A 113,677-nucleotide genomic window follows, 5' to 3' on the forward strand; every position below is an offset into this window, starting at 1 on the left:
CCCCAGCTGCGCGGGTCGTAGACCTTCTTGTTGCCGACCTCGCCGTCGACCTTCAGCACACCGTCGTAGTTGCGGAACACGTGGTCCACGATCGGGCGGGTGAAGGCGTACTGGGTGTCGGTGTCGAGGTTCATCTTCACGACGCCGTTCTCCAGCGCGGTGGCGATCTCCTCGGCGGTGGAGCCGGAGCCGCCGTGGAACACGAAGTCGAACGGGGACGCCTGACCGTACTTGGCGGCGACGCCTTCCTGGAGGTCCTTGAGGAGCTCGGGGCGCAGCACGACGTTGCCCGGCTTGTAGACGCCGTGCACGTTGCCGAAGGACGCGGCCAGCAGGTAGCGGCCCTTCTCGCCCAGACCCAGCGCCTCGGCGGTGCGCAGCGCGTCGTCGACGGTCGTGTAGAGCTCGTCGTTGATCTCGTGGGTGACGCCGTCCTCCTCGCCACCGGTCGGGGTGATCTCGACCTCAAGGATGATCTTGGCGGCGGCGGCCTTGGCCAGCAGCTCCTGGCCGATGGCCAGGTTGTCGGCCAGCGTCTCGGCCGAGCCGTCCCACATGTGCGACTGGAACAGCGGGTTCAGACCCTTGGCGACACGCTCCGCGGAGATGTCGATCAGCGGCCGGACGTACGTGTCCAGCTTGTCCTTGGGGCAGTGGTCCGTGTGCAGCGCGACCGTGACGTCGTACTTGGCGGCGACGATGTGCGCGAACTCGGCGAGGGCGACGGCGCCCGTGACCATGTCCTTGTTGTACTGGCCGCCCAGGAACTCCGCCCCACCGGTGGAGATCTGGACGATGCCGTCGCTCTCGGCCTCCGCGAAGCCGCGCAGTGCAGCGTGCAGGGTCTGGGTCGACGTCACATTGATGGCCGGGTAGGCGAACTTGCCTGCCTTCGCCCGGTCGAGCATCTCGGCGTAGACCTCGGGGGTTGCGATGGGCATCTGTCCGCTCCTTGGGATGTGCGGTGTGCGTTGCTGGTTCCCTGACCTGGGGGCGACGTCATCGTCGCCCCCATCTTCCCAGACTCTGGCTTCGGCTCCACCCGGTGTACTCCCCCAGCGTTCACGGCCTCCGGCTGCAGAGATGCGACAAGGGGGGTCGGTTTCACGTGAAACCGACCCCCCTCGGGGGAAACCGCAGGTCAGGCCAGGTCGAGGTCCGCGACCGAGTAGACGTGGACGTACGGGAGGCCGGCCTCGGCGATGGCCGGAGCCGCGCCCCGCTCCACGATCACGGCGACGGCGACGACCTCGCCACCCGCCTCACGCACCGCCTCGACGGCGGTCAGCGGCGAACCGCCGGTCGTCGAGGTGTCCTCGACGACCAGGCAGCGGCGGCCCTTGACGTCCGTGCCCTCGATGCGGCGCTGCATGCCGTGGGCCTTCTGCGCCTTGCGCACCACGAACGCGTCCAGCTCCTGCCCGCGGGCGGCGGAGGCGTGCAGCATCGAGGTGGCCACGGGGTCGGCGCCCAGCGTCAGCCCGCCCACGCAGTCGTAGTCGAGCTCCGCGGTGGCGTCCAGCATGACCTGACCGACCATAGGAGCGGCCTTGCCGTCCAGCGTGATGCGGCGCAGATCGATGTACCAGTCGGCCTCGAGGCCGGAGGAGAGTGTCACCTTGCCGTGAACCACGGCCTTGTCCTTGATCTGCTGCAACAGCTCAGCACGTACGTCAGTCATGGCTACGAGGATAAGGTGCCGGGCGCCGGCCCGTCCTCAGAGCGTGCGCCAGCTCCAGGTCGTCGCGATCTCCAGGGGCTCGATCGGGGTGACATAGCGGGGCGTGGTGTTCAGTCCGTTCGGCGGCCCCGACTGCGGCTCCACACAGACCGCCTCGTCCTGCTCGTCGTAGATCACGACCCACTCCGTGCGGCTCCGCACCGTGAGCTCCAGCTGCTCCGGCCAGGTGAGAGTCACATCGACGCCGTCGGGCATGCCGAAGCAGTCGTCCCACGGCCCCTCCAGGGGCGGGATCCGGCGTCCGGTCGGCAGGTGGTTCTCCCCCCGCTCCTCCTGCCATGCGGCGTCGAAGGCGATCCGGACGTCGTCGCCGCTGCCGAGGTTGCGCCGGAACCACGGATGCCAGCCGGCCTGAGCGGGGAAGGAGTCCCCGTACGTCTCGACGCCGAACGCCAACGTGAGCGAGGTCTCGGTGAGTTCGAACGTCTGCGTCACCCGCCCCGGGTACGGCCAGGGGTCGGTGAGGTCGTAGTAGAACGCCGCGTCCGTCCCGCTCGCGCGCGCCGTGCGCCAGGCCGTGTCACGGCCCGTGCCGTGGATGGCGTGCGGCGGGGCGGTCAGCGGCAGCTGGTGCAGCACGTCTCCGTTGTGGAACTGCCCGTTCTCGGTCCGCCCGCACCACGGCACCATCGGGAAGCAGCCGTAGCGCTCCCCCTGCCGCAGCAGTTCGGTGCCACCGATCCGGAGACTGCTGATACGGCAGCCGTTGGCGGGGTTCACGGTCAACTCTGCGTCGCCGACGGACAGCCGGACGTCCTTCTCGCTGCTGCTCACACGACGACCCTACTGGGGCGGCTACCTCCGGCGCCGCAACGCCCGGCCCACCACCACCGCGGAAGCGAGGGCGAGCGCGGCCGCGGGGGCCACCCAGCGGAGCGTGGCGCCGGCGCCGGACGAATCGGGTGACGGCACGGGGGCGTACCGGCCGCGCGGCGGAGCGTGGTCGACCTCCTCCGCGCTGCGGCCGATCATGGTGCGCCGGGCGTGTGCGGCCTCGGCGGGCGGCCCGTCCGGCACGGTGAACTCGATCCCGGCCACCGGGTCCAGCCCCGACGGCGGCACCGGGGTGTCGAAGACCGAGGCCTCGTCCGGCGGCTCTTTCCCTGCCGGTGCCTCGCCCGCCGACGCGGCCGCGTCGGCACGCGAGGTGTCCGCCTCCTCGGCGGCCTCCTCGATGGCCTGCTCCACCGCCTCACCGACGGCCTGCTCCTCCGCGGCGACGACTGCCTCGGTCCCGGCCACGGGCTCGCCGGGGCCGTCACCCGCGCCCTCCCTCTCGTGCCCCGCCGCTTCGTCCCCGTCCTCCGCGAGGGACTCCGTCACGAGCTGCTGCGCGAACCGGTCCAGCAGGCGGTGGGCCGTCGACAGCGCGGCCTCCGGATCGAGGTCCAGCAGCCGGCCGTCGCCGCTCACCGTGCCGGCGAAGACGATCGCCGTACCGCCGTCGCGTTCGGTGAGCCGGACGGTCAGGGCCAGCTTCGCGGAACCGCCGCCCCGGGCCTCCGCTCCCTCACCCGCCACGGAGACGCCGTACGCCGCGTCCCCGCCCGTCAGGGGAGTGAGCCGCAGGGCGCCCCGGTAGGTGATGGTGTGGCCACCGGCCCGGATTTTGAGCCGCCCGGCCAGCGGGCCCGCGGACGCGTCGGCGTCCTGCTGGAGCCCCGGCACACAGCGCGCGACCCGGGCAGGGTCGCCCAGCGTCCGCCGAAGGGCCTGGACCGGAACCGGAACGAACACCTCATGCTCCATGGAAACCGAGCCTACTCAGACCCGGCCGCCACGTCAGCGCAATCCGCGTCCCGGAAGGCCGCCCGCCACCGCCCCGGCCCGCACCGCTCACCGCTTCCCCCGGCCCGCACCGCTCACCGCCGGCACGCGCCACTCACCGCTCCCCCCACACACCCCGCTCCCCCACCGCCGGTCCGGCGCGCACTGCCCGCCACCGCCCCGGCGCCCACCCCTCACCGCTCCTCCCAGTACCGCGGGTGCACCAGCGTCGAGGGGGTCTGGCCCCGCAGCCGCCCGGACTCCGCACGCCGCCCCGCCTCCCGCAGCACCGGCGCCGTCAGGAACCGCAGCCGCGGTGCCCCGGGGTCCAGGCCGAGGGTGGGCGCCGCGGCGGGCCCGGCCAGGACGAAACCCCAGCCTTGTACCTGCGCCGTGCGCCTCGTGGCCCGGTCGGGGCCGACCGCGAATCCGGCGTACCGCCCGCTGATCCGATAGGGGCGGGTACGCAGCCCCGCCGCCCGCATCGACGCCTCGACCGTCCAGTACGTGCGCGACCGGCTCACCGCCGGTCCCCCGTGCACCACCACCCGGCCTCCCGGTGACAGCGCCCGGGCGACCAGTCCGTAGAACTCCGCCGAATAGAGTTTCGTACTGGCCGAGATCCCCGGGTCCGGCAGGTCCGCGACCACCACGTCGTAGCGGTCGTGCGTCGTGCGCAGCCAGCTGAACGCGTCCCCGGTCACGGCCGTCAGCCGCGGGTCGCGGTACGCGTGCGCGTTCAGCTCGGACAGCGCCCGGTCGGTCCGGGCCAACCGGGTGACGCCGGGGTCCAGCTCCACCACCGTCACGCTCCGCACGTCCGGATAGCCCAGGACCTCGCGGGCCGCCAGGCCGTCGCCACCGCCCAGGATCAGCACCCGGGCGTGCGGCCCGTTCATCGCAGGGTGCACCAGCGCCTCGTGATAGCGGTACTCGTCGCGGGAGCTGACCCGCAGCCGCCCGTCCAGATAGAGGTCGAGGGAGCTCCGGTCTCCGCCGGTCAGCACGACCTCCTGGACCTCGGTCTGCACCGCGACCCGCACCTGGTCCCCGTACACCGCGCGCCGCGCCGCCCGCTCGAAGTCGTCCGCCAGCACGGCGGCCGTGGCGAGCACGGCGATCACCGCCAGGTTCGCGCCGATGAGCAGCCACCGGGACCGGACCGTGAGATCCCGCCCGAACACCCACAGGATCAGCGCGCCGCCCGCCGCCGCGTTGACCGCCCCGGTGAACAGCGCACCCGTGAGCTGTCCGAGCATCGGCAGCAGCAGGAAAGGGAACGCCAGCCCGCCGACCAGCGCGCCCACGTAGTCGGCGGCGAAGAGATCGGCCACCGCCCCGCCCGCGTCCTGCCGGTCCACCCGCTGGATCAGCGTCATCAGCAGCGGGATCTCGGCACCGATCAGGATCCCGATCGCCAGCGAGAACCCGACCAGCGCGTACCGCGACTCCCCGATCCAGGCGAACGACGCGTAGAGCACCAGTGCGGAGAAGCCGCCGACCAGGGCGAGCGCCGCCTCGATCAGCCCGAAGCCGACGGCGGCCCGGCCGCGTAAACGTTTCGCGAGAAGGGAGCCGATGCCCATGGCGAAGACCATCACGGACAGCACGACGGAGGCCTGGGTGACGGAGTCACCGATCAGATAGGAGGCGAGTGCGACCAGTTCGAGCTCGTACACCAACCCGCAGGCGGCGCAGATGAAGACGGTGGCCAGCACGAGGTACCTACCGGTCCTCGGCCGCACGGGAAGCCGCGTCGCGCCCTCTCGCAGCGGTAGCTGCTGGTCGATCATGCCGCGAACGCTACGTCACTGAAACGTCGCCGCTTGTCACCCACACGGGTGCAATCGGCGCACTTCCCCGGGGGTCGGCGCCGGTCACAGCGCCGCCGCTGCGGGCATCCGCACACCCACCCGGGTGCGCGTCACCACCAGCCGGCCTTCCTGCGGATACGCGTGCCAGGTGCGCCACCGCACCTGGTCCTCCGTCCGCTGGGCGAGCATGGCGGTGAAGGCGTACGGGCTCCCCGGGAAGGTCCCCGCCAGTCCATGGGGGTGGTCGGCGACGAGTGCCAGCAACTCCTGTGCGCGGCCCGCGAAGGAGCCCGCGCCGAGGGTCTCGACGCGTGCCGCGAACTCGTACTCCCAGTCCCCCAGCCGCTTGGAGACGCCCAGGGGCAGGGGGGTGCTGCTGCCGGGGATACAGGCGACGGTTTCGGAGCAGTTGCCGCGCTCCTCCTCCAGGAGCACCTGGTGGGAGGCGCCGAGCAGGCGCAACTGCAGCTGCGCACCGGCGAGCTGGAGGTCGAGGACGGCCAGCGCCGGGAGCGGTTCACGCCCCAGCGCCCAGGCAAGGTCGGCGGCGCAGGTGTCGGAATAGGCCGTATGAAGGGTCGTGAGCATGGGTCGGCTCCGCAAAACACACATGGACACGTGGACAGGGGGCGCCCCGACGTGGTGCACGTGGGAGGTGGGAAGCGCCCGATCAGGTCCAACTGGGGTCCGAGGGCTGAATGTTCTCTCAACTGAGGGAATCACGAACTACGCCGCACTCGCAGCGTTTTTACCCAACTTGGCGGGGTTTCCATCCCCCCGGGGGCCTGCCGGTTCTGGTGTTCACCGGCAACGCGCCGTACAGCCAACAAAAAGGTGTCCGGCGGGACTTAGAGTCTTCGCTCTCGTCCCGCCGGACACCGGGCCGGCTCATCCTGCCCGGCCGCGGACCAGCTGCCCCGTGTCAGCTGCCTCCGCCGCATCCGCCCCCGCCGCCGCCGCACGACGAACCGCCGCCGCACGAGGAACCGCCGCCACACGAGTGGCCACCGGAGTGACCGCCCGAATGGCCGCCGGAGTGACCGCCCGAGTGGCTCCCCGAGTCACCGCCCCCGTCGCCGGCCCACCAGCTGCCCCCGCTCGCCCCGCCGCTGCTCGCCACCCCGCGACGCCCGCCCCGGCCCAGTGGCTTCCCGCGGCTTCCCGACTTCGCCATCATGACGACGAGGAGCATGACCCCCACGACCACCATCACCCCGATGAGCACACCTTTCACGGCACCCACGTCCTTCCGTCCCCCGAAGCGAGGCCCCCGCTCCGTACCGTTTCCCGCGTGCCAGGGGGATGCCCCTGCCGCCGTACGGCCAAAGCAGACTTGAGCAACTCCAGAGCTTCCGCGCAGGATGGCCGTCATGACACAGGGACGACCGCTGCTCAACCGCCGCCTCGCCGAGTTCGGCACCACGATCTTCGCGGAGATGTCCGCGCTGGCCGTCCGCACCGGCGCCATCAACCTCGGCCAGGGCTTCCCCGACACCGACGGTCCCGAGGAGGTCCGCGAGGCCGCGGTCCGCGCGCTGCGCGCCGGCCACGGCAACCAGTACCCGCCCGGGCCCGGCGTCCCCGAACTGCGCAACGCCATCGCCGCCCACCAGCAACGGCGCTACGGCCTCGCCCACGACCCCGACACCGAGGTCCTCGTCACCGCGGGCGCCACCGAGGCCATCGCGGCCTCACTGCTGGCCCTCCTGGAGCCGGGCGACGAGGTCATCGCGCTGGAGCCGTACTACGACTCGTACGCCGCCTGCATCGCCATGGCGGGTGCCACCCGGGTGCCCGTGACCCTGCGCCCCGAGCCGTCCACCGGCACCTACCGGCTGGACCTCGACGAACTGCGCGCCGCCGTCACCCCGCGCACCCGGCTGCTGCTGCTCAACACCCCGCACAACCCCACCGGCACCGTCCTGACCCGCGAGGAACTCGCCGCGATCGCCGAGCTGGCATGTGCGCGCGACCTCCTCGTCGTCACCGACGAGGTCTACGAGCACCTGGTCTTCGAGGGCGAACACCTGCCGCTCGCCGGCTTCCCCGGCATGCGCGGGCGCACCGTCACCATCAGCTCGGCCGGCAAGACGTACTCGTACACCGGCTGGAAGATCGGCTGGATCACCGCGAGCCCCGAGCTGGTCACGGCGGTGCGCTCGGCGAAGCAGTATCTGACGTACGTCTCCGGGGGCCCGCTGCAGTACGCCGTCGCCGAGGCCCTGCGGCTGCCCGACACCTTCTACGAGGAGCTGCGCGCGGATCTGCGGGCGAAGCGGGACCTGCTGTGCGACGGGCTCGCCGAAGCCGGTTTCGCGGTCTACCGCCCGGCCGGCACGTACTTCGTCACCACGGACATCCGTCCGCTCGACAGCCGCGGCGACGGCATCGCGTTCTGCCGGGCGCTGCCGGAGCGGTGCGGCGTGGTGGCCGTCCCCAACGCCGTCTTCTACGACCACCGGGAGCAGGGCGCGCCCTTCGTCCGCTTCACGTTCTGCAAGCGCACGGAGGTGCTCGCGGAGGCGGTCTCCCGGCTCAAGGGCCTGTGACACGGCACGGCGCGGGAGCGGTCCCGTGGACCGCTCCCGCGCCGTGGGTGTCGCGTGGGGCTCAGGCCTCGGGAGCGTCCTGCTCCGTGCCTTCGGCCTTCTCCTCGGCCGGCGCGAGGCCGAGGCGCTCCAGCAGCCACTTGTCGAACTCGATGGAGGCGCGCACCCAGCTGACCGTCGAGGAGACGAAGTGCTCCAGGGAGACGCCGGTGCCGATGAGCATCTGCGCCTCACCGATCAGCCGGACCGAGGTGCCCGTGTCCTCGGAGCCCTCCTCGGGCTCGTGGGTGTGCGTGTAGACCTTGGGCCACAGGGTGCGGCGGTTCCAGTCGTCGATCGCGTCGAGGAGGACCGGGCGCTGGTCCGCGTCGTGCGGGCGGTCGTAGAACGTGCGGACCGAGAAGACCTGCTGCTCGCCCTCGCCACGGAACATGAAGTACGTGCGGAAGTCTTCCCACGGCGCCGCGAGGTCGCCCTCGTCGTCGACGACGTACTTCAGCTCCATCTGCTCCAGGAGCTGCTTGACGAGGTCCTGGTCAGGGACGACGGGGCCCTCCGGTCCTGCCGCCTGCGGTTCGGGCTGGCCCCCGAAGTTAGGAATCGAGGACGGATCGATGCTCACCGTAATTTCCCTTCGTGCGGTTGGCTGCCATCCTCTCCCATCCCGGGCGGGGCATGGCAAGCCCGGACGGCCCCGATCCGCCACAAGCTGATATCCAGCCGGTGGGGACCGGGGCCGCCGAAGGTTCCGGTTACGCCACATGCGCTCCGGTCAGGTCGCCGCACCCACGATCAGGCCGTCGCCGACGCGGTCGACGCGGACCGTGTCGCCGTCCTTGACCTCGCCCGCGAGGATCTCCTTGGCGAGCCGGTCGCCGATCGCGGTCTGGATGAGGCGGCGCAGCGGCCGGGCGCCGTAGGCCGGGTCGTTGCCCTCCTCCGCCAGCCAGGCCAGGGCGGCCGGGGTGACGTCCAGGGTGAGCTGCCGGTCCGCCAGCCGCTTGGCGAGACGGTCGACCTGGAGCCCCGCGATGTGGGCGAGCTCATCGCCCGACAGGGCGGAGAAGACCACCAGGTCGTCGAGCCGGTTGAGGAACTCCGGCTTGAACGAGGCCCGCACGACGTCCAGAACCTGCTGCTTCTTCTCCTCGGGCTTGGTCAGCGGGTCCATCAGGTACTGGCTGCCGAGGTTGGACGTCAGGATCAGGATGGTGTTGCGGAAGTCCACCGTCCGGCCCTGTCCGTCGGTGAGCCGGCCGTCGTCGAGGACCTGGAGCAGGATGTCGAAGACCTCGGGGTGCGCCTTCTCCACCTCGTCCAGCAGGACGACGCTGTACGGGCGGCGGCGGACCGCCTCCGTGAGCTGGCCGCCCTCCTCGTAGCCGACGTATCCGGGCGGCGCTCCGACCAGCCGGGCCACGCTGTGCTTCTCGCCGTACTCGCTCATGTCGATGCGGACCATGGCCCGCTCATCGTCGAACAGGAAGTCCGCGAGCGCCTTCGCCAGCTCGGTCTTGCCGACACCGGTCGGGCCGAGGAAGAGGAACGACCCGGTGGGCCGGTCGGGGTCGGCGATACCGGCCCGGGTGCGGCGTACCGCGTCCGAGACGGCCTGCACGGCCTCGGTCTGCCCGATGAGGCGCCTGCCCAGCTCCTCCTCCATCCGCAGCAGCTTCTGGGTCTCGCCCTCCAGGAGGCGTCCGGCCGGGATGCCGGTCCAGGCGCCGACGACGTCGGCGATGTCGTCCGGCCCGACCTCGTCCTTGACCAGGCTCTCCTTGGGCTCCTTCGCGGCCTCCTGCTCGGCCTCGGCGGCCTCGGCGAGCTCCCGCTCCAGGCCGGGGATCTCCCCGTACAGAAGCTTGGAAGCGGTGTCGAAGTCGCCGTCACGCTGGGCGCGTTCGGCCTGCCCGTGCAGTTCGTCGAGGCGTTCCTTGAGCTCACCGACGCGGTTCAGACCCTGCTTCTCCTTCTCCCAGCGGGCGTTGAGGCCGCGCAGCTCCTCCTCCTTGTCGGCGAGGTCACGGCGCAGCTTCTCCAGGCGCTGCCTGGACGCCGGGTCGGTCTCGTTGTTGAGGGCGAGCTCCTCCATGTGCAACCGGTCGACGGCGCGCTGGAGTTCGTCGATCTCGACGGGCGAGGAGTCGATCTCCATGCGCAGCCGGGAGGCCGCCTCGTCGACGAGGTCGATGGCCTTGTCGGGCAGGAAGCGGGAGGTGATGTAGCGGTCGGAGAGCGTGGCGGCGGCGACCAGGGAGGCGTCGGCGATCTGCACCTTGTGATGCGCCTCGTAGCGGCCCTTGAGCCCGCGCAGGATCGCGATGGTGTCCTCGACGGACGGCTCGGCCACGAGCACCTGCTGGAAGCGGCGCTCCAGGGCGGGGTCCTTCTCGATCCGCTCGCGGTACTCGTCGAGCGTGGTGGCGCCGACCATCCGCAGCTCGCCCCGGGCCAGCATGGGCTTGAGCATGTTGCCCGCGTCCATGGCGGAGTCGCCCCCCGCGCCGGCGCCGACGACGGTGTGGAGCTCGTCGATGAAGGTGATGATCTGGCCGTCGCTCTCCTTGATCTCGGAGAGGACGGTCTTCAGGCGCTCCTCGAACTCGCCGCGGTACTTCGCGCCCGCGACCATGGCGCCCAGGTCCAGCGAGACGAGCCGCTTGTTCTTCAGGGACTCCGGGACGTCTCCCTTGACGATGCGCTGGGCGAGCCCTTCGACGACGGCGGTCTTGCCGACGCCGGGTTCGCCGATGAGCACCGGGTTGTTCTTGGTGCGGCGTGAGAGCACCTGGACGACGCGGCGGATCTCCTGGTCGCGCCCGATGACCGGGTCGAGCTTTCCTTCGCGCGCGGCCGCGGTGAAGTCGGTGCCGAATTTCTCCAGGGCCTTGTACTGGCCCTCCGGGTCGGGTGTGGTCACCCGGCGCCCTCCCCTGCTCTTCTCGAACGCGTCCAGCAGCCTCTTGGCACTGGCGCCCTGTCCGTCGAGGATCTCACCGGCGCGGCCGCCCTCGGCCGCGATGCCGATGAGCAGGTGCTCGGTGGAGATGTAGTCGTCGCCGAGCTCCTTCGCCCGCTGGGCGGCGTCGGAGATGACGGCGAGCAGTTCGCGGTTGGGCTGCGGCGGTGCGACGGTCGAGCCGGTCACGCTGGGCTGGGCGCTCAGGAGCCGCTCGGTCTCGGTGCGTACGGCGATCTGGTCCGCCTCGACGGCGGCCAGCAGATCGACCAGGTTCTCGTTGTCCTCGCCCGAGAGCAGTGCGAGCAGCAGATGCCCCGGGGTCAGATCGGGGTGCCCGTCCTTCACGGCCCTGCTGGTGGCCGCGTTGATGGCGTCCCGGCTCCTGTTGGTCAGCTCGGCGTCCACGTGCCCTCTCTCCTCCTGGCGATGACTGTTCCGTTCCCACTGCTGACACGATCAACGTGTACAAAGTTGAGTCTATTCCACTCAAGGCGAGGATCGGCCGTCTCCGGGGTTTTCCGTCTTCTGTCCTCCCTGTTCCGAGTGAACCGGCCGCTCCGGCCGCCCGCCACCGCGAGGCACTCCCGGACTGCCTACGCTGGCCCCATGGCCGTCGACGTACACAACCCCGCCCCGGAGTACCTCGCCTTCTGGCGCGAATCCCATCTGTGCACCCTCACCACGCCCCGCCCGGACGGCACCCCGCACGTGGTGCCGGTCTGCGTGACGTACGACCCCGAGGCCGGCCTCGCCCGCATCATCACCAACAAGGGCAGCCGCAAGGTCGCGAACATCCTGGCCGCCGGCCCGGACGGCGCCCGCGTCGCGGTCTGCCAGGTGCACCGGGCGCGCTGGGCGACCCTGGAGGGCGTCGCGAGGGTGCGTACGGAGCAGGACAGGGTCGACGAGGCGGTACGCCGCCACATGGAGCGCTACGAGCGCACGCCCTCCCCCAACCCGGACCGGGTCGCCATCGAGATCACCCTGGACCGGGCCCTCGGCCGGGCGTGACCGCGCCACACCGGACCGCCGCCCACCGTCAGCTGCCGCCCTCCGCCCACGGCCGGCGGGGCGGTACCGGGGGCGGCGCCATCGGCACGGGCGCCTGGACGGGGCCGGCCGCCGCGATGTCCTCCTCGATCCGGGGGAGGCCGTGCGGGAAGCCCGCTTCCAGGTCCACCGCGCGCCCGTCGACGGCGGCGTACACCCCTTCCCGGGCGGCCGCGTGCACCGCTTCCCGAAGGGCACGCGGCCCCTCGGTCCCCACCACGGCCTTCTCCCCGTCGGCGCCGCCGAAGCCTCCGACGAAGTCGGAGACGAACTGCCGGACGAGCGCGGCGCCCCGCCGGTCGCGCCGCATCACCCAGCCCACGTAGAGACCGGTGCCGTACGCGAACACCGAGAGGTACGCGACGTGACCACCGTCCCGGAGCGCCATCCGATGCGTCACCCGGGGGTGCTCGCCGCCGGTGCGGATGCGCCGGAACACCGGCACGACGGGCAGCCGGCGCTCCCGCACGACCCTCGCGATCTCGGCGTACGCCGACTCCGCGTACGCTCCCCGGCCCTCCAGGACGACCCGCCACTCACCGGCCGGCTCGGAGACCGTCGAGACCAGGAAGACGGCGGCGAAAGCGATCATGGCGATCTGGAGCCCGACCTGCATGATCCCGAGGCCGCTCCCCCGGTCGCCGGCGAGCGCGACGAGCCCGGTGAAGCCGAAGACGAGGAGCACGCCGGACGCCACGGCGGCGGCCCTCAGCCACACCTCCAGAAGCACCTTCCAGTGCACCGCGTCATCGAAGGAGCCCTCTCCCTCGTCGTGGAGCGATGCCGCGTGGAGGCAAGCGGCGACCTCGTCCTCACTCCCGCGCCGGCCCGGCAGCTCCTCGACCTCGTGCCCGCTGTTTCCGCTCATGAATGCCCCTGGGAATGGAAGGGCGGAGCACCTTCTGTGCCGCTCCGACCGGAATGTCTCCGGGAGAAGCACAACGGCGCCACCGTGTTCAGGTCACGGTGGCGCCGTTGTGTGGGGGAGTGTCTGAGCGACGTGGAACGACGGGGGATCGCTCAGGCACTGCGGGGGGTGGCGGAGATGGTTTCGGGCTCGAACAGCTGGTGGTCACGCTGGGCGAGGTTCACAAAAATCATGTCGTACCGAATGGCACACCGCACGGGCTGCGGTGCTCCGCGCGGCTTGCGGAGGCAACGGTAGGCGCGCAGTTCCCCGTCGTCCTCACGGGCGACGACGACCGGGTCGCCGAACAGAGTGACCATCAACGAATCACCACGGTGGGGGAGTGCCGTGACGAGGTCGATGAAATGCCACCCTGAGCGGTAGGCGGTTGCCATCTCGCGCCGGAAGGTCCGGTCGTCGGGCGGCGTGGTCATCTCAGACGCCCGCTGAAGTCGACGTGAAACCCCACGTGATGTCACCCTTGGCATCACCCGGCGCTACGCTGCCCCACGTGATGTCACCGACAGGGGCTGCCTCCACATGGCTCGATGCCGTGCGGGGCGCGACCCCCCAGGTAATGTCACTGGCACCCAGTCCGCCGTAGGCCAGGGCCCCCACAAACGCAGTGGCAAGCACCGAGCGAAGCATTCGCTTATACATTTCGGCTTCGTCCTCACTTGATGGGTCATCTCCCCCGCACGTAAGACGATGTCCCACCCAGGGACCCGAACACCACTGGGTCGATGCATCATGTTCCTGCTGGTTCAAGAACATGGGGGGTGGAGATATGGCCACAAGTAGACCGAATACGGGACATCCTCATGGGATCACCGACCTGTGCGAAGCAGGGCAGCGCCTTTACGCCAGTGCGCTGCGATCCGGACGGATACCTCGTTCGGACATCGCACCCGCACCCTGCCTGATGGACTTCGCCCTGCTGCACCCGGACCCCGACGACCCCGAGTGGCTCCGCCCCGTACCCCCCTCGGCCGCACTCGCGCAGCGCCTCCATCCCCTCGAGCGGGAGATCCAGGAGCGCCGCCGGCGCTCCCTCGAACTGGCGGAATCCTTCGAACCGTTCATGGACATCAGCGCCCAGGACGCTCCGACCACGCACGCCATCACCGTGCTGGAAGGCAACGCCAGAATCAATGCCGCCATCGATGTCGCGACGGCCGAGTGCACCAACGAAGTCCTCACCATCCAGCCCGGTGGCGGCCGCAGCGAACTGATACTCAGCAAAGGCGTCGAACGCGGACAGGCCGTGATCGACCGCGGCGTCAGCATCCGCACGCTCTACCAGCACACCGTCCGGCACCATCACGGGACGTACGCCTACGCCGAGCGCCTGGCCGAGGGCAAGGTCGAAATCCGCACCCTCGAAGAACTCGTCGAGCGCATGCTGGTCTTCGATCACACGGTGGCCTTCATTCCCGCCCAGGAAGACGGGGAAGTGGCACTCGAACTGCGCCACCCGGGCTTGGTCGCCTACCTGACGAGGGTCTTCGAGCAACTGTGGCAGCGCGCCACCCCGCTTCTCGAAGACGTGCGGTACGACCCCATGCCCAACGGCATCAGCGGTGTTCAACGCTCCATCGCCCAACTCCTTGTAGAGGGGCACGTAGACGATTCGATAGCGCGGCGCCTCGGCATGAACGTGCGTACCTGCCGCACCCATATCGCGAAACTGAACACCGCCCTCGGCAGCAAGAGCCGGACTCAACTCGGCTATCTGATCGCCCGGTCGGGAATTCTCGAACAGGATTCCTGACCGGGCGGCCCCAAAAGACCCCCACCCCCGGGCCGGGCGGGCGCGGCCGCGCAAGGGGGCGAGCGTGGCCGTGCCCTGAAACAGCCGGGGGAGTTCCCGGCTCCCCCGACAGGCCAACACTCCCCCGGCCGCTAGGGTTTCCACCACCGTCATCTTGTTGCACTGCAAGGAATGAGGGGGTCCAGATGGGGACGGACACGGGCATACCAGGCCACCCGCACCACCACTCCGAGCTGTGCGAGACGGCGATCCAGCTCTACGCCGATTCCCTGCGCCGCGGGCGGCTCCCCCGAGCCGAGGTCGTACCGGCCCCCTGCCTCATCGAGACGGCGCTGCTCCACCCGGACCCACACGATCCGGCGATGCTGTGCCCTGCCACGCCTTCGGTCGCGCTCACCCATCTTCTGCAGCCCCTCACCCGCAGCGTCTTCGAACAGGTACGCCGCAGCGCGGCACTGGTCGACTCCCTGGCACCACTGGCGGCCATCGCGAGCGAGGACCCCAACCACTCCATCACCGTGCTCGAAGGCAAGAGGCTCATCGACTCCGCCCTCCAGGAAGCGGCCGCCGACGCCGATACAGAAGTCCTGACTGCTCAGCCGGGCGGCCACCGGGCGCCCGCGCAGATCGAGCAGGGGCTGGCCAACGGCCTGGCAGCCGTGAGCAGAGGGGCCCGGCTCCGCCACATCTACCAGCACCCGGCGCGGTACAGCGCCCCCGTCAAGGCCTACCTGGAGCAGATGCCGCCGGGCCAGGTGGAGGTGCGGACGATGGAACTGACCATCGACCGGCTCATCATCTTCGACCACGCGGTGGCGTTCATCCCCGCGACAGCCGACCGCGCAGTGGCTCTCCAGATCCGCCACCCGGCTCTGGTCCGCTACCTGGTGCAGGTGTACGAGGTGCTGTGGGCCCAGGCCACCCCCATCACCGAACACCTGCAGACGGCAGCCCCGGGCGTACCCGTCACCGCCGTGCAGCTCAGCATCGCCCGCCTCCTGGTCGAGGGCCACCACGACGAGGCCGTGGCGCGCAAACTGGGCTTCAGCGTCCGCACCTGCCGCACCCACATCGCCCGGCTCATGCAGACCCTCGAGGCCACCAGCCGCACCCACCTCGGCGCCCTGCTCGTCCGGTCGGGCATCGCCGAGCCGGCGCCACCGCGCGCGGCGGCGCTTCCCGTACCGCCCCGCACGACGAAGGAGCCCGCCACCCCCGATGTCCCGGGGTGACGGGCTCCTCGTGCGTACGGGACAGGGCCCCGTTCAGTCCTTCGGCCGCTTCGGGCGCCAGACCACCAACGCGCTCGTCTGCTGCACATCCTGATACGGCACCAGGTCGCGCCGGTACGACGCGTGCACCTGCGCCTCGCGCTGCTGCATGGCCACCGCCGCCCCGTCCACGGCCGCCGACAGTTCGGCGACGCGCTGCTGGAGGGCGGCCACCTGGTTTTCCAGTTCGATGATGCGCTTGATGCCGGCCAGGTTGATGCCCTCGTCCTGCGACAGCTGCTGCACGGTGCGCAGCAGCTCGATGTCGCGGGCCGAGTAGCGCCGTCCGCGTCCGGCCGTACGGTCGGGTGAGACCAGGCCGAGGCGGTCGTACTGGCGCAGCGTCTGCGGATGCAGGCCCGAGAGCTGGGCCGCGATCGAGATCACGTACACCGGTGATTCATCGGTGAGTTCGTACGGATTGCGTCGTCGGCCGTCCACCTCAAGCTCCCTTCGCTGCCTGGAACAGCTCCGCCCGCGGGTCGTCGTCCGCGGTCGCCTTGCGGTAGGTCTCCAGGGCGTCCCGGGCCTCGGGGCCCAGGTCGGTGGGGACCGCCACCTCGACGGTGACCAGCAGGTCGCCGCGGGTGCCGTCCTTGCGGACGGCGCCCTTGCCCCTGGCCCGCATGGTGCGCCCGTTGGGCGTGCCGGCCGGAAGCTTGAGGGTGACCGGCGGTCCGCCGAGCGTGGGGACCTTCACCTCGCCGCCGAGTGCCGCCTCCGTGAAGGTGACGGGCACGGTGATCGTGAGGTTGTCGCCCTTGCGGCCGAAGACCGGGTGGGCGTCGACGTGGACGACGACGTAGAGGTCGCCGGCCGGTCCGCCGCGCTCGCCCGGGGTGCCCTTGCCGCGCAGCCGGATCCGCTGGCCGTCGAGGACGCCCGCCGGAATCCTGACCTGCATGGTGCGCGACGACTTCGCCCGGCCGCTGCCCTTGCAGACGTCGCAGGGGTCCTGGGCGATGAGGCCCCGGCCCTTGCAGTCCACGCAGGGATCGGTGAGCGAGAACCCGCCGCCGCTGCCGCGCGAGACCTGGCCGGTGCCGACGCAGGTCGGGCAGACCCTCGGGGTGCCGTTCTTGTCGCCGGTGCCGGAACACGCCTTACAGGGCGCCTGGCTGGACATCCGCAGCGGGACCGTGGCCCCGTCGACGGCCTCGGTGAAGCTGAGCGTCACCTCGGACTCGATGTCCTGGCCGCGGCGCGGCTGCACCCGTGTGCCGGTGGAGCCGCCCCGGTTGAAGAGTCCGCCGAAGACATCGCCCAGGCCGCCGCCGCCGAAACCGCCGGCGCCCTGCTGGCCCCCGCCCGGGGCGCCTCCGAAGAGGTCCCCCAGGTCGAAGTTGAAGTTGCCCTGGGCCCCGCCGGGTCCGGCGCGGAAACCGCCGTTGCCGAAGAGGGCGCGTGCCTCGTCGTACTCCTTGCGCTTCTTGGTGTCACCGAGGACGTCGTTCGCCTCGGAGATCTCCTTGAAGCGCTCCTCCGCCTTGTCGTCGCCCTTGTTGGCGTCCGGGTGGAACTCGCGGGCGAGCTTCCGGTACGCCTTCTTGATCTCGGCGTCGGTGGCGTCCTTGGGGACGCCGAGAACCTTGTAGTAGTCCTTCTCGACGAAGTCCTTCGTACTCATCGACGTCCCTCCTTCCGGACGCCCGGCCGGGTGGCCGGGTGGAGTGCTGCCAGGCGGTGTGCTGCCAGAGGGTCGGACAGGATGTCAGACCTCCTCGCCGCCACCGCTCTCCTCGTCGTCTGCCTTCTCTTCCTTCGCGGCCGCGGGGGTCGCCCCCGGCTGGGGTTCGGCCACCGCCACCCGCGCGGGGCGGATGGTGCGCTCGCCGATCCGGTACCCGGGCTGCAGGATCGCCACGCAGGTCGTCTCGGTGACGTCCGGTGCGTAGCTGTGCATCAGGGCTTCGTGGATCGTCGGGTCGAAGGGCTCGCCCTCCTTGCCGAACTGCTGCAGTCCGAGCTTGGCGACGACCGTCTCCAGAGATTCGGCCACCGACTTGAACCCGCCCACGAGCTCACCGTGCTCACGGGCCCGGCCGACGTCGTCGAGCACGGGCAGGAGCTCGGACAGGAGACCCGCGACTGCGATCTCCTTGACCGTGACCCGGTCCCGCTCCACGCGGCGGCGGTAGTTCTGGTACTCGGCCTGGAGCCGCTGGAGGTCGCCCGTGCGCTCGGAGAGCGCGGTGCGGACCTGGTCCAGCTGTGCGGTCAGTGCCGTCGTGCGGTTCGCGTCGTCCCCGGCCGGGGCCGCCGCCTCCTCCGAAGAGGGGGTGGCGGCCTCCGGCTCGGCGTCGTCAGGGGTGGCGCCGGAGGGGACGTCGGGCTTCTCCTCGAAGCCCGGAGTCTCCTCGGTCACGCCGCACCGCCCTTGGAGTCCTTCTCGTCGTCGACGATCTCGGCGTCGACGACATCGTCGTCGGCCTTGGCCTGCTCGGCGCCCGGCTGCGCGTCGCCCTGCGGGCCGCCCTCGGCCTGGGCGTTGGCGTACATCGCCTGGCCCAGCTTCTGGGAGACGGCCGCGACCTTCTCGGTGGCGGTGCGGATCTCGGCGGTGTCCTCGCCCTTGAGCTTCTCCTTCAGCTCGGTGAGCGCGGTCTCCACCTCCGTCTTCACGTCGCCGGGGACCTTGTCCTCGTTGTCCTTGAGGAACTTCTCCGTCTGGTAGACGAGCTGCTCGCCCTGGTTGCGGGACTCGGCGGCCTCGCGACGGCGGTGGTCCTCGTCCGCGTACTGCTCGGCCTCTTCGCGCATCCGGTTGACCTCGTCCTTCGGCAGCGAGGAGCCACCGGTGACGGTCATCTTCTGCTCCTTGCCGGTGCCGAGGTCCTTGGCGGCGACGTGCATGATGCCGTTGGCGTCGATGTCGAACGCGACCTCGATCTGCGGCACACCGCGCGGGGCCGGCGGCAGACCGGTCAGCTCGAACATCCCGAGCTTCTTGTTGTACGCCGCGATCTCGCGCTCGCCCTGGTAGACCTGGATCTGCACGGACGGCTGGTTGTCCTCGGCCGTCGTGAAGATCTCGGAACGCTTGGTCGGGATCGTGGTGTTGCGCTCGATGAGCTTGGTCATGATCCCTCCCTTGGTCTCGATGCCGAGGGACAGCGGGGTGACGTCGAGGAGCAGGACGTCCTTGACCTCGCCCTTGAGGACACCGGCCTGGAGCGAGGCGCCGATGGCGACGACCTCGTCCGGGTTCACGCCCTTGTTGGCTTCCTGGCCGCCCGTGAGCTCCTTGACGAGCTCGGCTACGGCCGGCATGCGGGTCGAGCCACCGACGAGAACGACGTGGTCGATCTCGGAGAGCTGGATGCCCGCGTCCTTGATGACGTTCTGGAACGGGCTCTTGCAGCGGTCCAGGAGGTCGGCGGTGAGCTGCTGGAACTGCGAGCGCGTGAGCTTCTCGTCCAGGTGCAGCGGGCCCTCGGCCGACGCCGTGATGTAGGGCAGGTTGATCGAGGTCTCCGTCGAGGACGACAGCTCGATCTTCGCCTTCTCCGCGGCTTCGCGCAGACGCTGGAGAGCCATCTTGTCCTTGGACAGGTCCACGCCGTGCCCGTTGGCGAACTGCTTCACCAGGTAGTCGACGACGCGCTGGTCCCAGTCGTCGCCACCGAGGTGGTTGTCGCCGTTCGTGGCCTTCACCTCGACGACGCCGTCGCCGATCTCCAGGAGGGACACGTCGAAGGTGCCGCCACCGAGGTCGAAGACGAGGATCGTCTGGTCGTCCTTGTCGAGCCCGTACGCCAGCGCGGCGGCCGTCGGCTCGTTGACGATACGCAGGACGTTCAGGCCCGCGATCTCGCCGGCCTCCTTCGTCGCCTGACGCTCGGAGTCGTTGAAGTACGCCGGGACGGTGATGACCGCGTCGGCCACCTTCTCGCCCAGGTAGGACTCGGCGTCACGCTTGAGCTTCTGCAGGATGAAGGCGCTCATCTGCTGCGGGTTGAAGCTCTTGCCGTCGATCTCGATCTTCCAGTCAGTGCCCATGTGGCGCTTGACCGAACGGATCGTCCTGTCGACGTTCGTCACTGCCTGGCGCTTGGCGACCTCGCCTACCAGAACCTCGCCGTTCTTCGCGAAGGCGACGACGGACGGCGTGGTCCTGGCGCCTTCGGCGTTGGTGATGACGGTGGGCTCGCCGCCTTCGAGAACGCTGACGACGGAGTTAGTCGTGCCCAGGTCGATGCCGACCGCACGTGCCATTTCAATTCCTCCAACTGACTACTTGAGTGGATCTGACTCAAGGATGCACGACACCCGTCCCGGAGTCAACAGACCTGAGTCGAGGCGACTCAACTAACGTGCAGGCATTCCTCGCTACCAGCCGAACCACCAGCCAGAACGCCGCGCCGGGCGCAGACGAGCACGTTCCCCCCACCGGCGATCGGACGCCCGTCGGGCCCGCATACGGGCGACACCTGCCCCTCCCCACGGGTCACACGACCCTCCCCATCATCGCCTCATGGGATCGTTCTGTCACAAAATGGCGTGAGCCGCACAAAACAGGCACGCGAATCGCCGACTCCGTCAGCCGACCCAGGCAGGTGCGAACGATGCAGAAGCAGTGGCAGAGCCACGGCCCCCGGCGCCGGCCGGGGCCCGCGCGTCGCACCTGGCAGCCGCCGCGCCCACCCCGTCTCACGGCCGCCCGCGAAGCCCTGCGGGCCCTGCTCCCGGCAGTGCCGCCCCGCCCCACCGCCAAACGCGTCATGGACCTGACGCTCGGCTCGGCCCTGCTGCTCCTGGCCGCACCCCTGCTCGCCACGGCCGCCCTCGTCCTCGCCGTCCGGCGCGGCCCCGCAGGCGCGCTGACGCGCTCCACCCGGATCGGAGCCGACGGCAGAGCGTTCACCCTGCGGTCGCTGCGCACCCGCAGGCTGCGCCTGCACGTCCTCTCGCGGCTCCCCCACGTCGTACGGGGCGAGCTCTCCCTCGTCGGCCCGGTCCCGCTGGCACCGGGCGACGTACGCGGCAGGCCGACGGGTGCGAGAGACTGGCGACGGGAACTGAAACCCGGCCTGACCGGCCTGGCCCAGATCCGCCACCGCTCGGCGATGCCGTGGGACGAGCCCGACCTCCTCGACCGGCACTACGCCGAGCACCACCGCCCGGGCCTGGACCTGGCGATCCTCGCGGAAGCCGTCGGCGCACCCCTGCTCCGGGCGGCCCGGAGCCTCGCCGGAGGCGGCAAGGCGGACCTGAGCGACACAGATCACCGCCTGCCCGGCTACAGGACGGTGGAATAAGTGGATAGTGTCAGCACAGACTGATTAAGTTACTGCTTAGTAAGCAACCCTCAACGCTGGATCCCACCCTCGCAGGCCCGAGGAGCCACCCATGCAACTCGCCGCGATCATCGTGTCGCTGGTGCTGACCGTCGTCGGCGTTGCGCTCATCGCCCGAGCGGTCGCGCAGATCTACCGGTTCGTCCGCATCGGACAGTCGGTACCGGCAGGCAGCCGCACCGACGACCCCAAGCAGCGCACGATCACCCTGGTCAAGGAGTTCCTCGGCCACACCCGGATGAACCGGTGGGGCATCGTGGGCTTCGCGCACTGGTTCGTCGCGATCGGCTTCCTGACGCTGCCGCCGACGCTGCTCCAGGCGTACGGACAGCTCTTCAAGGCCGACTGGGTGCTGCCCGTCATCGGTGAATGGCTGCCGTTCGAGCTGTACATCGAGTTCATCGGCCTGATGACGACGGTCGGCATCCTGGTGCTGATCGCCATCCGGCTGCTGAACCTCCCCTCCCGGGCGGGCCGCAAGTCGCGGTTCGCGGGCTCGAAGGCCTGGCAGGCGTACTTCGTCGAGTACGTCATCCTCGTCATCGGCCTGGCGATCCTGACCCTGCGCGGCCTCGAGGGCGCGATCCACCACGTCGGCGGCTACGAGGCCGCGTACTTCGTCTCGTACCCGCTGGTCCTCGCCTTCAAGGGACTCGCGCTCGGCACGTTGCAGAACCTCATCTACTTCGTCGCGATGATCAAGATCGGCACCTCGCTGATCTGGATGATCACGGTCTCGCTCAACACCAACATGGGTGTGGCCTGGCACCGCTTCCTCGCCTTCCCCAACATCTGGTTCAAGCGCAACGCCGACGGCGACGTCGCGCTGGGCGCGCTGCAGCCGATGACCAGCGGCGGCAAGGAGATCGACTTCGAGGACCCGGGCGAGGACGACGTCTTCGGCGTCTCCCAGGTCGAGCAGTTCTCCTGGAAGGGCATCCTCGACTTCTCCACGTGCACGGAGTGCGGGCGCTGCCAGTCGCAGTGCCCCGCCTGGAACACGGGCAAGCCCCTCTCCCCGAAGCTCCTGATCATGTCCCTGCGCGACCACGCGCACGCCAAGGCCCCGTACCTGCTGGCCGGCGGCGGCAAGGACATGGAGGGCAACGAGAAGGCGACCGAGGAGCAGCTCAAGGACGTCCCGGCCGCCGCCCTCGCGGAGGCCGAGCGCCCGCTGATCGGCACGGTCGAGGAGAACGGCGTCATCGACCCGGACGTGCTCTGGTCCTGCACCACCTGCGGTGCGTGCGTGGAGCAGTGCCCGGTCGACATCGAGCACATCGACCACATCGTCGACATGCGCCGCTACCAGGTGATGATCGAGTCCGCGTTCCCGTCCGAGGCGGGCACGATGCTCAAGAACCTGGAGAAGAAGGGCAACCCCTGGGGGCTCGCCAAGAAGCAGCGCGTCGAGTGGACCAAGGAGGTCGACTTCGAGGTCCCGATCGTCGGCAAGGACGTCGAGGACCTCACGGAGGTCGACTACCTCTACTGGGTCGGTTGCGCGGGCGCCCTGGAGGACCGGGCGAAGAAGACCACGAAGGCGTTCGCGGAGCTCCTGCACATCGCGGGCGTCAAGTTCGCGATCATGGGCGGCGACGAGAAGTGCACGGGCGACTCGGCCCGCCGCCTGGGCAACGAGCCGCTGTTCCAGCAGCTCGGCCAGGAGAACGTCGCGATGCTGAACATGGCGTTCGGCGAGGACGACGAGGACGACTCCACCAAGAAGGCGAAGTCGTCGAAGAAGATCGTCGCGACCTGCCCGCACTGCTTCAACACCATCGCGAACGAGTACCCGCAGCTCGGCGGCGAGTACGAGGTCATCCACCACACGCAGCTGCTCCAGCACCTCGTCGACGAGGGCAAGCTGATCCCGGTGACTCCGGTCGAGGGTCTGATCACGTACCACGACCCCTGCTACCTGGGCCGCCACAACAAGATCTACACGCCCCCGCGCGAGATCATCGCCAAGGTCCCGGGTCTGCGGAACGAGGAGATGCACCGCCACAAGGAGCGCGGCTTCTGCTGCGGCGCCGGTGGTGCCCGGATGTGGATGGAGGAGCGGATCGGCAAGCGCATCAACAACGAGCGCGTCGACGAAGCTCTCTCCCTCAACCCGGACATCGTCTCCACCGCCTGCCCGTTCTGCCTCGTCATGCTGACCGACTCGGTCAACGGCAAGAAGAACGACGGCAAGGCGAAGGAGTCGATCCAGGTGGTCGACGTGTCGCAGCTGCTGCTCGACTCCGTGAAGACCCCGGCCGACCCCGCGGGCGAGCCGGAAGCGGCTGACGCACCGGAGCCGGAACCGGTGAAGTAACCGGAAACCGCGCCACGCGTTGCACAAGCGGCCGGACCTGCCTCGGGGGCAGGACCGGCCGCTTCTGCTTCCCCGCTCGGGTGACGCATCATGGGGGACGGCCGGGAGGAAAGTGGCGGCCGGAACGACGTTGTACGAGGTATTCCTGCGGGGGTACGTATGCGGAGGTACCCCGTGCGGATACGCATCGCAAGAGCCACAGCAACAGCGACCGCGACCGCGACCGCGACAGTCCCAGCTGCGGCCACAGCCACCGCCACGGCCACAGCCACGGCCACGGCCACGGCCACGGCGCGAAACGGCCGGACGCCCGGCGCGGCGACCCGCGCGGCAGCCGCTGCGGCGTTCGGCTGCGTCCTTCTGCTGACGGCGTGCGCGGGTACGCCCGCCTCCCCGGCCCCCAAGAACGGCGACGCCCCGCCCACCGCCCTCTCCGGCCTGGCGGGCGCCGAACGCCGCGCCGTCCCGCACGGCACCGGCGGCCGGACCCCCGACGACTTCAACGGCGACGGCCACCGCGACCTCGTCCTCGACCACCTGGTGAAGCCGGCGGCCGACAGCCGGGAGGACGCCGGGATCGGCATCGTGTACGGCTCCGCGACCCGCGGCCTCGACCCGTCCGTACGCCAACTGCTCAGCGCGCACGCCAACGCCGCGAAGTCCGGCGACACCCTCCCGTCGGCGTTCGACGCCGAGGCGTCGTGCGACCTGGACCGGGACGGCTTCACCGATCTGATCGTGGGCACCGACCCCCCGTACAACGGCATCGGCCGCCCACCCGTACCGCTGCAGATCCTGTTCGGCTCCCCGGAGGGCCTCACCGGCAAGGCGGTCACCCTGCGGATCCCGGACCGGGCCCGCTTCGGCAACGTCCGGCCGGACCACCCCGTCTGCGGCGACTTCGACGGCGACGGGAGGCCGGACCTGGCCGTGACGGCGAGCGCGGGACGCTTCAGCTTCCTGCGGGGCCCGTTCACCCGCGACGGCCGCCCGCGCGCCGCCGGCGCGGCCCTTCCTGGCGCCGGCCCCGTCCTCGCCGCCCCCGAGCCCCGGACGGACACGAACGGCGACGGGTACGACGACCTGGTGTACACGGCCCTCCCCCGTGAACCCGGCACCACCGGCACGGGCGCGCTGCTGCTCGGCAGCCCGGACGGACCGGGCCGCCCGGGTGGCACGTACCGCTTCCACGCCCCGGCCGCGGCCCTCCCGACAGCACCCCTGCGCACGGCCCCGGGCCACGCCCCGGCCCGTGCGGAAACGACTCTTCTCCGGCGCTACGCGGACTTCGACAGCGACGGGAAGCCGGACACGGTGGTCCGTACGCACCGGGGCGAGAGCGCCGACCTCATCGCGCTGTACCCGGCGGCAACGCCGGACCGACCGCTGATCACGTTCACCACCGCCCTCTTCACAGCGGGCTGAGGGCAACCCCCCAGGGTTCCCTTAGGGGATGTCACAGCTGAGCGTCAAAGGCGGGCAAGTTCCCCCGCCCCTGCCACCGAGCCCGCACGGACCAGGTACGTTCGATTACGTGGCTGGATTCAGGATCGGACGCGGCCGGGACAACCGCACCCCGCAGCAAGCGCGACAGCAACCGCGGCAGCAGCCGTACGGCACTCAGGCACCACCGCCGTACGGACAGCAGCAATGGCCTCCGACGGGAGGCAACGGCGCGCCGCCCCAGGGCGGCGGCTACCACGCGGGCGGGTACACCAGCGGCGGCGGCGACGAGCCGGAGTACTTCGCCGACCCGTACCCGCAGCAGCACGGTCACCACCCCCAGCACCCCCACCAGGGCGACCCGTACGCGAACAGCCCCGGTCACACCCAGGCCTTCAGCATCAACGAGGACCCTTACGGCGACGGCAACACGTACCGCGCCGGCCAGGCCCCCGTCCAGCCCGCAGGCCCGCGCCTGCACTGGAAGCAGCTGCTGAGCGGCATCGTGACCCGCCCCGGCCCGACGTTCTGGCAGATGCGCGACTACCCCGTCTGGGGCCCGGCGCTCGTCGTCACGTTCCTCTACGGCCTGCTGGCGCTGTTCGGCTTCGACCAGGCCCGCGACGACGCGATCAACGCGCCGGTCGGCAACGCCATCCCCTACGTCGTCATCACGGGCATCGGCTTCGTGATCGGCGGTCTGGTGCTCGGCGCGGTCACCCACACCCTCGCGCGCCAGCTCGGCGGCGACGGTGCGTGGCAGCCGACCGTGGGCCTGTCCATGCTCATCATGTCGATCACGGACGCCCCCCGCCTGATCTTCGCGCTCTTCCTGGGCGGCGAGAACTCCCTCGTCCAGATCCTCGGCTGGCTCACCTGGCTGGCGGCCGCGGCCCTGTTCACCTCGATGGTGAGCAAGTCCCACGACCTGCCGTGGCCCAAGGCCCTGGGCGCGTCGGCGATCCAGCTGCTCGCACTGGTCTCGATCCTCAAGCTGGGAACGATCTAGCGGGACCGATCCGTAAAGAAGAACGCCGGGAAAGAACGAGAGCCCCCGCGGCCGCCTCCGGAATCGACCGGAAGGGACTGCGGGGGCTCTCGCGTCCCGTGCGTCAGGCGCTCAGGCGCTCAGGCGCTCAGGCGTCCAGAACCTGCCCGCTCCGCCGCACGACGGGCTTGTCGACACTCCACGGGAAGTTGATCCAGCGATCGGTCTTCTTCCACACGTACTCGCACTTCACGAGCGAATGCGACTTCTCGTAGATCACGGCGGAGCGCACCTCGGCGACGTGATCGATGCAGAAGTCGTGCACCAGCTTCAGCGTCTTCCCGGTATCGGCGACGTCGTCGGCGATGAGGACCTTCTTGTCCGAGAAGTCGATGGCGTTGGGCACGGGCGCCAGCATGACGGGCATGTCCAGCGTGGTGCCCACGCCCGTGTAGAACTCCACGTTCACCAGGTGGATGTTCTTGCAGTCCAGCGCGTACGCGAGGCCGCCGGCGACGAAGACACCGCCGCGCGCGATGCTCAGCACGACGTCCGGCTCGTACCCGTCGTCGGCCACGGCCTGCGCCAGCTCCCGCACGGCATGCCCGAAGCCGTCGTACGTCAGGTTCTCCCGCGTCCCGTCACTCATCGCGCATCACACCTGCGTCCGGTGGAAGTTCATGAAGGACCGCGACGCGGTCGGCCCGCGCTGCCCCTGGTACCGCGAGCCGTACCGCTCGGAGCCGTACGGGAACTCCGACGGCGAACTCAGCCGGAACATGCACAGCTGACCGATCTTCATCCCCGGCCAGAGCTTTATCGGCAGCGTCGCCAGATTCGACAGCTCCAGGGTCACGTGCCCGGAGAACCCGGGGTCGATGAACCCGGCCGTCGAATGCGTCACCAGCCCGAGCCGGCCGAGCGAGCTCTTGCCCTCCAGCCGCGACGCGAGATCGTCGGGCAGCGAGATGACCTCGTACGTCGAAGCGAGCACGAACTCACCGGGATGGAGGATGAACGCCTCGTCCCCGTCCGGCTCGACGGTACGGGTCAGGTCGGCCTGCTCGACGGCCGGATCGATGTGCGGATAGCGGTGGTTCTCGAACACCCGGAAATAGCGGTCGAGCCTCACATCGATGCTCGACGGCTGCACCATCGACGCATCGAAAGGATCAATACGTACGCGTCCGGCGTCGATCTCGGCCCGGATGTCCTTGTCTGAGAGAAGCACCCACCGAGGATACGCAGAACGCGCGGGCCGGCCCCCATCGGGCCGCCCCGCGCGCCCTCCATCCGCTCTCCGCTACCGCTCCTCGAACACCACGGGCACGGCATGCCGCAACCGCGCGCAACGAGGACAACGGATAAGCCGCCCGGGACCGATCCGCGCGGGCCCGAGCTGCTGCATCGGGAACGAGGCGGTAGCGAAAACGTGCCCTTCGGCACAGCGGACGACGGTGCGCTCCATGGAGTCCATCAAGTCCCTTCCCCATCAAGCCGTGGACGAGAAAGCCACATTAGGGGATGAACAGGACGCCACCGCACGCGGCACTCCGGCCCCCACGCTACGCCCCCAACTCCCGCCCAGCACACCCCCGTCAACTCCCGGGCCACCCCCCGACCCCACACCGCGCCACCCGCCCGGGCTCATGCCTCGGGGGGACTGCGATGGGGTACAGTGTGGAACGATGCGTCGCTGGCCAGCCAGTGCGTTACGCGGGTGTAGTTTAATGGTAGAACATGAGCTTCCCAAGCTCAGAGCGCGAGTTCGATTCTCGTCACCCGCTCCATGATGAAGCCCCAGGCCAGTGGCCGGGGGCTTCTTTGTTGTCTGGACCTGTTCAGGAGTCGCGCACCAGATCCGCACCAGAAGGCCCCTGATCAGCCTTCTTACGGGCGGACCGCACGAGGTCATCCAGCCCGTTCGCGACCTCTTGCTGTCGCTCAAGGTCCGAGTGCTGATGGGTACGCCGAGAAGGGCCCGGACGGACTGCTGTTCGTGGGGGATTCGTGGGGGATTCGTGGGGGGAGAAGGGCAAGCCATTCCGGCGTTCCACATCGACCGCGGTCGATTGGCTCACCCCGGAGCAGATCACCGAGCGCATGTCCGAGGTCTACGCGATCCGACTGCTCGATGCTCTGGACGGGGCCGGGCCGCACGTACGGAGCCACGACGGCCGCCGACTGAACCCGACGTAGTGACGTCATGCTCAGGGCGGGTCAAGTGAGGGTCTCCTGCGCCCAGCGGGCAATACCACCGAGCCTGGCTGCCGCCACCTCGATATCGCCGGTTCGGACAGGCTGCTCGACTTCGTAGTCGTAGCCTTCGAGACCGCACTCCTCCTCAACCATCCGCCCGATGCGATACGCCTCAGCCATGATCGGCAACGCTTCGCTTCCTGGGTAGCGGTAGGGGATGTCGATGTTGGCCGAGTCCCCGGCGTAGTCCAGTTGCAGATGACCAGCAGGCCCGTCACGCCAAAGAGTCAGGGCGTAAGGGAACTCCTCGGTGGCGACCGGGCCGACCTCCCGCGAGATCCGCTGCATGAGCCTGTCCCAACCGGCACGTTCCTCACCAGTAAGGTTCATGGGCTTGAGGCCAGCATCCGGGTCGTAGGAGGAGTTGATCTCCTCTAGGGTCTCACCGAAAGTGCGCCCCAGGAGCACCCGCAGGAACATGATGTCGTAGGTCACTGTCCGCAGCCTACGTGTCCCCGCTCGCTACTTCCCGGGACGGGACACACTCTGACTCACGCAGCGCGGTAAGAGTTTCTCTACTTCATCAAGACCCGCGCACGGCGCGGGCGCGCGCCGCCTCAGCGGCGCGGCCTGCCTCTGTCTCCGCCCCGGCTGGCCGCGCCAGGCGGCGCGCTATGTGCGGCGGGCGGAAGCGAGTGATCATCCGCGCGGCTCAAGGACATGCCTCCGGCGGGGGCGCTCAGACTCCGGGATGGATGGGGCGCCGTTCGCGGGTGCCGGCGGATTCGTGGTGAGCGTTGTGGGCTCCCATCCCGACCGCCTTCGACCCAGGCAGAGCCGAGCAGTCGCGGCCCAGGGCGTCAAGGTCGTTCGTACAGTGGCGCGCTCCACCTTGACGCCCTGAACCACGCCCGCTCCACGGTGTGTGGGTCGAAGGCGGACGGGATGGGAGCCGGGGTGAGTGGTGGGTTTCTTTACCGCGCCGCTAATAGCAGGATTGCGGTGACAGCGCGAAGGCCGGATGCCATACTCCGTACGTGATGGCAACAGGTGCTGCAAGTACATCAGGCTCCCTACCCGCGGCTGCCGTCGTTGCCGCTTGCGCTCTTATTTTTACCGTCGCATCCTTCTGGTGGCTAAACGCTCGGCAAGGCAGGCTCCGCTCGTATCCACCACACACTTTTGCGGCCGCAGCAACGCGACAGAAGACGCTCATCCGCATCCCGCTCGTCCTCTTCAATACAGGACCAAAGCCCATCGTCATCCTGGACATGCGCCTCGATGTAGCAAGAGAATCCCAGGAAGACGTCACCCTACCTTGGAGCAGCACCCGAGATCGAATTAGACCCGAACCCGAAGACGGGTTACGCCTTCCAGCAGTTTTTGCGGTTAGCGGCCGAGCGGCCGAACAGGCATTTATAGAATTCTCTACACCTTTCCCCAACTTCACACCTCAACTTCGCGAATACCGAGCATCGCTTAAATGCCGGGTTGGGCATCGCAAAAAATGGATCACGGTAATGGAATTCCCGCTACACCTTGAGAACGTTTCGGCGCCGGGAAGCTACATCGCCTACAGCAATGCACCGAACGTCGTCGATGAAAGCAAAAAAATCTCAGCCAGAGACGAGCTCAACAGATTGGCTTCAGAGGCGGCAATTCGCAGATCCAATGACTGATACTCACGCACCAAATCGAATGGTAATTATATGCCGATTCCCGCATTGCCTCGCTTCCTGTATCTCGACGAGAGATCCCTCAACGAGTACCTCTCTGTCGTGGAGGAGGGCATTTCTGATGAAGCTCGCCACCGGACACAGAGCGATACCAAAGGACCCCCCGAGGAACTGGGGGTTGTAGCTCCGGAAGCCGGATCTAGCGAGCGCGAACGAGTGGTCAGGGAGACTGCGAGTCAGCGCTTCATTCGACTCGTTTCAGCGCTCGACGCCGATTCTGCCCGATGGAAGTACCGCGATATCGAGGACCTGCACCCCCTCTTCGATGGGCTGAAGATTATGGACTTCCTGCATGGGCGCTTCGAAGTCGAGGTTCCCCCTATGATCCAGCTAATGAGCCAGCCAGACCAACTGGGCGACATGCTAGACCTCCTAGAGGCATTTCGCCCAATGGCCTCATTGATGGGCCAGGATATAGACGGCATGCCTGGCCAGGAAGAAACAACCGCCATGCGGGGATTCGCCAAGGCAATGAAGTCGGACATTGTCATCGTCGGAGACCAAGAAGACGACGGGCCGAAGATTACGGGAAAGCTAACCAAAGAATACGTCAGAGACACCATTGACGGTGAAGGCTTTATTCTTGGAAAAATCGCTAGAAAGTGGGGGAAGGGTGAGAGTCACTCTCTAATGGCTCTCCCTGGGGCATCCCTGATGAGCCGGGAGCAGCGTCGGCAGGCTGCGCGACAACCGAAGACGGACGACGCGGAAACGTTGATGGGACCGGCTCTCACGCTGGACATCCTCGCGATCTATCGCTAGAGCCCGGGCATGATGCCTACGTCGGCTGAGGGCCCTGGAGGTGCTACTGATCTCCCAAGAAGCCCAAGACCTGCTCGCACCCCGTTGCCCAGCCCTTCTCCAGTGGCCAGCGACGGATCCATCCAAGGCCGGGCCGCTTCAGGTAAGCAGAGTTAGCTGAATGGCAGACACGAGCCGCACGCGTACGTGACACTAAAGTTATGACTAGCAATCAACGCCGAGCCCTCTGGGGCGGTACCGCAGCCCTTGGCGCAGCTCTCCTGATCGTCAGCGCATACTTGGGACTTGAGAAAGCGAGCATGCTAGGAGGTATCATTGGTGCATTTTTCGGTCTGTTGAGCCTCGCCATCGGAATATACCAACTCCGAAGCGCGCACGGCGGGTCCACCGGAAGCCCTAGGCAGATCCAACGAAGCGGAAACGACTCGATAAACCTACAGAGCGGAAACGATCTAACAATCGGCAACGATAACAAGTTTGGAAATTCGCCATGAAGTGGAGTACTGGACGACAAAAATCCCGCGACAATAACACGAACATTCAAGCCGGGAGAGACGTTACCATAGGGTTGGGATACAGGGATGTAAAGGAAATTTCTCACGATACGACTATGGAGGTCTTTTCAAGAAACTTCCAATCGCTCAGCAGGGAAGCCCACGCTGTAGCGCAGCAACGGGCCGATGAATTCACTCTAAATCTTGTCGAATCTCTTCAGCAGAGAGCCCCGCACATTCTGGAAAGCTTCCAGGAACCAGGCACGCAATCGGCACTATTCTCCGCACAGTCAGGGTACGCAAAGACTGGTGACGCAGACCTTGGTGAAGTTTTGATTGAACTTCTGATCAGTCGCGCAAGTTGTCGACAGCGTAATACTTCACAGTTGGCTTCCAACTTCGCTGTTGGGATCGCCGAACATCTATCGTCCCATCACTTCGCGATTCTCACGTGTAATTTCGCATTAAAGCAGCTAGCCTTCGGTGAAATACGCTCGATCGGCGCCCTCGCCAGAAATATCGAGGACTCCATCGGACCGTTTTTCCAGGACCTAGGGAACGCTGACCCTACCGATCTAGATTACCTAGCCGGCCTCGGCTGCACGATCGCTACAGCCGGATCTCTCCCTCCCGGAAAATACGCCGGAATGAACTATCCCGGCCTATTCACTCGAGGGTTTTCAAATAAGGAGATTATGCATTCTGAGCGCCTCATCGGCACGCGCTTGGTGCGCCCATTTGGGCCAGATCCTGATCGCTACCAAATCGATGCCGTTACGACGGACGATCTACTGAAACTCATTGATTCCCTATTCCTCCGCGAGATTTCCGACTTGGCGCTATCAACCCTCAGAAATACCGTGTTGGATGAGCATGAAATCGAGCGGATGATCACTGAGAGCAGGCCGGGCTTAGCACCGATCTTCAGACGTATTAGAGAACTGGAAATGAACGGATACATCAATACAGCGATCGGAACCGCGATCGCGCACGCAAACATGCGTCGCGTAATTCCGGAATTTGATGTTCCGCTTGCGGACCTCATCCCAGCGGGATCAGCATCTCAGTAGCTTGGCACCCTGAACCATCGCTGGAAGACCCTCTCGAGGGGGCCTGTGCCACTGCTATGGTCCGTCGATGAGATCGTCCGCACGGTAAAGGGCGGACCTGGGGTGCGACATTGGCGTCTGCCTCATCATCTGACCGCACCAGATGCGCACCAGAACGAGCGGTCAACCCCGGTCAACACCAGATCGCCGATATCGAAGTCGACACACCACAACCTCGTTCCCTTGCAGGTCAGACGCCCATCCCGAGCAACGCGGACGGTGATTCCCAAGCTCAGAGCGCGAGTTCGATTCTCGTCACCCGCTCTTCGAAGAAGGCCCCGGTCCATGACCGGGGCCTTCGGCGTGAAGGCGAGGGCACGGCAATCGCCGGGGCACCGGCCATTCGGCGCCCGCCGTCCTCCGCCTGCCGCTCGCGCCGCGGCGCGGCGGCTCGAGCAACAGGAGCGGCAAGGCCGGGTCAGGCGACAGCCGTTCCTTCGAGTTCGACCATCTGACCGGGTATCGCGAGTCGGGTGACCCCCAGCATCGTGGTCGTCGGAGCAACACCTGCAGCACCCAGCCGTCCGGCGAGCGTGCCGTAGTGCGGGAACAGCGCGTCCACGTCAGTGGTGTAGACGTTGAGGCGGACGAGGTTCGCCAACGCCATGCCGGCCTCGGCGAGGACAGCTTCCAGGTTGTCCACCGCGAGCCGGAGTTGCGCGGCGATGTCCCCGTCGTGCTCGGGCCGTCCCTCCTTGCTCATCGCGGTCTGTCCCGAGATGTACAGGGTCCGGGTCTCCCCGGAGACGACCTCGCCCTGGTTGAAGCCCATCTCATGCGACCACGCCACCGGGTTGACTGCTGTTCGTTCCATTGCCGCTCCATCCGTTGTCTCTGCGTGCGCCGGGGCCCGGGAAGCCACCGCCTGAACGCCCTTGATGCAAGCCTCTCGAGAAAACACGACACCCTGTGTCATGTTTTTGTAGAGTGAGACCATGCGCGCGGATCGGCTGGTCTCACTGGTGCTGTTGCTGCGGCAGCGGGGCCGGATGACTGCGGACGAGCTGGCCGGCGAGCTGGAGGTCTCCGCCCGCACCGTGCTGCGTGATATCGAGGCGCTGTCGACCGCGGGAGTCCCCGTGTACGCCGACCGTGGTCGGCATGGCGGCTTCTCCCTGCTACCCGGTTTCCGCACCGAACTGACCGGACTGAACCATGACGAGGCCCTCGCCCTGCTCACCGCCGGATCGAGGCACGGCCAGAAGGTCTTCGGTCTCAGCGCCCCGCTCGCCTCCGCGATGCGCAAGGTCGTCGACGCGCTGCCCGAGGGTCATCGAGCCGCGCTGGACGACGCCGCCAAACGGTTCCTCGTCGAGCCCGAAACCGATATGCTCTCCCGCCGACTCGTGGCCGAGGACGTGGTGGGCGCCGTGATGAGCGAGGTCCGTGGTGCCGTGCTCACGGGTCGCAGGCTGCGTTTTCACTACGCCGCACCGGACAGGCAGCCTCGCTGGCACACCGTCGACCCGATCGGCATGGTCACCGTTCGCGGCCGAACCTATCTGCTGGCCACCAAGTTGGGGGAGGACCGCACCTACCGACTGTCGCGGATGCTGGCAGCCGAAGAGCTCCCCGAACCCGCTCAGCGTCCGGCGCAGGTCGATCTCGACCGCATCTGGGCCGAGCGCAGCGCACAGTTCCTGTCCGACGTCCACCTCTCTGTGGCGGTGCGGGTCAAGCCCTCGCGGCGAGAAGAACTACTGAACACCGCTCGGGCTGTCCGCGCCGAGGAACCGGACGGCGAGGACTGGGTTCGCCTGGACGTGATCTTCGAGGACCTGCGGCACGCAGTCTGGGCCGTATGGCAGCTAGACACCGACGCTCAAGTCCTCGCCCCCGCCGCGCTACGCACGGCCTTGCGCGACCGCCTCGCCACCCTCGCCGCTCGATACGACGATCCGGACAACGGGCTACGGGGGCCCTCCGGGCACCCTGAGGGAGAACTGAGACTGCCTGCAGAGTGAGAACCGGGTCACCGAGCGCGGTCGCCTGGCTGACGGTCTGACCGCGACGTGCCTCATCCGTGCCCTTCGGGGCGGACCACGTGGTCACGTACGGCTCCCCGAGACCTCGCCGACCTCACCTAACCTGGGGAGGCGTACAGGTCAGAGCCACTGCGGCGGTCCAAGAACCGTTGATCCCAAACTCAGAGCGCGCCGAGCGCCCCCACTTGGAACACGCTCTGAGTACTTGCAGTACTCAACTCCCCAGTACGTCGCGACGGCGACCAGCGGGAAGACCAGGGCGCACCCCCTTACACACCTCATCAGCTCTTACGAGCACTGGGCTCCCTCGCAGCGAACCCACAAATGTACGTCCTCGACGAAGCCGTAGCCCGGCAGATCCGGCACCAGCTTCTCGGCGACGGCCTTCGCCGCCATGAGGAAGAGCACGGACAGTTCAGCGACGAGGAACTCACCGAGGCCCGCGCGAAGATCTTCGGTTCCGCCAACTCCTCCAAGGACGCGGACGCCGCGTGAGCGAGCGCATCGAGACCGTCGTCCCGGACTCAGAAGGGCTCTCCGCCTGGATCGGGCAGGACCGAAGCTCCTCGCGATGCTGCAGGTCTTCCACGACAGGGGAGCCGACCTCGTGATCGGGGCGAACACCCTCGTGGAAGTCAGCCACTCCCGCAGCAACATGCCTGCCTGAACGGGGCCCTGTCCCGCGTCAAGGTGGAGCCGGTCACCGAGCAGGCGGCGAAAGCGGCAGCGGAGTTCCTCAAAGCCGCCGGACTGCGCGGGCACACGTACGCCATCGACGCCACGGTCGCCGAGGTCGCTCTCCGCCAGCCGAAACCGTCGCCCTCCTGACGTCCGACAGCGACGACATGACCAAGCTCCGCGGCAACCAGGTCCGCATCATCCCCCTCTGACCAGCCGGCCCGCCCGGAGATGCGTGGCCGGGGGGCTTCCTTGTGAGGGAAAGCCATGGCCGCTCGGGCCGCCGGGCGCGATCAGACCGCCCGGGCCCACCCCCACTGAACCCGTGACCGACCGGGCGTTAGCCGCGCATCTCGACGAATGGGCCGTGCCGTTCGAGTGACAACCGTTCGCGCCGCCCGCATCACGCGCCCTTCGGGGTCCATACCTGACCCCATGAACCCCATGGACAGGAAACTGTCGAGACGAACGGTGCGTGCCGCGGTGCGAGAAGAGAGTTCCCGATCCCTTCGGCATCGTGTGGTCGCCGGATGCTGTGCCCTGCTGCTCGTGACTCTGACTTCGGGCGCGGCAGCCCAGGCGGCCTCGTCCCCCGGTGACGGTGGTTCCGCGCGGCTCGACCCGCGGATCACGGAGATCATGCGGAAACCGGACTACGCCAACGCCCAGTGGGGCCTGCTCCAGCAGGACCCGGACAGCGGGCGGGTGGTGCACAGCCGGTTCGCCGAACAGTTCTTCATCCCCGGGTCGGTGGCCAAGCTCTTCGGCACCTCCGGGGCGTGGGACGCCCTCGGCGGCGGCCACCGCTTCAAGACACCGGTCCACGCGGTCGGTGAGCGGCGCGGAAGCACGCTGAACGGCGACCTCGACCTCGTCGCCCAGGGCGATCTGACCATGGGCGGCAGGACTCGCCCCGACGGCACGGTCGACTACACCGACCTCGACCACACGTACGCCAACGACTTCCCGGGCGCCACGCTCACTCCGGAGAACCCGCTCGCGGGAATCAACAAGATCGCGCGGCAGGTACGGAGCTCCGGCATCACGCGCGTCAACGGAAACGTGATCGTCGACAACCGGCTCTTCCGGCCCGAGCCGGTCTTCGACCCGGTTCCGACGCCGCTGATGATCAACGACAATCTGATCGACCTGCTGAGCACGCCCGGTGCCCGTCCCGGCGCGCCCGCTCGACTGGACTGGCGGCCGAAGGTCGCCCCGTACCGTGTCACGTCGACGGTCAGGACCGTGGCGGCGGGGAAGCCGACGGACATCGAGGTGACGACGTCCGACAACGGCACCCGGATCCGGCTGTCCGGCACCATCGCGGCCGGCTCCGCACCGGCGCTGAAGGTGTCGCCCATCACCGACCCGGCGGCCTTCGGGCGCACCGCGCTGATCGAGGCGCTGGGGCGGGCGGGGGTGAAGGTGACGGCGAAGCCGACCGGGGCCAACCCGGTGGGGCGGCTCCCCGCTTCGTACGCGGGCCGGCCGCGCGTGGCTCTGTACACCTCGCCGCCGTTCGCCCAGTACGCCAAGCTCATCTTCAAGGTCAGCCACAACCTGGGCGGCAACCTCGCGATCTGTCTGATGGCGGTCGCGGCCGGCAGCAAGGACTGCATGGACGGCTTCCCGGTACTGGCCGGCTTCCTGGACCGCGCGGGCGTCGATCGCAAGCAGGTCCAGCTTCTGGACGGACGCGGTGGAAACCCCGCCGACCGGACCACGCCCAAGGCTGTGGTGCAGTTGCTGTCGTACTGGCAGCACACCCGCGAGGCGGCGGTCTTCCGGAATGCGCTGCCCATCCTCGGGGTCGACGGTCTGCTGGCCGACAACTGCACCCACTGCCCCGCCCGCGGCAAGGTGTTCGCGAAGACCGGCGCCGCCGTCGGCCTGGACGCGCTCAACAACCGCCTGGCCGTCGGCGCCATCACGATCGCGGGTTACCTGGACAAGGGCAACGGCCGCTTCGACGCCTTCTTCGCCGGGGTGAACGGCGCCTCCACCCCGACAACCGACGTCAACGGGGTGCTGGACATCGCGGATGACCTCGCCATGATCTCCGCGTACCTGCAGGAGGCGGCGGCCCGACGAGGAGAGTGAAGCCCTCCGCTCACACGAACGGCTTCGTTGGCGGCCGAGGAGTCAACTCGGGAGTGGCGTGCCTTTGGGGTACGCCACATCCCGGGAGGCGTGAGCGCACCCGCTGGTAACCGGCAGGTGCGCACCGCGTCAGCCGGCGGGTGGTGAGTCCACCGATGCGGCGGCTCGGCGGTACTCGGCGTTGATGCGCTGTGCCTCTTCGAGCTGGTCCTCGAGGATGACGATGCGGCAGGCGGCCTCGATCGGTGTGCCCTGGTCGACGAGTTCCCGGGCGCGGGCGGCGATGCGCAGCTGGTAGCGGGAGTAGCGGCGGTGGCCGCCGGCGGAGCGGAGCGGGGTGATCAGGCGGGCTTCACCGATCGCGCGGAGGAACCCCTGGGTGGTGCCGAGCATCTCGGCGGCCCGGCCCATCGTGTAGGCGGGGTAGTCGTCGTCATCGAGACGGCCGAACGAGTCGTCTGCTGTCACTTGCACCTCTCTATGGAACGCGTGGAGGGGCCCTGGTGCGTTTGCACCAGGGCCCCGAAGGAACTGCTACACCATCTGCCGGCTGTGAAAACTCACCGGCTCTCTGTTTCCGCAGACCCGGCTTGAACACAGTCGGGGTCGCGGGGATCGCGGTTGCTTGACCGGAGACCACCTCACTATCGATGTCCTGCGGTACCCGGGTTCTCTGACTCCGCCCGGGCGATCCTGATGGCGGTCAACTCCTCCGTTTCTTCCCTCTGGATGAACTACTTGCCTGATCGGGACCTGCGTACTGCTGGTACCGCGTACTGCTGATACTGCGTACTGCCGGTGGCCTCGAACAGCACCACCCTTCGGCAGCCAGCCCCGTCGCCCGTCCTGCATCTGCTCTGGCTTAGAACCCCACTGCCGAACCTCCCGGCACGCGCGCCCGCAGCCGACGCCTTTACCGAGGAACCACTGGAAATCACTCTGCTGGTACTGCTGATATTGCTTGTACTGCGAACTGCACCGCCGGACTGGTCCGGCGGTCCTGCTACGGGGTCCCCTGATCACTGCGGGCCCCCCGGTCCGGTCGTCAGTCCCGTCGCCGTCCTGCAACCACCCTGGCTTCGAAACTCCACCACCGCACCGTCCTGCGAACTGCACCTACGTGTCACGCATGCCCGGCAGTTCATCTCTGCCGGGCTGTCTCGATCTCGGCTACGAGAGAAACCATAGTCACCGCACCGCCCAATGTCTACCTTCGTCGCCACAGATTTCCGTGTGTCACGCAACAAGACAGTTCACCTTGGGGACCGAAGGGGCCCGGCGGACGCGGGACACCGGCCGGGGACCGGGACCAGGCACAGGTCGCCTTCGACGTGATCGGTGGGACGCCGCCGGCCGGGAGGCAGTCAGCCGAGACGCCGTCGACGACGACCTGATCCCGGCAGAGAGCCGCCGGGGTGTGGCCGTCCGCCCCGGTGCCCGGCGCAGGCCGAAGCCCCAGAGCCGGGCGCACCTCAGCGGGTGGCGAGCCGGGCCGGCCCTCGGCAGAGCCGGGCGGGCCTCAGCGGGTGGCGAGCCGGTCCAGGAGGGCGGCGCTCCGTGCCAGCAGGGCACGTTCCTCGTCGGTGAGCTCGGCCTCGATGGCCCGTGCGAGCCAGCCGACCCTGCGGCCGCGCTCCGCTTCCAGCGCGGCCCGGCCCGCGTCCGTCAGTTCGACGAGCGACTTACGACCGTCCGTGGGGTGGGCCCGGCGCGTGATCAGGTTCTGCTCCATGAGCAGTCCCACCGCCCTGGCCATCGACTGGGGGCGTACGCGCTGGTCCGCGGCGAGGTCGCTGGTGGTCATGGCGCCGTCGCGGTCGAGCGCGCCGAGCACGGCGACCTGACCCAGCGGAATGCGGTCCTCGTGGGTGACACGTCGGGTGAGCTTGCCCATAGCCGTGCGCAGTTCTGCCGCGACGGTGGCGGCTTCCGAGGTGGGCATAGGGCACTTTACCCCGCTGGCCGGGCGAGCTGGGCAGCTGATCTGCACAGCAATGCTGTTCAGCAAAACTGCTCAGCATTGCTGTACTGTTTCTTCCGGTCGGGCCCAGCGCCAGCGTTGTCGCAGCCGGGGCACGGCACACGACAACGGCAAGGAACTCCCATGTCCGCAGCAGCAGCCGGATCCTCAGACGCCGCCATCGAGACCGTCACCGCCCGCCGCGTCATCGACAGCCGGGGCAACCCCACCGTCGAAGTCGACGTCGTCCTCACGGACGGCTCCCTGGGCCGCGCAGCCGTCCCCTCCGGCGCCTCCACCGGCACCCGGGAAGCCGTGGAACTGCGCGACGGGGACCCCGCGCGCTGGCACGGCAAGGGCGTGGACCGCGCGGTGGCCCACGTCAACGGGGAGATCGCGGCGTCCGTACGCGGCCGGGACGCGGCCGACCAAGCGGGTCTCGACGCCGCACTGATCTCCCTGGACGGCACCGCCACGAAGTCCCGGCTGGGCGCCAACGCGATCCTCGGCGTCTCCCTCGCCGCCGCCAAAGCCGCCGCGGCGGCCCACCGCCTGCCCCTCTACCGCTACCTCGGCGGTGCCGACGCCCACCTTCTGCCGCTGCCGATGATGAACATCGTCAACGGCGGCGCCCACGCCGACAACCCGCTGGATTTCCAGGAGTTCATGATCGCGCCCGTGGGCGCCGACACCTTCGCCGAAGCCGTACGCATGGGCAGCGAGGTCTTCCACACCCTGCGCCGCGATCTGCTGGCCGCCGGGCACTCCACGGGCGTCGGCGACGAGGGCGGCTTCGCGCCCTCACTGCGTACCGCCGAGGAGGCACTCGACTTCGTGATGGCCGCCGTCGAGCGCACGGGTTACCGCCCGGGCGCGGACATCGCCCTGATGATGGACCCGGCGTCGTCGGAGTTCTTCCGCGAGGGGGTGTACGACTACGCGGGCGAGGGCGTGCGCCGCACGCCGTCCGAGAACGCCGACTACCTGGCGGGGCTCATCGACGCCTACCCGGTCGTCTCCATCGAGGACCCCATGGCCGAGAACGATCTGGACGGCTGGCGGGAGCTGACCGACCGCGTGGGCGACCACTGCCAGCTCGTCGGCGACGACGTCTTCTGCACCGACGAAACGCTCCTGCGCGAGGGCATCCGCACCGGCGTCGGCAACTCGGTCCTGGTCAAGGTCAACCAGATCGGAACCCTGACCGAGGCCATGGCCACGGTGGCCACGGCCCACCGGGCGGGCTGGACAGCGGTCATCTCGCACCGCTCGGGCGAGACGGAGGACACCACGATCGCGGATCTGGCCGTGGCGACCGGCTGCGGCCAGATCAAGACCGGCTCGCTCTCCCGCTCCGACCGTACGGCGAAGTACAACCAACTGATCCGCATCGAGGAGGAGTTGGGGAACGCGGCCCGCTTCGCCGGCCGGGCCGCCCTGAAGCGGAGGAAGTAAGGCAGGCGTTCAACGGCACCGCCCGCCCGGGTCTCCGGGCGGGCGGTGCCTACGTGCGTACAGCCGCGGGCGGGCCGGCGAGCACGCAGGTCGGTCGATCGTCCGGGACTCCGGGTCTCCAGAAGCCCGGGAGCCCGGGCGGGCACGCGCCCACGTCCGGTCGTCCGGGCAGCCGTGCCGGCGGGGCTCACCGGACGGGGAAGCCGAAGGAGTAGCCCTGCTGCCTCAGCCAGGGAAGCACCTCGCGCAGCGCGGCCAGGGTCTGGGAGCGGTCCCCTCCAGCGTCGTGGAAGAGGACGGTCGGGCCGTTGGAGATCTCGCTCTTGACCGTGGCGACCATGGCGTCCACGCCGGGGTGCTCGAAGTCCTTGGTGTCGACGTTCCAGCCCAGCGGCCGCATGCCCCGGGAAGCGGCGAGCTGCCGGCTGTACGGGGTGAAGGCGCCGCCCGGGGCGCGGTAGTACTGCGGCCGGACGCCGCCGGACGCCTTGGTGATCATGCGCTCGGCGTCCAGGATCTGCTGCGACTGGTACGCCTCGGACTTCTTGTCCATGGCGGTGTCGTGCGAGACCGTGTGGTTGCAGAGCCGGTGGCCGTCCGCCACGACCGCCTTGACGAGGTTCGGGTACGCCTCGGCCTGGGTGCCCACCATGCAGAACGTGGCCTTCACGCCACTGTCCTTCAGCAGGCGCAGCACCTGGGGCGTCCAGGTCGGGTCCGGCCCGTCGTCGATGGTGATGTTGACGCCCTTGGGGCCGCGGTCGGAGGCGTGCGCGATGTCCACCGCCACCTTGGCCACCCGGTCCTGGGGCTTCGCCTCCGGCGACGAGACACTGGTACGGGGGCCCGCCGCCACGGTGCCCGCCTGCGCGGTCCACACGGACGTGGCCGCGGCCAGAGCGGTCACTCCGAGCGCCGCCGCGATGAGTCGGCCGTGCCATGACGTTCCCTTGTGCTTTGCCATGCCGGCCCGCCCCTTTGTCGTCTTCACCGATCCCCTGCGCCTATGAAGACATACGAAAGCCTGTGCGGGATGCCTCTGTTACCGATCGCGGACGAACCCGCAGGGAGGTGGCGACAATCAAGGAAGCCCGGCCCTCGCGACGGCACCTCCGGCCAGTCACCTGGCGCCGGGCAGGTGTTCGCCCTCCGCCTCCCCGTCCCCGTTTTCGGTCTCGGTTTCGGTCTCGGTCTCGTGGCTCGTGAACCAATGTTCGTCGAAGTGGCGCGCGGTGGAGCGGGGATGGAGCGGATCCGTGAGCAGGCGGTGGATGAACTCCGCTGTCGAGCCGTCGAACCGGTCCCAGTGCGCGTAGTCCTCTCCCGTGACGAGGATGGGCCACCGGTCGGGGTCAGCGCCCTCGGTGAGCCAGTAGAACGAGGTCCGCTGCTCGGTGCTCGCCCACTGCAACAGACCGCCCGGCGAAGGGTGGAGGCCGTACGGCTCCCACCACTGGCCACCGTCCTCCTCGGCCGCGCGGGCCCAGAACTCGTTGAACGAGACGAGGTCCAGACTGCCGGGCGGGCCGTCCGGGATCAGGAGGCCGAGATAGTCGTCGAAGTCGCCGTACCCGAACCGCTCGACCAGGTCCTTGTAGTCACCGGGCAACGCCGTCCCGAGCCGGGCCTCCACCGCCGACCAGCCGACCGGGGAGGCACCCCGCCCGCGCGTCCATCCGGTGACGGCGACGACCCGGTCCACCCAGGACGGCTCCGCCACCGGCGGTGCGAAGGGCCCGCGCGGCTGCCCCGGATGCGGCGCCGGGTCTCCGAACGCCTTCGTCTCCCATTCGTCCATGGTGCGAGTGAAGCAGGGGGCTGTGACATCGTCCGCCCGCGTGGCGACGAGCGGCGCCTGTTCCGGCAGAGCCACCCCGCGCCCGCCGCGTGAGCAGGAAGACCCGCCCGATGACCGTGACAGTGAGATTTCGGCAACTCCCGCGCAATGAAATGTGGCGGAAACATCTGGGTCCCTCCGACGAAACGCGCACCGGTCACGCTCTCAGTCGCTCGCACCGCACGCGCCCCGAGGAGGGACTCCCCCGTGACCCCCGTGACCGTGGCCGCGGCCGGCATCGACACAGGTGACACCGCCTGGCTGCTCGCCGCCACCGCACTCGTCCTGCTGATGACACCCGGGCTCGCGCTCTTCTACGGCGGCATGGTCCGTACGAAGAACGTACTCAACATGCTGATGATGAGCTTCGTCTCGATCGCTCTCGTCACTGTCGTCTGGCTGCTGGCCGGGTACTCGCTCGCCTTCGGCGACGACGCGTTCGGCGGGATCGTCGGTGATCTGCGGCACGCCGGCATGGCCGGCATCGGGCCCGACACCCTGACCGGCAGCGTGCCGACCCTGCTGTTCACCACGTTCCAGCTGACCTTCGCGATCGTCACCGCGGCGCTGATCAGCGGGGCGATCGCGGACCGTACGAAGTTCGCCGCCTGGCTCGTCCTCGTACCGGTGTGGACGCTGCTCGTCTACGCCCCCGTCGCCCACTGGGTATGGGGCCCCGGCGGCTGGATCAAGGACTCGCTGGGCGCGCTCGACTTCGCCGGCGGGCTGGTCGTGGAGATCGCGTCCGGGGCGTCCGGACTGGCGCTCGCGCTCGTCGTCGGGCCGCGCATCGGGTTCAAGAAGGACGCGATGCGCCCCCACAACCTGCCCATGGTGATGCTCGGCGCCGGACTGCTCTGGTTCGGATGGCTCGGCTTCAACGGCGGCTCCGCGCTCGGCGCCAACGGGCTGGCGGCCGCCTCCGTGCTCAACACCCTCGTCGCCGGCTGTACCGGGCTGCTCGGCTGGCTCTTCGTCGAACAGAAACGCGACGGCCACCCCACCACCTTCGGCGCCGCCTCGGGCGCGGTCGCCGGGCTCGTCGCGATCACCCCCGCCTGCGGCACCGTGGGCATCCTCGGTGGCGCCGCGATCGGTCTCACGGCGGGCGTCGTCTGCTCGTACGCGGTCGCCTGGAAGTTCCGCTTCGGATACGACGACTCGCTGGACGTCGTGGGCGTGCACTTCGTCGGCGGCATCGTCGGCACCCTGCTCATCGGCCTGTTCGCGACGGCCACGATGACCGGCGGAACGGAGGGCCTGTTGTACGGGGGCGGACTCGGCCAGCTCGCCCGGCAGGCCGTCGCCGTCCTGGCCGTGGCGGCCTACACCTTCCTCATGACGTACGGGATCGGCAAGGCCGTCGACCGGTTCATGGGCCTGCGGGCCTCCGCGGACGAGGAGCTCACGGGCCTGGACCAGACACTGCACGCGGAGAGCGCCTACGATCACGGCGCCCTGGGTCATGGCGCTCCGCAGGCCGTGGCCGCCCGGCCGACGCCGCACTCCAAGGACAGGAACTCCGCCCCATGAAGCTCATCACCGCCGTCGTCAGACCGCACCGCCTCGACGAGGTGAAGACCGCGCTGCGCGAACTGGGCGTGCACGGCCTCACCGTCACCGAAGCCAGCGGCTACGGGCGGCAGCACGGGCACACCGAGGTGTACCGGGGCGCCGAATACCGGGTGGACCTGGTCCCCAAGGTCCGGATCGAGGTCGTCGTCGCCGACCCGGACGCGGAACCCGTCATCGACGCGATCGTGCGCGCGGCCCGCACCGACCGGATCGGCGACGGCAAGGTGTGGATGCAGCCGGTCGACACGGTGGTGCGGGTCCGCACGGGCGAGCGGGGGCCGGACGCGCTGTAGGGGCCATGCCATGGGGAGAGACCCGTAGTTGATTCTTCCCGGCGGGCAACGGGCCGCCGGGGGTTCCTCCCGGCGGGCAGAAGGCCGCGCTGCATCCTGCCCGGCGAACAGCAGGCCGCGCTGGATCCTGCCCGGCGGACAGCAGGCCTCCCTGGACCCTCGATCCTTCCCCGGCGTGCAGCAGGCTGACCTCAGCGCAGGAACTTCAGCGGCACCGCCTTCGCCATCGCCTCGGCGCCCGCGTCGTTCGGGTGGAGGTGGTCGCCGCTGTCGTACCGGGCCAGGAGGTGCTGCGGGTCGGACGGATCGCGCAGCGCCTTGTCGAAGTCGATAACGCCGTCGTATTCGCCGCTGGTCCGCAGCCAGTGGTTGAAGGTGGTGCGTGCGGCCTCGTTCGCCGGCGAGTAGAAGCCGAGCGTGTCGCCCTTGAACGGAAGGATCGTGCCGCCGTACGCCTTCAGCCCCCGCTCATGGGCCCGGGCGATCAACTGGCGGTGGGCGTCGATCAGGTCCGCAGCCGACACCCGTTCCGACTCGGGGGCCACCGTGCCGGGGTGACCGAGATCGTTCACGCCCAGGAGCACGATGAGGTGGCGCGCACCCGGCTGGGCGGCGACGTCGCGGTCGAAGCGGCGCAGGGCACTCTGGCCGAAATAGGCCGCGAAGTTCTCCGCGTCGGATCCGGCGGGCGGACTGGGGTCGTGCAGGAGGCGGTTGCCGCTGACCCCCTCGTTCAGCACGCCTCGCGCGTACGGTCCGTAGGCGGTGCGCAGACGCTGGGCCAGGAAGTCGGGCCAGCGGTGATCGGCGCCCGGCTCGGTGTTCGCACCGTCCGTGATGGAGTCGCCGAGGGTCACCACGGCCGAGGAGCGGTCCACACCCTCCGCCCGGCCCACACCATCGGCCTGGAGCGGGGCCACACTCACGCCGGTCAGGAAGTACCAGCGGTCGTTGGTGGACGTCGCCTCGATGCCGGGGTGCCGGGTGACGTTGCCGGACGCCACATAGTTCTGCCGCTGGGCGAACGCGTGGAGCGTCGAGCCCGCCGTGCGCTCGGGCAGGTGGATGCTCACGACGAGGTCGGACCCAGCGGGCACCCGCAGGTCGACCGGGTCGCTGAGCAGGGGTGCGCCCGCCGGAATCGTCACCGAGGCATGGCCGCCGAAAGTGAGCGGGCGGTCGGTACGCGGGTCGATGCGCGAGTCCGGCCCCCCGGCCGCGGGGCGGGCGACCCGGGCCTCGCCGATGACCAGCGGGCGGTCACCGAACTCGTTCGACAGCCGGATACGCACCCGTCCGCCGCCGATGCTCACGCGCACGACCTGGCGAAGGGTCTGGTCCTCGAACGCGGTGGTGTCCGAAGCCGGCGTCTGCGTGGGCGCCGTGGCCCATGTGCCGGTCCAGGCCGGGCGGGCCGGCCGGTGAGCGACCGACGACGAAGCGGGCGCCGTCGGCGCGGGCCGGGGCGCGGCGGTGGTCGGCTGAGCCGTCGCCACCAGCAGGGCTCCGGCCAGAAGGGCCGCGAACCGGCCGCCGGTACGGTGCGTCCGAAGCCGCGCCAGGTGCTTTCTCATGCGGTCTCCTGAAGAGGACGGAAGGGAAAGGAAGGGAAAGGAAGGGGAGGGCCGGTCTTGGGGGCGACCGGCGCGTTGTCGGTTCGGAGCCATGCCCGCGTTTCTCGGTGTTACGCGTGGCGGGCCGGGCGATCGAAGCGCCAGCCCCGGAACCTGAGTTCCGGCACCACGCGGTCGACAGCTGCCACCGTCTGGCTGCGGTCCCCGCCGCCGTCGTGCAGCAGCACCACGGAACCGGGCGTGATCCCCTCTTCGATGCGACGGATCAGTTCGTCGGTGCCCGGCGGCTCCCAGTCCCCGATCGCCAGCCGCCAGCCGAGCGGCCGCATGCCGAGGCCGTACGCCACCTCCGGACTCCTCCCCCACCTTCCGTACGGGGCACGGAAGTAGGGAATCCGCGTGCCGGGAGCGGCCCGGTGAATCTCGGCGTTGGTCATTTCCAGGTCGGCCCGGATCCGCTCCGGCGACCACGAGGACAGGTCGTCGTGACGCATGGTGTGGTTGCCCAACGTGTGGCCGCCCGCGACGATCGCGCGCACCAGTTCCGGGTGCTCTTTGACGTGTTCGCCCCACAGGCAGAACACCGCTTTGACGCGGTGCCTGCGCAGCACCTTCAGCAACTGCGGGGTATCGGCGGGGTTCGGGCCGTCGTCGAAGGTCAGGGCGAGTGTTCTGCCGCCGTGCCGGGTGGAATCGATGATGCCGGTGAGGTCGGCGATGCCGGCACCGGCCGGGTCGGCCTGTTCGGCCTGTTCGGCCTGATCCACCCGATCCATCCGATCCGCCCGATCCTCCCGATCCGCCTGGGTGAAGCCCGTGGCCGCCGGTGCGGTCAGGCACGGCCCTCCGGAGATCAGCAGGGGTTCCGCGCGGCGGGCCAGGACACGGCGGGGGCGGGCACGCCACGCGTCGGTGGAGGGGGACGTGGAGGCGTCGGAGGCGCTCCTGCTGTGGGTCAATACCGGTCCCATTTCCGCGTGGCGGCGACTCGGCACTCCGGCCCTCGGACCCATGCGCCTCGTCCCGCGATCGAATGTTTCGGATGTGTTCGCGATCGAGCGGGGAGAACGTAGGGACATTTTCTGGCCAGGTCAAGAGGACCGCCGCACTCCTCACCCTCAGCGTTTCGGCAGGTCAAAAGCCATTTTCCTGCAACCACCGCACCACATACCGGCCGAAGAGCGCTCGGAATTCGTCGCCGTGTCGGGCGCGGCCGCCACTTCTCCCGACGTACGTCTGATGACCTGCGGCAACGGACCGTGAGAGCGTCACCTCACCACCCCCACGGGGCACGTACGGCACCGGAGGAGAGACATGCGCTCGCCGCACACTTTCGATCCCGAACTCGCCGCCGCACTCGCGATGATGCCCGAGGTCGACATCACCGATCTGGCCGCCGCCCGGGCCGCCCAGGGCCGACAGGTGACCGCGGCCCTCGCCGCGTCCGACAGCGCCGGAGTCGACGTGTGCGATTTCCTCGCCCCCGGCCCGCCCGGCGCCCCGGACGTCACGCTGCGCGTCTACCGGCCGCAGTCCCGCGCACGGGGAGCGGGCCCGCTCCCCGTCGTCTACGGCATCCACGGCGGAGGCTTCGTCCTGGGGTCGCCGGACGTCGACCACGACTGGAACCTGCTGCTCTGCCGGGAGTTGGAGGTGCTCGTGGCCTCGGTCGACTACCGGCTCGCGCCCGAGCACCCCTTCCCCGCCGCCCTGGAGGACTGTTACGCGGGACTGCGCGCGCTCACCGACTACGCCGGCGCCCTGGGCGTCCGGCCCGACCGCATCGCCCTGTGGGGTGACAGCGCCGGCGCCGGTCTCGCCGCCGCGCTGACGCTGCTCTGCCGGGATCGCGGCGGCCCCGCGGTCTGCTTCCAGCACCTGTGCAGCCCGGCGCTCGACGACCGGCTGGAGACGCCGAGCGCCCGGCTGTTCACCGACACGCCGGTGTGGAACCGGGACAACGCGCGCCGCAGCTGGGACGCCTATCTCGGCGCGGAGGTACGGGCCACCGCCGCGGTTTCCGCGTACGCCGCCCCCGCCCGCGCGACGGCCGAGGCCCTGGCCGGGCTTCCGCCCACGTACATCTCGGTCATGGAGTTCGACCCGCTGCGGGACGAGGGCGTCGACTACGCGCACGCCCTGACCAGCGCCTCCGTACCCACCCGGATCCGGATGCTCCCGGGGACCTTCCACGGAGCGTGGGCCGTGGAGCACGCCACCGTCATACGGGGCGCCACCGAGGAGGCGATCCATGTGCTCGGTACGGCCCTCGGGCGGCGGTGACGTGAGCGCGAGGGGCCTCCGTCAGCCCCCGGCATCCTCCGGGTCGCCCTCGTTACCGGCCAGGCGCACCGCGTACAAGGCCAGTTGGGCCCGGAGACGGTCCTGCGGATCACGCAGGCTCCAGCCGGACTCCTTCTCCACGCGTGCCAGCCGCGCCGCCACCGAACTGTGGTGCAGGTGCAACTCGGCCGCTGCCTGCCGCAGAGTGCCCGTCCGGCAGAACGCGGCCAAGGCCGCCAGGAGGCCGTCGCCCTGTCCGGCGCGCTCGCCGCTGGCCAGCTTCGCCAGCCGCTTCACGTCGTCCTGGGCCCGCAAGCGGTCGGCCGGGATGTCCGCCAGGAGGGCGACCGGCCCGAGCTCGCCGTGGTCGGCCACCGCGTCCTGCGGGGTGTCCGCCACCGCGAACCGCAGGGCGGCCCGTGCCTGCGCCCAGGACGTCCGCGCATCCAGAGGCTCCGTACGGCCGCCGACACCCACCCGGATGCCGTGCGCGGGCCGGCCGGACACGCCCCTTTCCCGGTCACGCGCCCTCAACGCCTCCCGCAGCTCCGCAGCCGCACCGTTCCCGCCCTCTCCGCCGCCCTCGCCCCTCGCCTCGCCCGTACGCTGCACCAGCGCCGCGCCCAGTGCGCCGACCCGCGCCACCCTGACCGTGCCCCACAGGGTTCCGCGCCCCAGCAGCGCCACCGCCTCCAACCCCGCGTCCGCTCCGGGCCGGCCGGCCACCGCGACCACCCGCAGCTCCTCCTCCGGCGCCAGGCCCAGCAACCGCAACGCGCGGACCCGGTCCGAGGCGTCCTCCCGGCCGGACAGCACCAGTTCGACCAGGGCAGGATCGGCCGCGCGGAGCGCCTGCGGCTGCCGGGACCGGCCGGCCAGCACCCTCGCGGTGATGGCCATCCACTCCAGGACGAGCTCGTCGAACGGGCCCTGCTCTCCGCCCCGTTCCAGCCACACCGCACCTGACGGCTCCAGAGCCACCCGCCCCGAGACACGCCCCGGCGTCCCGGCCAGGGCCGTCCCGTCGGGCCCGAAACGTGCCGATCGGCCGTCGGGGAGTTCGAGCCCCGCCGCGCACCCGGCAAGACCTGCGGTGCTGCGCGTCAGGGCCACCGGGTCAGGACCGCTGCCGAGGAGCGCCTCGAAGTGGGCGATCACGCGCACGGCGGTGGCGGCGTCCGCATCCAGCGCCGACAGCCGCAGCAGCAATCCCTTCACAGCGGGCAGTCTAGGAAGGACAGGGACATGACCAATAGATCCATGACCGGCCGATCGGGGACCGAACGGCCCACGCACGCACCCGCCACGGCGACACCGGCCGTATCGACGCCACGGGTACGCCCGTCGGCGAGGCCGCGACGGTCGCCGAGAACCCTGCTCACCGCGCTTCTCGGAGGCATCCTCCCCCTCGTGTCGGCGCTCCTCCTCGCCCTCGCCCCTCCCGCCTCCGCCGCCACGCTGACGGAGGTGACGAACTTCGGCAGCAACCCGAGCAGCCTGCGCATGCACCTCTACGTGCCGAACAGCGTCGGAGCGCGGCCGGCGGTTCTGGTGGCGGTCCACTACTGCACGGGATCGGGCCCGGCCTTCTACTCCGGTACGGAGTTCGCCTCGCTCGCCGACCGGTACGGGTTCATCGTCGTCTACCCGTCGGCCACCCGGAGCGGCAACTGCTTCGACGTCTCCTCGCCGCAGGCGCTCAAGCGGGACGGCGGCAGCGACCCGGTCGGGATCAGGTCCATGGTGAGTTACGTCCAGCAGCGCTACGGCTCCGACCCCGGCCGGGTCTTCGTCACCGGAGCCTCATCGGGCGCGATGATGACCAACGTCCTGCTGGGCGACTACCCGGACGTGTTCAAGGCGGGCGCCGCCTTCATGGGCGTACCGCACTCGTGCTTCGCCACCACCGACGGTTCGGGGTGGAACAGCGCCTGCGCGAACGGGACCGTGGACCGGACTCCGCAGCAGTGGGGCGACCTCGTCCGTGCCGCGTACCCCGGTTACACCGGTGCCCGGCCCCGGATGCAGGTCTGGCACGGCACGGAGGACGCCACGCTGCGGTACCCGAACTTCACTGAAGAGATCGACCAGTGGACGAACGTCCTGGGCGTGAGCCGGACCCCCGCCTCCACCGACAGTCCCCAGTCCGGCTGGACCCGGACGCGCTACGGCAGCAGCGGCGACCAGGCACCGGTGGAGGCGGTCAGCATGCAGGGCGCCGGTCACACGCTGCCCGCCGCCGGCATGGCGGCCCGGGCGATCACCTTCTTCGGCCTGGACTCCACCACACCCACGGACCCGGGCCCCGGACCCGACCCCACACCGGGAAGCTGCCGGGTGGGCTACACCACCAGCGCCTGGAACACCGGGCTGACCGCGACGATCAACCTCACCAACACCGGCAGCACGCCCCTCGCCAACTGGTCGCTCGCCTTCACCCTGCCTGCGGGCCAGACCATCACCTCGGGCTGGGGCGCCAACTACAGCCCGGCCAGCGGTGCGGTGACCGCCACCGGCCTCCCGTACAACTCGACGGTCGCACCGGGCGCCACCGTCCAGATCGGCTTCCAGGCCACCCATGCGGGCAACACCGGGAAGCCCTCCTCGTTCACCGTCGGCGGGGCGGCCTGCACCACGGGCTGACCGGGCGAACGTGTCCCTGGGGCCGCCTGTTCCAGCGTCGGCGTCCGGGCAGGAAGCTCAACTCCTGCCCAGGGCACCGTCGAGGAGAGGCAGCAGGCGGTCCCAGTGGCGCTGCAGGGCGGCGGCGTCGAAGGCGTCGGTGTCGGACATGGTGAAGCCGTGGAGGGTGCCGGGGTAGATCTCGGAGGTGTAGTCGACCCCTGCGGCGTCCAGGGACTGGTTGAGCTCGGCGAGGTCCTCGGGCGTCAGGTCGCCTTCGGCGTGACCGAGGTGGGCCCGGGCCGTCAGCTTCGCGAGGCTCTCGGCCCCGACGGCGCCCACGGGACCGTGGAACGAGGCGACCGCGGCCACCTGGCCGGGGTGCGCCACGGCGGTGCGCATCGCGACCAGCCCGCCGATGCAGTACCCGGTCACCGCGACCGGTCCTGCCCCGACCTGGGGCTGAGCGGTGAGGAACCTGAGGTAGTCATCGGCGTCGCTCAGGCTGCGCTCCTCGGTGTGCGCCTGGATCAAGGGCATCAGCTGGGCGAAGACCGCGGGCCGGGCCTCCTCTCCGATGTGCTCGGGAAGCTCGATCACCGGCGTCGGGCCGTGCCGGTAGAAGATGTTGGGGACGAGTACGTAGTACCCGTGACCGGCCAGTTCGCAAGCCATGTCCCGTAGGACGGGCCGGATGCCGAAGCCGTCCGGGTACATCAGCACCCCAGGGTGCTTCTCACCGCCCTCGGGAAAAGCGGCGAACGCGTCGGCCTGACCGTCCGCGGTGGAAATGTGCAACGTCTTGCTGAGCATGGGTTCTCCTGTTGTCGGTGACGTCCTGAAGCTGGTCGACACGACGGAAGGCGGAGCCCTCGCGGACGGTTCGGGCCCTCGGCGAGACAACCGACCGGGCCCTCCGCGAGACAACACACAGGGCCCTCGCTGCGCCAGCGGTCCTGCTCCTCGCTGCACCAGCGGTCCGGCCCCATGGCGGGGCAACGGGCCACTCACCCGGTCGGACAGCGCTCCGGGCCCATGGTCCGGCGGCACGCCCGGCCCTCGGTCAGAGGACGGGCCGGAACCGGCCCGTGCGGCCCTCAAGGGCCCGCCGGGTCACCGATCCGTGTATGGCGCGATGCCGTCCCGGTAGTCATCGCCTCACAACCTAGCGGCGCCGGCACTGCACGGTCCACTGCACTCTTCAGCGTGCCCCGCCCGGCTCATCAGCGGTCTGCAGTGAGGCTGTTCAGGGTGCCGCGGCTGGGCCGTTCAACCCGGTGCAGTCGACCGATCAGCGCGATGCAGTCGACCGATCAGCGCGATGCAGTCGCTGCTGGTGAGCACGGTGCGGTCGCGCTTGGCCGGCGCGGGGCGGCCGCACTGGTCAGCGCGGAGCGGTCGCGCTTGGCCAGCGCGGGGCTGGCGCGAGAACGTCGCCGGGATGGCGCACCTGCGACTCCCTCATCGGCCCTAGGGCCCCTTCAGCAGGCCCGCGTTCATCGCCACCACCACCGCCCGCGTGCGGTCGTTCACATCGAGCTTGGCGAAGATCCGCAGCAGGTGGGTTTTGACCGTGGCCTCGCCGATGAACAGACGGCGACCGATCTCGACGTTCGACAGTCCATCCGCGACCGCCTGCAAAACCTCCGATTCTCGCGCGGTCAGGGTGACGGCTACGGGCCGGCGCATCCTGGCCACCAGGCGTTGCGCCACCCGCGGCGCCAGGACCGTCTCGCCCCGTGACGCCGAGTGGATCGCCTCCACCAGCTGCTCACGGGTGGCGTCCTTGAGGAGGTAGCCGGTGGCACCCGCCTCGACGCCCCGCTCGATGTCCGCGTCGGTGTCGTACGTGGTCAGGATCAGCACCCGGGTAGCGGCCTCACCCGCGACGATCTCCTGGGTGGCGCCCACCCCGTCCAGTACCGGCATCCGCAGATCCAGCAGCGCCACGTCCGGGCGGACCCGTTCGACTAGGCGGACCGCTTCGCGGCCGTTACCCGCCTCACCCACGATCTCGACGGTGGGCTCCGAGGACAGCAGGGCGACGAGGCCTGCGCGCATCACCGTGTGGTCGTCGGCCAGGATGATCCGAAGGGGTGGGGTGGTCGTATCTGCTGCCGTCATGTCACTCCTGGCCGTCGAGATCGAGCGGGATGGTGGCGAGGATCCGGGTGCCGTCGCCGAGCGAGCTGGTGACGGAGAGGCCGCCTCCGAACTCGGCGAGCCGTTTGCGCATGCCGTCCAGACCGAAGCCGTGGGAGTCCTCGACGACGAACCCGCAGCCGTCGTCGGTGATCTCCAGCTCCACGGCGTCGGGCCCCTGCGCCAGGACCACGCCGACTGTCGTCGCCGCCGCATGCTTACGGACGTTGGCCAGGGACTCCTGCGTGCAGCGCAGCAGGGCTATCCGGGTCGGCTGGTCGCACGCGATGTCGGCGAGGTCCGCCGTGACGTCGAGGCCGGTGTCCTCGACGAAGCGGTCCAGTGTGCGGCGGAGCGTCTCGGCGACCGAGCCGGGGGCCACGCCGCTGCTAGGAGCGGCACCGACCAAGACCCTGGCTTCGGCCAGGTTCTCCCGGGCCGTCTGCTCGATGGACTGGAGCTGCTGCGCGCTGCGGTGCACGTCCACGGTCAGCTGTGACCTGGCGGCCTCGGCGAGCACGATGATGGAGGCGAAGCCCTGGGCGAGGGTGTCGTGGATCTCCCGGGCGAGGCGTTCGCGCTCCTCCGCCGCGCCCTGGCGCTGGTACACCTCGGCCAGTTCGAGCTGGGTGTTCTGCAACTCCCTTCTCAACACGGCTCGTTCGTCGCGCTGGGCCAGTGCCCTGGGCGTCAGGAGGGCCAACACTACGGCGACCGCCCAGACGCCGAGGGAGGAGATCGTGTTCTGGAAGAACACCTCCGCCTCGCCGCCCTCCCTGAGGCTGCCACCGACCGTGATCACCAGGGCGCCGAGGCCGGGGAAGAGAATCGCGCCCCGGGGGCTGTCCGCGAAGACGATGAACTGGCCGAGTGTGACGGCGTAGAACACCCCGAAGCCGTCTCCGAGGTATGACAGGAGCCCCACCACGACGACGAGCACCCACAGATAGCCGTACGGGCTCAGCGCCCGGCGGGCGGGGCGTCTGCGCACCAGCACGTAGCAAGCGGCGAGCACGGACGTCAGCGCGAGGATGGCGAGTTTCCGCTCCGTGGGCGTTTCACCCGCCATCGTGACCAGGGTGACCAGAGCGATCAGGCCCCAGGAAAGGTCTGCCCAGCCATGGAGCACCCAGATCCAGAACGGATCGCCGCGCTGAGGCCGTTGAAGCATGGCCGTCAGCCTACGTGGCGCAGCGGACGGGCAGACGGGGCTTCGGGCACCCCACGGCGTGGCCTGCGCAGCGGCCGCCAGGCGCGCTCGCCGAGGAGGAGCAGGGCGGACGGCAGGATCATCATCCGGATGACCACCGCGTCCAGCAGCACCGCGACTGCCAGGCAGAAGCCCATCTGCTTCATCTCCGTGAGGTGAAGGAAGACGAAGGCCGCGAAGATCGTGACCATGACCAGCGCAGCGCTCGTCACCACCTTCGCCGAACGGTCGATGCCGTCGACTACCGCCGCACGGGCCGTCATTCCGTGCTCCATGGCCTCCTTGATCCGGCTGACGACGAATACCTGGTAGTCCATCGACAGGCCGAACAGAAGCACGAAGAGGAAGAGCGGCACCCTGGACGCGATGGCGCCGAGGGAGTCGAAGTCGAGCACTCCCTCCGCCCATGTCCCCTGGAAGACCAGCACGAGGGCGCCGAGCGCGGCAGCTGCGGAGAGCAGGTTGAGGACGACTCCGAGCAGGCCGACGATCACCGAGCGGAAGGCCAGCGCGGTCGTCACGAAGGTCAGCAGCAGGAGGAACCCGATCACCAGCGGCAGCTTGCCGCGCTCGTGGTGCACATAGTCCTGGCCGCGGGCCACGTCACCGCTGACAGCGATGTCGGTCCCCTTCAATTTGCCTATGTCTTCGGCGATGTAGCGCTCGCGCAGGTGATCCAGGGAGGCGATCGCCTCGTGGGACGGCGCCGGGTAGGGCACCGCGAGCTCCAGCACGCTGATCCGGCCGTCGGCGGAGGTTCGCACCACGGGCTCGGGGGTGCGGGCGAAGAGCGGGTCCGTCTGGGCGGTCCTGCCCAGCTCCGTCAGCGCCTGTCTGACCTCGGGGCCTCGGTCGGGGGTGCTCCGGGCCACCACCTCGTGTTTGACCAGGAGTTCGGGGAATGCCGCGGTCAGCCGGTCGTACACCTGCATGGCGGGGATGGAGCGGGAGAAGGTGTCCTTGCCCGGGTCGATGAGCTTGAGGCCCAGTGCCGGCGTGGCCACCGCGAGCATGACCAGGACCGATACGCACAGGGTGATCGCCGGGTGGCGCTGTGCGGGTCGCATGACGGTGCCGAACACTCGCCCGTTCTCGGGCTTCCCGGCCTTCGCCGGCTTCGCAGGGGTGGGGGTGCCCCGCTTCGCCCGCCGGGCGGCCTTCTTCGCGATGCGGCGTTCGGCCCGGTGTCCGAGCTTCACGAGCAGTGCCGGCAGCACGGTGAGCGAGCTGAGGACGGCCACGGCGACGACGAGGATGGTGCCGGTCGCCAGCGAGGAGAAGATGACGTCGGTCGCCAGGTAGAGGGTGGCGGTGCAGACGATCACAGCGAGGCCGGAGACCACCACGGCCCGGCCCGCGGTCGCCGCGGCGAGCTCCACGAGCGCCTCGGGGCCCAGCCGGCCGTCCGCCCGGGCCCGCTCCTCGCGTTCCCGCTTGAGGTAGAAGAGGGTGTAGTCGACGCCGACCGCCAGCCCCATCAGCAGGATCATGTTGGTCCCCACGCCGGGATCGGGCATCAAGTGCGACGCCAGCATGGCCAGGCCCATCGTCGCCGCGATCGAGGAGAGCGCCAGCAGCAGCGGCACACCGGCCATGACGACCGAGCCGAATACGATCAGCAGGATGACGAGCGTCACCGGCAGGGAGAGGCGTTCGGACAGTGCGAGGTCTTCCCCGCGCTGGTCGTTGACGCCCTTGCTGATCGCGGGCGAGCCGGTCTCCTCCACGATCAGGTCCGGGTGGGCGGCGGCCACCTGCGCGGTCCGGTCGAGGAGCGGCACGACGTTCTTCTTGGCGTCCAGCTCCGCGCCGTTCATGACCACAGTGACCCGCAGGGCCGTGCCGTCCGTCGAGCGGACGGGCGGTGCCACGCTGTCCACCTCGGACAGCGCGTCCATGCGTGCGGTGAGGTCACGGGCCGCGGCGGCGGCCCGTTCGGTGTCCAGGGGGCCTGACTTCGCCCGGATCAGTATGTGTTCGGTGGGCCGGCGCTGGAGGCCGCCGTCGGTGGCCATCGACTCAGCGTGTCCCGCCTCGCCGACCCAGAAGTCCTTGGTGGTGGCGGGGTTGCTGCCGGCGGCGATGCCCGCGCCGAGGCACAGCAGCACGAAGACGAACCAGCCGACGATCGCGCGCCACGGATGCCGGGCGCTCCAACGAGCCATATGTGCGGGTCGCATTTCCATGCGTCCATGCTGGTTCGCGGAGAGCTTCCTCCGGCAGCCTCGACCGGTGGAACCGGCACTCCACCGACTGGTGGACCCGGGCCGGGGGCCCGCCCCCGTATCGTCGTCGTAGACGGGTCGTCCAGCTCGCGGTCAGGTCAGAGACGTGCAGCCAGGCGGACCTTCACCTCGGGCCATTCGTCAACGAGCAACGAGAAGTAGACGGTGTCGCGCCAGGTGCCGTCGTGGCGGCGGCGGTGGCGCCGCAACACACCTTCGCGCCGGGCTCCGAGCCGGGCGATAGCGTCCTGAGAGCGGACGTTGAGATGGTCGGTTTTCAACTGGACTCGCCCCATGCCCAGTTCCTCGAACGCATGCCCCAGCAGAAGAAGCTTCGTCTCGGTATTGACCGCCGAGCGCCAGTGGGAGCGGCCGTACCAGGTCGAGCCGATCTCCAACCGTTCGTGGGCCACGTCGATGTCCATGTAGGTGGTCCAGCCGACCGCCTTGCCGCTCGCAAGGTGGATGACGGCGAACGGGACGTACTCCCCACGCCGCGCCGCCGCGAGCAGGTTCGTGAGCTTCTCGCCGAGCTCGTCCGGGGTGTGCGGGGTCGGTCCCCCCTGCCAGCGCCAGACCTCGTCGTCACCGCCCCCGGCGGCGAAGAGGTCATCCAGGTGGTCCGGGGACAGCGGCTCGACGCGGACGTGGCGGCCGGTGAGGGTCACGGGGAGCGGGGTGGTGGCAGACATGCCGGAATGCTAGCCCATTTCGAACTAGACAGATTGGATTTACGTACTAATGCAAACTTCAGTGAGGGTTCTCCGCGTCTTCCGCACCCGTCCGCGCTTCGCGCAGAGCCGCCGCCGCTTCCCGGATCGCCGGCAGTTCCGCGTACAGCGCCTCGCCGGGGCAGTTGGTCTGGTATGCGTCGCGGTGGCCGGAGATGACGTGCAGCACGGCCGCTCTGCCCTTCGGGTACCTGCTCGCGTCGTTCGTCGAGACCAGCCGCACCGTGCCGCGCGGATCGGCCCCCGGCCGCAACTTCCACGCGGCCACCTCCGCCAGCGCGCGGAGGAGGACCCGCGGCACCTCGGCCCCTCGCCCGTAGTTGCCCAGCACGGCTATGCCCACGCTGTCCGCGTTGAAGCCCGTAGTGTGCGCCCCGCGCACCTGACGCGTGATGCCTCCGGCCCGGCCCTCGTAGATCGTGCCGCACCGGTCGACGAGGAAGTTGTAGCCGATGTCGTCCCAGCCGTTGCCCTTGATGTGGGCCTCCTCGACCGCCTGCAGCATGCGTGGCACGTCCGCACAGTCGTAGGTGTTGGACTCGCCCGTGTGATGGATGAAGACCGCCCGGACGGCGCCCGTGTAGACAGCGTGCTCCCGCACCATGCTCTCGTCCGCGTGCCAGGCGGCCCGGGTGACGATCGTCGGCTGCGGGACCCCGGGCGTCCGCTCCTGCACCGGGGCGTCGGGCGGAGGCAGCGCGAAGCGCACCGGGGCGTCCCGCAGCATCAGCAGGGTGAGCGGGAGGACCGCGGCGACCGGCCAGAGTCGGTGACGGAGCCACATGGGACCACCCTGCGGCCTCGTGGCCCGGCGCGCAGATGCGGTGGCCGATCGGGTGAAACCGCTGGTCCGGACCGCGCCCCGCGCGGGGTCGGCGGCCCTGCCGTCCGGTACGGCCCGTGCTCCGGGGCAGCAGCCCCCACCGGATCAGCACCCGCCGGATCAGCAACCACCGGGTCAGCAGCCGCCGCGGGGTATCCGGTACGCCGAGTCCAGTCGGTAGGTGCCGCCCTTCGGCACCGTCAGCCTCGTCCACTCGCCGTCCTGGCGCAGGCAGCCGCCGGTCGCCCCGTCGATGCCGCTCACCCGCAGCCACGGCGAATGGGCGAGGCGGATGGTCACCGATCCCGCCTCCGGCATCCGCACCACCAGCTCGGCGTCGTCGCCGCGTATGACCTCGGCGGGGGCCTCCACCAGGGGCGTCGCGTCCCGGACCCGGTAGATCGTCCACCCGGCGTCCTGCCACACCTGCTGCAGCCAGGGCTGCCCGGCCCTGACCAGGGCTGCCTCGGCCTCGGCGGGTCCGTCGGGCTGTCCGTGGTGCAGCACCACGTAGCCGACAGCCCACCGGTCCAGCCAGGCCCGGTAGCCGACGGGGGACAACATCCCGTCGTAGAAGAGCCGCCCCCGTTCGACGTCGAGCTGGCGGTTCCAGCCACGCGCCATGTTCACGTGCGGGGCGAGTACGGCCGCCTCCCGGTGGTTGCGGGCCGGGACGACCTCCACGCGGCCGCGGTCGGCGCCGAGACGGTGGAGTTCACCCACCACGCCCTGGGTTCGGGACGCCCAGGCCGGCACCGACGTCGACACCCGGAGGTCGTCCGCGGTCTTGTCGACCAGCCAGTTGGCGGACAGGACGAGGGCCACCGCCATCATGGCCGTCCGCGCCCAGGCCTTCTCCCGTACGAGGGCCAGGACCGCCGCGAGCAGGACGGGCACGGCGACGAGACCGAGCAGCCGCTCCACGTTGGTGCCGATCGGCGAGGCGATGAGGAAGGTGAGCAGCACGCCGACGGCGTACACCACGGCGCCGTAGCGCAGCAGACGCCATTCCCGTCCCGCTGGGGCGGCGACGGCCAGGACGGCAGAGACGACGATCGGCATCCACAGCCGGTTGGCGTGCATGGGCTGTTCACCGTCGAACGGGAAGAGCACCGTGGTGGCGCCCAGGACGGTGAAGAACGGCACCATCAGCACCGCGCCCTTCCGCCACTGGCGGTCCAGGAGGTACGCCGCCCCCGCCACCACGAGAAAGAGCCCGGCGACCGGACTGGCCATCGTCGCCAGCGCCCCGGCCACCAGGGCGGTCACCGAACGGTGGGCATACAGGCAGGCGACGAGGCCGATGGCCACACCCAGAGCGAAGGTCGTACGTCCCGACGCCACGTTGCACCACAGCGCGAGCGCGGCGAGGACCGCGGGACAGAGGGCGTGCCGCGTCCCTCTGCGTACGAAGAGGAGGGCCATGAGCCAGGTGCCCGCGATCCCGGCCGCCACGGAGACCGTACGCACACCGAGGAAGGCCATTACATAAGAGGAGAAGACGCTGTAGTTGGCCGTGTGCATCCCTCCGTACCAGGAGAGGTTGTAGGCCGTACCGGGGTGTCGGGCGGTGAACCCCGACCAGGCCAGCTGCGCGGCGAGGTCACCGCCACCGGTGGCCAGGACGGCAGCCCACACGGCGTAGAGGGGGACGACGACGGCCACGGCCACGACCGGGACTCGTTGCCGCCGCCACCACGGCCTCCGGCCTTGGGGCTCCCCGCCCCGCTGCCGCGGGATGCGGACCTCCCCTGTGCGGCCACGCCTTATGCCCTCTACGTCCCCTGCTGCTGTCCGCAACTCCCCGTTGGCATACACCCGGCAACCCTAAAGGCTGCCCCACCGGCCGACACGCCCCGGCCGGGGGCGGGCGATATTCTGAGGACAGCGGGGCCGGCGACGGCCACCGGGCGGCGGAGGGGCCCGCCGTACCGAACCGCGGCGAAAGCCGCCGACGGTCCCCATGTGCGTATATCCGCACCCGCGTCGGGCGGGCGCCCGAGCAGGTAGGAGCCGTGTGTCCACAGAATCCGTGTCCACCGAGCCGGTGTCCGCGAGATCCCGCGACCCGCAGACCGCCGTCGTCGCCGCGGTCGCTCTCGGCGGCGCGGCCGGCGCGTCCGCCCGCTACGGAGCCGCGCTCCTGTGGCCCACCGCGACGGGCGGATTCCCGTGGACGACCCTCGTGGTGAACGTCGTCGGCTGCGCGGTGATCGGTGTGTTCATGGTGGTGATCAGCGAAGTGTGGACGGCCCACCGCCTGGTACGGCCGTTCTTCGGCACCGGGGTGCTGGGCGGGTTCACCACGTTCTCGACGTATGCCGTGGACATCGAGCGCCTCGTGGACGGCGGCCGGATCCGTGCCGGTCTGGTCTACACGGGACTGACACTGCTCGCGGCCCTCGCGGCGGTGTGGAGCGCGGTGTGGCTGACGCGCCGCGCACTGGCGTGGAGGCAGGCATGACGACGGGCACATCAGCGGGTATGCGGCTGACCGTCCTGGTCGGCGAGTCCGACACCTGGCACCACCGGCCGGTCTGCACGGAGATCGTGCACCGCGCGCACGCGGCGGGCCTGGCGGGCGCCAGCGTGTTCCGCGGGATCGAGGGGTTCGGCGCGTCCTCGGTGATCCACACCCAACGGCTGCTGTCGCTCAGCGAGGACCTGCCGGTGGCCGTGGTGATCGTGGACACGGAGGCCAAGGTCCGGGCGTTCCTGCCCCGCATCGCCGAACTGACCGGCGAGGGCACGGTCACGCTGGACGCCTGCGAGATCGTCCGCTCCGAGCCGGATTCCGGCAGCCGCCGGTGAACTGGCTTCTGGTGATCACCGGCGCGGCGGTGGGTGCCCCCCTGCGATATCTGACCGACCGGGCGGTGCAGTCCAGGCATGACACCGTCTTCCCGTGGGGGACCTTCGTGGTGAACGTGAGCGGCTGTCTGGTGCTGGGCCTGCTGACCGGCGCGGTGGCGGCCGGCGCCGCCTCCTCGCACGTGCAGCTGCTGCTCGGGACGGGGCTCTGCGGGGCGCTGACCACGTATTCGACGTTCAGTTACGAGACCCTGCGGCTGGCCGAGGGCGGGGCCCGGTTCTACGCGGCGGCCAATGCAGTGGTGAGCGTGATCGCGGGGCTCGGCGCGGCGTTCGCCGGCGTGACCATAGCCGAGGCCCTCTGGACCTGAGGCGGCGTGACGCTGGGGCCGACGCCCGGCGGAGCCGACGCCCAGGGGGCCTGACCCTGGAGCCGACACCCGCACACGCCGAGACCCGGCCCCCCTCTCGGGAAGACCGGGTCTCGGTGGGTGACTGTGCGGCTCAGGCGTCCGGCGTGCCCAGTGCGGCCGAGGCCACTTCCAGGGGGCTGAGCACCACGGGCGCGGCGGGAGCCGGGACGGGACGGCAGGTGAAGCCGAGGCGCGAGAGCGCCCTGGTCACCTCACCGGCCGAGAAGTCGCGGCGGTCCTGCCGGGTGATGACCTCGCCCACCTGCTTGACGGGGTACACACGACGGCTGATGATCACCGATTCCCCGGTGACGGGTTCGGGCTTGATGCCCTTCATCGATTCCTCGACCTCGTGCTTGAACAGGTCGAACGGGAAACGGGCGATGACGCAGCGCATAGTGCCTCAACGGGTTCGGGGAGCGGAGCCGGGCGGGAACGCGGATATCGGTCAGGCGGCGCGGCCGCCGGCCGAGCGGCGCGGTGCGCCGCCGCCCCGCGGCTGGGAGGAGGACGACGAAGCGGCAACCGGCGACGAGCGGCGGGCCTGGGCCGGGCGGCTGCGCCGGCCGCGGGAGGAGGAGCCCCCCTTGGGGCGCTCGGACGCCGGCGAGGTGATGACCACGGGCACGCCGGAAGGGGCCTGCGCACCGGTGATCCGGCTCAGCTCGGCCTCGCCGGAGCGGACCTCGGCGACCTGCGGGGTGATCCCGGCGTCGGCCATCAGGCGCGTCATTTCGCGGCGCTGGTTGGGCAGCACCAGCGTGACGACGCTGCCGGACTCACCGGCACGGGCGGTACGGCCGCCGCGGTGCAGGTAGTCCTTGTGGTCACTCGGCGGGTCCACGTTGACGACCAGGTCGAGGTTGTCGACGTGGATGCCTCGGGCCGCGACGTTCGTGGCGACCAGCACCGTGACGTGTCCGGTCTTGAACCGCGTCAGGGTCCGGGTGCGCTGCGGCTGGGACTTCCCGCCGTGCAGCGCCGCCGCCCGTACCCCGCTGCTGAGCAGGTGGTCGGTGAGCTTGTCCACGGCGTGCTTGGTGTCGAGGAACATGATCACCCGGCCGTCGCGGGCGGCGATCTCCGTCGTCGTGGCGTACTTGTCGGCGCCGCGGACGTAGAGCACGTGGTGCTCCATCGTCGTGACCGCACCGGCGGCCGGGTCGACCGAGTGGACGACCGGGTCGTGCAGGTAGCGACGGACCAGCAGGTCGACGTTGCGGTCCAGGGTGGCCGAGAACAGCATCCGCTGGCCCTCCGGCTGCACCTGGTCGAGCAGCTCGGTGACCTGCGGCATGAAGCCCATGTCGGCCATCTGGTCGGCTTCGTCCAGGACGGTGATGGAGACGCGGTCCAGGGTGCAGTCGCCGCGCTCGATCAGGTCCTTGAGGCGACCGGGAGTGGCGACGACGACCTCGGCGCCCCCGCGCAGTGCTGCGGACTGGCGGCCGATCGACATGCCGCCGACGACGGTGGCCATCCGCAGCTTGAGCGAGCGGGCGTACGGGGTGAGCGCGTCGGTGACCTGCTGGGCCAGTTCCCGGGTGGGCACGAGGACCAGGGCCAGCGGGCGGCGGGAGTCGGCGCGCCGTCCTTCGATACGGGCCAGCAGGGCCAGGCCGAAGGCGAGCGTCTTGCCGGAGCCGGTGCGGCCGCGGCCGAGCACGTCGCGGCCGGCCAGGGAGTTCGGAAGCGTGGCCGCCTGGATCGGGAACGGCACGCTGACGCCCTCGGTGGTGAGCGCCGCGAGCAGGGGTGCGGGCATGTCGAGATCGGCGAAGGCCTCGACGGCGGGCAGTCCCGGGGTGATGGTCGTCGGCAGAGCGAACTCGCCCTGCTTGGCGGCGGGGCGGCGGCCGTAGCCACCACCGGAGCGCTGGGACGAGGCGCCGAAGCGTCCCTGTCCGACACCCTGGCGGCCCGGAGCCTGCGAGCGGAAGCCGCCGCCGCTCGAACGGGAGCCGCCGGAACTGGCGCCACCACTGCGGGTACGGGAGAAACGGTCATTGGAACGAGCTGTGCGATCGCGGTTCATACGGAACCTTTCCTCGATATGGCGCGTATCGAGGAATTCATTGCGCGACGAGCGGCACAAGAATCGCAAGAACGGGCCGTTGGCATACGTGAACGAAGCCCGGCAGCCTGTCTTGAGCCGATACGGGCCCGGCAGAACCGGGTCCGGTGCTTCGCAATGACGGACGAGCGGGCCCGGCGTCGGGCCTGCGTGTCTCGTCACGGGGCTCCGGCGGACCGGTGGTCCGGGAGCCATGGCGGATCGACCGCCGCAAGGTGAAGAGCGTGGGTCCTCTGTGCTTCCCCGGCGGCTCGTGGCGGTGGTGCCGGCACGGCGTGCACGGGGGCGGGCCCGGGAAAAGCAACGAGCTGGGGCCCGCACCCAAGGTGCGGGCCCCAGCTGTGGATGCGCACTCAGCGCGTGAGCGCCGGTGTCATCAGATTCACGCGGGGGTGATGTTCTCCGCCTGCGGGCCCTTCTGGCCCTGCGTGACGTCGAAGTTCACCTTCTGGCCCTCCTGCAGCTCACGGAAGCCGCTGGCGGCGATGTTCGAGTAGTGGGCGAAGACGTCAGCGCCGCCACCATCCTGCTCGATGAAGCCGAAGCCCTTTTCCGCGTTGAACCACTTGACGGTGCCAGTAGCCATGTTTTATCTCCTTCTGGGGCAGAGCCCGGGGACTCGCACTGTGCCAGTCCCGCGTCGCCGCGATGATTACCCCATCCGGATAATGAGCCGGATAATACAAAAGTGCACCCATCGGCCCATTTAGCCGAGGAGAGCACTTGGAGTCTTTGGGAACCACAACTGCAACTGAGATCTACAGTAGCACAATGAATGCGGGCAGGGGCGGCAAGTAATTACGCTCCGCTCGGCGCGTCATAAACCTTCATCGGCCATTGCATAAAATTCTATGCTTGCGGCTATAGATATTGGTCGCTCCGTGCTACAGCAGCCCTGGCGACCGTGGCAGGACACGGGCCCGCACCGACCGCGCGCCACATGCCGCCCGCCACCGCGCCAAGCCGACACCACCTAGTCAGGCCGCGCCGCCGAGCCACCCGGTCAGGCCGTGTCGCGGTCCGGGGCGGGCCGGCGCAGCTCCTCGTTCAGCCGGAGCGCCTCTTCGAGCTGGTCCTCCAGGATCACGATGCGGCACGCGGCCTCGATCGGCGTTCCGCCGTCGACGAGTTCCCGGGCGCGGGCCGCGATGCGCAGCTGGTAGCGGGAGTAGCGGCGGTGACCGCCCTCCGAGCGCAGCGGGGTGATCAGCCGTGCGTCACCGATCGCGCGAAGGAACCCGGGCGTGGCGCCGATCATCTCCGCGGCGCGCCCCATGGTGTAGGCGGGGTAGTCGTCGTCATCGAGGCGGTCAGAGGCATGCGGAGGGGTTTCGGGGGGCATGTGCACCTGCCGCGTGTCGCTGACTTCGTTGACCGAAAGAGGAAATCTCATTGTGCGAGCCATCGTCTCTAGCATAGCCGCGATAGATTTCCCGGGTCGGATGGGGGAATTTATCTGGTCCGGCCCGGCCCTTCCGTCCGGGACCCGACACCGGACCGGAGGCTGACCCGGGACCCGCGCCCCCTGCGGGGACCCGGCGCCGTCCCGCCGAGGGGGCGGGCGGGGCCCGTCAAGAGCACTGACCGACTGGTCAGTTGATGACTGCCTGACCAGGGGCCATAATGCAGACGTAGCCCTTCACGCATCCCCCGTCGTGAAGGGCTACACCTATGTGCGCCTCTGCCCAAGCCCCCGGGCGGGCTCCCCGCCCCGCGCGCACAAGAGGTCGGGTTCGTGCTCCTCACACCCGAGCCGGGCCTCCCCAGTCCTCGCACCCGCCCGAGGCGGATGCGGCCCACCCGCACACGAGCCGGGCCGCCCGGGCCTCAGCCCGCACACCGCCCGGGCCTCCTCCCGCACACCGGCCCGGGCCTCAGGCCACACACCCGCCGGGCCTCCGTCCGCACACCGGCCCTGACCTCGGCCCGCACACCGGCCGGGCCTCCCCCGCACACCAGGCGCATTCCGCGCAGAGGTTTTCATGGGCAAGGGACTCCCCTCGTGGTCCCCTGCCCATGTTTTTTCGAGTTAACAGTGACGTAGAGTGTTTGCGCAAGCCCGCTCCGGAGACCGGAGCGAGATGCTCCTCTTCATCCCATTACGGCGTGGCACCGGGCCTCCCGGGCGGCCGGGGCCGCGCCGGGGTTCGTTACAGTACGAGCCCGTTGACCGAATCGAGCACCGCGCGGAGCCGGACAGACGCCCGTGCGGTGGACGTGAACGTGGGGGCCGGATGGACAGCGGCGACGAGCGCGCGCCGGAGCTGCGAACGCTGCGGCAGAAGGTCGAGTACATGGTCGAGAAGACCTTCCCCGGCCGCAAGATCTCGGGCCGGGTCTTCGCCGACCTGGTCAGGGAACGCGGCGGGTCCCTCTCCCACAGCTACTTCTCCAACATCCTGGCCGGCAAGGTCACCCAGCCGTCCGAGGACATCCTCAAGGCGCTCGGCCTCGGCTTCGGTGTGGACTGGCGCTTCTTCAAGGAGGAGTCCGAGGTCGTCGACGACGTCGTCGCCGGACTGCAGTTCCTGGCGAAGCGGCGTACCGGCGAGATCAGCGGGCTGGCCGGCCGGGGACTGGACGAGGACGGACTGCCGCCGGAACTGCTGCAGTTCGCGCTCGCCCTGCTCCAGGACGCGAAGGACAAGGACCGGCAGCCGCCCGCCGACGGCGGACCACGGAGTTGACGCGGTGTCCATGCGCGAACTGCGGAAGGAGTGCGAGGACGGACTGGCCGGCCTCCCGCTCCCTTCCCCCTTCACCGTCGAGGGGCTGGTGGCGAACATGGAGGCGGCCCGTGGCCGCACCATCGTGCTGCAGGAGATGCCCGACCGGCTCGCTCGTGTCAACGCGGCCTGCGGGTTGCGGCTGAAGACCGGCGGGACCAGCTTCGTGCTCTACCGCCGGCGCCCCACCGCGTACCAGACCCAGCACGTCATCCTCCACGAGCTGTGCCACGAGTGGTTCGACCACGGCACCTCGCTGGACGCGGAGCAGCTGCGGCGGCTGCTGCCCGTCTTCGACACCTCCCTGATCACCCGGGTCGTCGGCCCGGACGCGCTGGAGAGCCCGGACGCCGTCCAGGCCCGTGCCCAGTACGACACCCATGACGAGCGCATGGCCGAATTGGGCGCCTCGCTCATCCCCCGCATGGCGAGGGACGTGACGAGCGATGACATGGTGGGGCGCCTCGCCAACTCGCTCTCGCGACCGGTCGCCCACCGCCGCCGTGGCCTGTTCCGCCGTACGTAGCGCCGCTTCCCCCGACGCCCGCCGCTCTCTCCTCCGTCCCCCCACCACAAGGACTTCTGCCGTGACCCCGCTCGACGTCGCCGGCTATCTCATAGCCGGCCTGATGACAGCCGTCGCCCTGTGGCGCATGCCGGCCGCCCTGTGGGGCGACGAGGAGGACCGGCGCCGCCGGGCCCTGTGGGGGTGTTACGCGGGATTCGCCGCCGCGCTGTGGACCAAGACCCGGGCCGTGCGCATCGGGCTCAACGACAGCCCCGTCACCGACCTCTCCGTGCTGATCAAGCACTACACGGCGACGGTGGCGATTCTGGCCATTCTCAGCTACATCGTCGCGATCTACGGCCAGTACGCCGATGCCGGGGACGTCCCGCGCCACGTACGGTTCGCGCGCTCGATCCAGCAGGTCGCCGCGAAGGCCTCCGTCGCCACGCTCGTGCTGCTGACGGTCCTGTTCTTCACCGTCGTCGACCGGTCGACGCCCTCGGACCGCTTCGTCGCCGACCACGCCGGGCAGTGGGGCGCGACCCTCTACATGAGCGTGTTCTACCTCTATCTCGGCGCCGCCTCCGCCGTCTGCGCCTACCAGTGGGCGCTCGCCACCGCCGGCGCCGGGCTGCGCCATCTGCGGGTGGGCCTCGGGATGATGACGTTCGCCATGTTCATCGGCGTCGCCTACACCGTCAGCCGGACGCTGTTCCTCTGGGTCAGTGTCGTCGACCAGCCCGGCGAGGCCTTCGCCCTGAAGTTCGACGAAGTCACCGAGGCCGCGCAGGTGGCGCTGTTCGCCTTCTTCGCGATCGGCGCGTCCATCCCCGCGCTGAGCACCGTCCGCCGCCGGGCGAAGCTCTGGCGGGCCCAGGTGAAACTGCACGCGCTCTGGTACGAGCTCATGGCGGCCTTCCCCGACCAGCCCTTCGACCCGCCGGCGCCGTTGCTCCGCGAGCTGACCCGCTTCGGCACCCCGGCCGACCTGCGCGTCGACCGGTGGGCCGCGGACATCGCCGACGCGGTGGAGAAGCTGCGCCACTACGTGCCGGACGCGCTGCTGGCGGCCGCCGAGGCCGCCGCCGCGCACGGGGGCGCCGACCGGGAGCGGACCGGGCCGCTGGCCGACGCCTACTGGATCAAGGCGGCGCTGTCGGCCCGGAGCGCCGGGGCGCCGGCGGGCGCCGCGGCCGCCGTCGGCACCCAGCACGCCACCGACCAGGACGGCGAGGTCGCCTGGCTGGTCCGGGTGGCGGCGGCCTACCGCACGGTCACACCGGAGCGGGCCCGGGAGGTCCTCGCATCCGCCGAAGCGGCCGAGGACCAGGAGCAGGAGCAGCAGGCATGAGCACCACGCAGGACCGGGAGCAGCAGGCATGAGCACCACGCAGGACAGCGGGACGTCCACCGCCCGCACCGTGACCGACGTCTTCCAGCCCCGCAACCTCCTGTTGGCCGGCATGCTCGCCATCGGGCTGGCGGCGGCGGGCCAGTGGACCGGGCTGCTCTGGGGGTTCCTCGGCGCCCTGTGCGCCGGGCTCGTCCCGGCCGGATACATCGAGTGGGAGCGCGGTCGCGGGACCTGGGGCGACCGGCATGTCGTCGACCGGACCAAGCGGGCCCCCATCTTCTTCGTCATCCTCGGCTCCATCGGCACCGGTTCGGCGGTCATGGTGCTGGGCGGCGCCCCTTCCGGCATCCTGACGGCGATGCTCGGGCTGTGGGCGATGACCGTCGTCCTGCTCGCCGTCAACACGGTCTGGAAGATCTCCGTCGATGCCTCGGTCGCCTCTGCCGTGGTGGCGCTGCTCGCCGTGGTGCACTCGCCGTGGTGGCTGTTCGGGTATGGGATGACGGCAGCCGTGTGCTGGTCACGGGTCGCGCTCGGCTACCACACGGTGGGCCAGGTGGCGGCCGGGACGGCGCTGGGCGCGGCGACGGCGGGCGCCTTCCTGCTGGGGTGAGCGGTCGTCGGCCGCCCGGTCCGGGTGGCCGGCATCGTTGAACGAGCCGCGCGCGGGGTCCATGGTGGAGCCGTGCCGACTTTCGAGATCACCACAGCAAGCGCGGACGACATCAGGATGATGGCGGACTGGGCCCACGCCGAGGGCTGGAACCCCGGGCTGACCGACGGTCAGGCGTTCTTCGCCGCCGATCCGTGCGGCTTCCTGATCGGCCGGCTCGACGGAGTGCCCGTCTCCTGTGTCTCCGTGGTGCGTTACGGCTCCGACTTCGGTTTCCTGGGCTTCTATCTGACCCGCCCGGAGCTGCGCGGGCAGGGATACGGGAGCCGGCTCTGGGCCACCGGGACGGCGCGACTGGCCGGGCGGAACACGGGCCTCGACGGAGTGGTCGAGCAGCAGCCCAACTACCGGAAGTCCGGCTTCCTTCCGGCCTGGACGAACCTGCGGTACGAGGGGCTCGCCCCCGTGGACATCGCGCCGCCGCCCGGCGTCGCCCTGGTGGACGTCCGGACGCTGCCGTTCGGCCAGGTCACGGCGTACGACCGGCGGTTCTTCCCGGCCGCGCGGGACAGCTTCCTCGCGGCCTGGACCACCACGCCCGGGCGCACGGCGCTCGTCGCGCTGGCCGAGGGCGAGGTGCGGGGCCTCGCCGTGCTGCGCGCCTGCCGTACCTCCTCGCGCATCGGGCCGCTGTACGCGGCCACGCCGGAGATCGCCCGGGCCCTGGTGAGCGCGCTCGCGGCCACCGATCCGTCGGCGCCGGTCGCCGTCGACGTACCCGACGTGAACCCGGCGGCGGTACGGCTGGCCGAGGAGCTGGGGCTCACCCCGTCGTTCGAGACGGCCCGCATGTACACCGGTCCGGCACCGGACGTCGATCACTCCGGGCTGTTCGGCGTCACCAGCCTCGAACTGGGCTGACCCACCGCCCTGTCACGCGGCACAGTCCAGGCGCTCCAGGACCCGGTCGCGCAGCAGCTCGTACTCCTCCCGGAGGCGGACTATCCGCGGAGGGCGGGGAATCACCGTCCCGCCCGAGACGATCTCCTCGGCGGCGAACTGTTCACGCGTCAGGTCGATGTCCGTCCCCGGTCCGAGCCGGTTCCACCAGTGGAAGTCGGTGCGGACGCCGTCGACATGGACCTCGCCGCGTATGAGCTCGCCGCCCAGCAGGTCGTGCAGGACCAGGGCGGTGACCCCGCACTGGTCGCGGGCGGGATGGTCCGGGGTCCAGTGCGGGCGGTGCTCGGGCGTGGTGGTGTCGGCGCCCCAACTGCTGCGGACGGCGGCCTCGATGTCGGCGAGGAGCAACGGCTTCATGATCCGATCGTCGCACCCGCCACTGACAACACCGCCGACGTGCCCCGGCCCGGCCCCTCCCGCAGCTTTCGGACCGGGCCCGGCCCCCTGCGGCGGGCCCGGTCGACGGCAAGGCCCGGCCGCCACCCGGCTCAGTGCACCGGCATCGCGCCCCCCGTCTCCGGCTTCCCCCGGGGCACCAGCACCGCGGACACCGCGGCGCAGCCGCCCGCCGCCACCGCGCACACGAGGAAGGCGTCCGCGAAGCCGGTCACCGTGCCCGGGGCACCGCCGATTCCCGCGGCGGCCACGGTGGACACGACCGCGACGCCGATCGAACCGCCCACTTCGTGGAAGGTGTTGACCACCCCCGACGCGAGGCCCGCCTCCTCGTGCGCGACCATGCCCAGCGCGGTCGTGGTGGCGGTGACGAACACCGCCCCGAGACCGAACGCGGCCACCGCGAGACCCGGCAGCAGCACCCCGTACACGCTGGTGTCCGCGCCGATCCGGGCCGGCGGGACGCAGCCGGCGGTGGCGATCACCATCCCGCCGACCGCGGTGGCCCGGCTGCCCACCGACGTGACGAGCCGCGCGCCCAGGTGCGCGCCGGCGCCGACGGCCACCGCCACCGGCAGGAAGACGAGCCCGGTGCGCAGCGCCCCGAAGCCGCGGACGTGCTGGAGGTAGACCGAGCCGAGGAAGAAGAACGCGATCAGCAGTCCGGTGGCGATCAGCATCAGGAACGCGCCGGCGAGCACCGGGCGGCGGGTGAACATCCGCAGGTCCATCAGCGGTTCCCGGGCCACCCGTTCCACCGCCGCGAACCCCGCGTACAGCACCACGGCGGCGACGAGCGGCAGCAGTGTGGCGGGGGCACTCCAGCCGCCGTCCCCTGCCTTGACCAGTCCGTAGATGAGCGCACCGGTGCCGCCCGTGACGAGCACCGCCCCGGGGGCGTCGAGCCGGGCGGCCGCCGGCTGCGGCGCGCGCGGCGGTACGAGGACGGGGACGGCGGCCAGCAGGGCCAGGCCGACGGGCACGTTGACGTAGAAGACCCAGCTCCACCCGGGTCCGCCGGTCAGCGCGCCGCCCACCAGCACGCCGATCGCCGAACCGGTGCCGCCGATCGCGGCCCACACCCCGAGCGCCCTGGTGCGGGCGGCGCCGTGGAACGAGGTGGTGACGAGCGACAGGGCCGCCGGGGACAGCAGTGCGGCGCCCACGCCCTGCGCGACCCGGCCGCCGAGCAGCACCGGCGCGCTGCCCGCGAGCCCGGACACCAGGGAGGCGGCGGTGAAGACGGTCAGACCGGCGAGGAGGGTGCGCCGGGCTCCGAGAGCGTCGGCGAGGCGCCCGCCGAGCAGCATCAGCCCGCCGAAGCAGAGGGTGTACGCGGTGACCGCCCAGGTCATCGCGGTGCGGCCGAGGTGCAGGTCCGCGGCCATGTCGGGCAGCGCGACGTTCACCACGGTGACGTCGAGCACCAGCATGAACTGGGCCGCGCAGATGACCGCGAGCATGGCGCCGGGGCGGCGGACCGCCGGCGGGGGGAGGTGTCGGCCGGGCCCGTGGGCAGGCGCGGCGGCCTTCGATGGGGTGTCGTGAGTCATGAACTGAACTGTACGGCTCAGTACAGGTGAACTCAACTGTACAGTTCAGGCCATTGCTAGCATCGGCTCATGGACATCAAGCCCCGCCCCGCAGGACCGCGCGCCGAGGCCAAGCGGCGGGCCATCCTGAAAGCGGCCCGCGAGGCGTTCCTCCGGGACGGGTTCGGCGTGGCCATGGACGCCATCGCCGCCGGAGCGGGCGTCTCGAAGGTCACCGTCTACAACCACTTCGCCAGCAAGGAAGCGCTGTTCACCGCCGTGGTCGCGGGGGCGCTCGACGAGCCGCTCGACGGCGCGTCGGCGACGGCGCTCGCCGCCCTCGCCGACGCACCCGATCTGCGGGCAGCGTTCGTCGACGCGGCCAGGACCTGGGTGGCGGCCGTCCGGGGCAACGCCGATGTCATCGCCCTGCGCAATCTGGTGGCCGCCGAGCTGCACCGCTTCCCGGAGCTCGCGCGGGCCTGGCAGGACCACGGCCCCGAGGGTCACCACCCCGCCGTGGCCGAAGCCCTGCGCGATCTGGCCGGCTGCGGCCGGCTGGTCGTCCCCGACCTGGAGACGGCGATCATCCAGCTGTACGCGCTGCTGGTCTTCCCGCACCTGGTCTTCGGCTCGTACGGGACGACGATCGACGACGACGCCACCGAGCGGCTGATCACGCACGGGGTGGACATGTTCCTGGCCTATTACGCCGCGCCGGTACCGCCCGCCGCGTAGGAGCCGGGCGTGGTGCCGAACGCGTGCCGGAACGACTGGATGAACGCGCTCGGCCCGCTGTAGCCGCACGCCGCCGCGACGGCGGTGACCGAGCCGCCCGACGCCAGCAGCGTCAGCGCGTGGTGCAGCCGCAGCTGGGTGCGCCACTGCGGGAACGACATACCGGTCTCGGCGCGGAACAGCCGTGACAGGGTGCGGGACGCCGAGCCGACGGCGGCGCCCAGCTCGGTGAGGGTGCGCCCGTCGGCGGGGTCGTCCCGCAGGATCCGGGCGATGTCCCGCAGCCGGGCGTCGGCCGGTGACGGCAGGCAGACCGCGAGCGGCTCGACCCTGCGCAGCTGGTCGAGTGCGACCCGCTCCAGATTGCGCCGCTGCCGCGCGTCCCCGGTCAGCTCCGTGTCGTCCGTCAGACAGGCCACGACCTCGCGCAGCAGCGGGGTCACGGCCAGCACGGTCGGTCGGTCGAGCCGCAGGGGGTTGTCCCGGGGACCGAAGGAGAGCGCCCGCAGCTCCGTCGGCCCGAAGGCCAGATGGGCATGGACCACTCCGGCCGGGATCCACACCGCCCGGTGCGGCGGCACGGCCCACACCCCGAGCGGCGTGGACACCTCCAGCACCCCGCGGGACGGGCAGACGAGCTGGTGCTCCAGATGGTGGTGGCGCTCGATGCGCTCCCGGTGCGCGAGCGGCACCCGGGCGGGCCCGTGGAGCACGCGGCAGGTTGTCGACATGGGTCGGCAGAATATCGATAGCCCGCTGATCCCCGCAGCCGGAATCCTCGGAGGGACCCCAGCAAGGAGCCCCTGAGATGACCGGTCCGACGGCCCGACCGACCCCGCCCGCCGACGCCTCGCCCCCGGCCCCGGCCACCTCGCGACGACCGCCGCCCGCGTCCGCGTGGCGCCGGATGCGGATGTGGGGCGTGGCGCACGCCGCGGACGACCTGTACCAGGGGCTCGTCCCCGCCTGTGTCCCGTACTTCGTGCTGGACCGCGGTTACAGCTACGTCGCCGCTTCGGGGCTCACCCTCGCGGCGGCGCTGGGCAGTGCGGTTCCGCAGCCCTTCATCGGCATCGCCGTGGACCGCTACCGGCTGAGCAGGATGGCCCCGGCCGGACTGGCCGTCGCGGGCATCGGCCTGGGCCTGTCCGGGCTGGTCCGGCCGTACGCCGCGGTGTGGCTGCTGATCCTGCTGTCCGGACTGGGCGTGGCGATGTTCCATCCGGCGGCCGGCAAGGCGGCCCGCGAGGCGGCCGGGGACAGCGCGTCCGCGATGAGCGTCTTCGCCGCGGGCGGCAGCGTGGGCTTCTTCCTCGCTCCCGTCCTGGCGACGCCGGCCCTCGTCGCGATGGGGGTCGGCGCCACGGCGCTCTTCATCCCGCCGGCCGTCCTGATGGCTTTCGTCCTGCTCCGGCACCGCCCCGCCGCGACCGCGGTCCGCGCGGCCGCGCGGGCGGGGCGGGACCGGTGGGGGCCGTTCCTCGTCCTGACCGGCATCGAGGTGGTGCGGTCGGTGGCGTTCTTCGGCGCGATCACCTTCATCGAACTGTTCTGGATCCGCCATCTGCACTCCGGCCGGGGGCTCGCGGGGGTGGCGCTCGCCTGCTTCCTCGTCGGCGGGGTGGCCGGGACGCTGCTCGGCGGCCGGATCGCCGACCGGACCGGCATGGTCCGTACGGTCCAGCTCGGCGCCCTGATGACCGTACCGGCGCTGATCGCCCTGCGGCTGACCCCCGGCACGGTCCTGCCGCTGCTCTTCGCGATCCTGTCGGGGCTGGCCCTGAACATCCCGTTCGCCGTCCTGGTCAAGCTCGGCCAGGACTACCTGCCGGGCCGCCCCGGCACCGCGGCGGGCGTCACGCTCGGCCTCGCCGTCAGCGTCGGGGGCCTGATCGCACCCGCGCTCGGCGCCGCGGCGCAGGCGTACGGCCCGCAGGGCGTGTTCACGATCCTGTGCGCGATCCCGGCCCTCGCCCTCGTGCTCGGCCTGTTCCTGACGGAGCCGGACGGCCAGGCCTGCTCCCCCCGCCCGCCGGGGTGAACACGGCGGGCAGGACCGAGCATGCTGTACGGAGCACGGGCGGCGCCCTCGGGCACCTGGGACGCCCTCAACTTCCGTACACCTAAGGACACCGCATGGCAGCGTCACTCCAACTCGGTCAGTCAGTCCCTGACTTCACGCTGGCGGGAGGCGTCCTGGAAGAGGGCTCCTTCGAACGCCGCGACTACACGCTCTCCGCCGCGCGCGGCCGCGCCCTCGTCCTCGCCTTCTACCCCGGGGACAACACCGCCGTGTGCACCCGGCAGCTCTGCTCGTACTCCTCCGGCATGGAGATCTTCGAGGGGCTCGACGCCGAGGTCTGGGGAATCAGTCCACAGGATGTGGACAGCCACGAGGCGTTCGCCCGCGGCCATGGGCTGCGCATGCCGCTGCTGGCGGACCCGGACCGGGCGACGGCCCGCGCGTTCGGGGTGGCCGCGCCCGGGATCGGGGTGCGGCGGGCGGTGTTCCTGATCGACGCCGGCGGGGTGCTGCGCTGGAAGCACGTGGCGCTGCTGGGTGCGACGTTCCAGTCGCTGGACACGCTCGCGGGCCATCTTTCCGGCATCGGCGGAGCCTAGAAGACTGCCGGGTCCCGGCAGTGTCGGCGCGCCGGCATGTATGGGACCATCCAGCCAGTTCGACGGAAATGTTCGGGGGGTCCGCAGCCGGGGAGGGCGATCACGTGACCTTGTTTCTCGGTCTCGGCCTTGCGGGAATCGCGCTTCTCGCCCTGTCCCTGATCTTCGACGGAATCCTCGAAGGACTCTTCGGGGGCTTGCTGGAAGGTCTCTTCGGCGGGCTGGTCTCCCTTCCGGTGGTGGCGGGTTTCCTCTCCATGCTCGGATTCGGCGGCGCCATCGTGCTCGGCACGACCGGCGCCGGCCCGGTCGCCGCCACGGCCGCCGGGGTGCTCGCGGGGCTGGTCGCGGCCTGGCTGACGCTCAGGTTCAGCCGGGCGCTGATGCGGGATCAGACCCATGCCACGCCCCGGGACGAGGACCTCATCGGCACCTCCGGTTCCGTGGTCACGGCCATTCCGGCCGACGGCTACGGGGAGGTGCTGCTGCGCCTCGGGGGCCAGATCGTGAAGCTCGCGGCGAAGAGCCCGGTACCGGTCGCGCGCGGCGCCGAGGTCTGGGTCGAGGCCACGCTCTCCACCACCTCGGTCTCGGTCCGTCCCGTCGAACGCTGAACCGGCACACCGCCGGCACACCACCGCTCGCCACAGAACTGCCGTCCCCGTCCCGGGAGGCAGAGGGGGACAGCCTCATGAGTCCAGTCCTGATCGCCATCGTCGGAGTCGTCGTACTCCTCTTCCTGCTCGCCCTCGCCGTCATCACCCGCTACAAGGTCGCGGGGCCCAGCCAGGCGTTCATCATCACCGGCCGCCGCGGCAAGAAGTCCGTGGACCCGGTGACCGGGCGGGCCAGCATCGACAACAGCGGGCAGAAGGTCGTCGTCGGCGGCGGCGTCTTCGTCGTGCCCTTCGTCCAGCAGAAGTTCACCCTGGACCTCTCCAGCCGGCACATCCCCGTCGCCGTGCGCGGCGCCGTCACCCTGCGCGGGGTGAAGTCCCACCTCGAAGGCGTCGCGATCGTCAAGGTCGGCGGCAGCGAGGACGCCATCCGGGCCGCCGCCCAGCGTTTCCTCCGCCAGCAGGACGGGATCGTCGGCTTCACCCAGGAAGTGCTCTCCGGTGCGCTGCGCGCCATCGTCGGCCGGATGTCGGTCGAGGACATCATCCGCGACCGGGCCGCGTTCGCCGGTCAGGTGGCGGAGGAGGCCGAGGCGAGCCTGTCGGGTCAGGGCCTGATCCTGGACGCCTTCCAGATCCAGGACATCACGACCGAGGGCTCCTACCTCGAGGACCTCGGACGCCCGGAGGCCGCCCGCGCCAAGCAGGAGGCGGACATCGCCGAGGCGAACGCCCGCCGCGCCTCCGAGCAGGCCCGGCTGAAGGCGGCCGAGGAGATCGCCATCGCCGAGCGGACGTTCAACCTGAAGCAGGCCGAGATCAAGGCCGAGACGGAAGCGGCCGCCGCGCGGGCGAACGCCGCGGGCCCGCTCGCCGAGGCCGCCCGTCAGCAGGAGGTCCTCCAGGAGCAGGAGAAGGTCGCCGAGCGCCAGGCCGCCCTGACCGACCGTGAGCTCGACACCAAGGTCCGCAAGCCCGCCGACGCCGCGCGCTACCAGGCCGAGCAGGAGGCGGAGGCCCGGCGCATCGCCCAGGTCAAGGAGGCCGAGGCGGACGCCGAGCGCTCCCGGCTGACCGGTCAGGGCGAGAAACTGCACCGCTCCGCGCTCGCCGACGCCGTCCGTATCGAGGGCGAGGCCGAGGCGGCCGCCATCGCCGCGCGGGGCGCCGCGGAGGCCGAAGCCATGCGGAAGAAGGCCGACGCCTTCCAGCAGTACGGCGACGCGGCCGTCCTGCAGATGCTCATCGAGGTGCTCCCACAGGTCGTCGCGAAGGCGGCCGAGCCGCTGAGCGCGATCGACAAGATGACCGTCATCTCGACGGACGGCGCCAGCCGGCTGTCGCGCACGGTCACGGACAACGTCGCGCAGGGCATGGAACTCCTCAGCTCCACCACGGGGGTCGACCTCGCCGCGCTGCTGCGCAGCCTCAAGGGCGCGAGCCCTCAGCCTGAGGTCCCGGCCCAGCACGAAGCGGCCGCGCCGAACGGAAAGATCGAGATCGGCGACTGACTCCGGCCTCCCGCAGCCGTGCCCGGCCGGTTCCGCGTCACCGGCCGGGCACGCGTGTGTGCGGGCCCGGTCCGTGCCGGGAGGGCCGGCCCCGCCCCCGTACGGAAAGGCGGCGGAACCCTCCGGATAGGGTAATGCGAAGCTAAAGAGTTGACCAAGAACGTCACGGCGCGCGCCGCGCTCCTCGGGAGGAAGCCATGGGAACCCACCGCACCACGCTGCCCGGAGTCGGCGTGCAGTACGACTACACCACCGAGTCGGGACAGCACATCTCCGTCGTCGTCCACCACGACGGCCGGCGGTTCATCGGCTTCTACGACCAGGACGATCCCGATTCCTGCCGGCTCTCCGTCCCCCTGACCCCACAGGAAGCCACCGGGCTCGCCCACCTCATCGACGCGGCGCCGATCGACGCCGTCCGGACCGAGGGCATCGACCTGGTCACCGAGCACATCCCGCTCGGTACGCGTTCCCCGTACGGCGGCCGGATGCTCGGGGAGACCCGCGCGCGGACCCGGACGGGGGCCTCGATCGTGGCGGTGCTGCGGACCCACAGCGCGCATCCGTCACCCGGGCCGGACTTCCGGCTCGCCATCGGGGACACGCTCGTCGTCGTCGGTACGAGGGAGGGCGTCGACACGCTCTCCGAGATCATTGCGGAGGGCTGACCGTGCATGACACGACCGCACTTCTGGTGGAGCTCGGCTCCGTCATCCTGGGCCTGGGGATCATCGGCCGGCTCGCCGGCCGCGTAGGACTCTCGCCCATCCCGCTGTACCTGCTGGCCGGGCTCGCCTTCGGGGAGGGCGGGCTGCTGCCGCTGGGGGCGAGCGAGGAGTTCACCGCCGTGGGCGCCGAGATCGGCGTCATCCTGCTGCTCCTTCTGCTGGGGCTCGAGTACAGCGCCTCCGAACTCGTCACCAGCCTCAAGACGCAGTACCCGTCGGGTGCCGTGGACTTCGTCCTCAACGCGACCCCGGGCGCCGTCGCCGCGCTGCTGCTGGGCTGGGGGCCCGTGGGCGGCGTGGCACTGGGCGGCGTCACCTGGATCTCCTCGTCCGGAGTGATCGCCAAGGTCCTCACCGACCTGGGCCGGCTCGGCAACCGGGAGACGCCCGTCATCCTCGGAGTGCTGGTCATCGAGGACCTGTCGATGGCCGTCTACCTGCCGCTGCTCACCGCGATGCTCGCGGGCGTCGGCTTCGCCGGGGGCAGCATCGCGCTGCTCGTCGCGCTCGGCACCGTCGGTTTCGTGCTCTACCTCGCGCTGCGGCACGGCCGGCTCATCAGCCGGGCCGTGTCCTCCGACAATCCGGAGATGCTGCTGCTCGTCGTGCTCGGGCTGACCGTCCTGGTCGCGGGGGTGGCCCAGCAACTGCAGGTGTCGGCGGCCGTCGGCGCCTTCCTCGTCGGCATCGCGCTCTCCGGCGAGGTCGCGGAGGGGGCGCGCAAACTGCTGACCCCCCTGCGGGACCTCTTCGCCGCCGTCTTCTTCGTGTTCTTCGGCCTCTCCACCGATCCCGCGGAGATCCCGCCGGTGCTCCTGCCGGCCGCGCTGCTGGCCGTCGTCACCGTCTTCACCAAGATCGCCACCGGCTGGTACGCGGCCCGGCGGGCGGGCATCGGGTCGCGCGGGCGCTGGCGGGCGGGCGGCACGCTCGTCGCCCGTGGCGAGTTCTCCATCGTCATCGCCGGACTCGCCGTGGCGACGGAGCCCCGGATCGGGCCCATCGCCACCGCGTACGTCCTCATCCTGGTCATCGTCGGGCCGCTCACCGCGCGCTGGACCCAGCCGGCGGTCGAGCTGATCCGCAAGTGGCGGGGCGGGGGTGACGGGCCGGCCGGTACGCCCGGGGCGGCCCCCGCCGAGCGGGCGACCGCTGCCCCGCAGGAGGAGCTGGCCGCGTCCGCGGACTGACCGGGCGGCACCGTCGAGCTTCGTGGGGGGCGGCGGCAGCCCGGGGCAGGCGTCCGCGCCCCTCCCGGGGCTGTGCCGCCGTGAGCGCCTTCAGTCCTTCCGGGCGAGCAGGTGGATCTCCCGGAACTGCCGCCGGTCGGTGGGCTCGGGCTCGCGCACCATCCGGGCCACCTCGGCCAGCCCGGCCGCACGCAGCAGGGCGGCGAGGTGATCGGGCCACCACCGGTAGGCGCGCGCGACCGCGTGGTCGAAGCCCTGCGACGGGTGCGAAGGGCCCTCGCTGGCGGAGAAGCCGATCAGGAGGTGGCCGCCGGGGGCCAGCACCCGGTGGAACTCCGCGAGGATCACCGGGAGATCCGGCGGCGGCGTGTGGATGACGGACCACCGTGAGAGGACCCCGCCCAGCACCCCGTCGGCGATGTCCAGCGCGGCCATGGAGCCCGTGTCGAACCGCAGGCCCGGATGGGCCTGCCGGGCCGTCTCGATCATGGCGGACGAGGCGTCGACGCCGCGCACGGAGAGCCCCGACGCGGCCAGATGAGCCGTGACGTGGCCGGGCCCGCAGCCCAGGTCCGCGACCTGGCCGTCCCCGCTCGCGCGTACCAGCTCGGCGAAGGCGCTCAGCATCGCGCGGTCCAGGGGGCGGTGGCGCAGCTCGTCGCCGAACAGCTGCGCGTAGGTGGGGGCGGCGGCGTCGTAGGCCTCGCGGGTGGCACCGAGGGCATCGTGATCGACCATGCTCGCGACGATAGTTCGCGGGGCGGCTGTCGCGGAGAGGGTTCGCAGACGCGAGTGGCGTTGGTGGCAGAAGAGGGGTGAGGGGTGGAAGTGGCGCGAGCGACCCGGCGCGCCGAGGCCCCGGGACGTGGTGTCGAACCGTCACCGAATCCCCGGAACAACGCCATGACACCCACCTTTTCCCTGTGCGACGTTTGACCGGTGACGCCTGAACCCGCACCCCTGTACGAGCCGCAGCGCCCGCCCCTGCCGACCGGCCTGCGGCGCGTCGCCACCCGGCTGCCCGTCCACATGTTCCGCGCGGGGCTCGGACCGCTGTTCCGCGGCCGGCTGCTGCTCCTCGTGCACACCGGGCGGACCACGGGCCGCCCCCGGCGGACGGTGATCGAGGTCGTCGAGTCCGCGACCGTGGACGGCCGCCGGAGCTGGACGGTGGCCTCCGGTTTCGGTCCGGACGCCGACTGGTACCGCAATCTGGTCCGTACGCCGCACGCCGCCGTGCAGGACGGGCGAAGGTTCCACGCCGTGACGGCGCACCTCCTGCCGGCCGAGGAGGGCGGAGAGGTGATGTCGCGGTACGCGTCCCGGCATCCCCGGACCGCACGCCGTCTCGCCGGCTTCATGGGGTTAGCCGTCGACGGGAGAACGGTGGACTACCACCGGGTCGGCGAGTCCCTCCCCTTCGTACGTCTCGTGGAGGGCACCGGCCCCCGCCGGTGAATCCGTGCCACCGGTCGCGTCAGGCCGGTACCGTCCCGGGCTCCGCGACCTCGTGGGGGCGGGGCACGCCCCGGCGGTAGAGCACGACCGTGACCAGCAGCCCGAGCACGAAGAAGCCCGCCGACCACCAGTACGCGGTCGAGTAACTCTCCAGCTGGGCCTGGGCGACGGCGGCCGGGGTCGGCTTGCGGCCCGCCAGGTAGCGGGTGGCGGCGCTGGTCGCCAGGGTGTTCAGCAGCGCCGTCCCGATGGAACCGCCGACCTGCTGGCTGGTGTTGACCATCGCGGAGGCCACGCCGGCGTCCCGGGGCGCCACCCCGGCCGTGGCCAGGTTCATCGCCGTGGCGAAGATCATGCCGAGCCCCAGGCCCAGGCAGATCAGCGGCGGCAGCACATGGCCGAGATAACTGCTGTTCAAATCCAGGGTGGTCAGCCACATCATGGCGGCCGCCGAGAGCCCCATGCCGAGCGGCACGATCGGTTTCGCCCCGAACCGCGGCACCAGGGTGTTCGTCGTCGTCACGGACGTCACGATCATGACGGCGACCATCGGCAGGAAGGCGGCCCCCGTGGAGACGGGCGAGTACAGCAGGCTCTTCTGGAGGTAGTACGTCAGGAACAGGAACACGCCGAACATGCCGGCGCCGGAGATGAACATGCCGAGGAACGAGGCCCCGCGGTCCCGGTCCAGCACCACGCGCATCGGCAGCAGCGGATGTGCCGCCCGGGTCTGCCACCACGCGAAGGCGGACACGAGCACCGCGCCGGCCAGCAGGAACCCCCAGGTCTGCGGCGAACTCCAGGCATGCGTCTCGGCGTTGGAGAACCCGAACACGATGCAGAAGAGACCGGCGGAGACCAGCACGGTCCCCGGGATGTCCAGCTTCGGACGATCGGCCGGCGCACCGGCCGTCAGCAGGCGCGCGCCGCCGACGAAGGCGAGGAGCGCGAACAGCAGGTTCACGTACAGGCACCAGCGCCAGTTCAGGTACTCGGTGAGCACCCCGCCGAGCAGCAGCCCCACCGCGCCGCCCGCACCCGCGATGGCCCCGTAGATCCCGAACGCCTTCGCCCGCTCCTTGGGCACGGTGAACGTCGTGGTGAGGAGCGAGAGGGCGGCCGGGGCGAGAAGCGCCCCGAACACACCCTGCAGGGCGCGGGCCAGCACCAGGATCTCGAAGCTCGGGGCGGCGCCGCCGATGGCCGAGGCGACCGCGAAGCCGACCAGACCGGTCAGGAACACCACCCGCCGGCCGACCAGGTCGGCGATGCGTCCGCCGAGCAGCAGCAGCGAGCCGAAGGCGAGGGCGTACGCCGTCACGGTCCATTGCCGGTTGCCGTCGCTGAAACCGAGGTCCTGCTGCGCGGAGGGCAGCGCGATGTTCACGATCGTCGCGTCGAGGACCACCATCAGCTGCGCGAGCCCGATCACGCCCAGCACCCACCACCGGTGGGAGGGCCCCCGCTCCTGGCCGGGCGCGTCCCGGGAGGGCCCCTCGGTGGCCACCCGCCCCTGTCGTCCGTCCTCGTCGGGTACCCCTGGCTGACGTGCATGACGGGCCATGGTGCGGATCTCCCTCACTGCACACGACACCGGAATCCCCCGAGTGATCACGCTAGACGGAGGTCGGCGTGACCGCATGCGGGGAACCCGCCGACGCACACGTGCTGCCGGAACCCGGCAGCGAGCGGGGAGCGGGGCGGGCTCCCGACCCGGCGGCGAGCGGGGAGCGGGGCGGGTTCCTGGCTTCCGGCGGCCGGGGGGCGGCGGCTCAGACCTCCTTGGCCGGCCAGTCCAGCAGCCGGGCCCCGATCACCGCGGTCTGCAGGGTGTAGCGGTGCACCGGGTCGGAGGGGTCGGAGCCGGTGAGCTGGTGGATCCGCTCCAGCCGGTACGTCAGCGCCCGCACGCTCAGCGCCAGCCGCCGGGCGGTCTCGGCCGCGACACAGCCCGCGTCGAAGTACACCGAGAGCGTCTTCAGCAGCGGCTCCGCGCCGCCCCGCGCCTGCTGGAGCGGGCCGAGTTCGCTGCGCACCAGATCGGCCATCGCCTGCCGGTCCCGGGTCAGCACCGGGTAGACCAGCAGGTCGGCGGCGTACAGCACGGGGTCTTCCATGCCCATCCGGTCCGCCAGGTCGAGTGCGTCGAGTGCCTCGTCGTACGACTGGACCACGCCTCCGGGCCCCCGGTGGGCCCGGCCGACCGCCACCCGCCCGCCGTCCGTCGCCGCGTGCGCCTGCTTGGCGAAGTACCGCAGGACGTCGGGCTGGCTGCCGGGCGCGATGCAGATCAGCCGGCCGTCCTTCGTCGTGAGCAGGATCTTGCGTCCGCTGAACCGGCCCAGCAGCGCCGACTCCACCTGCCGCGGGACGGTGTCGGTCTCGGTGTACGCCTCCGGGCCCGCCGCCACCGCGACGGCGTGGGCGCGGGAGAGCCGCAGCCCGAACCGGGTGGCGCGCTCGGCGAGCCGGCCCAGGTCGCTGCGGCCGTACAGCAGATCGTCGATGAACTCCCGGCGCGCCGCCTCCTCCCGCCGCACGGTGAGGCGCTGGGCCCGCTCGAAACCCTCGGCGAACGCGTCGACCGTCTGCTCCACCGCCGCCAGCACGCTCTCGGTGGCCGCGGCGGTGGCGGCCGCGGCCACTCCGGGGACGGCGGCCGGCCAGGTGGTGCGGGTCGCGGCCAGATGCATCCGGACCAGCGCGCGCAACTGGTGTCCGGCCTCGGCGGCCTGCCTGCCGAGGGCACGGCGGGTGTCGAGTTCCTCCCGGGTGAGCCGCCGGCCGGTGACGGCCACCTCGGCCAGGATCTGGGCGTAACCGTCCAGAAAACTCTCCGGAATCACCGGTTCCGCCACGCGCCCGCCCCTCTGCCGACTCCGCTCCGATATTCGCACAACGCCGAAGCGCGCATGCCGGTGCCCGGCATGGAGCACGGAGAAAGGCTGCCGGATTCCGGCAATGCGGCCGACCGGGGGGTGCTGACACGATCCTGTCAGCACCAACCGGGGGTCCACGGGGGAACACGGGGGTGCAGGGGGGCGGGGGAAGACCCGGTTGCCGCGGTGCCGTTGGGACGGCGCCGCGGCTCCGGGGCTCACCACGCGACCCGCGACACGCTCCGGCCGAGCCGCAGGCCGGGGGCAGGGGGGTGGACCGATGCAGGAGTTCCTGACCGCGACCCGGACATTCCCGGCCGTGCTCTTCTCCGCGGCGCTGGTGGTCGTCATCGCCTTCTGGCTGCTCGTCCTGACCGGTGCGGCCGACCACCACTCCTTCGACGCCGACCTAAACACCGACCTCGCCGGGATAGGAGGCGTGCCCGTCGCCGTCTCCGTCTCCGTGATGGTGGCCGTCGGCTGGTTCACCGCGTCGACCGGCTCGGTCCTGCTGCACCACAGCCGCACCACGGGGACCATGCGGGCCGCACTCGCCTTCGGCGTCCTCGCCGGGGCGCTGCTGGCCGCCTGGGCCGTGGCGTGGCTGCTGGTGCGCCATGCCCGCCGGTTTAGCTGCCACTGATCGGCGACAGCCTCGCCAAGCAACTCGGCACCGCCGACGCGGGCCGGCCGGCGTGCGCCTCCCGGCCGGCGCCCCACCCGAGCCCCCCCCGACCCCGGCTCCGGGACTCGGGCGGACCGCTGACCGTACCGATCACCCGAAGAGAGGCAGCGGACAAGGCATGCTGGGACACGTGCCTCCCCTTCCCCAGCAGCCCCAACGCCCTCCGTTCTCCGGCCACATGGTCGTCTGTGGCGACGACGCGCTCGCCCAGCGGCTCGCCGTCGAGCTGCGGTACGTCTACGGGGAGCGGGTCACCCTGGTCGTGCCACCGGAGCCGGGCGCGGCCCGGCCGGAACTGCCGCTCACCGGGCGCGGCCGGGCGGCCGCCCTCTTCGGCCGCATGTCCTCGGCGATGAACAGCCGCAACGGGGGCCTCGCGCACGGCGGCACGGGGGACGGGGACACCAACGCCGGGGTGGAGGCGGTACGCATTCTGCAGGCGGCGGAGCCCTCCGACGAGGCGCTCGAGGAGGCGGGCATCGACACGGCCGCCGCGGTGGCCCTCGTCTACGACGACGACGAGCGCAACATCCGGGCCGCGCTGACCGCCCGCCGGCTCAACCCCCGCGTCCGGCTGGTGATCCGGCTCTACAACCGCAAGCTGGGCCAGCACCTGGAGACCCTGCTCGACCAGGCGGCCGCCGTGGCCTCCCCCGGGCTCGGCCCGGCCGCGCTCGACGCCTCCACGACGGTCCTGTCCGACGCCGACACCGCCGCTCCGTCCCTCGCGGCCACCGCGCTCGCCGGATCCACCAAGGTGATCCGCGCGGAGGGCCTGTTCCTGCGGGCGGCCGAACGCACCCCGCCCAGCGACGGCCAGGTCGCCGACCCCGGCCTGTGCACGCTGGCGCTCCTCTCCTCCACCACCCACGACCCGGCCGGCACCGAGGGCTCCGACAGCAGCGGCGCCGAGGGGCCCCAACTCCTGCCCGACCAGGCGCAGGTGGCCGCGGCGACGGGGCGCAGGACGGTCGTCCTGGAGACCGTCACCCAGTCGGGGCCCGCCGCTCCGAAGCCCCGGATGAGCGGCCGGAGCGCACCGCTGAGCCAGTTCTTCTCGCGGCGGCTGCGGTGGTCGGCGCTGGGCGTCGGCCTGGCGGTCCTCGGGCTCGCGATCGCGTCGTCGGTCACCACCGGCGACCACCCCCTGCACGCCGGCTACCTCACCCTGCTCGACCTGTTCGCGATGGGTGACCCGGCGATCGGCGAACCCACCGCCAGGAAGGTCATCCAGCTGCTGTCCGGTGTCGCCGGGCTGATGCTCCTGCCCCTGCTCGTGGCGGGCGTGCTGGAGGCCTTCGGATCGCTGCGCACGGCGTCGTCGCTGCGGCGCCCGCCGCGCGGGCTGTCCGGGCACGTGGTGCTGCTCGGCCTCGGCAAGATCGGCACCCGCGTGCTGGTGCACCTGCGGGAGCTGGGCATCCCCGTGGTGTGCGTGGAGGACGATCCGGACGCGCGCGGCATCCCGGTGGCGCGGCGGCTGCATGTGCCGGTGGTCCTCGGGGACGTCACGCAGGAGGGCGTCCTGGAGGCCGCCAAGATCGGGCGCTCGCGCGGTCTGCTCGCCCTGACCAGCGTCGACACGACGAACCTGGAGGCCGCGCTGTACGCCCGCTCCCTCAAGCCGGATCTGCGGGTGACGCTGCGCCTGTTCGACGACGAGTTCGCCACCGCCGTGTACCGGACCCTGCGCACGGCCCACCCGCAGGCCCTGACGCGTTCCCGTTCGGTCTCGCACCTGGCGGGGCCGTCGTTCGCGGTCGCCATGATGGGCCGGCAGATCCTGGGCGCGATTCCGGTCGAGCGGAAGGTGATGCTGTTCGCCGCCGTCGAGGTGGCGGGGCATCCGCAGCTGGAGGGCCGGACCGTGGAGCAGGCGTTCCGGGCCGGGGCCTGGCGGGTGCTCGCCCTGGACGTGGCCCCGCCCGATCCCGCACGCCCGCCGCAGACCCCCGGGGCGGGCCCGGGCGGCGGCCTCGTGTGGAACCTGCACCCCGGCTACGTACTCCAGCCCACCGACCGCGTCGTCATCGCCGCGACCCGCCGCGGGCTCGCCGAACTCCTGGGCAGACGCGAGTCGTTGACCCGGCGCTGACGCGGGTGACCCCGGTGGTCCGCTTCCTCGCGGTCCCCCCGTCGCCTCCCGGCCTCCGAGATCGTGGAGCCGCACCCGGTTGCCGAGGGGCCGAGGAAGCGCCCGAGGTGCAGGGACCCGGCGGGCCGGTCACCGGGCAGGACGTCACTCGGCGGGACGCGCGGGAGCGGCGGCGACGAATCGGGCGCGTGCGATCTCCGGGTAGCGCACGGTGAACAGGATCGGAACGACGACGCAGACGGCGGTCAGGACCGTGCGGGCGGTGCCGCTGTCCGGATGCGCGTGGTGCAGCCACACCGAGCCGGCGCCGCCGATGGTGAAGGCCGCCGCCCAGACCGCGGTGATGACCGTGTTGACGCGCAGGAACAGCGGGCTGTCCCAGTGCTCGGCCGGGACCGTGGTCCGTGCGATCCCCCTCGTGAACGGCTTGCCGATGGCGAGCGACCCCCAGGCCAGCAGGGCCAGCCACAGGGAGGACCCGGCCGAGGAGTAGTCCGTCACGAGGCCGGAGTCCGGGGCGGCGAAGGCCGCGGCGGTGCACACGGCGAAGTAGAGGGCGGCTCCGGTCTCGATGACGAGCGCGGCCCAGTCACTGCCCGCACGCCGCCGCACCACGATCAGGGCGAGGGCGAGCACCAGTCCCGCCAGCAGGGCGTACCTGATGTCGATGGTGCCGACGAGCACGCTGACCGCGATCCACGGAAGAAAGCCGCGCAAGTACGCCATGAGAAGTCCCCCTGCTTGCCTACGGACGGATGCCGGACCGCGCGGACGGTCGGCGACCGACCCGCACGCTCCTGAACTGACATGTCAAATGTAGAAGGTCACCTCATGACATGTCAATAGTGGAAGGTCGGAGGTAAAGTAATCCCCATGAGCCTTCGACACGCACTCCTCGGCCTGCTCGCGGAGGGACCGGCCAGCGGCTACGACCTGCTGGGCACCTTCCGTACGTCACTCGCGCACGTCTGGCCCGCCACCCAGAGCCAGATCTACACCGAGCTGACCAAACTGGACGCCGCCGGCCTGACCCGGGTCGCGTCCGAGGGCCCCCGCGGGCGCAAGACCTACGAGCTCACCGAAGCGGGCCGCGCCGAGCTGCGTGACTGGCTCCTGGTGGTCGCCCCGAACGGTTACCGCCGCAACGACATCCTCCTGAGGGTCTTCCTGCTCGGAGCGGTCGAGTGGGACGAGGCCCGCGACTTCGTGCACAGGCGGGCCGAGTTCGCACGCGCGCGGCATGCCGAGTTCCAGTCCACCGAGAAGGCCACGGACTGGGACGGGAGCGATCTGTCCGTCTACGGCCGGCTCACCCTGGAGTGGGGCAAGCGGTTCATGCAGATGCAGGCCGAGTGGAGCGAGTGGGCCGAGCGGGAGATCGAGGCGGCGCGGGCGGCCGAGGACGCCGGGCGGGGCTGAGTCCGGCCACCGCTCCACCCCTCCCCTCCGGCCCCGCCGCCGCCCGCCCGGCCCGGGCCGCCCCCGCACCCACCCGGCACGGGCGCCGGATCCACGGCCCGCTCCACGGCGTCGCACCCCGCCCCGGAACGGGTCCGCGTCCGGCGGAATAGGGAAGGGGGGTGCTCCGTTGTAGGGTGTGTTCAGATAGTTCAACGTTCAACCACATGCCTGGAGGCGGGCGCCATGCAGTTCGGGATCTTCACCGTCGGGGACATCACCACCGACCCGACGACCGGCACGACGCCGAGCGAGCACGAGCGGATCAAGGCCACCGTCGCCATCGCGCGGAAGGCCGAGGAGGTCGGGCTCGACGTGTTCGCGACCGGCGAGCACCACAACCCCCCGTTCGTCCCCTCCTCGCCGACGACCACCCTCGGCTACATCGCCGCCCGCACCGAGCGCATCATCCTGTCCACCTCGACGACCCTGATCACCACCAACGACCCGGTGAAGATCGCCGAGGACTACGCCACGCTCCAGCACCTCGCCGACGGCCGCGTCGACCTGATGATGGGCCGCGGCAACACCGGACCGGTCTACCCGTGGTTCGGCAAGGACATCCGCCAGGGCATCCCGCTCGCCGTCGAGAACTACGCCCTGCTGCACAAGCTGTGGCGCGAGGACGTCGTCGACTGGGACGGGAAGTTCCGCACGCCGCTGCAGTCCTTCACCTCGACCCCGCGCCCGCTGGACGGCGTCCCGCCGTTCGTCTGGCACGGCTCCATCCGCTCCCCGGAGATCGCCGAGCAGGCCGCGTACTACGGCGACGGCTTCTTCCACAACAACATCTTCTGGCCCATCGAGCACACGAAGAAGATGGTGAGCCTCTACCGGCAGCGCTACGCCCACTACGGGCACGGCACCGCCGAGCAGGCCATCGTGGGCCTCGGCGGCCAGGTGTTCATGCGCAAGAACTCGCAGGACGCGGTACGGGAATTCCGTCCGTACTTCGACAACGCACCGGTCTACGGGCACGGGCCGTCGATGGAGGACTTCACCCAGCAGACGCCGCTGACCGTGGGCTCCCCGCAGGAGGTCATCGAGCGCACGCTGTCGTTCCGCGACGCCGTGGGCGACTACCAGCGCCAGCTGTTCCTGATGGACCACGCGGGACTGCCGCTGAAGACGGTCCTGGAGCAGCTCGACATCCTCGGCGAGGAGGTCGTCCCGGTGCTGCGCAAGGAGTTCGCCGCCCTGCGGCCCGCCGGGGTCCCCGAGACCGCGCCCCTGCACCCCGCCGTCACCGCCAACGCCGCCACGAAGGAGAGCTGACCGTGTTCGCCACCGAACCGCTGAGGATCGTCGCCGTCTCGGCCGGGCTGAGCAGCCCTTCGTCGACCAGGCTGCTGGCCGACCGGCTGGCCGCCGCCACCCGGGAACGGCTGGAGGCCGAGCAGGACCGCACGGTCGACGTCCGGGTGATCGAACTGCGCGACCTGGCCGTCGACATCGCGGGCAACCTGGTGTCCGGTTTCCCGTCGGCCACGCTGGAGGAGGCCATCGGCGCGGTCGCGGGGGCCGACGGACTGATCGCCGTCACCCCGGTCTTCACCGCCTCGTACAGCGGCCTGTTCAAGTCGTTCTTCGACCTGGTCGAGAACACCGCGCTGACCGGCAAGCCCGTCGTCGTCGCGGCGACCGGCGGCACCGCCCGCCACTCGCTGGTCCTGGAGCACGCGATGCGTCCGCTCTTCGCCTATCTGCGGGCCGTCACGCTGCCGACGTCGGTGTACGCGGCGTCGGAGGACTGGGGCTCGTCGGGCGACGAGTACACGGAGGGCCTGCCGGCCCGGATCCGGCGCGCGGGCGGCGAGCTCGCGCAGGCGGTCACGGGCGGCCGGGCGGTCTCCGGGGCCTCCAAGGCCCTCGGACTGGACGACGAAGTGGTCCCCTTCGAGCGTCAGCTGGCCGATCTGCGCCTGGACTGACCTCCGGACGACCGGCCCGGAACCCACACCCAGGAAACCGTGCGTTTCGTCCGGTTTGACTACAGTTGCCGAGAAGGTGCGTGGTGCGGCATGCCGCACCACGCACGGGCATGACCGAGCTGGAGGCAGAGATGGGCAGGATCGTGGTGGGCGTGGACGGCTCCGAGTCGTCGGTCAAGGCACTGCACTGGGCCGTGCGTCAGGCCGAGCTGACCGGTGACACGGTGGAGGCCGTCAACAGCTGGGAGTACCCCGCGACCAGCTGGGCGTCCATGATGCCGGGCTTCCCCGAGGACTTCGACCCCCAGGCCCTGGCCACGGTGTCGCTGACCGAGACGCTGGAGGAGGCCCTGGGCGCCGAGGGCGCGGCGTCCGTCAGCAAGATCGTGGTGATCGGCAACCCGGCACAGGCCCTGCTCGACCGGGCCGCGGGCGCGAACCTGCTGGTCGTGGGCGCACGCGGATACAGCGGCTTCAAGGCCACCCTGCTCGGCTCGGTGAGTCTCCACGTCACCCAGCACGCGCAGTGCCCGGTGACCGTGGTCCGCGCCTGACGGCCCCACCGGTCGCCGGAGCGGGCCCGCGCAGCTGATGCGCGGGCCCGCTCCGGCAGGCCGGACGTTCTCGGTCCTCGCGAACGGCGTGGAGAACCCGGCGTGGAGAACGCTCGCTCCTCGCGCGGGAAGAACACCGTGGGGAGAACGCTCACTCCTCCCGCGTGTAGAAGAAGTAGAACGCGGCCAGCAGCATGCCGGCCCCCGTCACCACGCCGTACAGCGACGCGCTCATCACGCTCCTGCCGGTCAGGCTGCTGAGGAAGCCGATCGAGCCGCCGGTCAGCGCCCCGTACGCGGCCGCTTTGATCCCCGTCGGCAGGCGCTTCTGCACCCGGCCCAGGCCGAAGCAGAGCGCCGCGAGCACCGCCCCTGAGACGAGGCCGAGCGCCAGCTGCGTGCCGGTGAGCACACCGCCGTCCCGGACGATGGACGTCGCGTACCAGCCGAGGATCACGCCGAGCGTGACGGGAACGGCCCAGCTCATCGTGGAGTGACGCCGGACACGCGCACGTCCACGCGTGCCGCGGGCCTGCGCCGAAGCTTGTGCGGCCATGGCAGAGAGCTCCTTCCGTCGCCCCCCGCGTTCCCTCGCTTCCCCCCGCTTTCCTCAAGGGCACACCCGGTCCCGCCGCCCGGCAACTCGGATGGCCCACGGGCCGGGGCGCGGCGTCGCCATCCGCGGTTCCCTGGTGGGGTGCGGACCTACATCTCGGCGGCTCTCTCGGCGGCGTTCCTGGTGCTGCTCGCCGTCCTGGTGCCGGTGAGCGCGCTCTCCGCCTGGGTCCATCTGGAGATCGACGACACCGACCGCTACGTGGCCGCGGTGGCGCCGCTCGCCTCCGACCCCGATGTGCAGAACACCGTCTCCGACCTGATCACCGACGAGGCGATGAAGCAGATCGACGTCGGCCCGCTCCAGGACACCGTCCGCGACTTCCTCCATCAGGCCGTCCGGTCGTTCACCACCACCGACGCCTTCCAGGCCGCCTGGAACGCCGCCAACCGCACCGCCCACCAGGCGGTCACGGCGGCCCTGGACGGGGAGAGCGGCGAGAGCGTCACGATCGATCTGGCGCCCGTGACGGAGAAGGTGAAGCAGAACCTGGTCGACAACGGGGTGCCGTTCGCCGACCAGATCCCCGTCCAGCACACAGACATCCAGATCGTCTCCGCCGACCGCGCGGACCAGATGCGCCAGAGCTTCCGGTGGCTGCGGGCCGCCGGTGTGTGGCCCGCCGTCGGCACGGTCGTGTTCGCGGCTCTCGTCGTCCTGCTGGCCTGGGTGCGCGGCGGGCCGGGCCGCCGCCGCTCGGCCGTCGCCGCGCTCACCGCCACGGCCGTCGCCGGAGCCGGTTTCGCGCTCAGCGCGCTGGTGCTGCGCGGGGCGATCGCGCTGGCGCGCAACCGCGTGCTGGCCGAGGTGCCCGGGAGCGAGACCGACGGGGCGGCGGCGGTGTACGACGCGCTGACCGGCTCCCTGCGCACCACGGTGTGGATCGTCCTCGGCACGGGTCTCGCGGTGGCCGTGTGCGCGACGGCGGCACGGATCCGGGCCCGGGCCCGGCACGTGCCCCCCGCCCCGCCCGGGGCGTGACGGACCGCCCCGGCCCGACGTGCGGCCCCTGGCGGCCCGGGGAAGAGTGGAGGGTGACTGCCGGGGCGAATGGGAGGTCGTACGTATGCGAGCCGTCGCCGTCGGCACACCGTGGGCCGCCCCCGCCCTGGTCGAGCTCCCCAAGCCGGACCCGGCGCCCGGCGAGCTCCGGGTGCGGATCGAGTACGCCTCGCTCAACCCGCACGACCGGCAGCTCGCGACCGGCGCCAGGGAGGGGCTCCCGGAAGGACTCGCGGAGGGACGGGCGCCCCGGGTCTTCCCGCTGGTCGTCGGCGTGGACTACGCGGGCCGGGTGGACATGATCGGCAGCGGCGAGAACCGTTTCCGGGTCGGGGACCACGTCTTCGGCCGGGTCGGCGGGCCGGCAGCAGACGGGCGGGCGGTCGGGGGGACGTACTGCGAGTACGTCTGCGTACCGCAGGACTCCGCCCTCGCGCTCATCCCGCCCGGCCTGGACGCCCGGCTCGCGGCCGCGCTGCCGTCCGCGGGGATGGCCGCCGCGCAGATCCTGGAGGCGGTGTCGCCACGAGGCCACGAAAGTCTGCTGGTCGTCGGCGCGGCGGGCGGGGTCGGCAGCTGTCTGACCCAGCTCGCCAGGGCGCGGGACGTGCGCGTGATCGCGGCGGTGCGCGGGGACGAGCGGGCCAGGATGGGGTCGCTCGGCGCCGTCGCCACGATCGACGTCACGGACGGCCCGGCGGCCGACGCGATACGGGCGGCCTGCCCGGACGGCGTCGACGCGCTGGCGGACCTGGCCTCCGCCACCCCGGAGGCGTTCGGCGCGTACGCGGCGGCGCTCCGGCCGGGCGGCCTCGCGCTCTCCACCCGCGGCGTCGCCGCGGGGGCGGTGCTCCCCGCCGGCGTGCGCGGTGTCGACTTCCGGCTCGACCCGAGCCCGGTCCTGCTCGACGTGCTGGCCGCGGGCGCCGCGGACGGCATCCTGCGCGTCCCCATCGACGCCGAACTCACTCTGGAACAGGCTCCGCAGGCCCTGGACCCGGACCGCACCCGGGCCGGCGGAGCACGCGGCAAGACGGTCATCGTGCTCAGAAGGCACGGGCCTCACTGACATCCGGTACGCCTGGAAGAAGGAACACGTCATGGACGAGCAGGAGCGGGACATCATCGGCAGCATCGACGGACTCGTCGCGGAGGAACGCGCCCTGCGCGACCGCGGGGGACGCGAACCGGGCCTGACCACCGAGGAGAAGGCACGCTTGCGTACCGTGGAGGTCCGACTCGATCAGTGCTGGGATCTGCTGCGGCAGCGCCGGGCGCTGAGCGAGTTCGGCGAGGACCCGTCACAGGCCCGGGTCCGCCCGGCCCACGAGGTCGAGGATTATCGAAGCTGACCACTGAGCGGCGGGCTGACCGCTGAGTGGCGGAGGGGGACGCATTGACCGACAGCGGGAGCGACGGATCCAGCCCCGTCCCCACCGTGGCGCAGCGGCGGGGGACGCCGCCCGTCTGGCTGCGTTACGGCCTGCGCCCCCTGCCCACGCCCATCCCCTGGGCCGCCGTCGCGCGCGCGGGTGTCGGCCTGGCCGTGCCGCTCGCCGTCGGATTCGCCGCCGACCGGCCGGCGTACGGGGCGCTGGTCTCCATGGGCGCCCTCTCCGGCGTCATCGGCGACACCGCGGACGCGTACCGCATGCGTGTCCTCAACATCGCGGTGCCGCAACTGTTCGGCGCCCTCGGCATCATGGCCGGCACCCTCGTGTACGGGAACGGCTGGGCGGCCGTCGCCGTGCTCACGGTCATCGGCCTCGTCTCCGGGATGATGTCGACGATCGGGGCGGTCGCCTCCGTGTCGGGGCTGCTGCTCCTGCTCAACTCCGTGGTCGGCGCCGGGCTTCCGCTGCCGGACCCGTGGTGGGTCGCACCCCTGCTGCTGACGCTCGGCGGTCTGTTCGTCCTCGCCCTGTCGCTGCTGGCCTGGCCGTTGCGCCGGAAGCTGCCCGAACGGGTCGCGGTCACCCGCACCTACTTCGCCGTCGCCGATCTGCTCGCCGCCGCGGGGACCGACGCGTACGAGGAGAAGCGGCAGGCCGTCACGGACTCCCTCAACAACTCCTACGACCTGGTCCTCGCCCGCCGAGCCCGCTACCACGGCCGCAGCGGCACGCTGGTGCGGCTGCTGTCCCAGCTCAACGTCGTCATCCCGCTGGTCGAGGCGGCGCCCGCGGTGCACGTACGGCGGCTTCCGCTGCCGGACGCCATCCCGGCGGCGGTACGGCGCCTGGCGACGGACGTGGCGGAGGGCTGCACCGGCGGCACCGCACCGGACCTGCCGGCCCCGGACTCGCCCGCCACCCGGGCGGTCGACAGCGCCCTGCGCCACGCCGTCATGGTCGTCCACAAGGCCGAGCCCGACCCGTACAACGTGGACGACCGGCTCGGCCGGCCGGCGGCCCTCGGCGTACGCGTCCGGCGCGCCGCCCGCAACGTCCTGCTCTGCGGGTCCTCGTGGCGGTACGGGCTGCGCCTGGCGCTGTGCATCGGACTCGCCCAGGCGCTGACCTCGCTGATCGACGTGCCGCGCTCCTACTGGGTGGCGCTGACCGTCACCTTCGTGCTCAAGCCGGACTTCGGCTCGGTGTTCTCGCGGGCCGTGCTGCGCGCCGTGGGCACGGCCGCGGGGCTCGTCATCGCCGCCCCGGTGCTGGCGGAGGTGCCGATCGGCTGGTGGGACGTGCCGGTGATGGTCCTGCTGGCGGCGCTGATCCCGGCGCTCACGGCGAAGGGGTACGCCTTCCAGACCGCCGCCATCACGCCGGTCATCCTGCTCCTGTCGGACCTGCTGAACCATCAGGGCGTCCACCTGGTCTGGCCGCGCTTCCTGGACAGCCTGATCGGCTGCGCCATCGTGCTGGTCGCCGGTTATCTGCTGTGGCCGGAGAGCTGGCACGCCCGGATCGGCAGCCGTCTGGCCGACGCCGTCACGGACATCGCGGACTACGTGGGGTACGCGTTCGAGCCGGGCGGCGACGGCGACCGGGCGGAACGGGTCCGCGCCCGCCGCCGCATCTACCGTGATCTGTCGTCCGTACGCTCCGAGTTCCAGCGCGCCCTGACCGAGCCGCCCCCGACCGGGACGCGCGCCGCCGCGTGGTGGCCGCTGGTCGTGGCCGTGGAACGCATCGTGGACGCCACGACGGCGGCCCGGGTACGCGTCAACCACGGCGCCCCGGAACCCGAACCGGCGGAAGTGGCCACCGTCCAGGCCCAGCTCCGCGGACTGGCCGAGGGGCTGCGGGCGAGCGAGGTCCTCGTGGCGGTACGCGCCGAACTCCCCGGGGACGAGGAGGGCGTCCTCGCGCCCCTGCGCCAGGAGGTGGCGGCGGCTCGGGCCATCGCCTCACCGGAGCCGTAGGTGCTGCCGCCCCCGGGAAGCAACCCCCCGGGGGCGCCCGCCACGCCCGCGCGGCGCGCCCGTCACTCCGTCGGGTCGGGACCCGCGCCCCGCAGCCGGTCCATCTCGCGCCGGTCCCGCTTCGTCGGCCGCCCCGCGCCCCGGTCCCGGACCGGAACCTGGATCGCGGCCTCGCGCGGCGGCGGGGGAGGGCTGTTGTCGATGAAGCACTCCGCCGCGACCGGCGGCCCCACCCGCTTCTTCACGATCTTCGATACGACGACGATCCGGTCCCGGCCCGCGTGCCGCAGCCTCACCTCGTCGCCGACGTGCAACGCCTGGGCCGGCTTGGCCCGCTCGCCCGCGACCTTCACATGACCCGCACGGCAGGCGGCCGCGGCCTGCGCACGCGTCTTCGTGAGCCGGACCGACCAGATCCAGACATCGACCCGAACGCTGCCCGCCGCCTGCGGCGCCTCACCGGAAACCATGGGTCCGACTCTAAGGGCTGTCCCGCAATTCCTGGCGGGACAGCCCTTAGTGCGGCGCGGGCGCCGGAGGCCGGACGAAGTCCCCGCCCACCTCGGCGGGAGAGGCGGTCGCGCCGCTCCCGCCTGCACGTCCCCGTCACCGTCAGCACTCTTGTCGCATCTGCTGATAACAGACAACGGGACTCGATCCGGAATCAGTTGGGGATCGGTTGTCCCGCAGGCGGGCCGCGCCGACGATGGGCCGGATCCGGCCGCTAACCTTACGTATCCGCCCTGGCCAGGGATCAATTCCCGCAGTACGGACATTCATCGCACCCAACTCATGCGAAAGGCCTCGCCCATGGGCATTCGGAGCTTGCTGCGCAAGGTGTTCGGCCGTGACCGCACGGAGCAGGACGAGCCGGCCACGGCCACGGTCCCGCCCCAGGGCGAGCGCACCCGGGCCACGGAGCCGGAGTCGGTGACGGTGGACGAGCCGGTTGCGCAGACCGAGTCGACGCCCGGCCCCGCCCCGGCCGCCAAGGCCTCGGTGCCGGCCCCGGCTTCTTCGGAGTCGGCCCGGACCACCCCGTCCCGCACCACGACGTCCGGCAGCACGGGCGAGAGCGGGCTGGCGGCGGACCTGGTGGCCGAGGCCTTCGACAAGGCCGCCGCCGCGCCCACCCCCAAGGCCGCGCCCACGGTCCCGTCCCAGGGCTCGGGCTCCCGGACGAAGCCGAAGGCCGCCGAGCCGGTGGCGCCCGCTGAGCCCGCGAAGGCCGCCGAGCCGGCGGAAGCAACGGAGCCCGCGGAGCCCGTGAAGGCCGCGGACGCAGCGGAGCCCGTGAAGACCGCTGAGCCCGCGAAGGCCGTGGAGACGCCGGCGGAGACCCCGGCCACCGCTGCCGAGGCCGAGCCGCAGGCCCCCGACGAGGCCCCCACCGAGGTCCCGGCCGTCGAGACCGAGCCCGAAGCGCCCCTCGCCGTGGAACCGGAACCGGTCACCGCCGAGGCCGCCCCCGAGCCCCTCACCATCGACCTGGACCCGGAACCGGAACCGGAACCGGTCGCCGCGGCCGCAGAGCCCGCGCCCGTACCCGAGGCCGAGCCCGCACCGGCCGCCTCTGCCCCGGCAGCCCCGGCCGCCCCCGCAGCCCCCGCAGCCCCCGCTGGCAAGCCCGCGCTCACGCTCGCCAAGGTCAAGGCCAGTGCGCCCGAGCTCGTGGGTCCGTACAAGGCCGCCCAGGCCGCGCTCAAGGCGCACGGGCTCACCGGGCTTCGCGCCACCGTCTACCTGGTCCTCGACCGTTCCGGCTCCATGCGGCCGTTCTACAAGGACGGCAGCGCCCAGCACCTGGGCGACCGCACGCTCGCGCTCGCCGCGCACCTCGACGAGAGCGCCACTGTCCAGGTCGTCTTCTTCTCGACGGAGATCGACGGCACCGGCACGGTCGGGCTGGACGGGCACGAGGGCCGCATCGACGAGCTGAACGCGGGTCTCGGACGGCTCGGCCGGACGAACTACCACCACGCCGTCGAAGAGGTCGTCGCGCACTACGAGAAGTCCGGGGCCACCGGGCCGGCGCTGGTGATCTTCCAGACGGACGGCCCGCCGGACGTCAAGCAGGCCGCCCGCCAGGCCCTGACGGACGCGGCACGGCTGCCGCTGTTCTTCCAGTTCGTCGCGTTCGGCGACGAGGACGCGAAGGGCTTCGACTTCCTGCGGAAGCTGGACGCCCCGAACGCCGGCTTCTTCCACGCCGGCCCCGCCCCGCGCGAGGTCGCGGACGCCGCCTTCTACCGCGAGGCGCTCGCCGCGCTGCCCGCCTGGGTCGCCGCCCAGGCCTGATCCACCGGCCGGCGTACGGTCACGGCGAGCCCGCCCTCCGGGCCCGGCGGCGCCGTGACCGTACCGCCGTGCGCCACGGCGGCAGAACGTACGAGCGAAAGCTCCGGGCCCGAGCCCTTCCCGGCCGCTCCCGGGTTTATCGGTGTGAGGGGATCTCCCCCGGACCGTTAGGATTTCGCCCATGGCGGCCACTGGATCCGAGAAGCAAGGGGGCGACGGCGTGAAGAGTTTCTACGTATCGACCCCCATCTACTACGTCAACGACGCTCCTCACCTGGGCCACGCCTACACGACCGTCGCAGGCGACGTGCTCTCCCGCTGGCACCGCCAGCGCGGCGAGAAGGTGTGGTACCTCACCGGCACGGACGAGCACGGTCAGAAGATCATGCGCACGGCCGAGGCGAACAACGTCACGCCCCAGGCGTGGTGCGACAAGCTCGTCGAGGAGGCGTGGAAGCCCCTCTGGGAGCACCTGAACATCGCCAACGACGACTTCATCCGTACGACGGAGAAGCGGCACACCGATCGTGTGCAGGAGTTCGTGCAGGACCTGTACGACAAGGGCGAGATCTACAAGGGCGGCTACGAGGGCCCTTACTGCGTGGGCTGCGAGGAGTACAAGCTCCCCGGCGATCTGGTGGAGGACGAGGACGGCGTCAAGCTGTGCCCGATCCACAAGAAGCCGGTGGAGATCCTCAAGGAGGAGAACTACTTCTTCAAGCTCAGCGAGTACGGCCCGAAGCTGCTGGAGTTCTACGCGGCCAACCCGGGCTTCGTGCAGCCGGAGTCCGCGCGCAACGAGATCGTGAACTTCGTCAAGCAGGGCCTCCAGGACCTGTCGATCTCCCGCTCGACGTTCGACTGGGGTGTCCCGGTCCCGTGGGACGACAAGCACGTCATCTACGTGTGGGTCGACGCGCTGCTCAACTACGCGACGGCGGTCGGCTACGGCGCCAACCAGGAGAAGTTCGACGGTACGTTCCCGGCGAACGTGCACCTGATCGGCAAGGACATCCTGCGCTTCCACTCGGTCATCTGGCCGGCCATGCTGATGGCGCAGGGCCTGCCGCTGCCCGGCAAGGTCGTCGCCAACGGCTGGCTCATGGTCGGCGGCGAGAAGATGTCGAAGTCGAACCTGACCGGCATCAAGCCGCAGGACCTGACCTCGCACTTCGGCGTGGACGCCTACCGCTGGTACTTCCTGCGGGCCATCGCGTACGGCAGTGACGGTTCGTTCTCCTGGGAGGACTTCACCGCCCGTTACACCTCGGAGCTCGCCAACGACTACGGCAACCTGGCCTCCCGCCTCGCCGCCATGGTCGGCAAGTACTACGGCGGCACGCTCCCCGAGGCCACGGCCGCGGGCGAGCCGGAGCAGGCGGTCCAGGACGGCCTGGCCAAGGCCGTCGCCACGGCCGACCGGAAGATCGGCGACCAGCTGGACTTCCAGGGCGGCATCCTCGCGGTCTTCGACTTCGTGAAGCAGGTCAACGGCTACATCACGGAGCAGGAGCCGTGGAAGGTCGCCAAGGACGAGTCGCCGGAGGGCAAGGCCCGCCTCGCGACGATCCTGTACACGGCCGCCGAGGCGCTGCGCGGTGTCGCGGTCCTGCTGAACTCCGTCATGCCGGACACCTCGCAGAAGCTGTGGGAGTCCCTGGGCGCCGAGGAGTCCCTGGGCGCGCTGTCCGACCAGCGCCTGCAGGACGCGGCCACGTGGGGCAGGCTGCCGGCGGGCGCGACGGTGACGAAGGGCGCGGTGCTGTTCCCCCGCCTGGAGGAGAAGCCGGCGTAACGGCTGTCCGTACGAGGGAGGGGCGGGACCGTTTTCGGTCCCGCCCCTCCCTCGTTGCTCAGGTCGGCGGATCCAGTCCGCAGCGGTCCGGTGTCCAGCTCGAAGCCCGCCGGATCAGGAAGCCGCACCGGCCGGCCGAGCGGCCCGGTCACGCCCGGCTCGTCCCGCACCCCGTCGGGCGGCGAGCGCACCTTGACCTGACAGGGTCTCGCGGTCGACAGGCGGGCAGCGCCCCGTCGGGATCGGCCGGGCAGGTCCGGATCACGCTCGGCCGCCCCGGTTCACGGGGCTTTCAGCGGCTCAGCGACGCCGCGTCCCCCATCACGATGACGGGCTCCGCCGCCGGGTCGAGCGCGGTCAGCAGTTCCTTCATCCGGTCCTCGGTGACCGAGACGCAGCCCTGGGTGGGGCCGCCGTGGTCCACGTGGATCCAGATGCCCCCGCCGCGTTCGCCGCCGAGCGGGCGGGTGTGGTCCAGCGGGGAGGTCCCGGGGACGCGGTTGTAGTCGATGGCGATGACGTAGTCGAAGGAGCCCTCCAGCGGCTCGCCGTGGAAGCCCTCGCCCTCCACCCTGAAGTCCGGGCTCAGGTCGTACGGGAAGGAGGTGGCCGGAGGTTCGAGGCGGCCGCCCGCCGCGGTCAGGGTGAAGACGCCGACCGGTGAGCGCAGATCGCCCTCGTAGTGCTCGGCCGTCCAGCCGTTCAGGGCGTTGTGGGCCGGCCAGGGGGCAAGCGCCGGCCGCCAGCCGACGGCCGGGTCGTCCCGGGTGTAGAGCACGGCCGTGGAGCGGTTGGAGTCCGCCGACTCCCCGGTGACGACGAACGCCTGACGGGTCCCGGCCGGGATCTGCGCCCGGGTCCGCGGCCCCAGCCCGGGGATCTCCCGCGGCGGGGCCGGGGGCGGCGGCACGGCGGTACGGGACTGCGCGGGTGCGCGGGATGCGGCGGGTGCCCCCGGCGCGCCGGCCGCGCCGGGCGGTCCCGGTACGCCGGTGGCGGTCGCGGCCCTCATGGTGGCGTCGTTCCCGTCCATGCCGGTGAGGGAGCCCGCGCCGCATCCGGCCAGCAGGAGGAGGAAGGCGGCGCAGACGACGTACGGGAGGCGCAGCGGAACGCGCGAACGGGGCACGGGCACGGAGGGCTCCTCAGCGGTAGGTGGCCGGGCGCGGGGCTCTGCGGACACGGGCCGGGGTCCGCGCGGCGCCGGGGTCGGCCCAGGCAGTCTTTGCCGCAGCCGGGGCCCGTCAATCCGGCACCGGGGCCATCCGGGTCTCACCGTTCGGGTGATTCGTGTACTTGTATGCGCGCAGCCATCTGTCCATGGCAGTGCGAAGGGCCCGGATCCGGGGTGGCGGCCGGAACCGGACGTGCGGCGGACATGGAACAGCCCCCGGCGGGTGGGCCGGGGGCTGTTTCACGTGAAACCGAATCGGGACCGCTGACGCTACTTCGCGCCGGTGTCCCTCGCGACGGAGTCCTTGGCCTCAGCCTTCTCCTTGGCCGGCGCGACCGGCTTGCGGAGCTGGATGTTCAGCTCGCGCAGGCGGGTCTCGTCCAGCTCGCTCGGGGCGCCCATCATCAGGTCCTGGGCGTTGCCGTTGAGCGGGAACGCGATCGTCTCGCGGATGTTGGGCTCATCGGCCAGCAGCATCACGATGCGGTCGACTCCGGGGGCGATGCCACCGTGCGGCGGGGCGCCGAGGCGGAACGCGCGCAGCATGCCCGCGAACTCCCGCTCGACGGTCTCCGCCTCGTAACCGGCGATCTCGAAGGCCTTCAGCATGACCTCGGGCTCGTGGTTGCGGATGGCGCCGGAGGACAGCTCGATGCCGTTGCAGACGATGTCGTACTGCCACGCCAGGATGTCGAGCGGGTCCTTCTCCTCCAGGTCCTTCATGCCGCCCTGGGGCATGGAGAACGGGTTGTGCGAGAAGTCGATCTTGCCGGTCTCCTCGTCCTTCTCGTACATCGGGAAGTCGACGATCCAGCAGAACCGGAAGACGCCCTCCTCGAAGTGGCCGGAGCGCTTGGCGGCCTCGACACGGACGACGGACATGATCTTGGAGACCTCGTCGAACTCGCCCGCGCCGAAGAAGACCGCGTGGCCGGGGACGAGGGACAGACGCTCGGTGAGGGTCTTGATGTCCGCCTCGGTGAGGAACTTGGCGATCGGACCCGCCAGCGTGCCGTCCTCGCCGACGCGGACCCAGGCGAGGCCCTTGGCGCCGTGCTCGACCGCGTACGCGCCGAGGCCGTCGAAGAACTTCCGGGACTGGCCCGCGGTGTCCGGCACCGGCAGGGCACGGACGTGCTTGCCGGCGAAGGCCTTGAACTCCGAGTCCGCGAAGATGTCGGAGATGTCGACGAGCTCCAGCTGGGCCCGCAGGTCCGGCTTGTCGTTGCCGTACTTCAGCATCGACTCGCGGAACGGGATGCGCGGGAACGGCGAGGTGACGTGGCGGCCGTTGCCGTACTCCTCGAAGAGCTCGGTCATGAGCTTCTCGATCGGCTGGAAGACGTCCTCCTGCTCGACGAACGACATCTCGACGTCGAGCTGGTAGAACTCGCCCGGCGAGCGGTCGGCGCGGGCGTCCTCGTCACGGAAGCACGGCGCGATCTGGAAGTAGCGGTCGAAGCCGGAGATCATCAGCAGCTGCTTGAACTGCTGCGGGGCCTGCGGAAGGGCGTAGAACTTGCCCGGGTTCAGCCGGGAGGGGACCACGAAGTCGCGGGCGCCCTCGGGGGACGTCGCGGCGAGGATCGGGGTCGCCATCTCGTTGAAGCCGAGCGCCACCATCTTGGAGCGGATGGAGGCGATGACCGACGAGCGCAGCATGATGTTGCGGTGCATGCGCTCACGGCGCAGGTCGAGGAAGCGGTACTCCAGGCGCCGCTCCTCGTTGACCCCGTCCTCGGCGTTGATCGTGAAGGGCAGCGGGGCGGCCTGGCCGAGCACCTCGACCTCGGTGACCTCGATCTCGATCTCGCCGGTCGCCAGCTCCGGGTTCACGTTGTCCGCGCCGCGGGCGGAGACCTTGCCGTCGATCCGTACGACGGTCTCCTTGGTCAGCTTCGCCAGGGCCTCGTTGCCGGGGGTGCCGGGACGGGCGACGAGCTGCACCAGGCCGTAGTGGTCGCGCAGATCGATGAAGAGGATGCCACCCAGGTCTCGGCGATTGTGCAGCCAGCCGCTCAGCCGGACGTCGGTGCCGACGTCAGAGGCGCGGAGCTCGCCGCAGGTGTGGGACCTGTACCGATGCATCGTCGTTCATCCAGTCTTCGCGGTTGGGGATGATTCAGCCACCCCAGGCTACCGCCCGCGACCGGACCGGTTCATTGTCTTTGCCCCTGTCAAGATCGTCGGCGGCCTCTCGGCGCTGCCCCATAGACGCAACCCGGTTTAAAGTGGGGCAATGCGCACCGAGGAGGTACTGGCCGCGACCGCGACCGGTCTTTGGCGCTGGGACAACCGGGCCGGGACAGTGACCCTCGACGCGGAAGCGGCCCGGCTGCTGGAGCTGCCCGCCGAGCCCGGCGTCTTCCGTGAGCCGGAGGTGCGCTCGCGCTTCCATCCCGTCGACTGGAACGAGATCTACGGGGTGGTGAACCTCGCCGTCGCCGAGGGCACACTCGCCGAGGCCAGGCTGCGGATCGTGGACGAGCAGGGCCGGGTGCTGCGGACCGTGCGCAGCCGCTCCAAGCCGCTCGCACACGAGGAGGGCTGCCAGGAGTCGGACTACGTGCTGGTCGGCACCCTTCAGGAGGTCGCCGAACCGCAGCCCGGCACCACCGGGGCGCACACCCCGATCACCGGCGACTGGCGGCGCTCCCGCGAGGCGTTCCTGCTGGACGCGGGACGGGCGCTGGCCGAGGCCCGCTCGACGGCGGAGGTGCTGCGGGTGGCCTACTCGCTCTCGATGCCGGGCTTCTCACCGGACGGGCTGGCCGTGTTCGGGGTCGAGGGGGAACGGCTGACGATCATCGGGCACCACGGGCACAACATGGGCGACGACGGCCCCTTCAGCGACATGCCTCTGGAGACCGACTACCCGGCCGCCGAGGTCGTACGGACCGGGCGGGCGGTCTACCTGCCCTCGCCCGACGACTACCGCGACCGCTACCCGGCCACCTGGCCGCTGGCCCGGCGGTTCGGTCGCCGGTCCTGGGCCTTCCTGCCGCTGATCGTGGCGGGACGCACGATGGGCACCTGGATGGCCGGATTCCGGCATCCGGTCTCCTTCTCGCCGGACGAGCGCTCGGTGTTGACGACCGTGGCCCGGATGCTCGCCCAGGCACTCGCCCGGGCGGGGGTCGCCGAGACGGAGCGGGAGCTGTCGCTGGGGCTCCAGCGCTCGATGATGCCGTCCCTGGGGCCCGACATCCCGGGGATGACGGTGGCCGCCCGCTACGTCCCGACCGGGGGCGGCCTCCAGGTCGGCGGCGACTGGTACGACATGATCCCGCTCCCCAACGGCCGCATCGCCCTCGTCATCGGCGACGTCCAGGGCCACGACGTGCGGGCCGCGGGTCTGATGGGCCAGCTGCGGATCGCCCTGCGCGCGTACGCCTCCGAGGGGCACCCTCCGGACGCGGTGCTCTCCCGCGCCTCGCGCTTCCTGTCCGGCCTCACGGACGCGCACGAGGACGGCGACGAGCCGGAGACACGCTTCGCGACCTGTCTGTACGCGGAGGCGGACCCGGAGACCGGCACCCTCGACATCGCACGGGCCGGCCATCCCGACCCCGTGGTCATGACCGGAGACGGGACCGCCGTGATCCGCCGGACCGAGGGCGGCCTGCCGCTCGGCGTCGAGGCCGCCGCGGACTATCCGGCGACCCGGATCACGCTGGGGGCCGGAGAAACGATCATGCTGTGCACCGACGGGCTGATCGAGACCGGCGGGCACGACCTGGCCACCGGCTGGGTGCGGCTCAGGCCGATCCTGGAACGCCACAACGGCGATCTGGAGAAGCTCGCGGACGAGCTGGTGGAGGCCGTTCACGGCCCTCCCTCGCACTACACGACGGGGCCGCTCGCCGACCGCCGCGAGGACGACATCGCGCTCCTGCTGCTGCGCCGGGAGGCCTCCACGGCGCACCCGGCCGCGCCCCGGCGGACCGTGCTGACCATCGCCCAGGCCGAACCGGAGCGGATCGCCGCGGCCCGGACGCTGCTGCGCGAGATGCTGCACGACTGGGCGGACCCCGAGCAGGTCGACTCGGCCGTGCTGATGCTGTCCGAGATGGCCACGAACGTGCTGGTGCACACGGACGGCGACGCCCTGATGGCCGCCCAGGCGACCGGCGAGCGCGGGGAGCGGCGGCTGCGGGTCGAGGTGTCCGACGGCAGCGACGAACTGCCCCACAAGCGGCGGCCCGGCGAGATGGCTTCCAGCGGCCGGGGGCTGGTGCTGATGGAGATGCTCGCCGACGCCTGGGGGGTGGATCCGCGGGGCTCGGGGAAGTCGATCTGGTTCGAGCTGTACGAGTCGTCGGACCCGGTGCCGTAGGAGAAACGGCGTACGCCTCTACGACGCGGCCGGCGCCCCGGACGGGCCTTCGGAGCCGTACGCCTCTACGACGGGGACGACGCCCCGGGCGGGCCGTCGGGCTCCTCCGGGGACGCGAGGCGGCCCTCGCGCAGTTCGCCGATGATGCCGAAGGCGGCGGCGGACAACGGGACCGCGAGGAGCATCCCCAGCAGTCCCGCCACGCTCGCCCCCGCGGTCAGCGCGATCATGACCATCGCGGGGTGCATCTGCACGGTCCTGCTCTGGATCACCGGCTGCAGGACATGCCCTTCCAGCACCTGGACGGCGAGGACGACTCCGAGGGCCCAGAGCGCGATCACCAGCCCCCGGTCCGCCAGCGCGACGAGCACCGCGACGGCGCCGGAGATGAAGGCGCCGAGATACGGGATGTAGGCGCCGACGAAGACCAGCGCGCCCAGCCCCACCGCGCCGGGCACTTTGAGGATCAGCAGTCCGACGGTGATGCAGACCGCGTCGATCAGCGCGATGACCGTGGTCCCGCGCATGAACCCCTCGACGGCCTCGAACGCCCTGCGCCCCATCGCCTCGACCAGGTCTCCGGCGCCGCGCGGGGCGACGGCGTGCGCGAGGTGCGCGGCGCGGTCGGAGTCGCGCAGGAAGAAGAAGGTCAGCAGCAGCGCCAGGACACTGGTGGCGACGAGCGAGCCGAGCAGGCTGATGCCGCTGAGGAGCCCTCCCGCGGCGCTCGCGCCGAACTTCTCGAAGAGGTTCCCGGCGTTGGAGGCGAGGTGGTCGACGTTCGCGCCGTCCGCGACCCCGAAGTGGTCGATGACCCACTGGGCCGAGTCCTTGAGCGAGCGGACGATCTGGTCGCCGGTGTCCACGAGCGCGGTGACCACGATGTATCCCGCGCCGCCCACCACCGCGACGAGCAGGGCGCAGGTGAAGCCCGCGGCCGCCGAACGGTTCACGCCGTGCGCCGTCATCCGCCGGTGGACCGGGCCGAGCAGGGCCGTACCGAGCAGGGCGAGGAGGACCGGGGTGACGGCGGTCTTGAGGGTGGCGCACAGCCAGATGACGACCCCCGCGACGCCGGCCACCAGCAGGAGGACTCCGCACCAGGCGGCCGTGCGCCGGGCGGCGTCGGGCAGGAGGGGCTTCGGGGTCTGCACCCTCTCACCCGACCACGCCGCGGCGGCGGTGTCCCGCCCGTGCCGCCGTATGAGCGACGCATCGTCATACGGCGGACGGGACCCGCCCTGCCGAGGGGTCGCTCACATGCCGTGGACGGCCGGCACGGTGCCGAGGCGGCCGGCCTGGAAGTCCTCGAAGGCCTGCTTCAGTTCGGCCTGGCTGTTCATCACGAACGGCCCGTAGTGCGCCATCGGCTCCCGGATGGGACGGCCGCCGAGCAGCACGACCTCCAGGTCCGGGGTGTTGCCGTCCTGCGTCTCGTCCGCCCGGACGGTCAGCGAGGAGCCGGCGCCGAAGACCGCGGTCTGGCCCAGGTGGACGGGACGGCGCTCCGCACCGACGGTGCCGCGGCCCGCGAGCACGTACGCGAGGCCGTTGAAGTCCTCGCGCCACGGCAGCGTCACCTCGGCGCCGGGGCGCACGGTGGCGTGGATCATCGTGATGGGGGTGTGGGTGACGCCCGGGCCCTCGTGGCCGTCGAGCTCGCCCGCGATCACCCGGAGCAGCGCGCCGCCGTCCGGGGAGGCGAGCAGCTGGACCTGGCCGCCGCGGATGTCCTGGTAGCGCGGGGCCATCATCTTGTCGGCCTTGGGCAGGTTCACCCAGAGCTGGAGGCCGTGGAACAGGCCGCCCGACATGACGAGGGACTCCGGCGGCGCCTCGATGTGCAGCAGGCCGGAACCGGCTGTCATCCACTGGGTGTCGCCGTTCTGGATCGTGCCGCCGCCACCGTTGGAGTCCTGGTGGACGAAGGTGCCGTCGATCAGGTAGGTCACGGTCTCGAAGCCGCGGTGGGGGTGCCAAGGGGTCCCCTTCGGCTCGCCTGCGGCGTACTCCACCTCACCCATCTGGTCCATCATGATGAACGGGTCGAGGTGCTTGTAGTTGATCCCCGCGAAGGCGCGGCGGACCGGGAAGCCCTCGCCCTCGAACCCGGTGGGCGCCGTGGTGACGGTGAGCACGGGACGGGCCGTGGCGTCGCCGGCGGCGGCGACCTTGGGCAGGGTCAGCGGGTTTTCGACGGTCACTGCGGGCATGGGAGCCACCTCCGGGGGACTGTTCTCATTCAATTTAGTTGAATGGTGAACATCCCGCAAGGCGTCATCCATTCCCACGCCCTCCGAGCAGCGGAAAGGGGTCCGTACCGCCGGGCGGTACGGACCCCTTCCGGAGGAGTGCCCGCGATCAGCCGTACATGCGGCGCATCGCGAAGTCGACCATCTGCTCCACGGCCTTGGCGTCGAAGACCATGCGGTGCTCGCCCTCCATGTCCAGGACGAAGCCGTAGCCCGTGGGCAGCAGGTCGATCACCTCGGCACCGGTGATCACGAAGTACTTGGACTCCTTGCCCGCGTACAGCCTCAGCTCCTTGAGCGTGGTGAACATCGGGATCACGGGCTGCTGGGTGTTGTGCAGCGCGAGGAAGCCCGGATTGTCGCCGCGTGGGCAGTAGACCTTCGACGTCGCGAAGATCTGCTGGAAGTCCTCGGCGGACAGCGAGCCGGTGGTGAAGGCCCGTACCGCGTCGCCCAGCGAGGGCGGCGAGGGTTCGGGATACAGCGGCTGCTCGCCGTAGCCGCCACCCATCGGCTGCTGTGCGCCCTGGTTCTGGTCGTAGCCGTACATGAGCCAAAGAGTAATCGGACACATCTGCCCCTTGAGGGGTTGCGTCTTATTACTGACGGGTAGCATCATCGGAGAGGTCAGGTGATACGTCCGGGCCACCCCTCCACGGGGCGCTGCGCGCCACTGCTATTGATTACGGAGCCTTCCCATGGGGCACTACAAGTCGAATCTCCGCGACATCGAGTTCAACCTCTTCGAGGTGCTCGGGCGCGACAAGCTGTACGGCACCGGACCGTTCGCGGAGATGGACGTCGAGACCGCGAAGAGCATCCTCGACGAGGTCGCCCGCCTCGCGGAGAACGAGATCGCCGACTCGTACACCGACGCCGACCGCAACCCGCCGGTCTTCGACCCGGAGACCAACACCGCACCGGTCCCGGACACGTTCAAGAAGTCGTACCAGGCCTTCATGGACTCCGAGTACTGGCGCCTGGGTCTGCCCGAGGAGATCGGCGGCACGACGTCGCCGCGCTCCCTGATCTGGGGTTACGCGGAGCTGCTGCTCGGCTCCAACCCGGCCGTGTGGATGTACTCCTCCGGCCCGGCGTTCGCCGGCATCCTCTTCGACGAGGGCAACGAGGCGCAGAAGAAGATCGCCGAGATCGCCGTCGAGAAGCAGTGGGGCTCGACGATGGTCCTGACCGAGCCGGACGCCGGCTCCGACGTCGGCGCCGGCCGCACGAAGGCCGTCGAGCAGGAGGACGGCTCCTGGCACATCGAGGGCGTGAAGCGCTTCATCACCTCGGGCGAGCACGACATGTCCGAGAACATCCTCCACTACGTGCTGGCGCGTCCCGAGGGCGCCGGACCCGGCACCAAGGGCCTCTCCCTCTTCCTGGTCCCGAAGTTCCACTTCGACTGGACCACCGGCGAGCTGGGCGAGCGCAACGGCGTGTACGCGACCAACGTCGAGCACAAGATGGGCCTCAAGGCGTCCAACACGTGCGAGATGACGTTCGGTGACCAGCACCCCGCCAAGGGCTGGCTGATCGGCGACAAGCACGACGGCATCCGCCAGATGTTCCGCATCATCGAGTTCGCCCGCATGATGGTCGGCACGAAGGCGATCGCCACGCTGTCCACCGGCTACCTCAACGCGCTGGAGTACGCCAAGGAGCGCGTCCAGGGCACCGACCTGTCGCAGTTCATGGACAAGACGGCCCCCAAGGTCACCATCACGCACCACCCCGACGTCCGCCGCTCGCTCATGACGCAGAAGGCGTACGCCGAGGGCATGCGCTCCCTCGTGCTCTACACCGCATCCGTCCAGGACGCGATCCAGGAGAAGGAGGCGGCGGGCGAGGACACGAAGGCGCTGAACGGCCTCAACGACCTGCTGCTCCCGATCGTGAAGGGCTACGGCTCCGAGAAGTCGTACGAGCAGCTGGCGCAGTCGCTCCAGACGTTCGGCGGCTCCGGGTACCTCCAGGAGTACCCGATCGAGCAGTACATCCGTGACGCCAAGATCGACACGCTGTACGAGGGCACGACCGCCATCCAGGGCCAGGACTTCTTCTTCCGGAAGATCGTCCGCGACCAGGGCGCCTCGCTCAACACGCTCTCCGAGGAGATCAAGAAGTTCCTCGCGGGCGCCCACGGCAACGAGGAGCTGGCGGAGGCGCTGGACCACCTCGCCAAGGCGGCCGTGGACCTGGAGGCGATCGTCGGCACGATGATCACCGACCTCACCGCGACCGGCGAGGACGTCAAGAACATCTACAAGGTCGGCCTCAACTCGACCCGTCTGCTGCTGGCCTCCGGCGATGTCGTCGTCGGCTACCTGCTGCTGCGGGGAGCGGCCGTGGCCGCCGAGAAGCTGCCGACCGCCTCCCCGAAGGACGTCGCCTTCTACCAGGGCAAGATCGCCGCCGCGAAGTTCTTCGCCGCGAACATCCTGCCGGGCGTCGGCACCGAGCGCGCGCTCGCCGAGGCCGTCGACAACTCCCTGATGGAGCTGGACGAGGCCGCGTTCTAAGGTCGGCCCGTACAGCCCAGATCTCCACACGCACCGTCACCCGGACTCGTTTCCGGGTGACGGTGCTGTCGTAGAGGGGGACGGGACCCGGTCGACGAGGCCTTGTGCGGGCCGCTGCCTGCGTCTTCCCTAGGATCGAGTCCGGTTCCGACGGGGAGGCTGACACATGAGTCATGCGGGCAAACGGTGGTACAGGGGCGGCGCGGTGGCCGGGGCGGCGGCCTTGCTGCTCGTGGGCTGCGGCGGTGGGGACGAGGACGGCGGCACCGCGAAGGCACTCGGGAAGGCCGAGGTCTCCTCGGTCCTGCCGGACGCGAAGGCGGTACCGGGCTGGCGGACCGTGATGACGCCAGACGCCCAGGAGCCGAACCCGGAGTTCCCCCCGTCGGTGTGCCTTGCGGTGGACGAGAAGAAGCGCGAGACGGCCTGCGGCGACGTCGCCTACTGGGGCGCCTCCGCCTATGCGCGCAAGCCCGACGGCACGTCGCTCAACTTCTGGACGCTCGCCTACAAGGACGAGAAGTCCGCCGACGCCGCCTATGACGTGCTGGCCGAGCACTACGGCGGGGACCGGGTCGGCGTGGGCGCCGTGGCGGTCGGCATCGGCGAACCGGGCGACGAGCGCGAGGCCCATCGCGCCGAGATGGGCACGATGGGCGGTCCGGCCACCATCACCCAGGTCCGGGTCGGCACGACCGTGCTCGGCATCAGCACCGGCACGCAGGGCAAGAAGGCCGTCTCCGATCAGGAGGCGAAGGACTTCGCCGCCATGTTCGCCGAGCGGGCGCAGCAGGCGCAGGACGGCAAGAGGCCCTCTGCGGCCGTGGCCGGACGATAGCGACGGCCTCCGGGGGACGACGGTGAATCCTGCGGACCGGGTCTGGTTACAGTGAAGAACATGAGTCCCTCCCTCCTCTTCGACCGCGGCCACACAGACGACCTGATGGCCTTCCTGATGTCCGCCCCCTCCCCGTACCACGCCGTGGCGAGCGCCGCGGCGAGGCTGGAGAAGGCCGGTTTCCGACAGGTCGAGGAGACCGCGGCCTGGGACGGGACGACCGGCGGGAAGTACGTCCTGCGCGGCGGCGCGATCGTGGCCTGGTACGTGCCGGAGGGCGCCGGGGCGCACACGCCGTTCCGGATCGTGGGCGCGCACACCGACTCGCCGAATCTGCGGGTGAAGCCGCTGCCCGACACCGGTGCGTACGGCTGGCGGCAGATCGCCGTGGAGATCTACGGCGGCACGCTCCTCAACACCTGGCTGGACCGCGACCTCGGTCTCGCCGGCCGGATCACGCTGCGCGGGGGCACGCACCGGCTCGTGAACATCGACCGGCCCCTGCTGCGCGTCCCGCAGCTGGCCGTGCACCTGGACCGGTCGGCCAACACCGACGGCCTCAAGCTCGACCGCCAGAAGCACATGCAGCCCATCTGGGGACTCGGGGACGTCGAGGAGGGCGACCTCATCCGCTTCGTCGCCGAGGAAGCGGGCGTCGACGCCGACGACGTCACCGGCTGGGACCTGATGCCGCACCCCGTCGAGGCGCCCTCCTACCTGGGCCGCGACCGTGAGTTCGTGGCCGGGCCGCGCATGGACAACCTCCTGTCGGTGCACGCGGCGACCGCCGCGCTCGCCGCCGTCGCCGGGCAGCCCGACTCCGAGCTCCCGTACATCCCGGTGCTGGCCGCCTTCGACCACGAGGAGAACGGCTCGCAGTCCGACACCGGCGCGGACGGCCCGCTGCTCGGCACGGTCCTGGAGCGCTCGGTGTTCGCCCGCGGTGGCACGTACGAGGACCGGGCGCGCGCCTTCGCCGGCACCGTCTGCCTCTCCTCCGACACCGGCCACGCGATCCACCCCAACTACGCGGAGCGCCACGACCCGACGCACCACCCGGTCGTCAACGGCGGACCGATCCTCAAGATCAACGTCAACATGCGGTACGCGACCGACGGCAGCGGCCGGGCCGTGTTCGCCGCGGCGTGCGAGAAGGCGGGCGTGCCGTGGCAGACATTCGTCTCCAACAACTCCATGCCCTGCGGCACGACGATCGGCCCGATCACCGCCGCCCGGCACGGCATCCAGACCGTCGACATCGGGGTGGCGATCCTGTCGATGCACAGCGCCCGTGAACTGTGCGGCGCCGACGACCCGTTCCTCCTGGCGAACGCGCTGGCGGCCTTCCTGGCCGGCTGACGACACGTCCGGTCCAGCGGGCCCCCTGCCGGCGACGGCGGGGGGCCCGCTGTCATTCCGGGCGGGTGCGGAACCGCAGCCGGTATTCCGTCGGCGTCGTGTCGAGTCGGCGGCGGAACGCCCTGACCAGGGTGTCGGTGGTGCCGAACCCGCAGGTGGTGGCGATGCGTTCGAGAGTGGCGTCGGTGGATTCCAGCTGGTTGCGCGCCCGTTCGACGCGGACCGACTCGATGTAGGCGTGGGGTGTCGTGCCGAGTTCGGACTTGAAGATCCGGGTGAGCTGCCGCTCGCCGATGTGCCCGTGGCCGGCCAGGTCCGCGACGGTGAGCGGTTCACCGATGTTGCGCAGGATGTAGTGCCGCAGGTCCTCGATGCGCCGGGTCGTGGAGATCTGTTCCAGTGGAACGCTGAACTGGCTCTGCCCGCTCGGCCGCTTCAGGTACATCACGAGTTGCCTGGCGACCCGCAGCGCGACGGCCTCGCCCAGATCGTCGGCGACGAGGGCGAGCGACAGGTCGAGGCAGGCGCTGATCCCCGCCCCGGTCCACACGTTCCCCTCCCGGATGAAGATCGGATCGGCGTCGACCTCGACCAGCGGGTGGTCGGCGGCCAGTCGCTGCGCGGTCGACCAGTGCGTGGTGGCCCGTTTGCCGTCGAGGAGTCCCGCGGCGGCCAGGATGTGCGCGCCGACGCAGACGGACGTGACCCGGCGCGTGCGCCCGGCGAGCTGTTCCACCCGGCGCACGACGGCCGGATCGGTGAGCGGGTGCACGCGCCCCTGGCCGTCGGTCTCCACGGCTCCGGGGACGACCAGGGTGTCGACACTCCTGCCCGCCAGGTCGTCGAAGGTGAGGTCGGGGAGGATCCGGACCCCGGCGGACGTGGTGACCGGGTCCGTCGTCTCGGCCGCGAGCACCACCTCGTAGCCGGCCGCCTCCTCCGTCTCACGGCGCGCGAGGGAGAACACCTCGGGCGGCCCGGTGACGTCGAGCAGGTCGACGCCTTCGAAGAGGACGATGACGATCAGCCGTCCGACGGGGCTCATGTGCCTCCTGTCCTGGGGCGGCTGCGGTGTCCGCAGCGCGGTGTCTGTTTCTGCATGTTAGACGACATTGCCGACACCCCGGGTGGGTCGTAGCGTCGTAGGAGTGCGGCCGCCGGACCGGCCGGCCCGCCCTCCCCTACCGAAATCACAGGTGCCACAGCCATGCCCCGAACCACGCTGCGCCGGCTCAACGGCCTCGACGACACCCCCGCCGCCCTCGCCGACTCGACCCTCGTCCTCATCGACTACCAGAACACCTACACGACCGGTGTGATGGAACTGGACGGCTGGCAGCCCGCGCTCGACGCCGCCGCCCGGCTCCTGGCCCGGGCCCGTGAGGCGGGCACGACGGTCATCCACGTCATCAACGACGGCGGTGAGGGCACTCCGTACGACATCCGGGCCGAGATCGGCCGGATCCACCCGAGCGTCGCGCCGGTCGACGGCGAGACCGTCGTGGTCAAGCGCGTGCCGGACGCGTTCGTCGGCACCGACCTGGGTGAGCACGTGGAGGCCGCGGGGAAGAGCGACCTGGTCCTCGCCGGCTTCATGACCCACATGTGCGTCCAGTTCACCGCTCAGGGGGCGTTCCTGCGCGGCAACCGCCCCACCGTCGTCGCCGACGCCTGCGCGACCCGCGCCCTGCCGGTCGCCGGCACCGAACTGGACGCCGGCCAGGTGCACATCGGCGCCCTCGCCACCATCGCCGACCTGTACGGAGTGGTCGTCCCGACGCCGGACTCCCTGAACTAGCGACTTCTCCACGGGTGTTCCGGGGAATGCCCGTCCCCGGGCCGGGTACCCGCTGCGTACACGGCCCGGAGCCTCCGGGTCTGAAGGAGGCGGATCTCATGGGACTCGGAGGATGCATCATCCTCATCGGCGCGGGGGCGATCCTCGCCTTCGCCACCGACTGGCACATGGACACCGTCAACGTCGACCTGGTCGGCTGGATCATGATGATCGTCGGCATCATCGGTGTCTGCGTCTACGCGAGCGTGATGCGACGGCGCCGGATGGTCGTGCCGCCCGCCACCACCGTGGTGGCCGACGACGAACGGCGACTGTGACCTGAGCGGGCGCGCCCGGCCCACCGCGACTGTGACCTGCGCGGGCGCGCTCCACCCCCCGGGCGCACCCCCGCACCGGCACTCCGCGGTCCCCGATATTCTGGGTGCCTGTCCGTGACCCGGAACCGGGCGCGTCACACCCGGAAGGGAAGCCGCTCGTGGAGTTCCGGTTGCTCGGCACGGTCTGCGTCGACACGCTGACCGGGCCGCTGCCGCTCGGCCCCGTCAAACGCCGCAGCCTGCTCGCCGCACTGCTGCTGCGTGCCAACACGCCCGTGTCGATGCCGCGGCTGATGGACTGCCTGTGGGACGACTCCCCGCCGCTGCACGCCCGCACCGTCATCCAGGGCCACGTCTCCCGGCTGCGCGCCCTGCTGGTCGAGGCGGACGCGGAGGCGTACGGGGTCGAGCTGGCCACGCTCGGCGACGCGTACGTCCTGCGGGCGCCGGAAACCCTGCTGGACT

The 113,677-nt window shown here is 70.8% G+C and carries 104 protein-coding genes, 1 tRNA gene and 4 pseudogenes (2 of these 109 only partly in view); 57 read left to right on the forward strand and 52 right to left on the reverse strand.

Translation table 11 applies throughout. The annotated features are described in order from the left end of the window. The 6 genes from fbaA to E6R60_RS12660 form a co-directional block, all read right to left on the reverse strand. Positions 1-941, reverse strand: partial view of a class II fructose-bisphosphate aldolase gene (gene fbaA, locus E6R60_RS12635; protein WP_136326593.1) — the 5' portion only. Its footprint begins 82 nt before the window's first position; only the first 941 of its 1,023 coding nucleotides appear in the window; it begins with the start codon at positions 939-941; its stop codon lies beyond the left edge, outside the window. 200 nt (positions 942-1,141) lie between these two features. Then, positions 1,142-1,681: an orotate phosphoribosyltransferase gene (gene pyrE, locus E6R60_RS12640; RefSeq protein WP_136326594.1), complete on the reverse strand. Its 540-nt coding sequence runs from the start codon at positions 1,679-1,681 to the stop codon at positions 1,142-1,144. Between the two features lie 36 nt (positions 1,682-1,717). Continuing rightward, the gene (locus tag E6R60_RS12645) at positions 1,718-2,515 is read right to left on the reverse strand and encodes an aldose 1-epimerase (protein ID WP_136326595.1); all 798 of its coding nucleotides are present in this window, start codon (positions 2,513-2,515) and stop codon (positions 1,718-1,720) included. A gap of 21 nt (positions 2,516-2,536) precedes the next feature. Then, positions 2,537-3,490, reverse strand: a complete 954-nt coding sequence (locus E6R60_RS12650) for an SRPBCC domain-containing protein (RefSeq protein ID WP_206309397.1) — start codon at positions 3,488-3,490, stop codon at positions 2,537-2,539. A gap of 212 nt (positions 3,491-3,702) precedes the next feature. Then, a complete protein-coding gene (locus tag E6R60_RS12655) occupies positions 3,703-5,301 on the reverse strand; it encodes a polyamine aminopropyltransferase (protein WP_136326596.1) in 1,599 nt (532 codons plus the stop codon). An 84-nt stretch (positions 5,302-5,385) separates the two neighbouring features. Then, the gene (locus E6R60_RS12660; protein ID WP_168713589.1) at positions 5,386-5,910 is read right to left on the reverse strand and encodes a DUF2617 family protein; all 525 of its coding nucleotides are present in this window, start codon (positions 5,908-5,910) and stop codon (positions 5,386-5,388) included. A gap of 782 nt (positions 5,911-6,692) precedes the next feature. Here E6R60_RS12660 and E6R60_RS12670 point away from each other — a divergent pair. Further along, the gene (locus E6R60_RS12670; protein WP_136326599.1) at positions 6,693-7,871 is read left to right on the forward strand and encodes a pyridoxal phosphate-dependent aminotransferase; all 1,179 of its coding nucleotides are present in this window, start codon (positions 6,693-6,695) and stop codon (positions 7,869-7,871) included. Positions 7,872-7,932: 61 nt separating this feature from the next. Here E6R60_RS12670 and E6R60_RS12675 read toward each other — a convergent pair whose 3' ends face one another. Together E6R60_RS12675 and clpB are read right to left on the reverse strand one after the other, a co-directional pair. Continuing rightward, positions 7,933-8,493 (reverse strand): YbjN domain-containing protein, encoded by a 561-nt coding sequence (locus E6R60_RS12675; protein WP_136326600.1) that lies wholly within the window; start codon positions 8,491-8,493, stop codon positions 7,933-7,935. A gap of 150 nt (positions 8,494-8,643) precedes the next feature. Next, the gene (gene clpB, locus E6R60_RS12680) at positions 8,644-11,238 is read right to left on the reverse strand and encodes an ATP-dependent chaperone ClpB (protein WP_136326601.1); all 2,595 of its coding nucleotides are present in this window, start codon (positions 11,236-11,238) and stop codon (positions 8,644-8,646) included. A 201-nt stretch (positions 11,239-11,439) separates the two neighbouring features. Between clpB and E6R60_RS12685 the strand changes: the two genes are divergently transcribed. Next, positions 11,440-11,844, forward strand: coding sequence for a TIGR03618 family F420-dependent PPOX class oxidoreductase (locus tag E6R60_RS12685; RefSeq protein ID WP_136326602.1), 405 nt, complete (start codon positions 11,440-11,442; stop codon positions 11,842-11,844). Between the two features lie 28 nt (positions 11,845-11,872). Here the strand turns inward: E6R60_RS12685 and E6R60_RS12690 are convergent, their stop codons facing one another. Both E6R60_RS12690 and E6R60_RS12695 read right to left on the reverse strand, forming a co-directional pair. Beyond that, on the reverse strand, positions 11,873-12,751 hold the full coding sequence (locus tag E6R60_RS12690; RefSeq protein WP_136326603.1) for a hypothetical protein: 879 nt from the start codon (positions 12,749-12,751) through the stop codon (positions 11,873-11,875). A 152-nt stretch (positions 12,752-12,903) separates the two neighbouring features. Further along, positions 12,904-13,224, reverse strand: coding sequence for a (2Fe-2S)-binding protein (locus E6R60_RS12695; protein WP_136326604.1), 321 nt, complete (start codon positions 13,222-13,224; stop codon positions 12,904-12,906). Positions 13,225-13,712: 488 nt separating this feature from the next. Between E6R60_RS12695 and E6R60_RS12705 the strand changes: the two genes are divergently transcribed. After that, positions 13,713-14,561: a helix-turn-helix transcriptional regulator gene (locus E6R60_RS12705; protein ID WP_136326606.1), complete on the forward strand. Its 849-nt coding sequence runs from the start codon at positions 13,713-13,715 to the stop codon at positions 14,559-14,561. Positions 14,562-14,746: 185 nt separating this feature from the next. Continuing rightward, on the forward strand, positions 14,747-15,793 hold the full coding sequence (locus E6R60_RS12710; protein ID WP_136326607.1) for a helix-turn-helix transcriptional regulator: 1,047 nt from the start codon (positions 14,747-14,749) through the stop codon (positions 15,791-15,793). Between the two features lie 33 nt (positions 15,794-15,826). Here E6R60_RS12710 and E6R60_RS12715 read toward each other — a convergent pair whose 3' ends face one another. The 4 genes from E6R60_RS12715 to dnaK all read right to left on the reverse strand — a co-directional run bounded on the left by E6R60_RS12715 (position 15,827) and on the right by dnaK (position 20,047). Beyond that, on the reverse strand, positions 15,827-16,273 hold the full coding sequence (locus E6R60_RS12715) for a helix-turn-helix domain-containing protein (protein ID WP_093899393.1): 447 nt from the start codon (positions 16,271-16,273) through the stop codon (positions 15,827-15,829). Position 16,274: 1 nt separating this feature from the next. Then, positions 16,275-17,459, reverse strand: a complete 1,185-nt coding sequence (gene dnaJ / locus E6R60_RS12720) for a molecular chaperone DnaJ (RefSeq protein ID WP_136326608.1) — start codon at positions 17,457-17,459, stop codon at positions 16,275-16,277. An 84-nt stretch (positions 17,460-17,543) separates the two neighbouring features. Then, positions 17,544-18,197: a nucleotide exchange factor GrpE gene (gene grpE / locus E6R60_RS12725; RefSeq protein WP_136326609.1), complete on the reverse strand. Its 654-nt coding sequence runs from the start codon at positions 18,195-18,197 to the stop codon at positions 17,544-17,546. Then, a complete protein-coding gene (dnaK, locus tag E6R60_RS12730) occupies positions 18,194-20,047 on the reverse strand; it encodes a molecular chaperone DnaK (RefSeq protein WP_136326610.1) in 1,854 nt (617 codons plus the stop codon). The genes grpE and dnaK overlap by 4 nt, the downstream gene beginning before the upstream one ends. 350 nt (positions 20,048-20,397) lie before the next feature. Here dnaK and E6R60_RS12735 point away from each other — a divergent pair, with 350 nt between their 5' ends. The 4 genes from E6R60_RS12735 to E6R60_RS12750 all read left to right on the forward strand — a co-directional run bounded on the left by E6R60_RS12735 (position 20,398) and on the right by E6R60_RS12750 (position 25,901). Then, on the forward strand, positions 20,398-21,090 hold the full coding sequence (locus E6R60_RS12735) for a sugar transferase (RefSeq protein WP_136326611.1): 693 nt from the start codon (positions 20,398-20,400) through the stop codon (positions 21,088-21,090). A 91-nt stretch (positions 21,091-21,181) separates the two neighbouring features. Further along, the gene (locus tag E6R60_RS12740) at positions 21,182-23,449 is read left to right on the forward strand and encodes a (Fe-S)-binding protein (protein WP_136326612.1); all 2,268 of its coding nucleotides are present in this window, start codon (positions 21,182-21,184) and stop codon (positions 23,447-23,449) included. Positions 23,450-23,623: 174 nt separating this feature from the next. Further along, complete coding sequence (locus E6R60_RS12745) at positions 23,624-24,874, forward strand: VCBS repeat-containing protein (RefSeq protein ID WP_240802524.1); 1,251 nt, start codon at positions 23,624-23,626, stop codon at positions 24,872-24,874. A 109-nt stretch (positions 24,875-24,983) separates the two neighbouring features. Continuing rightward, positions 24,984-25,901 (forward strand): Yip1 family protein, encoded by a 918-nt coding sequence (locus tag E6R60_RS12750; protein ID WP_136326614.1) that lies wholly within the window; start codon positions 24,984-24,986, stop codon positions 25,899-25,901. Positions 25,902-26,028: 127 nt separating this feature from the next. Here the strand turns inward: E6R60_RS12750 and E6R60_RS12755 are convergent, their stop codons facing one another. Both E6R60_RS12755 and dcd read right to left on the reverse strand, forming a co-directional pair. Then, positions 26,029-26,529, reverse strand: a complete 501-nt coding sequence (locus E6R60_RS12755; protein WP_136326615.1) for a phosphoribosyltransferase — start codon at positions 26,527-26,529, stop codon at positions 26,029-26,031. A gap of 6 nt (positions 26,530-26,535) precedes the next feature. Continuing rightward, the gene (dcd, locus tag E6R60_RS12760; RefSeq protein ID WP_136326616.1) at positions 26,536-27,111 is read right to left on the reverse strand and encodes a dCTP deaminase; all 576 of its coding nucleotides are present in this window, start codon (positions 27,109-27,111) and stop codon (positions 26,536-26,538) included. A gap of 485 nt (positions 27,112-27,596) precedes the next feature. Here dcd and E6R60_RS12765 point away from each other — a divergent pair. Then, positions 27,597-27,670, forward strand: a tRNA-Gly gene (locus E6R60_RS12765). A 51-nt stretch (positions 27,671-27,721) separates the two neighbouring features. Here E6R60_RS12765 and E6R60_RS37345 read toward each other — a convergent pair. Further along, positions 27,722-27,844: pseudogene (locus E6R60_RS37345) on the reverse strand (site-specific integrase); the annotation flags it as partial. 88 nt (positions 27,845-27,932) lie between these two features. Between E6R60_RS37345 and E6R60_RS12775 the strand changes: the two are divergent. Continuing rightward, positions 27,933-28,079 (forward strand): annotated as a pseudogene (locus E6R60_RS12775) (NUDIX hydrolase); the annotation flags it as partial. Between the two features lie 21 nt (positions 28,080-28,100). Here E6R60_RS12775 and E6R60_RS12780 read toward each other — a convergent pair. After that, the gene (locus tag E6R60_RS12780; protein WP_136326617.1) at positions 28,101-28,574 is read right to left on the reverse strand and encodes a hypothetical protein; all 474 of its coding nucleotides are present in this window, start codon (positions 28,572-28,574) and stop codon (positions 28,101-28,103) included. Positions 28,575-29,116: 542 nt separating this feature from the next. Here E6R60_RS12780 and E6R60_RS12785 point away from each other — a divergent pair. The 3 genes from E6R60_RS12785 (at position 29,117) to E6R60_RS12795 (ending at position 32,141) form a co-directional block, all read left to right on the forward strand. Next, on the forward strand, positions 29,117-29,758 hold the full coding sequence (locus E6R60_RS12785) for a hypothetical protein (protein ID WP_136326618.1): 642 nt from the start codon (positions 29,117-29,119) through the stop codon (positions 29,756-29,758). A 30-nt stretch (positions 29,759-29,788) separates the two neighbouring features. Continuing rightward, entirely contained in the window at positions 29,789-30,577 is a 789-nt protein-coding gene (locus E6R60_RS12790; RefSeq protein ID WP_206309399.1) for a hypothetical protein, read from the forward strand. A 490-nt stretch (positions 30,578-31,067) separates the two neighbouring features. Next, on the forward strand, positions 31,068-32,141 hold the full coding sequence (locus E6R60_RS12795; protein ID WP_346766068.1) for an LPO_1073/Vpar_1526 family protein: 1,074 nt from the start codon (positions 31,068-31,070) through the stop codon (positions 32,139-32,141). Positions 32,142-32,598: 457 nt separating this feature from the next. Here the strand turns inward: E6R60_RS12795 and E6R60_RS12800 are convergent, their stop codons facing one another. Continuing rightward, positions 32,599-32,994, reverse strand: coding sequence for a RidA family protein (locus tag E6R60_RS12800; protein ID WP_136326620.1), 396 nt, complete (start codon positions 32,992-32,994; stop codon positions 32,599-32,601). A gap of 121 nt (positions 32,995-33,115) precedes the next feature. Between E6R60_RS12800 and E6R60_RS12805 the strand changes: the two genes are divergently transcribed. The 4 genes and pseudogenes from E6R60_RS12805 to dacB all read left to right on the forward strand — a co-directional run bounded on the left by E6R60_RS12805 (position 33,116) and on the right by dacB (position 36,943). Beyond that, positions 33,116-34,144: a WYL domain-containing protein gene (locus E6R60_RS12805; protein WP_136326621.1), complete on the forward strand. Its 1,029-nt coding sequence runs from the start codon at positions 33,116-33,118 to the stop codon at positions 34,142-34,144. Between the two features lie 345 nt (positions 34,145-34,489). Then, on the forward strand, positions 34,490-34,660 hold the full coding sequence (locus E6R60_RS36670; protein ID WP_168713590.1) for a hypothetical protein: 171 nt from the start codon (positions 34,490-34,492) through the stop codon (positions 34,658-34,660). Continuing rightward, positions 34,657-35,055, forward strand: a pseudogene (locus E6R60_RS12810) (DNA-binding protein). The gene E6R60_RS36670 and the pseudogene E6R60_RS12810 overlap by 4 nt, the downstream one beginning before the upstream one ends. Before the next feature lie 337 nt (positions 35,056-35,392). Continuing rightward, a complete protein-coding gene (gene dacB, locus E6R60_RS12815; RefSeq protein ID WP_240802525.1) occupies positions 35,393-36,943 on the forward strand; it encodes a D-alanyl-D-alanine carboxypeptidase/D-alanyl-D-alanine-endopeptidase in 1,551 nt (516 codons plus the stop codon). Between the two features lie 129 nt (positions 36,944-37,072). On the opposite strand, the gene E6R60_RS12820 is transcribed toward dacB, so the two are convergent. Beyond that, on the reverse strand, positions 37,073-37,411 hold the full coding sequence (locus E6R60_RS12820; protein ID WP_136326622.1) for a MerR family transcriptional regulator: 339 nt from the start codon (positions 37,409-37,411) through the stop codon (positions 37,073-37,075). 1,051 nt (positions 37,412-38,462) lie between these two features. After that, positions 38,463-38,885, reverse strand: a complete 423-nt coding sequence (locus E6R60_RS12825; protein WP_136326623.1) for a MarR family transcriptional regulator — start codon at positions 38,883-38,885, stop codon at positions 38,463-38,465. 162 nt (positions 38,886-39,047) lie between these two features. Here E6R60_RS12825 and eno point away from each other — a divergent pair, with 162 nt between their 5' ends. Continuing rightward, positions 39,048-40,358 carry a phosphopyruvate hydratase gene (gene eno, locus E6R60_RS12830; protein WP_136326624.1) on the forward strand — a complete coding sequence of 437 codons (1,311 nt, stop codon included), beginning with the start codon at positions 39,048-39,050 and terminating at the stop codon, positions 40,356-40,358. A 187-nt stretch (positions 40,359-40,545) separates the two neighbouring features. Here eno and E6R60_RS12835 read toward each other — a convergent pair whose 3' ends face one another. Together E6R60_RS12835 and E6R60_RS12840 are read right to left on the reverse strand one after the other, a co-directional pair. Beyond that, on the reverse strand, positions 40,546-41,322 hold the full coding sequence (locus tag E6R60_RS12835) for a polysaccharide deacetylase family protein (protein WP_136326625.1): 777 nt from the start codon (positions 41,320-41,322) through the stop codon (positions 40,546-40,548). A 156-nt stretch (positions 41,323-41,478) separates the two neighbouring features. Next, positions 41,479-42,156 (reverse strand): SMI1/KNR4 family protein, encoded by a 678-nt coding sequence (locus tag E6R60_RS12840; protein ID WP_136326626.1) that lies wholly within the window; start codon positions 42,154-42,156, stop codon positions 41,479-41,481. 246 nt (positions 42,157-42,402) lie between these two features. Between E6R60_RS12840 and E6R60_RS12845 the strand changes: the two genes are divergently transcribed. Both E6R60_RS12845 and E6R60_RS12850 read left to right on the forward strand, forming a co-directional pair. After that, positions 42,403-43,728 (forward strand): ammonium transporter, encoded by a 1,326-nt coding sequence (locus E6R60_RS12845; RefSeq protein ID WP_136326627.1) that lies wholly within the window; start codon positions 42,403-42,405, stop codon positions 43,726-43,728. After that, positions 43,725-44,063, forward strand: coding sequence for a P-II family nitrogen regulator (locus E6R60_RS12850; RefSeq protein ID WP_136326628.1), 339 nt, complete (start codon positions 43,725-43,727; stop codon positions 44,061-44,063). The genes E6R60_RS12845 and E6R60_RS12850 overlap by 4 nt, the downstream gene beginning before the upstream one ends. A 191-nt stretch (positions 44,064-44,254) precedes the next feature. Here the strand turns inward: E6R60_RS12850 and E6R60_RS12855 are convergent, their stop codons facing one another. Together E6R60_RS12855 and E6R60_RS12860 are read right to left on the reverse strand one after the other, a co-directional pair. Beyond that, a complete protein-coding gene (locus E6R60_RS12855; RefSeq protein WP_136326629.1) occupies positions 44,255-45,637 on the reverse strand; it encodes an SGNH/GDSL hydrolase family protein in 1,383 nt (460 codons plus the stop codon). A 110-nt stretch (positions 45,638-45,747) separates the two neighbouring features. Next, entirely contained in the window at positions 45,748-46,413 is a 666-nt protein-coding gene (locus tag E6R60_RS12860; RefSeq protein WP_136326630.1) for a polysaccharide deacetylase family protein, read from the reverse strand. 538 nt (positions 46,414-46,951) lie between these two features. On the opposite strand from E6R60_RS12860, the gene E6R60_RS12865 reads away from it, so the two are divergent. Next, positions 46,952-47,920, forward strand: a complete 969-nt coding sequence (locus tag E6R60_RS12865; protein WP_136326631.1) for an alpha/beta hydrolase — start codon at positions 46,952-46,954, stop codon at positions 47,918-47,920. 21 nt (positions 47,921-47,941) lie between these two features. Here the strand turns inward: E6R60_RS12865 and E6R60_RS12870 are convergent, their stop codons facing one another. Next, complete coding sequence (locus tag E6R60_RS12870; protein ID WP_136326632.1) at positions 47,942-49,138, reverse strand: helix-turn-helix domain-containing protein; 1,197 nt, start codon at positions 49,136-49,138, stop codon at positions 47,942-47,944. A gap of 192 nt (positions 49,139-49,330) precedes the next feature. On the opposite strand from E6R60_RS12870, the gene E6R60_RS12875 reads away from it, so the two are divergent. Next, the gene (locus E6R60_RS12875; RefSeq protein ID WP_240802526.1) at positions 49,331-50,563 is read left to right on the forward strand and encodes a PHB depolymerase family esterase; all 1,233 of its coding nucleotides are present in this window, start codon (positions 49,331-49,333) and stop codon (positions 50,561-50,563) included. 57 nt (positions 50,564-50,620) lie between these two features. On the opposite strand, the gene E6R60_RS12880 is transcribed toward E6R60_RS12875, so the two are convergent. The 7 genes from E6R60_RS12880 to E6R60_RS12910 form a co-directional block, all read right to left on the reverse strand. Further along, on the reverse strand, positions 50,621-51,355 hold the full coding sequence (locus E6R60_RS12880; protein WP_136326633.1) for a dienelactone hydrolase family protein: 735 nt from the start codon (positions 51,353-51,355) through the stop codon (positions 50,621-50,623). A gap of 657 nt (positions 51,356-52,012) precedes the next feature. Then, the gene (locus E6R60_RS12885; RefSeq protein WP_136326634.1) at positions 52,013-52,666 is read right to left on the reverse strand and encodes a response regulator transcription factor; all 654 of its coding nucleotides are present in this window, start codon (positions 52,664-52,666) and stop codon (positions 52,013-52,015) included. 1 nt (position 52,667) lies between these two features. Beyond that, the gene (locus E6R60_RS12890; RefSeq protein ID WP_136326635.1) at positions 52,668-53,855 is read right to left on the reverse strand and encodes a sensor histidine kinase; all 1,188 of its coding nucleotides are present in this window, start codon (positions 53,853-53,855) and stop codon (positions 52,668-52,670) included. A gap of 5 nt (positions 53,856-53,860) precedes the next feature. Further along, positions 53,861-56,080 carry an MMPL family transporter gene (locus E6R60_RS12895; protein ID WP_168713591.1) on the reverse strand — a complete coding sequence of 740 codons (2,220 nt, stop codon included), beginning with the start codon at positions 56,078-56,080 and terminating at the stop codon, positions 53,861-53,863. A 137-nt stretch (positions 56,081-56,217) separates the two neighbouring features. Then, complete coding sequence (locus E6R60_RS12900; RefSeq protein WP_136326636.1) at positions 56,218-56,811, reverse strand: GNAT family protein; 594 nt, start codon at positions 56,809-56,811, stop codon at positions 56,218-56,220. Between the two features lie 58 nt (positions 56,812-56,869). Further along, positions 56,870-57,634 (reverse strand): peptidoglycan recognition protein, encoded by a 765-nt coding sequence (locus E6R60_RS12905; RefSeq protein ID WP_136326637.1) that lies wholly within the window; start codon positions 57,632-57,634, stop codon positions 56,870-56,872. Positions 57,635-57,808: 174 nt separating this feature from the next. Next, complete coding sequence (locus E6R60_RS12910; RefSeq protein WP_240802527.1) at positions 57,809-59,344, reverse strand: hypothetical protein; 1,536 nt, start codon at positions 59,342-59,344, stop codon at positions 57,809-57,811. 361 nt (positions 59,345-59,705) lie between these two features. Here E6R60_RS12910 and crcB (E6R60_RS12915) point away from each other — a divergent pair, with 361 nt between their 5' ends. Genes crcB (E6R60_RS12915) through crcB (E6R60_RS12925) form a run of 3 tightly spaced genes read left to right on the forward strand, consistent with a single transcriptional unit; the run spans position 59,706 to position 60,855 of the window. Next, a complete protein-coding gene (crcB, locus tag E6R60_RS12915) occupies positions 59,706-60,137 on the forward strand; it encodes a fluoride efflux transporter CrcB (protein ID WP_240802539.1) in 432 nt (143 codons plus the stop codon). Then, entirely contained in the window at positions 60,134-60,484 is a 351-nt protein-coding gene (locus tag E6R60_RS12920) for a DUF190 domain-containing protein (protein WP_136326639.1), read from the forward strand. Before crcB (E6R60_RS12915) ends, E6R60_RS12920 begins: the two co-directional genes overlap by 4 nt. Next, complete coding sequence (crcB, locus tag E6R60_RS12925; protein ID WP_136326640.1) at positions 60,481-60,855, forward strand: fluoride efflux transporter CrcB; 375 nt, start codon at positions 60,481-60,483, stop codon at positions 60,853-60,855. Before E6R60_RS12920 ends, crcB (E6R60_RS12925) begins: the two co-directional genes overlap by 4 nt. A 133-nt stretch (positions 60,856-60,988) precedes the next feature. On the opposite strand, the gene E6R60_RS12930 is transcribed toward crcB (E6R60_RS12925), so the two are convergent. The 4 genes from E6R60_RS12930 to E6R60_RS12945 all read right to left on the reverse strand — a co-directional run bounded on the left by E6R60_RS12930 (position 60,989) and on the right by E6R60_RS12945 (position 64,313). After that, complete coding sequence (locus E6R60_RS12930; RefSeq protein WP_136326641.1) at positions 60,989-61,294, reverse strand: SCO5918 family protein; 306 nt, start codon at positions 61,292-61,294, stop codon at positions 60,989-60,991. Between the two features lie 51 nt (positions 61,295-61,345). Next, positions 61,346-62,932, reverse strand: coding sequence for a DEAD/DEAH box helicase (locus E6R60_RS12935; RefSeq protein ID WP_136326642.1), 1,587 nt, complete (start codon positions 62,930-62,932; stop codon positions 61,346-61,348). A gap of 421 nt (positions 62,933-63,353) precedes the next feature. After that, positions 63,354-63,557: a cold-shock protein gene (locus E6R60_RS12940; protein WP_015609674.1), complete on the reverse strand. Its 204-nt coding sequence runs from the start codon at positions 63,555-63,557 to the stop codon at positions 63,354-63,356. A gap of 417 nt (positions 63,558-63,974) precedes the next feature. Then, positions 63,975-64,313 (reverse strand): MerR family transcriptional regulator, encoded by a 339-nt coding sequence (locus E6R60_RS12945; RefSeq protein WP_136326785.1) that lies wholly within the window; start codon positions 64,311-64,313, stop codon positions 63,975-63,977. An 892-nt stretch (positions 64,314-65,205) separates the two neighbouring features. On the opposite strand from E6R60_RS12945, the gene E6R60_RS12950 reads away from it, so the two are divergent. The 5 genes from E6R60_RS12950 to E6R60_RS12970 all read left to right on the forward strand — a co-directional run bounded on the left by E6R60_RS12950 (position 65,206) and on the right by E6R60_RS12970 (position 69,093). After that, complete coding sequence (locus E6R60_RS12950) at positions 65,206-65,658, forward strand: hypothetical protein (RefSeq protein ID WP_136326643.1); 453 nt, start codon at positions 65,206-65,208, stop codon at positions 65,656-65,658. A gap of 4 nt (positions 65,659-65,662) precedes the next feature. Next, entirely contained in the window at positions 65,663-66,223 is a 561-nt protein-coding gene (locus E6R60_RS12955) for a toxin (RefSeq protein WP_136326786.1), read from the forward strand. Between the two features lie 61 nt (positions 66,224-66,284). After that, positions 66,285-67,556 (forward strand): MAB_1171c family putative transporter, encoded by a 1,272-nt coding sequence (locus E6R60_RS12960; protein WP_136326644.1) that lies wholly within the window; start codon positions 66,285-66,287, stop codon positions 67,554-67,556. 28 nt (positions 67,557-67,584) lie between these two features. Beyond that, entirely contained in the window at positions 67,585-68,172 is a 588-nt protein-coding gene (locus E6R60_RS12965; protein ID WP_136326645.1) for a hypothetical protein, read from the forward strand. A 72-nt stretch (positions 68,173-68,244) separates the two neighbouring features. Then, positions 68,245-69,093, forward strand: coding sequence for a GNAT family N-acetyltransferase (locus tag E6R60_RS12970; RefSeq protein ID WP_136326646.1), 849 nt, complete (start codon positions 68,245-68,247; stop codon positions 69,091-69,093). A gap of 12 nt (positions 69,094-69,105) precedes the next feature. Here E6R60_RS12970 and E6R60_RS12975 read toward each other — a convergent pair whose 3' ends face one another. Further along, positions 69,106-69,492 carry a hypothetical protein gene (locus tag E6R60_RS12975; RefSeq protein ID WP_136326647.1) on the reverse strand — a complete coding sequence of 129 codons (387 nt, stop codon included), beginning with the start codon at positions 69,490-69,492 and terminating at the stop codon, positions 69,106-69,108. A 131-nt stretch (positions 69,493-69,623) separates the two neighbouring features. Next, the gene (locus tag E6R60_RS12980) at positions 69,624-70,994 is read right to left on the reverse strand and encodes an MFS transporter (RefSeq protein WP_136326787.1); all 1,371 of its coding nucleotides are present in this window, start codon (positions 70,992-70,994) and stop codon (positions 69,624-69,626) included. Between the two features lie 159 nt (positions 70,995-71,153). Here E6R60_RS12980 and E6R60_RS12985 point away from each other — a divergent pair, with 159 nt between their 5' ends. Beyond that, positions 71,154-71,801, forward strand: coding sequence for a TetR/AcrR family transcriptional regulator (locus E6R60_RS12985; RefSeq protein WP_136326648.1), 648 nt, complete (start codon positions 71,154-71,156; stop codon positions 71,799-71,801). Here E6R60_RS12985 and E6R60_RS12990 read toward each other — a convergent pair. After that, entirely contained in the window at positions 71,771-72,532 is a 762-nt protein-coding gene (locus tag E6R60_RS12990) for a helix-turn-helix transcriptional regulator (protein WP_136326649.1), read from the reverse strand. The two genes, E6R60_RS12985 and E6R60_RS12990, sit on opposite strands and share 31 nt — an antisense overlap. Before the next feature lie 77 nt (positions 72,533-72,609). Here E6R60_RS12990 and E6R60_RS12995 point away from each other — a divergent pair, with 77 nt between their 5' ends. The 6 genes from E6R60_RS12995 (at position 72,610) to E6R60_RS13020 (ending at position 78,469) form a co-directional block, all read left to right on the forward strand. Then, positions 72,610-73,842 carry an MFS transporter gene (locus tag E6R60_RS12995; RefSeq protein ID WP_136326650.1) on the forward strand — a complete coding sequence of 411 codons (1,233 nt, stop codon included), beginning with the start codon at positions 72,610-72,612 and terminating at the stop codon, positions 73,840-73,842. 95 nt (positions 73,843-73,937) lie between these two features. Next, positions 73,938-74,423 (forward strand): peroxiredoxin, encoded by a 486-nt coding sequence (locus E6R60_RS13000; protein WP_136326651.1) that lies wholly within the window; start codon positions 73,938-73,940, stop codon positions 74,421-74,423. A gap of 104 nt (positions 74,424-74,527) precedes the next feature. Then, positions 74,528-75,037 carry an NfeD family protein gene (locus E6R60_RS13005; protein ID WP_136326652.1) on the forward strand — a complete coding sequence of 170 codons (510 nt, stop codon included), beginning with the start codon at positions 74,528-74,530 and terminating at the stop codon, positions 75,035-75,037. A gap of 77 nt (positions 75,038-75,114) precedes the next feature. Next, positions 75,115-76,551 carry a flotillin family protein gene (locus E6R60_RS13010; RefSeq protein WP_240802528.1) on the forward strand — a complete coding sequence of 479 codons (1,437 nt, stop codon included), beginning with the start codon at positions 75,115-75,117 and terminating at the stop codon, positions 76,549-76,551. A 197-nt stretch (positions 76,552-76,748) separates the two neighbouring features. Next, positions 76,749-77,219: a TrkA C-terminal domain-containing protein gene (locus E6R60_RS13015; RefSeq protein WP_136326653.1), complete on the forward strand. Its 471-nt coding sequence runs from the start codon at positions 76,749-76,751 to the stop codon at positions 77,217-77,219. 2 nt (positions 77,220-77,221) lie between these two features. Then, entirely contained in the window at positions 77,222-78,469 is a 1,248-nt protein-coding gene (locus E6R60_RS13020; RefSeq protein ID WP_136326654.1) for a cation:proton antiporter, read from the forward strand. A 90-nt stretch (positions 78,470-78,559) separates the two neighbouring features. Here E6R60_RS13020 and E6R60_RS13025 read toward each other — a convergent pair whose 3' ends face one another. Beyond that, positions 78,560-79,207, reverse strand: a complete 648-nt coding sequence (locus tag E6R60_RS13025; RefSeq protein ID WP_136326655.1) for a class I SAM-dependent methyltransferase — start codon at positions 79,205-79,207, stop codon at positions 78,560-78,562. 291 nt (positions 79,208-79,498) lie between these two features. Here E6R60_RS13025 and E6R60_RS13030 point away from each other — a divergent pair, with 291 nt between their 5' ends. Next, positions 79,499-79,927 (forward strand): nitroreductase family deazaflavin-dependent oxidoreductase, encoded by a 429-nt coding sequence (locus E6R60_RS13030; protein ID WP_136326789.1) that lies wholly within the window; start codon positions 79,499-79,501, stop codon positions 79,925-79,927. Between the two features lie 19 nt (positions 79,928-79,946). On the opposite strand, the gene E6R60_RS13035 is transcribed toward E6R60_RS13030, so the two are convergent. Both E6R60_RS13035 and E6R60_RS13040 read right to left on the reverse strand, forming a co-directional pair. Next, positions 79,947-81,491 carry an MFS transporter gene (locus tag E6R60_RS13035; RefSeq protein WP_136326656.1) on the reverse strand — a complete coding sequence of 515 codons (1,545 nt, stop codon included), beginning with the start codon at positions 81,489-81,491 and terminating at the stop codon, positions 79,947-79,949. Between the two features lie 208 nt (positions 81,492-81,699). Continuing rightward, the gene (locus E6R60_RS13040; RefSeq protein WP_136326657.1) at positions 81,700-82,785 is read right to left on the reverse strand and encodes a helix-turn-helix domain-containing protein; all 1,086 of its coding nucleotides are present in this window, start codon (positions 82,783-82,785) and stop codon (positions 81,700-81,702) included. A gap of 301 nt (positions 82,786-83,086) precedes the next feature. Between E6R60_RS13040 and E6R60_RS13045 the strand changes: the two are divergent. Both E6R60_RS13045 and E6R60_RS13050 read left to right on the forward strand, forming a co-directional pair. Beyond that, positions 83,087-83,437: pseudogene (locus E6R60_RS13045) on the forward strand (hypothetical protein); the annotation flags it as partial. 172 nt (positions 83,438-83,609) lie between these two features. Continuing rightward, positions 83,610-85,586: an NAD(P)-binding protein gene (locus E6R60_RS13050; RefSeq protein ID WP_136326658.1), complete on the forward strand. Its 1,977-nt coding sequence runs from the start codon at positions 83,610-83,612 to the stop codon at positions 85,584-85,586. Between the two features lie 144 nt (positions 85,587-85,730). Here the strand turns inward: E6R60_RS13050 and E6R60_RS13055 are convergent, their stop codons facing one another. After that, positions 85,731-86,312, reverse strand: a complete 582-nt coding sequence (locus tag E6R60_RS13055) for a hypothetical protein (protein ID WP_136326659.1) — start codon at positions 86,310-86,312, stop codon at positions 85,731-85,733. A gap of 147 nt (positions 86,313-86,459) precedes the next feature. Here E6R60_RS13055 and E6R60_RS13060 point away from each other — a divergent pair, with 147 nt between their 5' ends. From E6R60_RS13060 to E6R60_RS13075, 4 genes are all read left to right on the forward strand, one after another. Then, positions 86,460-87,005 (forward strand): PadR family transcriptional regulator, encoded by a 546-nt coding sequence (locus tag E6R60_RS13060; protein WP_136326660.1) that lies wholly within the window; start codon positions 86,460-86,462, stop codon positions 87,003-87,005. 225 nt (positions 87,006-87,230) lie between these two features. Beyond that, positions 87,231-88,319: an LLM class flavin-dependent oxidoreductase gene (locus E6R60_RS13065; RefSeq protein WP_136326661.1), complete on the forward strand. Its 1,089-nt coding sequence runs from the start codon at positions 87,231-87,233 to the stop codon at positions 88,317-88,319. A 2-nt stretch (positions 88,320-88,321) separates the two neighbouring features. Beyond that, on the forward strand, positions 88,322-88,975 hold the full coding sequence (locus tag E6R60_RS13070) for an FMN reductase (protein ID WP_136326662.1): 654 nt from the start codon (positions 88,322-88,324) through the stop codon (positions 88,973-88,975). 131 nt (positions 88,976-89,106) lie between these two features. Then, positions 89,107-89,529 (forward strand): universal stress protein, encoded by a 423-nt coding sequence (locus tag E6R60_RS13075; RefSeq protein ID WP_136326790.1) that lies wholly within the window; start codon positions 89,107-89,109, stop codon positions 89,527-89,529. Positions 89,530-89,680: 151 nt separating this feature from the next. On the opposite strand, the gene E6R60_RS13080 is transcribed toward E6R60_RS13075, so the two are convergent. After that, the gene (locus E6R60_RS13080; protein ID WP_136326663.1) at positions 89,681-90,085 is read right to left on the reverse strand and encodes a hypothetical protein; all 405 of its coding nucleotides are present in this window, start codon (positions 90,083-90,085) and stop codon (positions 89,681-89,683) included. A gap of 141 nt (positions 90,086-90,226) precedes the next feature. Between E6R60_RS13080 and E6R60_RS13085 the strand changes: the two genes are divergently transcribed. The 4 genes from E6R60_RS13085 to E6R60_RS13100 all read left to right on the forward strand — a co-directional run bounded on the left by E6R60_RS13085 (position 90,227) and on the right by E6R60_RS13100 (position 94,520). Beyond that, a complete protein-coding gene (locus tag E6R60_RS13085) occupies positions 90,227-91,126 on the forward strand; it encodes a hypothetical protein (RefSeq protein WP_136326664.1) in 900 nt (299 codons plus the stop codon). An 85-nt stretch (positions 91,127-91,211) separates the two neighbouring features. Beyond that, positions 91,212-92,216: an NADP-dependent oxidoreductase gene (locus E6R60_RS13090; RefSeq protein ID WP_136326665.1), complete on the forward strand. Its 1,005-nt coding sequence runs from the start codon at positions 91,212-91,214 to the stop codon at positions 92,214-92,216. Positions 92,217-92,247: 31 nt separating this feature from the next. Next, on the forward strand, positions 92,248-92,499 hold the full coding sequence (locus E6R60_RS13095; protein WP_136326666.1) for a DUF2630 family protein: 252 nt from the start codon (positions 92,248-92,250) through the stop codon (positions 92,497-92,499). Positions 92,500-92,618: 119 nt separating this feature from the next. After that, entirely contained in the window at positions 92,619-94,520 is a 1,902-nt protein-coding gene (locus E6R60_RS13100; protein WP_240802540.1) for an FUSC family protein, read from the forward strand. Between the two features lie 62 nt (positions 94,521-94,582). Here E6R60_RS13100 and E6R60_RS13105 read toward each other — a convergent pair whose 3' ends face one another. Next, positions 94,583-94,990 (reverse strand): S4 domain-containing protein, encoded by a 408-nt coding sequence (locus E6R60_RS13105; RefSeq protein ID WP_136326667.1) that lies wholly within the window; start codon positions 94,988-94,990, stop codon positions 94,583-94,585. A 340-nt stretch (positions 94,991-95,330) separates the two neighbouring features. On the opposite strand from E6R60_RS13105, the gene E6R60_RS13110 reads away from it, so the two are divergent. Together E6R60_RS13110 and metG are read left to right on the forward strand one after the other, a co-directional pair. Continuing rightward, positions 95,331-96,818, forward strand: a complete 1,488-nt coding sequence (locus tag E6R60_RS13110; RefSeq protein WP_206309401.1) for a VWA domain-containing protein — start codon at positions 95,331-95,333, stop codon at positions 96,816-96,818. 181 nt (positions 96,819-96,999) lie between these two features. After that, on the forward strand, positions 97,000-98,613 hold the full coding sequence (gene metG, locus E6R60_RS13120) for a methionine--tRNA ligase (protein WP_136326668.1): 1,614 nt from the start codon (positions 97,000-97,002) through the stop codon (positions 98,611-98,613). A 292-nt stretch (positions 98,614-98,905) separates the two neighbouring features. On the opposite strand, the gene E6R60_RS13125 is transcribed toward metG, so the two are convergent. Both E6R60_RS13125 and aspS read right to left on the reverse strand, forming a co-directional pair. Then, positions 98,906-99,748, reverse strand: a complete 843-nt coding sequence (locus E6R60_RS13125; protein ID WP_136326669.1) for a L,D-transpeptidase family protein — start codon at positions 99,746-99,748, stop codon at positions 98,906-98,908. Positions 99,749-100,057: 309 nt separating this feature from the next. Then, positions 100,058-101,875, reverse strand: coding sequence for an aspartate--tRNA ligase (gene aspS / locus E6R60_RS13130; RefSeq protein WP_136326670.1), 1,818 nt, complete (start codon positions 101,873-101,875; stop codon positions 100,058-100,060). 151 nt (positions 101,876-102,026) lie between these two features. Between aspS and E6R60_RS13135 the strand changes: the two genes are divergently transcribed. After that, complete coding sequence (locus E6R60_RS13135; protein ID WP_136326671.1) at positions 102,027-104,123, forward strand: SpoIIE family protein phosphatase; 2,097 nt, start codon at positions 102,027-102,029, stop codon at positions 104,121-104,123. Between the two features lie 65 nt (positions 104,124-104,188). On the opposite strand, the gene E6R60_RS13140 is transcribed toward E6R60_RS13135, so the two are convergent. The 3 genes from E6R60_RS13140 to E6R60_RS13150 form a co-directional block, all read right to left on the reverse strand. Continuing rightward, positions 104,189-105,277 carry an AI-2E family transporter gene (locus E6R60_RS13140; protein ID WP_136326672.1) on the reverse strand — a complete coding sequence of 363 codons (1,089 nt, stop codon included), beginning with the start codon at positions 105,275-105,277 and terminating at the stop codon, positions 104,189-104,191. 102 nt (positions 105,278-105,379) lie between these two features. Then, positions 105,380-106,336: a pirin family protein gene (locus E6R60_RS13145; RefSeq protein WP_136326673.1), complete on the reverse strand. Its 957-nt coding sequence runs from the start codon at positions 106,334-106,336 to the stop codon at positions 105,380-105,382. Between the two features lie 148 nt (positions 106,337-106,484). Further along, the gene (locus E6R60_RS13150; RefSeq protein ID WP_136207169.1) at positions 106,485-106,925 is read right to left on the reverse strand and encodes an SseB family protein; all 441 of its coding nucleotides are present in this window, start codon (positions 106,923-106,925) and stop codon (positions 106,485-106,487) included. 148 nt (positions 106,926-107,073) lie between these two features. On the opposite strand from E6R60_RS13150, the gene E6R60_RS13155 reads away from it, so the two are divergent. From E6R60_RS13155 to E6R60_RS13165, 3 genes are all read left to right on the forward strand, one after another. After that, positions 107,074-108,900 carry an acyl-CoA dehydrogenase gene (locus E6R60_RS13155; protein WP_136326674.1) on the forward strand — a complete coding sequence of 609 codons (1,827 nt, stop codon included), beginning with the start codon at positions 107,074-107,076 and terminating at the stop codon, positions 108,898-108,900. A 166-nt stretch (positions 108,901-109,066) separates the two neighbouring features. Beyond that, positions 109,067-109,738, forward strand: coding sequence for a hypothetical protein (locus tag E6R60_RS13160; RefSeq protein WP_136326675.1), 672 nt, complete (start codon positions 109,067-109,069; stop codon positions 109,736-109,738). Positions 109,739-109,798: 60 nt separating this feature from the next. Further along, complete coding sequence (locus E6R60_RS13165) at positions 109,799-111,097, forward strand: M18 family aminopeptidase (RefSeq protein WP_136326676.1); 1,299 nt, start codon at positions 109,799-109,801, stop codon at positions 111,095-111,097. Between the two features lie 52 nt (positions 111,098-111,149). On the opposite strand, the gene E6R60_RS13170 is transcribed toward E6R60_RS13165, so the two are convergent. Next, positions 111,150-112,142, reverse strand: coding sequence for a DJ-1/PfpI family protein (locus tag E6R60_RS13170; RefSeq protein ID WP_136326677.1), 993 nt, complete (start codon positions 112,140-112,142; stop codon positions 111,150-111,152). Between the two features lie 162 nt (positions 112,143-112,304). Here E6R60_RS13170 and E6R60_RS13175 point away from each other — a divergent pair, with 162 nt between their 5' ends. The 3 genes from E6R60_RS13175 to E6R60_RS13185 form a co-directional block, all read left to right on the forward strand. Further along, the gene (locus E6R60_RS13175) at positions 112,305-112,895 is read left to right on the forward strand and encodes an isochorismatase family protein (RefSeq protein ID WP_136326678.1); all 591 of its coding nucleotides are present in this window, start codon (positions 112,305-112,307) and stop codon (positions 112,893-112,895) included. Between the two features lie 98 nt (positions 112,896-112,993). Further along, positions 112,994-113,212: a DUF6458 family protein gene (locus tag E6R60_RS13180; RefSeq protein ID WP_136326679.1), complete on the forward strand. Its 219-nt coding sequence runs from the start codon at positions 112,994-112,996 to the stop codon at positions 113,210-113,212. A 158-nt stretch (positions 113,213-113,370) separates the two neighbouring features. After that, positions 113,371-113,677, forward strand: partial view of a BTAD domain-containing putative transcriptional regulator gene (locus E6R60_RS13185; protein WP_136326680.1) — the start only. It continues 2,549 nt past the right edge of the window; 307 of the gene's 2,856 nt are visible here — the first part of the coding sequence; it begins with the start codon at positions 113,371-113,373; the stop codon falls past the right edge of the window.

The sequence above is a fragment of the Streptomyces sp. A0642 genome (assembly GCF_004795105.1).
Lineage (GTDB): Bacteria > Actinomycetota > Actinomycetes > Streptomycetales > Streptomycetaceae > Streptomyces.

Bases quoted from the DNA above. Each gene is read 5' to 3' on its own strand.
- aspS (WP_136326670.1), bottom strand. From the start codon at position 101,875: ATGCATCGGTACAGGTCCCACACCTGCGGCGAGCTCCGCGCCTCTGAC.
- E6R60_RS12790 (WP_206309399.1), top strand. From the start codon at position 29,789: ATGCCGATTCCCGCATTGCCTCGCTTCCTGTATCTCGACGAGAGATCC.
- E6R60_RS12930 (WP_136326641.1), bottom strand. From the start codon at position 61,294: ATGCGCTGCGTCATCGCCCGTTTCCCGTTCGACCTGTTCAAGCACGAG.
- E6R60_RS12985 (WP_136326648.1), top strand. From the start codon at position 71,154: ATGGACATCAAGCCCCGCCCCGCAGGACCGCGCGCCGAGGCCAAGCGG.
- E6R60_RS12965 (WP_136326645.1), top strand. From the start codon at position 67,585: ATGAGCACCACGCAGGACAGCGGGACGTCCACCGCCCGCACCGTGACC.
- E6R60_RS12795 (WP_346766068.1), top strand. From the start codon at position 31,068: ATGAAGTGGAGTACTGGACGACAAAAATCCCGCGACAATAACACGAAC.
- E6R60_RS13055 (WP_136326659.1), bottom strand. From the start codon at position 86,312: ATGGCGTACTTGCGCGGCTTTCTTCCGTGGATCGCGGTCAGCGTGCTC.
- E6R60_RS13065 (WP_136326661.1), top strand. From the start codon at position 87,231: ATGCAGTTCGGGATCTTCACCGTCGGGGACATCACCACCGACCCGACG.
- E6R60_RS13145 (WP_136326673.1), bottom strand. From the start codon at position 106,336: ATGCCCGCAGTGACCGTCGAAAACCCGCTGACCCTGCCCAAGGTCGCC.
- E6R60_RS12655 (WP_136326596.1), bottom strand. From the start codon at position 5,301: ATGATCGACCAGCAGCTACCGCTGCGAGAGGGCGCGACGCGGCTTCCC.
- E6R60_RS12735 (WP_136326611.1), top strand. From the start codon at position 20,398: ATGCAGAAGCAGTGGCAGAGCCACGGCCCCCGGCGCCGGCCGGGGCCC.
- E6R60_RS12670 (WP_136326599.1), top strand. From the start codon at position 6,693: ATGACACAGGGACGACCGCTGCTCAACCGCCGCCTCGCCGAGTTCGGC.
- E6R60_RS13160 (WP_136326675.1), top strand. From the start codon at position 109,067: ATGAGTCATGCGGGCAAACGGTGGTACAGGGGCGGCGCGGTGGCCGGG.
- E6R60_RS12860 (WP_136326630.1), bottom strand. From the start codon at position 46,413: ATGGATCGGGTGGATCAGGCCGAACAGGCCGAACAGGCCGACCCGGCC.
- E6R60_RS12975 (WP_136326647.1), bottom strand. From the start codon at position 69,492: ATGAAGCCGTTGCTCCTCGCCGACATCGAGGCCGCCGTCCGCAGCAGT.
- E6R60_RS12695 (WP_136326604.1), bottom strand. From the start codon at position 13,224: ATGACCACGCCGCCCGACGACCGGACCTTCCGGCGCGAGATGGCAACC.
- E6R60_RS12920 (WP_136326639.1), top strand. From the start codon at position 60,134: ATGACGACGGGCACATCAGCGGGTATGCGGCTGACCGTCCTGGTCGGC.
- E6R60_RS13175 (WP_136326678.1), top strand. From the start codon at position 112,305: ATGCCCCGAACCACGCTGCGCCGGCTCAACGGCCTCGACGACACCCCC.
- E6R60_RS13010 (WP_240802528.1), top strand. From the start codon at position 75,115: ATGAGTCCAGTCCTGATCGCCATCGTCGGAGTCGTCGTACTCCTCTTC.
- E6R60_RS12805 (WP_136326621.1), top strand. From the start codon at position 33,116: ATGCGCGCGGATCGGCTGGTCTCACTGGTGCTGTTGCTGCGGCAGCGG.
- pyrE (WP_136326594.1), bottom strand. From the start codon at position 1,681: ATGACTGACGTACGTGCTGAGCTGTTGCAGCAGATCAAGGACAAGGCC.
- E6R60_RS12945 (WP_136326785.1), bottom strand. From the start codon at position 64,313: ATGCCCCCCGAAACCCCTCCGCATGCCTCTGACCGCCTCGATGACGAC.
- E6R60_RS12935 (WP_136326642.1), bottom strand. From the start codon at position 62,932: ATGAACCGCGATCGCACAGCTCGTTCCAATGACCGTTTCTCCCGTACC.
- E6R60_RS13080 (WP_136326663.1), bottom strand. From the start codon at position 90,085: ATGGCCGCACAAGCTTCGGCGCAGGCCCGCGGCACGCGTGGACGTGCG.
- E6R60_RS12865 (WP_136326631.1), top strand. From the start codon at position 46,952: ATGCGCTCGCCGCACACTTTCGATCCCGAACTCGCCGCCGCACTCGCG.
- E6R60_RS13030 (WP_136326789.1), top strand. From the start codon at position 79,499: ATGTTCCGCGCGGGGCTCGGACCGCTGTTCCGCGGCCGGCTGCTGCTC.
- E6R60_RS12880 (WP_136326633.1), bottom strand. From the start codon at position 51,355: ATGCTCAGCAAGACGTTGCACATTTCCACCGCGGACGGTCAGGCCGAC.
- E6R60_RS12835 (WP_136326625.1), bottom strand. From the start codon at position 41,322: ATGGCAAAGCACAAGGGAACGTCATGGCACGGCCGACTCATCGCGGCG.
- dnaJ (WP_136326608.1), bottom strand. From the start codon at position 17,459: ATGAGTACGAAGGACTTCGTCGAGAAGGACTACTACAAGGTTCTCGGC.
- E6R60_RS13060 (WP_136326660.1), top strand. From the start codon at position 86,460: ATGAGCCTTCGACACGCACTCCTCGGCCTGCTCGCGGAGGGACCGGCC.
- E6R60_RS12895 (WP_168713591.1), bottom strand. From the start codon at position 56,080: ATGGAAATGCGACCCGCACATATGGCTCGTTGGAGCGCCCGGCATCCG.
- E6R60_RS12900 (WP_136326636.1), bottom strand. From the start codon at position 56,811: ATGTCTGCCACCACCCCGCTCCCCGTGACCCTCACCGGCCGCCACGTC.
- E6R60_RS13015 (WP_136326653.1), top strand. From the start codon at position 76,749: ATGGGAACCCACCGCACCACGCTGCCCGGAGTCGGCGTGCAGTACGAC.
- eno (WP_136326624.1), top strand. From the start codon at position 39,048: ATGTCCGCAGCAGCAGCCGGATCCTCAGACGCCGCCATCGAGACCGTC.
- E6R60_RS36670 (WP_168713590.1), top strand. From the start codon at position 34,490: ATGTACGTCCTCGACGAAGCCGTAGCCCGGCAGATCCGGCACCAGCTT.
- E6R60_RS13075 (WP_136326790.1), top strand. From the start codon at position 89,107: ATGGGCAGGATCGTGGTGGGCGTGGACGGCTCCGAGTCGTCGGTCAAG.
- E6R60_RS12995 (WP_136326650.1), top strand. From the start codon at position 72,610: ATGACCGGTCCGACGGCCCGACCGACCCCGCCCGCCGACGCCTCGCCC.
- E6R60_RS13155 (WP_136326674.1), top strand. From the start codon at position 107,074: ATGGGGCACTACAAGTCGAATCTCCGCGACATCGAGTTCAACCTCTTC.
- E6R60_RS13150 (WP_136207169.1), bottom strand. From the start codon at position 106,925: ATGTACGGCTACGACCAGAACCAGGGCGCACAGCAGCCGATGGGTGGC.
- E6R60_RS13165 (WP_136326676.1), top strand. From the start codon at position 109,799: ATGAGTCCCTCCCTCCTCTTCGACCGCGGCCACACAGACGACCTGATG.
- E6R60_RS13000 (WP_136326651.1), top strand. From the start codon at position 73,938: ATGGCAGCGTCACTCCAACTCGGTCAGTCAGTCCCTGACTTCACGCTG.
- E6R60_RS12705 (WP_136326606.1), top strand. From the start codon at position 13,713: ATGGACTTCGCCCTGCTGCACCCGGACCCCGACGACCCCGAGTGGCTC.
- E6R60_RS12690 (WP_136326603.1), bottom strand. From the start codon at position 12,751: ATGAGCGGAAACAGCGGGCACGAGGTCGAGGAGCTGCCGGGCCGGCGC.
- E6R60_RS12855 (WP_136326629.1), bottom strand. From the start codon at position 45,637: ATGAGAAAGCACCTGGCGCGGCTTCGGACGCACCGTACCGGCGGCCGG.
- E6R60_RS12890 (WP_136326635.1), bottom strand. From the start codon at position 53,855: ATGCTTCAACGGCCTCAGCGCGGCGATCCGTTCTGGATCTGGGTGCTC.
- E6R60_RS12740 (WP_136326612.1), top strand. From the start codon at position 21,182: ATGCAACTCGCCGCGATCATCGTGTCGCTGGTGCTGACCGTCGTCGGC.
- E6R60_RS12685 (WP_136326602.1), top strand. From the start codon at position 11,440: ATGGCCGTCGACGTACACAACCCCGCCCCGGAGTACCTCGCCTTCTGG.
- E6R60_RS13050 (WP_136326658.1), top strand. From the start codon at position 83,610: ATGCTGGGACACGTGCCTCCCCTTCCCCAGCAGCCCCAACGCCCTCCG.
- E6R60_RS13025 (WP_136326655.1), bottom strand. From the start codon at position 79,207: ATGGTCGATCACGATGCCCTCGGTGCCACCCGCGAGGCCTACGACGCC.
- E6R60_RS13090 (WP_136326665.1), top strand. From the start codon at position 91,212: ATGCGAGCCGTCGCCGTCGGCACACCGTGGGCCGCCCCCGCCCTGGTC.
- E6R60_RS12885 (WP_136326634.1), bottom strand. From the start codon at position 52,666: ATGACGGCAGCAGATACGACCACCCCACCCCTTCGGATCATCCTGGCC.
- E6R60_RS13170 (WP_136326677.1), bottom strand. From the start codon at position 112,142: ATGAGCCCCGTCGGACGGCTGATCGTCATCGTCCTCTTCGAAGGCGTC.
- E6R60_RS12660 (WP_168713589.1), bottom strand. From the start codon at position 5,910: ATGCTCACGACCCTTCATACGGCCTATTCCGACACCTGCGCCGCCGAC.
- E6R60_RS13180 (WP_136326679.1), top strand. From the start codon at position 112,994: ATGGGACTCGGAGGATGCATCATCCTCATCGGCGCGGGGGCGATCCTC.
- E6R60_RS12950 (WP_136326643.1), top strand. From the start codon at position 65,206: ATGGACAGCGGCGACGAGCGCGCGCCGGAGCTGCGAACGCTGCGGCAG.
- E6R60_RS12710 (WP_136326607.1), top strand. From the start codon at position 14,747: ATGGGGACGGACACGGGCATACCAGGCCACCCGCACCACCACTCCGAG.
- E6R60_RS12850 (WP_136326628.1), top strand. From the start codon at position 43,725: ATGAAGCTCATCACCGCCGTCGTCAGACCGCACCGCCTCGACGAGGTG.
- E6R60_RS13110 (WP_206309401.1), top strand. From the start codon at position 95,331: ATGGGCATTCGGAGCTTGCTGCGCAAGGTGTTCGGCCGTGACCGCACG.
- E6R60_RS12940 (WP_015609674.1), bottom strand. From the start codon at position 63,557: ATGGCTACTGGCACCGTCAAGTGGTTCAACGCGGAAAAGGGCTTCGGC.
- E6R60_RS12755 (WP_136326615.1), bottom strand. From the start codon at position 26,529: ATGAGTGACGGGACGCGGGAGAACCTGACGTACGACGGCTTCGGGCAT.
- dnaK (WP_136326610.1), bottom strand. From the start codon at position 20,047: ATGGCACGTGCGGTCGGCATCGACCTGGGCACGACTAACTCCGTCGTC.
- E6R60_RS12650 (WP_206309397.1), bottom strand. From the start codon at position 3,490: ATGGAGCATGAGGTGTTCGTTCCGGTTCCGGTCCAGGCCCTTCGGCGG.
- E6R60_RS12905 (WP_136326637.1), bottom strand. From the start codon at position 57,634: ATGTGGCTCCGTCACCGACTCTGGCCGGTCGCCGCGGTCCTCCCGCTC.
- E6R60_RS13035 (WP_136326656.1), bottom strand. From the start codon at position 81,491: ATGGCCCGTCATGCACGTCAGCCAGGGGTACCCGACGAGGACGGACGA.
- E6R60_RS12840 (WP_136326626.1), bottom strand. From the start codon at position 42,156: ATGGACGAATGGGAGACGAAGGCGTTCGGAGACCCGGCGCCGCATCCG.
- E6R60_RS12800 (WP_136326620.1), bottom strand. From the start codon at position 32,994: ATGGAACGAACAGCAGTCAACCCGGTGGCGTGGTCGCATGAGATGGGC.
- E6R60_RS12990 (WP_136326649.1), bottom strand. From the start codon at position 72,532: ATGTCGACAACCTGCCGCGTGCTCCACGGGCCCGCCCGGGTGCCGCTC.
- E6R60_RS13105 (WP_136326667.1), bottom strand. From the start codon at position 94,990: ATGGTTTCCGGTGAGGCGCCGCAGGCGGCGGGCAGCGTTCGGGTCGAT.
- E6R60_RS13095 (WP_136326666.1), top strand. From the start codon at position 92,248: ATGGACGAGCAGGAGCGGGACATCATCGGCAGCATCGACGGACTCGTC.
- E6R60_RS12825 (WP_136326623.1), bottom strand. From the start codon at position 38,885: ATGCCCACCTCGGAAGCCGCCACCGTCGCGGCAGAACTGCGCACGGCT.
- E6R60_RS13135 (WP_136326671.1), top strand. From the start codon at position 102,027: ATGCGCACCGAGGAGGTACTGGCCGCGACCGCGACCGGTCTTTGGCGC.
- E6R60_RS12980 (WP_136326787.1), bottom strand. From the start codon at position 70,994: ATGCTCGCGGTCATCTGCGCGGCCCAGTTCATGCTGGTGCTCGACGTC.
- metG (WP_136326668.1), top strand. From the start codon at position 97,000: ATGGCGGCCACTGGATCCGAGAAGCAAGGGGGCGACGGCGTGAAGAGT.